72 protein-coding genes, 5 tRNA genes and 1 pseudogene are annotated in these 86,398 nt (G+C 67.4%); 30 read left to right on the plus strand and 48 right to left on the minus strand.

Going from position 1 to position 86,398, the window contains the following annotated elements:
- Positions 1-2,006 (minus strand): Rne/Rng family ribonuclease (locus tag CK625_RS11660; protein ID WP_143326270.1); only part of this gene is annotated, 2,006 nt, incomplete at its 3' end.
- A 717-nt stretch (positions 2,007-2,723) separates the two neighbouring features.
- On the opposite strand from CK625_RS11660, the gene CK625_RS11665 reads away from it, so the two are divergent.
- The 8 genes from CK625_RS11665 (at position 2,724) to fabA (ending at position 8,424) form a co-directional block, all read left to right on the plus strand.
- The gene (locus tag CK625_RS11665; protein WP_095540503.1) at positions 2,724-2,978 is read left to right on the plus strand and encodes a type II toxin-antitoxin system Phd/YefM family antitoxin; all 255 of its coding nucleotides are present in this window, start codon (positions 2,724-2,726) and stop codon (positions 2,976-2,978) included.
- Positions 2,975-3,232 carry a Txe/YoeB family addiction module toxin gene (locus tag CK625_RS11670; RefSeq protein ID WP_095540504.1) on the plus strand — a complete coding sequence of 86 codons (258 nt, stop codon included), beginning with the start codon at positions 2,975-2,977 and terminating at the stop codon, positions 3,230-3,232. Before CK625_RS11665 ends, CK625_RS11670 begins: the two co-directional genes overlap by 4 nt.
- Positions 3,222-4,205, plus strand: a complete 984-nt coding sequence (locus tag CK625_RS11675; protein WP_095540505.1) for an RluA family pseudouridine synthase — start codon at positions 3,222-3,224, stop codon at positions 4,203-4,205. Before CK625_RS11670 ends, CK625_RS11675 begins: the two co-directional genes overlap by 11 nt.
- A gap of 135 nt (positions 4,206-4,340) precedes the next feature.
- Positions 4,341-4,655 carry a Grx4 family monothiol glutaredoxin gene (gene grxD / locus CK625_RS11680; protein WP_095540506.1) on the plus strand — a complete coding sequence of 105 codons (315 nt, stop codon included), beginning with the start codon at positions 4,341-4,343 and terminating at the stop codon, positions 4,653-4,655.
- Between the two features lie 150 nt (positions 4,656-4,805).
- Positions 4,806-5,537, plus strand: a complete 732-nt coding sequence (locus CK625_RS11685; protein ID WP_095540507.1) for an HAD family hydrolase — start codon at positions 4,806-4,808, stop codon at positions 5,535-5,537.
- Positions 5,538-5,565: 28 nt separating this feature from the next.
- Positions 5,566-7,305 carry a polynucleotide adenylyltransferase PcnB gene (gene pcnB / locus CK625_RS11690; RefSeq protein WP_095540508.1) on the plus strand — a complete coding sequence of 580 codons (1,740 nt, stop codon included), beginning with the start codon at positions 5,566-5,568 and terminating at the stop codon, positions 7,303-7,305.
- Positions 7,298-7,825 (plus strand): 2-amino-4-hydroxy-6-hydroxymethyldihydropteridine diphosphokinase, encoded by a 528-nt coding sequence (gene folK, locus CK625_RS11695; RefSeq protein WP_095540509.1) that lies wholly within the window; start codon positions 7,298-7,300, stop codon positions 7,823-7,825. The genes pcnB and folK overlap by 8 nt, the downstream gene beginning before the upstream one ends.
- Positions 7,826-7,914: 89 nt before the next feature.
- Complete coding sequence (gene fabA, locus CK625_RS11700; RefSeq protein ID WP_095540510.1) at positions 7,915-8,424, plus strand: bifunctional 3-hydroxydecanoyl-ACP dehydratase/trans-2-decenoyl-ACP isomerase; 510 nt, start codon at positions 7,915-7,917, stop codon at positions 8,422-8,424.
- Positions 8,425-8,462: 38 nt separating this feature from the next.
- Here fabA and CK625_RS11705 read toward each other — a convergent pair whose 3' ends face one another.
- A complete protein-coding gene (locus CK625_RS11705; RefSeq protein WP_095540511.1) occupies positions 8,463-9,527 on the minus strand; it encodes a hypothetical protein in 1,065 nt (354 codons plus the stop codon).
- Positions 9,528-9,573: 46 nt separating this feature from the next.
- Positions 9,574-10,752 carry a PLP-dependent aminotransferase family protein gene (locus CK625_RS11710; RefSeq protein ID WP_095540512.1) on the minus strand — a complete coding sequence of 393 codons (1,179 nt, stop codon included), beginning with the start codon at positions 10,750-10,752 and terminating at the stop codon, positions 9,574-9,576.
- Between the two features lie 174 nt (positions 10,753-10,926).
- Here CK625_RS11710 and CK625_RS11715 point away from each other — a divergent pair, with 174 nt between their 5' ends.
- Positions 10,927-12,525 carry an AAA family ATPase gene (locus CK625_RS11715; protein ID WP_095540513.1) on the plus strand — a complete coding sequence of 533 codons (1,599 nt, stop codon included), beginning with the start codon at positions 10,927-10,929 and terminating at the stop codon, positions 12,523-12,525.
- An 83-nt stretch (positions 12,526-12,608) separates the two neighbouring features.
- On the opposite strand, the gene CK625_RS11720 is transcribed toward CK625_RS11715, so the two are convergent.
- The 7 genes from CK625_RS11720 to CK625_RS11750 all read right to left on the minus strand — a co-directional run bounded on the left by CK625_RS11720 (position 12,609) and on the right by CK625_RS11750 (position 21,562).
- The gene (locus CK625_RS11720) at positions 12,609-14,654 is read right to left on the minus strand and encodes a TonB-dependent receptor domain-containing protein (protein WP_172425159.1); all 2,046 of its coding nucleotides are present in this window, start codon (positions 14,652-14,654) and stop codon (positions 12,609-12,611) included.
- 545 nt (positions 14,655-15,199) lie between these two features.
- Positions 15,200-16,564 (minus strand): nucleoside recognition domain-containing protein, encoded by a 1,365-nt coding sequence (locus tag CK625_RS11725; protein ID WP_095540515.1) that lies wholly within the window; start codon positions 16,562-16,564, stop codon positions 15,200-15,202.
- 47 nt (positions 16,565-16,611) lie between these two features.
- The gene (locus CK625_RS11730) at positions 16,612-17,058 is read right to left on the minus strand and encodes a GatB/YqeY domain-containing protein (RefSeq protein ID WP_095540516.1); all 447 of its coding nucleotides are present in this window, start codon (positions 17,056-17,058) and stop codon (positions 16,612-16,614) included.
- Positions 17,059-17,268: 210 nt separating this feature from the next.
- A complete protein-coding gene (gene rpsU / locus CK625_RS11735; protein ID WP_095540517.1) occupies positions 17,269-17,481 on the minus strand; it encodes a 30S ribosomal protein S21 in 213 nt (70 codons plus the stop codon).
- Between the two features lie 131 nt (positions 17,482-17,612).
- The gene (locus CK625_RS11740; protein ID WP_238945642.1) at positions 17,613-18,977 is read right to left on the minus strand and encodes an NAD(P)/FAD-dependent oxidoreductase; all 1,365 of its coding nucleotides are present in this window, start codon (positions 18,975-18,977) and stop codon (positions 17,613-17,615) included.
- Positions 18,978-18,997: 20 nt separating this feature from the next.
- Complete coding sequence (gene cobA, locus CK625_RS11745; RefSeq protein WP_095540518.1) at positions 18,998-19,885, minus strand: uroporphyrinogen-III C-methyltransferase; 888 nt, start codon at positions 19,883-19,885, stop codon at positions 18,998-19,000.
- A gap of 198 nt (positions 19,886-20,083) precedes the next feature.
- Positions 20,084-21,562, minus strand: coding sequence for a malonyl-CoA decarboxylase (locus tag CK625_RS11750; RefSeq protein ID WP_095540519.1), 1,479 nt, complete (start codon positions 21,560-21,562; stop codon positions 20,084-20,086).
- 186 nt (positions 21,563-21,748) lie between these two features.
- On the opposite strand from CK625_RS11750, the gene CK625_RS11755 reads away from it, so the two are divergent.
- Complete coding sequence (locus CK625_RS11755) at positions 21,749-22,246, plus strand: Signal transduction histidine kinase (RefSeq protein ID WP_095540520.1); 498 nt, start codon at positions 21,749-21,751, stop codon at positions 22,244-22,246.
- 178 nt (positions 22,247-22,424) lie between these two features.
- Here the strand turns inward: CK625_RS11755 and CK625_RS11760 are convergent, their stop codons facing one another.
- Together CK625_RS11760 and CK625_RS11765 are read right to left on the minus strand one after the other, a co-directional pair.
- Positions 22,425-23,237 (minus strand): zf-TFIIB domain-containing protein, encoded by an 813-nt coding sequence (locus CK625_RS11760; RefSeq protein WP_238945643.1) that lies wholly within the window; start codon positions 23,235-23,237, stop codon positions 22,425-22,427.
- A gap of 139 nt (positions 23,238-23,376) precedes the next feature.
- The gene (locus tag CK625_RS11765) at positions 23,377-24,810 is read right to left on the minus strand and encodes a M23 family metallopeptidase (RefSeq protein WP_238945644.1); all 1,434 of its coding nucleotides are present in this window, start codon (positions 24,808-24,810) and stop codon (positions 23,377-23,379) included.
- A 403-nt stretch (positions 24,811-25,213) separates the two neighbouring features.
- Here CK625_RS11765 and tyrS point away from each other — a divergent pair, with 403 nt between their 5' ends.
- Entirely contained in the window at positions 25,214-26,458 is a 1,245-nt protein-coding gene (gene tyrS, locus CK625_RS11770; RefSeq protein WP_095540522.1) for a tyrosine--tRNA ligase, read from the plus strand.
- A 171-nt stretch (positions 26,459-26,629) separates the two neighbouring features.
- On the opposite strand, the gene serA is transcribed toward tyrS, so the two are convergent.
- Positions 26,630-27,859 (minus strand): phosphoglycerate dehydrogenase, encoded by a 1,230-nt coding sequence (gene serA, locus CK625_RS11775; protein WP_095540523.1) that lies wholly within the window; start codon positions 27,857-27,859, stop codon positions 26,630-26,632.
- A 287-nt stretch (positions 27,860-28,146) separates the two neighbouring features.
- Here serA and ugpB point away from each other — a divergent pair, with 287 nt between their 5' ends.
- The 6 genes from ugpB (at position 28,147) to CK625_RS14230 (ending at position 34,677) form a co-directional block, all read left to right on the plus strand.
- Positions 28,147-29,451: a sn-glycerol-3-phosphate ABC transporter substrate-binding protein UgpB gene (gene ugpB / locus CK625_RS11780; RefSeq protein ID WP_095540524.1), complete on the plus strand. Its 1,305-nt coding sequence runs from the start codon at positions 28,147-28,149 to the stop codon at positions 29,449-29,451.
- A 172-nt stretch (positions 29,452-29,623) separates the two neighbouring features.
- On the plus strand, positions 29,624-30,136 hold the full coding sequence (locus CK625_RS11785; RefSeq protein ID WP_172424808.1) for a sigma-70 family RNA polymerase sigma factor: 513 nt from the start codon (positions 29,624-29,626) through the stop codon (positions 30,134-30,136).
- A gap of 11 nt (positions 30,137-30,147) precedes the next feature.
- Positions 30,148-31,224, plus strand: a complete 1,077-nt coding sequence (locus CK625_RS11790) for a FecR domain-containing protein (protein ID WP_095540526.1) — start codon at positions 30,148-30,150, stop codon at positions 31,222-31,224.
- A 113-nt stretch (positions 31,225-31,337) separates the two neighbouring features.
- Entirely contained in the window at positions 31,338-31,592 is a 255-nt protein-coding gene (locus CK625_RS11795; RefSeq protein ID WP_095540527.1) for a type II toxin-antitoxin system Phd/YefM family antitoxin, read from the plus strand.
- A gap of 411 nt (positions 31,593-32,003) precedes the next feature.
- A complete protein-coding gene (locus CK625_RS11800; RefSeq protein WP_095540528.1) occupies positions 32,004-34,532 on the plus strand; it encodes a TonB-dependent siderophore receptor in 2,529 nt (842 codons plus the stop codon).
- Positions 34,533-34,554: 22 nt separating this feature from the next.
- Positions 34,555-34,677 carry a hypothetical protein gene (locus CK625_RS14230; RefSeq protein WP_275250574.1) on the plus strand — a complete coding sequence of 41 codons (123 nt, stop codon included), beginning with the start codon at positions 34,555-34,557 and terminating at the stop codon, positions 34,675-34,677.
- 248 nt (positions 34,678-34,925) lie between these two features.
- Here CK625_RS14230 and CK625_RS11805 read toward each other — a convergent pair.
- From CK625_RS11805 to rpsP, 7 genes are all read right to left on the minus strand, one after another.
- A tRNA-Asp gene (locus CK625_RS11805) sits at positions 34,926-35,002 on the minus strand.
- Between the two features lie 52 nt (positions 35,003-35,054).
- Positions 35,055-35,130, minus strand: a tRNA-Glu gene (locus CK625_RS11810).
- Positions 35,131-35,168: 38 nt separating this feature from the next.
- Positions 35,169-35,244: transfer RNA gene (locus CK625_RS11815), tRNA-Ala, on the minus strand.
- Between the two features lie 132 nt (positions 35,245-35,376).
- Positions 35,377-36,798 (minus strand): glutamate--tRNA ligase, encoded by a 1,422-nt coding sequence (gltX, locus tag CK625_RS11820; protein WP_095540529.1) that lies wholly within the window; start codon positions 36,796-36,798, stop codon positions 35,377-35,379.
- Positions 36,799-36,861: 63 nt separating this feature from the next.
- Entirely contained in the window at positions 36,862-38,100 is a 1,239-nt protein-coding gene (locus CK625_RS11825) for an O-succinylhomoserine sulfhydrylase (protein WP_095540530.1), read from the minus strand.
- Positions 38,101-38,194: 94 nt separating this feature from the next.
- Positions 38,195-38,899 carry a ribosome maturation factor RimM gene (gene rimM / locus CK625_RS11830; RefSeq protein WP_429001315.1) on the minus strand — a complete coding sequence of 235 codons (705 nt, stop codon included), beginning with the start codon at positions 38,897-38,899 and terminating at the stop codon, positions 38,195-38,197.
- A gap of 239 nt (positions 38,900-39,138) precedes the next feature.
- Positions 39,139-39,396, minus strand: coding sequence for a 30S ribosomal protein S16 (gene rpsP / locus CK625_RS11835; protein ID WP_095540567.1), 258 nt, complete (start codon positions 39,394-39,396; stop codon positions 39,139-39,141).
- Positions 39,397-39,608: 212 nt separating this feature from the next.
- Between rpsP and CK625_RS11840 the strand changes: the two genes are divergently transcribed.
- The gene (locus CK625_RS11840) at positions 39,609-40,091 is read left to right on the plus strand and encodes a Fur family transcriptional regulator (protein ID WP_095540531.1); all 483 of its coding nucleotides are present in this window, start codon (positions 39,609-39,611) and stop codon (positions 40,089-40,091) included.
- Positions 40,092-40,142: 51 nt separating this feature from the next.
- Positions 40,143-40,532 (plus strand): pyrimidine dimer DNA glycosylase/endonuclease V, encoded by a 390-nt coding sequence (locus CK625_RS11845; RefSeq protein WP_095540532.1) that lies wholly within the window; start codon positions 40,143-40,145, stop codon positions 40,530-40,532.
- A 48-nt stretch (positions 40,533-40,580) separates the two neighbouring features.
- On the opposite strand, the gene tsaD is transcribed toward CK625_RS11845, so the two are convergent.
- From tsaD to CK625_RS11885, 8 genes are all read right to left on the minus strand, one after another.
- Positions 40,581-41,702, minus strand: coding sequence for a tRNA (adenosine(37)-N6)-threonylcarbamoyltransferase complex transferase subunit TsaD (gene tsaD / locus CK625_RS11850; protein ID WP_429001316.1), 1,122 nt, complete (start codon positions 41,700-41,702; stop codon positions 40,581-40,583).
- Between the two features lie 14 nt (positions 41,703-41,716).
- The gene (locus CK625_RS11855; RefSeq protein ID WP_095540533.1) at positions 41,717-43,108 is read right to left on the minus strand and encodes an MATE family efflux transporter; all 1,392 of its coding nucleotides are present in this window, start codon (positions 43,106-43,108) and stop codon (positions 41,717-41,719) included.
- Positions 43,109-43,251: 143 nt separating this feature from the next.
- Positions 43,252-43,327 (minus strand) — tRNA-Thr (locus tag CK625_RS11860).
- A gap of 78 nt (positions 43,328-43,405) precedes the next feature.
- On the minus strand, positions 43,406-44,428 hold the full coding sequence (locus tag CK625_RS11865; RefSeq protein WP_095540534.1) for a class 1 fructose-bisphosphatase: 1,023 nt from the start codon (positions 44,426-44,428) through the stop codon (positions 43,406-43,408).
- 3 nt (positions 44,429-44,431) lie between these two features.
- Positions 44,432-44,869, minus strand: a complete 438-nt coding sequence (locus CK625_RS11870) for a hypothetical protein (RefSeq protein WP_095540535.1) — start codon at positions 44,867-44,869, stop codon at positions 44,432-44,434.
- Positions 44,866-46,101, minus strand: coding sequence for an AAA family ATPase (locus CK625_RS11875; protein WP_172425160.1), 1,236 nt, complete (start codon positions 46,099-46,101; stop codon positions 44,866-44,868). The genes CK625_RS11870 and CK625_RS11875 overlap by 4 nt, the downstream gene beginning before the upstream one ends.
- On the minus strand, positions 46,085-48,841 hold the full coding sequence (gene pepN, locus CK625_RS11880) for an aminopeptidase N (RefSeq protein ID WP_095540537.1): 2,757 nt from the start codon (positions 48,839-48,841) through the stop codon (positions 46,085-46,087). The genes CK625_RS11875 and pepN overlap by 17 nt, the downstream gene beginning before the upstream one ends.
- A 230-nt stretch (positions 48,842-49,071) precedes the next feature.
- Positions 49,072-49,317, minus strand: a complete 246-nt coding sequence (locus tag CK625_RS11885; protein ID WP_095540538.1) for a TIGR04438 family Trp-rich protein — start codon at positions 49,315-49,317, stop codon at positions 49,072-49,074.
- A gap of 173 nt (positions 49,318-49,490) precedes the next feature.
- On the opposite strand from CK625_RS11885, the gene CK625_RS11890 reads away from it, so the two are divergent.
- The 4 genes from CK625_RS11890 to CK625_RS11905 all read left to right on the plus strand — a co-directional run bounded on the left by CK625_RS11890 (position 49,491) and on the right by CK625_RS11905 (position 52,966).
- A complete protein-coding gene (locus tag CK625_RS11890) occupies positions 49,491-50,510 on the plus strand; it encodes a hypothetical protein (protein ID WP_095540539.1) in 1,020 nt (339 codons plus the stop codon).
- Positions 50,511-50,699: 189 nt separating this feature from the next.
- Entirely contained in the window at positions 50,700-52,256 is a 1,557-nt protein-coding gene (locus CK625_RS11895; protein WP_095540540.1) for a sigma-70 family RNA polymerase sigma factor, read from the plus strand.
- 105 nt (positions 52,257-52,361) lie between these two features.
- Entirely contained in the window at positions 52,362-52,661 is a 300-nt protein-coding gene (locus tag CK625_RS11900; RefSeq protein ID WP_095540541.1) for a type II toxin-antitoxin system RelE/ParE family toxin, read from the plus strand.
- A gap of 20 nt (positions 52,662-52,681) precedes the next feature.
- A complete protein-coding gene (locus tag CK625_RS11905; protein WP_095540542.1) occupies positions 52,682-52,966 on the plus strand; it encodes a helix-turn-helix domain-containing protein in 285 nt (94 codons plus the stop codon).
- Positions 52,967-53,040: 74 nt separating this feature from the next.
- Here the strand turns inward: CK625_RS11905 and CK625_RS11910 are convergent, their stop codons facing one another.
- Both CK625_RS11910 and CK625_RS11915 read right to left on the minus strand, forming a co-directional pair.
- On the minus strand, positions 53,041-53,550 hold the full coding sequence (locus CK625_RS11910) for a GNAT family N-acetyltransferase (RefSeq protein WP_095540543.1): 510 nt from the start codon (positions 53,548-53,550) through the stop codon (positions 53,041-53,043).
- Positions 53,547-53,873, minus strand: a complete 327-nt coding sequence (locus CK625_RS11915) for a DUF1778 domain-containing protein (protein WP_095540544.1) — start codon at positions 53,871-53,873, stop codon at positions 53,547-53,549. The genes CK625_RS11910 and CK625_RS11915 overlap by 4 nt, the downstream gene beginning before the upstream one ends.
- 358 nt (positions 53,874-54,231) lie before the next feature.
- Here CK625_RS11915 and CK625_RS11920 point away from each other — a divergent pair, with 358 nt between their 5' ends.
- Positions 54,232-56,661 (plus strand): TonB-dependent siderophore receptor, encoded by a 2,430-nt coding sequence (locus CK625_RS11920; protein WP_172425161.1) that lies wholly within the window; start codon positions 54,232-54,234, stop codon positions 56,659-56,661.
- A gap of 175 nt (positions 56,662-56,836) precedes the next feature.
- Here the strand turns inward: CK625_RS11920 and CK625_RS11925 are convergent, their stop codons facing one another.
- Positions 56,837-57,073, minus strand: coding sequence for a toxin-antitoxin system HicB family antitoxin (locus CK625_RS11925; protein ID WP_095540546.1), 237 nt, complete (start codon positions 57,071-57,073; stop codon positions 56,837-56,839).
- On the minus strand, positions 57,070-57,492 hold the full coding sequence (locus tag CK625_RS11930; RefSeq protein WP_095540547.1) for a putative toxin-antitoxin system toxin component, PIN family: 423 nt from the start codon (positions 57,490-57,492) through the stop codon (positions 57,070-57,072). Before CK625_RS11930 ends, CK625_RS11925 begins: the two co-directional genes overlap by 4 nt.
- A gap of 101 nt (positions 57,493-57,593) precedes the next feature.
- Here CK625_RS11930 and CK625_RS11935 point away from each other — a divergent pair, with 101 nt between their 5' ends.
- Entirely contained in the window at positions 57,594-58,943 is a 1,350-nt protein-coding gene (locus CK625_RS11935) for a PepSY-associated TM helix domain-containing protein (RefSeq protein ID WP_238945646.1), read from the plus strand.
- A 473-nt stretch (positions 58,944-59,416) separates the two neighbouring features.
- Positions 59,417-59,932 carry a bacteriohemerythrin gene (locus tag CK625_RS11940; protein WP_095540548.1) on the plus strand — a complete coding sequence of 172 codons (516 nt, stop codon included), beginning with the start codon at positions 59,417-59,419 and terminating at the stop codon, positions 59,930-59,932.
- Between the two features lie 43 nt (positions 59,933-59,975).
- Here CK625_RS11940 and CK625_RS11945 read toward each other — a convergent pair whose 3' ends face one another.
- The 4 genes from CK625_RS11945 to CK625_RS11960 form a co-directional block, all read right to left on the minus strand.
- Positions 59,976-61,463: a hypothetical protein gene (locus tag CK625_RS11945; protein WP_143326272.1), complete on the minus strand. Its 1,488-nt coding sequence runs from the start codon at positions 61,461-61,463 to the stop codon at positions 59,976-59,978.
- A 17-nt stretch (positions 61,464-61,480) separates the two neighbouring features.
- The gene (locus CK625_RS11950; protein ID WP_095540570.1) at positions 61,481-62,683 is read right to left on the minus strand and encodes an RtcB family protein; all 1,203 of its coding nucleotides are present in this window, start codon (positions 62,681-62,683) and stop codon (positions 61,481-61,483) included.
- A 294-nt stretch (positions 62,684-62,977) separates the two neighbouring features.
- Entirely contained in the window at positions 62,978-63,922 is a 945-nt protein-coding gene (locus CK625_RS11955) for an ADP-ribosylglycohydrolase family protein (RefSeq protein ID WP_172425162.1), read from the minus strand.
- 280 nt (positions 63,923-64,202) lie between these two features.
- Positions 64,203-64,922, minus strand: coding sequence for a hypothetical protein (locus CK625_RS11960; RefSeq protein ID WP_143326273.1), 720 nt, complete (start codon positions 64,920-64,922; stop codon positions 64,203-64,205).
- A gap of 85 nt (positions 64,923-65,007) precedes the next feature.
- Between CK625_RS11960 and CK625_RS13955 the strand changes: the two genes are divergently transcribed.
- Positions 65,008-65,169 carry a hypothetical protein gene (locus tag CK625_RS13955; protein ID WP_172425163.1) on the plus strand — a complete coding sequence of 54 codons (162 nt, stop codon included), beginning with the start codon at positions 65,008-65,010 and terminating at the stop codon, positions 65,167-65,169.
- A 133-nt stretch (positions 65,170-65,302) separates the two neighbouring features.
- Here CK625_RS13955 and CK625_RS11965 read toward each other — a convergent pair whose 3' ends face one another.
- Complete coding sequence (locus CK625_RS11965) at positions 65,303-66,448, minus strand: slipin family protein (protein ID WP_095540552.1); 1,146 nt, start codon at positions 66,446-66,448, stop codon at positions 65,303-65,305.
- Between the two features lie 360 nt (positions 66,449-66,808).
- Positions 66,809-66,882: transfer RNA gene (locus CK625_RS11970), tRNA-Ile, on the minus strand.
- Positions 66,883-67,276: 394 nt separating this feature from the next.
- Between CK625_RS11970 and rtcR the strand changes: the two genes are divergently transcribed.
- A complete protein-coding gene (gene rtcR / locus CK625_RS11975; RefSeq protein ID WP_095540553.1) occupies positions 67,277-68,971 on the plus strand; it encodes an RNA repair transcriptional activator RtcR in 1,695 nt (564 codons plus the stop codon).
- Positions 68,972-69,070: 99 nt separating this feature from the next.
- On the opposite strand, the gene CK625_RS11980 is transcribed toward rtcR, so the two are convergent.
- From CK625_RS11980 to CK625_RS12015, 8 genes are all read right to left on the minus strand, one after another.
- The gene (locus CK625_RS11980; RefSeq protein WP_095540554.1) at positions 69,071-69,478 is read right to left on the minus strand and encodes a type IV pilin protein; all 408 of its coding nucleotides are present in this window, start codon (positions 69,476-69,478) and stop codon (positions 69,071-69,073) included.
- 68 nt (positions 69,479-69,546) lie between these two features.
- A complete protein-coding gene (locus CK625_RS11985; protein WP_095540555.1) occupies positions 69,547-73,128 on the minus strand; it encodes a pilus assembly protein in 3,582 nt (1,193 codons plus the stop codon).
- Between the two features lie 23 nt (positions 73,129-73,151).
- Complete coding sequence (locus CK625_RS11990) at positions 73,152-73,928, minus strand: pilus assembly PilX family protein (RefSeq protein ID WP_095540556.1); 777 nt, start codon at positions 73,926-73,928, stop codon at positions 73,152-73,154.
- Between the two features lie 36 nt (positions 73,929-73,964).
- The gene (locus CK625_RS11995) at positions 73,965-74,852 is read right to left on the minus strand and encodes a PilW family protein (protein ID WP_143326274.1); all 888 of its coding nucleotides are present in this window, start codon (positions 74,850-74,852) and stop codon (positions 73,965-73,967) included.
- A 21-nt stretch (positions 74,853-74,873) separates the two neighbouring features.
- The gene (gene pilV, locus CK625_RS12000) at positions 74,874-75,548 is read right to left on the minus strand and encodes a type IV pilus modification protein PilV (RefSeq protein WP_095540558.1); all 675 of its coding nucleotides are present in this window, start codon (positions 75,546-75,548) and stop codon (positions 74,874-74,876) included.
- 555 nt (positions 75,549-76,103) lie between these two features.
- On the minus strand, positions 76,104-77,468 hold the full coding sequence (locus CK625_RS12005; protein ID WP_238945647.1) for a solute carrier family 23 protein: 1,365 nt from the start codon (positions 77,466-77,468) through the stop codon (positions 76,104-76,106).
- A 371-nt stretch (positions 77,469-77,839) separates the two neighbouring features.
- Positions 77,840-79,573: a GMC family oxidoreductase gene (locus CK625_RS12010; protein WP_095540560.1), complete on the minus strand. Its 1,734-nt coding sequence runs from the start codon at positions 79,571-79,573 to the stop codon at positions 77,840-77,842.
- A 93-nt stretch (positions 79,574-79,666) separates the two neighbouring features.
- Entirely contained in the window at positions 79,667-80,914 is a 1,248-nt protein-coding gene (locus CK625_RS12015; RefSeq protein WP_095540571.1) for a branched-chain amino acid ABC transporter substrate-binding protein, read from the minus strand.
- Positions 80,915-81,125: 211 nt separating this feature from the next.
- Here CK625_RS12015 and mfd point away from each other — a divergent pair, with 211 nt between their 5' ends.
- On the plus strand, positions 81,126-84,635 hold the full coding sequence (mfd, locus tag CK625_RS12020; protein ID WP_095540561.1) for a transcription-repair coupling factor: 3,510 nt from the start codon (positions 81,126-81,128) through the stop codon (positions 84,633-84,635).
- 67 nt (positions 84,636-84,702) lie between these two features.
- Here the strand turns inward: mfd and coaD are convergent, their stop codons facing one another.
- The gene (gene coaD, locus CK625_RS12025) at positions 84,703-85,215 is read right to left on the minus strand and encodes a pantetheine-phosphate adenylyltransferase (protein ID WP_095540562.1); all 513 of its coding nucleotides are present in this window, start codon (positions 85,213-85,215) and stop codon (positions 84,703-84,705) included.
- 54 nt (positions 85,216-85,269) lie between these two features.
- The gene (locus CK625_RS12030) at positions 85,270-85,872 is read right to left on the minus strand and encodes a dihydrofolate reductase (RefSeq protein WP_095540563.1); all 603 of its coding nucleotides are present in this window, start codon (positions 85,870-85,872) and stop codon (positions 85,270-85,272) included.
- 319 nt (positions 85,873-86,191) lie between these two features.
- Here CK625_RS12030 and CK625_RS14170 point away from each other — a divergent pair.
- Positions 86,192-86,398, plus strand: a pseudogene (locus tag CK625_RS14170) (urate hydroxylase PuuD); the annotation flags it as partial.

Consider the following 86,398-nt stretch of genomic DNA (forward strand, 5'->3'; position numbering starts at 1 on the left):
CGGCCGCCACGTTCGCCGCCACGGCGTTCGCTGCGTTCGCCGCGCTCCTGGCGTGGGGCTTCGGCGGCGCCTTCCTGGCGCCCATTGCCGCCGCGCCCGCCCTGGCCATTGCCGCTGCTGCGCTGGGTGCGGCCGCGCTGCTCGCCGCTGCGGCGTTCGCTGCGCTCACCACGCTCGCCGCGTTCGCCGCTGCTGCGGCGGCGCTCGCCGCCACGCGCTGCGCCGCTCTTGCCTTCCTCTTCAGGCTGGGCCTGGGGTTGCACGGCGGGGGTGGCTGGCGCGCCAAAGCCAAACAGGGTTTTCAGGCGCTCCACCCAGCCGGCCAGGGTGCTGCCCAGGCTGGACGCAGCGGCCGGGGCAGCAGTTGCCGCCACGGGCTCGGGCTTGTTCGCCGCAGGCGGCGGCGCATCGGGCAGCACGCTTTTGATGAGCGGGCTCTGGCGGTTGGTGGGCTCCTTGGAGCGGCGCGAGGTGGCCAGCGGGTCTTCGATTTCCTCGGCCAGCTTGTAGCTGGCCTCGGGGCTGTCCAGCCGGCTGTCGTCGACCTTCAGGCGCTCGAGCCGGTAGTTGGGCGTCTCCAGCGTTTTGTTGGCGACGATTTGCACGTTGACGCGCTGCTGGATTTCGATCTTGGTGACTTCGGTGCGCTTTTCGTTGAGCAGGAAGCTGGCGACCTCCACCGGCACCTGGCAGTGCACGGCGGCGGTGTTGTCCTTCATGGACTCTTCCTGGATGACGCGCAGGATTTGCAGCGCCGAGCTTTCGATGTCGCGCACGTGGCCGGTGCCGCCGCAGCGCGGGCAGGGGATGGAGCTGCCTTCGCTCAGGGCGGGCTTGAGGCGCTGGCGGCTCATCTCCAGCAGGCCGAATTTGCTGATGGCGCCAAACTGCACGCGCGCGCGGTCCTGGCGCAGCGCCTCGCGCAGGCGGTTTTCCACTTCGCGGCGGTTCTTGCTGTCCTCCATGTCGATGAAGTCGATCACCACCAGGCCGCCCAGGTCGCGCAGGCGCATCTGGCGCGCCACTTCGTCGGCGGCCTCCAGGTTGGTGCGGGTGGCCGTTTCCTCGATGTCGCCGCCCTTGATGGCGCGCGCGGAGTTCACGTCGATGGCCACCAGCGCCTCGGTCTGGTCGATGACGATGGCGCCGCCCGAGGGCAGTTGCACGGTGCGCGCGTAGGCCGATTCGATCTGGTGCTCGATCTGAAAGCGCGAGAACAGCGCCGCCGGATCGCGGTAGCGTTTGACGCGCGCGGCGTTCTCGGGCATGACGTAGCCCATGAACTGGCGCGCCTGCTCGTAAATATCGTCGGTGTCGATGAGGATTTCGCCGATGTCGTTGTGGAAGTAATCGCGCATGGCGCGGATCACCAGGCTGGATTCCTGGTAGATCAGCTCGGGCTTGCGCAGGCCGTCGGCGGCTTCTTCGATGGCGCTCCAGACCTTGAGCAGGAAGTTCAAGTCCCATTGCAGCTCTTCGGCGCTGCGGCCGATGCCGGCGGTGCGCGCGATGATGGACATGCCCTTGGGGTATTCGAGCTGGTCCATGGCCTCTTTCAGCTCGCTGCGCTCGCTGCCCTCGATGCGGCGCGACACCCCGCCGCCGCGCGGGTTGTTGGGCATCAGCACCACGTAGCGCCCGGCCAGACTGATGAAGGTGGTCAGCGCCGCGCCCTTGTTGCCGCGCTCCTCCTTCTCGACCTGCACCAGCAGCTCCTGGCCCTCGCGGATGACGTCGTTGATGCGCGCCTGGCTGACGGCCACGCCCTCGGCAAAGTATTGGCGGGAGATTTCCTTGAAAGGCAAAAAGCCGTGGCGCTCCTCGCCGTAATCGACGAAGCAGGCCTCCAGGCTGGGCTCGATGCGGGTCACCACCGCCTTGTAGATGTTGCCCTTGCGCTGCTCGCGCCCTTCGATCTCGATTTCGTAATCGAGCAGTTTCTGCCCGTCGACGATGGCCAGGCGGCGTTCCTCGGCCTGCGTGGCGTTGATGAGCATCCGTTTCATGATGCGTGTTCCTTTGTGTCAAAGCAATCCATGCCCCAGCGGGGCGCCCGATGCCTCTATCCGGGCTTCGCGATGACACAACGGAAACGCCGCCTTGGCGGCCTGTGGCCCCTGTCGCCCTCCCGCGGCTGCGCGCCAGCAGCGCACCTGGGCGGCTGAACGCGCATCGGCGTTTCAGCAGCGCGGGGCAGGCAAAGGGGCTTGCATGACAGCGAGGGCGGCATCGGGCCTGCTTGCGGCCCGGCGCATTGCCGGCGGCGCCTGATGGTCGGCATGAGCCGACGGGCCCAAAGGCACCCGGGGCGTTGGCCGCAGCCAGTGCCAAAGCAGGTTTGCCAGGGCCATCAACATGGTGTGCTTGCTCGCTCGAATCGGGCTCGCCGGCAGCGCACGCAACTGGCGTGTGCGGCGCGCTGGCCAACCAGGGGGGGTATTCCGTGTTCAGTGTTGCATCGCGTCGCGCCAAAAAGGGCGGGGCAAGGGTCTGGGCAGATTGTTCTTCGGCAGCCCTGACCGGCCCCACGGGCATCGACCTGCCTGAGCCGCGAAGGGAATACAACCGTTTCGCGTCAAAAATCACCAAGGCAATGCAAGCGCTTGGCCCCGCTCGGGCTCAGGTGCGCGCATTATAGGGGCACGGGCATGGCGCAAGCGGCTTGGCTTGATTGAACAGTTTTTTGTACAATTTGCCCCTTTCATGCGCAGGAGGCAAAACCCATGCAAGCCATCACCTATTCCGAAGCCCGCAACAACCTGGCCAAGCACCTGGATCGGGTGGTCAACGACTGCGACTTCACCGTCATCACGCGCCAAAAGGGCGAGGCCGCCGTGCTGATGAGCCTGCGCGAGTTCGAGTCGTGGAAGGAAACCCTGTTCCTGCTGCGCGGCAAGAACGGCCCCCGGCTGCTGAAGTCGGTGGAGAACATCCGCAACCGGCGCAACATCATCCAGCGCGAGCTGATCGACGAATGATCTCCTTCGAAGACGCCGCCTGGGACGACTACCTCTGGTGGCAGCAGCACGACCGCCAGGTGCTGCGCAAGCTCAACCGGCTCATCCGCGACATCCAGCGCGACCCGTTTGGCGGCATCGGCAAGCCCGAGGCGCTGAAAAACGAGCTCTCGGGCTTCTGGTCGCGCCGCATCACGGACGAGCACCGCGTGGTCTACCGGATGGAAGGCGAGGAGCTGGTGATCGCACAGTGCCGGGGCCACTATGACGACTGAAACCCCTGCCGTGCGCCAGCTGGCCGTGGACGAGGAAAGCGCCGGCCAGCGGCTGGACAACTTCCTGTTTCGCACCGTCAAGGGCGTGCCCAAGACGCACATCTACCGGCTGATCCGCAGCGGCCAGGTGCGCATCAACAAGGGGCGCGCCCAGGCCGAAACCCGCTTGAACGCCGGCGATGTGGTGCGCATCCCGCCCGTGCGCAGCGCCCAGAACGCAGGCGCCGAAAGCGCGCCAGCCGCCAACCCAGCAGCGCCCGCGCGAGAGTTCGCCATATTGCACGAGGACGACTGGCTGCTGGCCATCGACAAGCCCGCTGGCGTGGCCGTGCATGGCGGCAGCGGCGTGAGCTTTGGCGTCATCGAGCAGCTGCGCGCCGCCCGGCCACAGGCGCGCTATCTGGAGCTGGTGCACCGGCTGGACCGCGAAACCAGCGGCATCTTGCTGATCGCCAAGCGGCGCAGCGCCCTGACGCACCTGCAGGACCAGTTCCGCGCCCGCAGCACCGGCAAGACCTACCTGGCCCTGGTCAAGGGCCACTGGCCCGAGCGCCTGAAAGTGCTGGACACGCCGCTGCACAAATACCTGCTGCCCGATGGCGAACGCCGCGTGCGCCCCACCAGCGCCGACGACCCCGATGGCCAGCGCGCGCTGTCGCTGGTGCGTGTGCGCCAGCGCCACGAGGCCGTGCCGCAGGCCGGCCTGCCAGCGACCAGCTTACTGGAGGTGACGATCAAGACCGGCCGCACCCACCAGATCCGCGTGCACACCGCCAGCAGCGGCCACCCCATCGCCGGCGACGACAAGTACGGCGACTTCGACTGGAACCGCCGCCTGGCCAGGCAGGGCCTGGCGCGCATGTACCTGCACGCCTGGCGGCTGCGCTTTGCGCACCCGCACAGCGGCGCGCAGATCGCGCTCGAAAGCCCCCCGGGCGCAGACCTGCGCCTGCCTGCGCCACTGGCGCTGTGAGGCCGCCAGCGGGCCATGCCCCTTGGCCCGTGCGGCCCATGCGCAGAGCGCGCCTGCCGGGCAGGCGCAAATTTGTCACAATCGCGGGCTTTTGCAGCGCGTTTTCACATAACAGAACCAACAGGACACTCACCCATGAGCGACGTTCAGCAACGCATCGACCAACTGGTCAAGTCCCACCCCGTGGTGCTCTTCATGAAGGGCACGGCCAGCTTCCCCATGTGCGGCTTCTCCGGCCGCGCCACGCAAATCCTCAAGGCCTGCGGCGTGGACTTGAAATCGCTGATGGCCGTCAACGTGCTCGAAGACCCGGAAATCCGCCAGGGCATCAAGGACTACAGCCAGTGGCCCACCATCCCACAGCTCTACGTCAAGGGCGAATTCGTCGGCGGCTCGGACATCATGATGGAGATGTACGAATCGGGCGAGCTGCAAAAGCTGCTGGCCTGAAGCCACAGGCCCGGCAGCCCAGGCCGGCATGGCCATGCCGCAGCCAGAGGCCGGGCTGCGGTTCGTGCGAAAATCGCCGCCTTTGCCCCAGCGCCAAGCGCCCAGAGGCCGCATGCGCCACGCCGCACACGCGGCCCGTTTCATTGCCTGATGCCAAGCCACGCCCCCACCACTGCCACGCCCCCCGCCACGGACACCCGAGTGCGCCTGGCACTGTTCGATCTGGACCATACCCTGCTGCCGCTCGATTCCGACTACGAGTGGGGGCAGTTCAGCGTCCGCCAGGGGCTGGTCGAAGGCCAGGCGTTTGCGCAGCGCAATGCCGAGTTTTTCGAGCAATACCGCGCCGGCACGCTGGATCTGGCGCAGTACATCCGCTTTGCCACCGAGGCCATTTGCCGCCTGGGCCCCGAGGCCAGCTTGGCCGCGCGCCAGCGCTTCATGGCCGAGGTCATCGCCCCGGCCATCCTGCCGCCGGCACAGGCGCTGCTGCAGCGCCACCGCGATGCCGGCGACGAGGTGCTGATCGTCACCGCCACCAACATCTTCGTCACCGAGCCCATCGCCCAGGCCCTGGGCGTGCCGCGCTCGCACCTGCTGGCCGTGGAGCTCGAGCGCGATGCGCACAGCGGCTGGTACAACGGCCAGATTGCCGGCGTGCCCAGCATGCGCGAGGGCAAGGTCACGCGCGTGGCGCAATGGTTGCAGCAGCGCGGCTGGGGCTGGCCGCAGGTGCACACCACCTTCTACAGCGATTCGCGCAACGACCTGGCCCTGCTCGAACAGGTGGACGTGCCCGTGGCCGTCAACCCCGACCCCACGCTGCGCCAGCACGCGCAGCAGCGCGGCTGGGCCATCATGGATTTGTTCGCCCCCGCATGAGCCGCGCCCCCGCCACCACCCTGCCCTCATGATCAAGCAATTTATCGAAAAGCTGCTGGCCAAGCGCCCGCGCCAGCGCCCGGCTGCCCAGGCCGGCCAAGCCCCCGCGGCCAGCGCGCGCAGCGCCCGCGCCAGCGCCAGCGCCACTGGCGCGGCCAATGCCGCCAGCGCCCAACGCAAGATCTTCGGCAAGCGCCATGAAGTTCCCGTCAGCGAACACGGCATCGACCCCTCTTTGGTGGACCGGCGCGCACTGGAAGTGGTCGATACCCTGCAGAGCAAGGGCTTTGAGGCCTACATCGTCGGCGGCGCAGTGCGCGATTTGCTGCTGGGCCTGCGCCCCAAGGATTTCGACGTGGCCACCAACGCCACGCCCGAGCAGGTCAAAAGCCTGTTTCGCCGCGCCTTCATCATCGGGCGGCGCTTTCGCATCGTGCACGTGGTGTTCGGCCGCGGGCGCGAGCACGAGGTGATCGAAGTCACCACCTTCCGCGCCTACCTGGACAACCAGGCCGCCGACCGCATCAGCGGCAACGAGAAAACCAGCCGCCAGGCGCTGGCGGGCGTGCAGCACGCCGTCGATGCCAGCGGCCGCGTGCTGCGCGACAACGTCTGGGGCAGCCAGCAGGAAGATGCCGCGCGGCGCGACTTCAGCATCAACGCCATGTACTACGACCCGCGCTCGCAGATCGTGGTCGATTACCACCACGGCATCGACGACGCGCGCCGGCGCACCATCCGCATGATCGGCGAGCCCGAGGCGCGCTACCGCGAAGACCCGGTGCGCATGATCCGCGCCATCCGCTTTGCCGCCAAGCTCGACGCGCTGGGCTTCACCCTGGGCAGCAAGACCGCCCAGCCCATCGCCGCGCTGCGCCCGCTGCTGCAGGACATCCCGCCCAGCCGCCTGTTCGACGAAATGCTCAAGCTGCTGCAGACCGGCCATGCCATGGCCTCCGTGGCGCAGCTGCGCGCGCTGGGGCTGGCCAAGGGCATCTACCCGCTGCTGGATCTGATCGTCGAGCGCGCCGACTGGCCGCTGGTCGAGCTGGCGCTGCGCGACACCGACCGGCGCGTGGCCGAAGGCAAGCCCGTCGCGCCCAGCTTCCTGCTGGCCTGCGTGCTGTGGGACGACGTGCAGCGCGCCTGGGAGCGCGAGCAGCAAAGCGGCCAGCACCCCAGCCCGGCGCTCTCGCACGCCATCAGCGAAGTGTTCGAGCGCCGCGTCGGCGATGTCTCCGGGCGCGGCAAGCTCGGCGCCGACATCCGCGAAATCTGGACCATGCAGCCGCGCTTTGCGCGCCGCAGCGGCAAGGGCCCCTACAGCCTGGTGCAGCAGCCGCGCTTTCGCGCCGGGCTGGACTTTCTGCGCCTGCGCGGTCGCGCCGGCGAAGCCGCGCAGGACTGGGCCGCCTGGTGGGAAGAATTCAGCCTGGCCGACGACGCCACCCGCGCCGACATGCTCGAACAAGAGCGCCAGCGCAGCCAGCAGGCCAAGCAGGCAGCCGAGAGCGGCCGCAAAGCCAAGAAACCGCGCCAACGCAGCGCGCCCGCGGCGGGCGAGCCCACCACCACGCCCGAAACCGAAAGCGCCCTGCCCGAAGGCGCAGAGCCGCAAGATCACCAAGAGCTGGCCCAGCCACTGTCCAGCAGCGCCAAGCGCCGCCGCCGGCGCAAGAAATCCCCCGGCAGCACTGCGGCAAGCCCCGCCCAAGCCGCCGCCCCAGGCGCAGCCCAGCCGCCCTCGGGCAGCGCAGGCCATGCCTGAGCAACCCGCCAGTCGCGCCTGGATCGGCCTGGGCGCCAACCTGGGCCAGCCGCTGGCCGCCCTGCACGCCGCGCGCGACGCACTGGCGCAACTGCCCCGCTCCCGGCTGGAGGCCGTCTCGCCGCTGTACCGCTCCAGCCCGGTCGATGCCGGCGGCCCCGACTACCTCAACGCCGTGGCCCGCCTGGCCACAGAGCTGGCGCCGCTGGCGCTGCTGCAGGCCCTGCAAGACATCGAACAGGCCGCCGGCCGCCAACGCCCCTACCGCAACGCCCCACGCACCCTGGATCTGGACCTGCTGCACTACCACGACCGGGCCGGCGCGCCCGTGCAAATGCACAGCCCGCAGCTGAGCCTGCCGCACCCGCGCTGGCAGCAGCGCGCCTTCGTGCTGCTGCCGCTGGCCGACATTGACCCTGCCCTGGCCGGCGAGGCCGCCACGCGCGCGCAACTGGCGCTGCAGCAACCACTGCAGCGCCTGCCTGCGGCGCAGCAATGGGCGCCCTGGCAGCGGCCATGAGCGCCTCTCTCGCCTCTCTCAAAAACCGCTGCACGGGCGCACGCAATGCCAGCGATATACTTGCGCCCTTTTGGCCTTCTCGCACGCACATGGTTGAATCCTTTACCTACGAGCAATTGATCGCCTCTGGCGAAGGGCGCCTGTTTGGCCCCAACAGCGGCAAGCTGCCGCTGCCGCCCATGCTGATGTTCGACCGCATCACCCACATCGACGACGAAGGCGGCGCCCATGGCCTGGGCCGCATCGTGGCCGAGCTGGACATCAAGCCCGAGCTCTGGTTCTTCGCCTGCCACTTCAAGAACGACCCCGTCATGCCCGGCTGCCTGGGCCTGGATGCCATGTGGCAGCTCATCGGCTTTTACCTCACCTGGCTGCGCCTGCCCGGCAAGGGCCGCGCCCTGGGCGCGGGCGAAGTCAAGTTCACCGGCGAGGTCAAGCCCGACGTGAAGCTGGTGACCTACGAGATCGACATCAAGCGCGTCATCCGCCGCAAGCTCAACATGGCCATCGGCGACGCCCGCCTGCTGGCCGACGGCCAGGAAATCTACACCGCCAACGACCTGCGCGTCGGCCTGTTCGAGGCCGAGGCCAAGGCCTGAAAACCTCTGCCCAAGCCTTTGCGCAGTGGCCGGGCGGTCTACAGCACCGCGCCGATCAGCCCGATCACCAGCCACAGCAGCACCCACAGCACCAGCGTGCGCCACATCAGCGAGGCCAGCCTGTGCAGCAAGCCGGCCAGTTCGTCGCCACACTGCTCTGCCCCATCCAAGATGCGTGAAGGCGCGCGCCCTTGCCAGTGCGGCCAGGCCAGAATCCATTGCACGCTGCGCCCCGGCAGCCCCAGCGCCGCGCTGCCTGCGGCCAGCACCAGCGCATCGCCATCGCCTGGGCGGCGCGCCGTGCAGGCGCGCCAGGCGCTGATGGCCTCGTCATAACGCCCCACGGCGGCGAACATGCCCGCGGTGATGCGCGCGGGCAGCCAATTGACCCATTGCCAGCCCTGCCGCGCCACGCGCGCCAGGGCCATGCTGGCGCCGTGCGGGCCCTCGTGCCGCCCTGCCCCGCGCCACCACAGGCCATGCGCGGCCTGCGCCAGGCCAAACAGCACGGCCCCCATGGGCCCCAGCCCGGCAAAGGCCAGCAGCAGGTAGGCAGCAAACACCCCGAACACGTAGTGGTGCATGTGCTGCACGGAGTAGGACACGCTGGCGGCCAGCAGCGCGGCCGGGCTTTCGTCCTGCGCGGGGGCTGTGCCGCCGGGCTCGGCAGCGCCCTGCATATCGCTATGCACACCCCCCTGTGCATGGCCCTGGGCCCAGCCGCCTTCCAGCGCCTGGCCCCAGCGCTCCAGGGCCTGGGCGGCGGCCTGGCGATCGCCGGTGTTGATGGCGTTGCGCACCTGCGTGAAGTACGGCCCAAAGGCGCGAAAGCGCAGCACGGCATAGAGCACCAGCACCGACCAGACAAAGGCCGCAAAGCGCCCCAGGCCGACCTGCAGCAGCGCAAAGACCAGCCAGACGGCCACGGCCGGCAGGCACACGGCCAGCGCCCACAGCACCCAGGCCTGGCTGGCGGTGCCAGCATCGAGCGCGTACTGCAAGCGCCAGCGCAGCGCCTGCAGCGCCCCATGCCAGCGCTGGCGGGCGTGCAGCGGGCGCAGCTGCTCCAGCAGCAGTGCGACGAACAAGGCCAGCACGCTCATGGCGCTCCCCGCTGGGGCCGGCGCGCAGCGCCAGGGCCGGTGGTGCTCACAGCGCCTGCGCCAGACGGCGCACCCCTTCGACGATGCGCTCGTCGGGCACGGTGGCGTAGCTCATGCGAAATGCCGCCGGATCGGGGTCGGTGGCGTAGAACGGCGCGCCGGGCACCACGGCCACGCCCTGCTCGATGCCGCGCTGCACGAATGGCGCGGCCTGCGCGCCCGGCGCAGTCAGCCGGGCCCAGATGAACATGCCGCCCTGCGGCGGGGTGTACTGCAGCGCATCGCCCAACTGCTCTTGCAGGCATTGCATCATCAGCGCGGCGCGGTGGGCATAGACGCGCTGCACGTTCTGCAGCGCCGGCTGCAGGCGGCCGCTGGCCAGGTATTCGCTGGCCGTGACCTGCGCCAGCATGCTGCTGTTGGCATCGCTGAACTGCTTGCACATCACGGCCTGGGCCAGCAGCGCCGGCGGCGCCACCAGCCAGCCCAGGCGCAGCCCGGGCGAGAGCACTTTGGAGAAGCTGCCGCAATAGGCCAGCCAGTCGCGGCTGCCGGGCACCTGCTCGCTCAGCGCCAGCAGGGTCGGCGGCGGCGGGGCATCGAAGTACAGCTCGCCGTAGGGGTTGTCCTCGACCACCAGCACCTGGTGGCGCGCGGCCAGCTCCAGGATGCGCTTGCGCCGATCCAGGCCCAGCAGCGCGCCGCTGGGGTTGCCGAAGGTGGGGATCAGGTACACCAGCCGCGGCCGGTGCTGCACGATGGCCTGCTCCAGCCGATCAACCTGCACGCCTTGTTGGTCGATGGGCACCGACACGACCTGCGCGCCGTAGAGCCTGAAGCACTGGATGGTGGCCAGGAAGGTCGGCCCCTCCACCAGCACCGTATCGCCGGGGGAGATCATGGTCTTGCCCAGCAGATCCAGCGCCTGCTGGCTGCCGGTGGTGACGATCAGCTCCTGGGCCTGCACCTGCGCGCCCTGCGCCTGCAGCTGGGCGGCGATCTGCTCGCGCAGCGGCTGATGGCCCTCGGTCGGGCCGTACTGCAGGGCCAGCGCGGCGTGCTCGCGCAAGGCGCGCTGGGCGGCCTGCTCCATGCCTTGGGCATCGAACAGCGCCGCATCGGGAAAGCCCCCGGCAAAGCTGATGATGCCGGGCCGCCCCAGCAGTTTGAAGATTTCACGGATGGCCGATGTCTCGACCTGACGCAGGCGCTGGGCAAATTCCATGGGGCTTGGCTCTCAATGAACAGCAAAGGGCGCGCTTCTGCCGGGCGCGCCTGGGGGCGAGCATGCGGCATGGGCAGGGCCAAACGCGGCATCATAGCGGCTGCCTTGCCATTCTTTTTCTCTCTGACTCTCGCGCCCGATCGCACCGGGCACTTGAGCAGGCGCTTGAACTCCATGACCTTGCCACCCACTGCCCACCACAGGCCCGAACGCGGCGCCGACGCGGCCGACCTGCAGGCCCTGCGCCAAGCCCTGCAGGCGCGCGGCCAGCGCGATGCCCAGCTGCTGCAAACCCACATCTCCTGGCTGCTGCTGGGCCATGAGCAGGTCTGGAAGATCAAAAAGCCGGTGCGCCTGCCCTTTGCCGACTTCAGCACGCTAGCGCAGCGCCGCCATTTCTGCGACGAGGAGCTGCGCCTAAACCGGCGCCTGGCGCCGCAGCTGTACCTGGACGTGCAGCCGCTGTGGCGCAATGCCCAGGGCCTGCTGGACTTCGATCCCCCTGCGCCCGACCAGCCCGCAGCCGAGTGGGCTGTGCGCATGCGGCGCTTTGCCGATGACGCCCTGCTGCGCACCCGCTTCGAAGCCGGCGCAGCGCCCCCGCCCGCTGCGCTGCACCAGCTGGGCCAGCGGCTGGCGCGCTTTCACGCCCAAGGCGCTGGCGCAGCAGTGCCGCAGGCCGAGTACGGCAGCGCCGAGCGCATCGAGGCCGATGTGCGCGCCCTGTTCACGCCGCTGCAGCGCAGCGCCTTTGCCGCGTTGGTGCCGCAGTGGCAGGCCTGGCTGGATCGGCAATGCGCGGCGCTGCGCCCGCTTTGGCAGGCCAGGCGCGCCGGCGGCTTCGTGCGCGAAGGCCATGGCGATCTGCATCTGGGCAATCTGGTGCTGCTGGGCGATGCCATCGTGCCCTTTGACTGCATCGAGTTCCAGCCCGCGATGCGCTGGATCGACGTGGCCAACGACATGGCCTTTCTCAGCATGGATTTGCACGCCCATGGCCGCAGCGACCTGGCAGCCCATGTGATGGACGGCTGGCTGCAGCACAGCGGCGACTTCGCCGCGCTGCAGACCTGGCGCTTTTACGAGGTCTACCGCGCGCTGGTGCGCGCCATGGTGGCGCAAATCTCCCCGCCGGCGGACGGCGCGCTGCCCGGGGCCGATGCCCCACCGGCCGGGCAGCAGTACGCGCACTGCGCCCAGCAGTGGTGCCAGGCCGCGCCCGCGCCGGCGCTGTTCATCACCTGCGGCGCCTCGGGCTCGGGCAAGTCCACCGTGGCTGCGGCCTGCATGGAGCAGCTGGGCGCCATCCGCATCCGCTCGGACGTGGAGCGCAAGCGCCTGTTCGGCCTGGACGCCCTGGCCGACTCGCACGCCCAGGGCCTGGACATTTACACCCCCGAGGCCACGCAGCGCACCTTTGCCCGCCTGGGCGAGCTGGCCGAGCTGGCGCTGCAGGCAGGCTGGCCGGTGGTGGTCGATGCGGCCTTTTTGCGCCGCGAGCAGCGCGATGCCTTGCGCGCGCTGGCCCAGCGCCTGCAGCTGCCATTTGCCATCCTCGCCTGCGAGGCCCCGGCCCAGACGCTGCGCCAGCGCATCGCCCAGCGCCGCAGCGCCGCGCAAGACCCTTCCGAGGCCACGCCCGAGCTGGTGGCCCAGCAGCTGCAGGGGCAGCAGCCATGGGGCGAGCAGGAGCTGCCCTTCGTGCGCCGCATCGACACCAGCGCGCCGCACTGGCGCGCGGCGCTGGCCGCGCAACTGCAAGCGCAGCGCTGAGGCCGGCAAGGGCGCAAAAAGAAGCAGCCCATGGCCTGTGCTGCCATGGGCTGTTTTTTACCGTGCGCCTTCGGTATCCGCGATCAGAACTGATAGCGCAGGTTCACGCCAACGTAGCGGCCAGCCTCGGTGTAGCTGGAGAAGTCGGGCTTGGTGATGCCGCGCGCGCGATTCCACAGTGCGTAGCGCTTGTCAGCGATGTTGTAGATGCCGCCGCTGAGGGTGAGGTTGGCCGTGGGCCTGTAGTAAGCGGTCAAATCCACAACGCCGTAGCCGGGCAGCGGCGCGTAGCGGCTGCTGGGCAGATCGGCCTTTTTCTTTGCCGCGGCCCATTTCACGCGCAGCTGCCCGCCCCAGCGATCGCCGGGCTCGGCATAGCGCAGCCCCACGTGGCCGTGCAGCGGGTTGACGCGCAGCAGCGGCGCGCCATCGTCTTGCTTGCCCTTGGCGTAGGCCAGCGCGCCGTCCAGGTGCAGGCCCTGGGCCGCGCCCAGCGCGCCCAGGTTCAGGCTGCCTTCCCACTCCAGCCCGTGGACTTTGGTGCGCCCCGGCTCGTTGAAGACGGTGCAGACGTCGTCACGGCCGTAGTCGCCGCAATCGACCTCGATCATGCTGCTGTAGGCGTTGTGAAACACCGTGGCCTTTTGCCGCCCCAGCGCGCCAAAGCTGCTCCAGGCCAGCTCCACGCCGGTGGCTTTTTCCGGCTTCAGATTGGGGTTGGGGCGCGAGGGCCAGTGGCCATAGCTCTGGCCATTGCTCTCGCCGTAGGCCGGCAGGCGGGTGCTGCGGTTGAAGCTGGCCGACAGCAGGTGGTTGTCATTGAGCTTCCAGTCCAGCAGCAGGCCGCCGCCCACGGTGGTCTTGCTGTACTTGCGCGTGCCCTGCACGGGCGTGACCCCGGCATCGAACGCTGGGTCGATGCGGATGTGCGAGACCTTGGCCGAGGGCGTCAGGCTCACGCCGCTCTCGCCCAGGCCCAGGCGGTTGGCGGCGTGCACGCTGGCCTGCCACTGCTGGTTGCGCGGGAAGTACGTGGGGTTGCTGATGCGGCTGCCCACTGTGCGCACCAGATCCAGCTCGGCCTCGCTGCGCTGCAGCTTGAAGCCATAGCTCCAGTCCTGGCGCAGGCTGGCGCCTGAGGGCGCGATGGCCTTGTCGAAATCGGCCTTGAAGGTGTAGGAGCTGGTCTTGAAATAATTCTTGTCCGTGGTCAGCGTGCGCGCGCCGGTTGTGCCGGTGCGGTCGGTAACGCCCAGGTTCTGGCCGCGCGTTCTTTGCATGGACAGCTGCCAGCTCATGCCATCGAACAGCGCATTGGCGGCGTTCAGATCGTGGCTGAGCGACAGGGCGCTGCGGGTGTTTTTGCGCTCTTCCGTGTAGCTGTGCGTGGTGGTGCTGCCGCGGCTGGAGGTGCTGGTGCCCAGCGCGTTGCGCCGGTCGATGTCGCTGTGGGCGCCGTAGTACTGGGCGTTGAGCGTGAGCTTGTGGTCGCGATTGGGCTGCAGCACCCATTTGCCGTTGAGCGAGTTGCTGCGCCCATCCACCGGCAGGCTCTTGGTGCGCTGGGGTCCGTCGACGTCCAGCCCGCCCTTGTTGTCCAGCTCCTGGTACGAACGGCGCGTATAGCTCAGCGAGGCGCTCTGGCGCTCGTCGATCAGCGCCGCCAGGCTGAAACCGGCGGCAATGTCACGGGTGTCGCCGCTGTAGCCGGCGCGCACATCGCCGCCCAGGCGCTGACCAGGGCGCAGGTAATCGGCCGGATCCTTGGTGCGAAACTGCACGCTGCCGGCCAGGCCATTGGCCCCCGGGCCCTTGTGCACGTTGACCTGCTTGAGGTCTGCCGGATCGAAGAGCTGGCGGCCATAGTGCATGCTGTGGCCGAAGGAGAAGCTCTGCGTGATGTCCATGCCGTCGAGCTCCACGGTCACGCGGTCGCTGCCCACGCCCAGGCCGCCGCCAATGCCGCCCATGCCGCGGATTTCGATGTCGCCCAGCACGCCGGTCATGGTGGAAAAATCCACCCCGGGCGTGTTGTCGAACACGCCGCGGATGTTTCTGGGCGGCTCTTTCTCGAGCTGCTCCTGGCCGATCACCGTGCTCTGCGGCTGCGGCTGGGCGCTGACCGTCACAGTGGGCAACTGATCGGCCTGCGCTGGCGCGACCGCGCCCCCCGTTTGTGCGAAAGCGCAGCCGCAGCAGATATGCGCGGCCAACAAGGCAAGTGGCTTGCGGGCAAATGGCATGAAAAAACTCCTCTGGGATACAACAACAGGCCCAGCCACGCGCAACGCTGCGCGACTGGGCCTTGGACGAAACAGGCATCGAGGGGTTTTTTGCATCCACGCCCGCCACCGGGCGGAACCTGGATGGCATCTGCGTGAAGCGCCCGGCAGCTTGTGCCGGGCAGAAGGCGCCACTCAGCGCTGGGCAAAGGGCGCCCGGCACGCCACGGCGGCAGAACGGCTTCCGCAGATTGTCAATCTAGTCTCGCAATTATAAATAACTCTCATTTGTTGCGTAAGAATTCTTTTCATTTTCTTGTATTTGAGTGCCGGCCGCCGCAGCCAGGCCCGGCCACAACCAAGCCCAGCCGCAGCCCTGGCCCCGCCCCTTTGTGCCCGCGCCTTTGTGCGCAGCGCGGCAGCAGGCTGGGCAGCGCCAAGGGGCCGGCCCCTCAGCGCCCGGCGAACAAATAGCTGCAAATGGCCACGGAGGCCATGACCGCCACCGCATCGGCCAGCAGCGCCGCCAGCAGCGCATGGCGGATGCGCCGCACCTGCACCGCGCCAAAGTACACGGCCAGCACGTAGAAGGTGGTTTCGGACGAGCCCATGATGGTGGAGACCAGATAGCCCACATAGCTGTCCGGCCCGATGGCCGGATCGGTCAGCGTGGCGGTCATCACGCCATAGGCGCCCGAGCCCGACAGCGGGCGCAGCAAGGCCATGGGCAAGGCCTCGGCCGGCAGGCCCAGCGGCGCGGTGAACACCGCCAGCGCGCCCACCAGCACATCCAGCGCGCCGCTGCTGCGCAGCATGCCCACCGCCACCAGAATGGCCACCAGGTAGGGCATGATGCGCAGCGCCACCTCGAAGCCGCCCTTGGCGCCTTCGACGAAGGCCTCGTAGATGCGCACGCCGCGCAGCCAGCCAAACAGCAAGAAGCCCACCATCATGCCCGGCACGATCCACGGCGCGATGCGCTTGCCCCAGACGATGCTGGCAGGGATGGCCAGCGCAACGGCCGCCAGCGCCAACAGGCTGACCCACAGCGGGTAGGCCTGCTGCTGCGCCAGGGCGCTGTCGCCCTCGCCGCCTGCCGGCTCGCTCACCCAGGGCCGCTGCATGGCCAGCTCCTGCGGCGTGGCCTGCCCCACCGGGAAGAAACGCTGCAGGCCCCAGACCGCCACGATGGCCGCCAGCGTGGAGGCGGCCGTGGCAAACAGCGTCGTGGGCAACACCCCGGCCGGGTCCATCGAGCCCGAGGCCGCGCGGATGGCGATGACCTTGGCCGGCAGCAGCGTCACGCTGGAGGTGTTGATGGCCAGGAACATCACCATGGCATTGGTGGCCGTGCCCGGGCGCGGGTTGAGCGCGTCGAGCGCCTGCATGGCGCGGATGCCAAAGGGCGTGGCGGCATTGCCCAGCCCCAGCGCATTGGCCGACATGTTCAGCACCATCGCGCCCATGGCCGGGTGGTTGGCCGGCACCTGCGGGAACAGCCGCACCAGCAAGGGCCGGATCAGCTTGGCCAGCACCACCAGCATGCCGCCCTCCTCGGCCACCTTCATCAGCCCAAGGAACAAGGCCATCACGCCCACCAGGCCGATGGCCAGCTCGATCGCGCCACTGGCCGAGGAGATCATGCCGGCCGAGAGCTGCTCCATCGGGCTGCTGGCGGCCTGCGCGGCCTGCGCCCCTTGTGCGGCCGCGCCTTCGGCCGCCGCGCCGGGCGCCTGCGCCGGCGGCTGCCACTGCCATTGACGCCAGGCGGCCGTGGCAAAGGCCACCACGACCAGCGCAAGAAAAACGAGATTCATGGCGTTTGCCCCCAAAGGCGCGCATCAAAGCGACGGGCGCTCGCGGCTCAGCCCGCCAGCGCGGCCTTGACCGCCGCCGAGACCGCGCCCATGTCGGCCTTGCCCGCCAGCTCCTGCTTGGCCTGGGCCATGACCTTGCCCATGTCCGCCGGGCCGTTGGCGCCCACGGCGGCCACGATGCGCGCCACGGCCGCGGCCACCTCCTGGGCCGACAGGCGCGCCGGCAGATAGACCTGCAGCACCTGCAGTTCGGCCTGCTCCTGCGCGACCAGATCCTGCCGCCCGGCCTGCTCGAAGGCGGCGATGGAATCCTTGCGCTGCTTGATGAGCCTGTCCACGATGGCCACGATGGCCGCATCGTCCAGCTCGATGCGCTCGTCCACCTCGCGCTGCTTGATGGCCGCCTGCAGCATGCGGATCGTGCCCAGGCGCTGGCTTTCCTTGGCGCGCATGGCGGCCTTCATGTCTTCGGTGATGCGTTCTTTGAGGCTCATGCCGGTGTCCTTCTTTGGTTGGCAAAGTGCGCCATTGTGCACGCAGCTCGATGGCTGCACGCGCATATGGGCAGGCCCTGGCACGCCCCGGGCCGCAGGCCAAAGGCACACAAGCAGCAGGCACAAAAAAACCGCGCCAGGCGTCCCGGGCGCGGTTTTTTTGATGCAGGCCACGGCATGTGCAGCAAGGCTGCGCCGTGGCCGCGGCAATCAGTACAGCTTCTTGGGCAGCTGCATGCTGCGCACGCGCTTGTAGTGGCGCTTGACGGCAGCGGCTTTCTTGCGCTTGCGCTCGGTCGTGGGCTTTTCGTAGAACTCACGGGCGCGCAGCTCGTTGAGCAGGCCCAGCTTTTCGATCGTGCGCTTGAAGCGGCGCAAGGCGATTTCGTACGGCTCGTTTTCTTTGACGCGGATGGTAGTCATTCAGATCAATCAAATGTTGCCAGATGCGCTGTGCAAGGGAGATCAGGCCTTGCGGCCGGCACCCGGCGGTTTCGCCCCGTTTGTTCAGTAACTAGTATGGCCAACGGGGCAATTGCCAGCAAAGCTGCAAATTATAGCGCTTGCTCTTGCGCCAGGCAGGTTTTCTCCAGCGCCTGTGCGCAGGCATAGGCGCTGGCCCAGGCCCACTGGAAGTTGTAGCCGCCCAGCCAGCCGGTCACATCCATCACTTCGCCAATAAAGAACAGGCCTGGGTGCGCCGTGCTCTGCATGGTCTTGGAGGACAGCGCACGCGTGTCCACGCCGCCGATGGTGACCTCGGCCTTGGCATAGCCCTCGGTGCCGCTGGGGATGATGCGCCACTGCGTCAGCTGCACCGCCAACGCTTGCAGAGCCTTGTCGCCCACCTGATCGATGGGGCGCTGCCATTGCGGTTGCGGGGCCAGCAAGGCATCAGCCAGCCGCGCCGGCATCCACTGCGCCAGCACATTGCTCAGCAGGCGCCGGCTGCTGCGCTTGGCCTCCTGCAAGGCCTGCGGCACATCCAGCCCGGGCAGCCAGTTGATCTGCAACGCCTGCCCGGGCTGCCAGTAGCTCGATATCTGCAGAATGGCCGGGCCGGAAAGGCCCCGGTGCGTGAACAGCAAGTCCTCATGGAACACCGGCGCAGCCGCCGCGCGCCCTTTGCCGCCGGGCGCCGTACCTGCCGAGTTTGCCGCGCTTGCCGTCCCGATGGCCACGGGCACGGCCAAGCCCGCCAGTGCGGCATAGGCAGCCCAATCGGCAGCGGCAAAAGTCAGCGGCACCAATCCTGGACGGCAAGGCACCAGCGGCAGCCCGAATTGGCGGGCAATGCGGTGGCCCAGGTCGCTGGCACCGATCTTGGGGATGGACAACCCGCCCGTGGCCACCACCAGCTGCGCGGCCTGCACCTGGCCGCGCGCGGTGTGCACGGCATAGCGCGGCGCAGCAGTGGGCTGATCGGCAGGCTGTACCAGCGCCTGCGGCAGTTGCTCCACGCCTTGCACTTCACATCCCTGCCAGAGCTGCACGCCGGCCTGTTCGCACAGTCGGCGCAGCATGTCGATGATCTGCTGCGCGCCCTGGTCGCAAAACAGCTGGCCCTTGTGCTTTTCATGAAAGCCAATGCCGTGCTGCTGCAGCAGCGCCATGAAATCCTGGGGCGTGAAGCGCGACAGCGCCGAGCGGCAGAAGTGCGGGTTCTCGCTGATGAAGTGCCGCTGTGGCGCGCGCACGTCCAGGTCGCGGTTGGTGAAGTTGCAGCGCCCGCCGCCGGAGATGCGGATCTTCTCGGCCAGGCGGCGCGCATGGTCAATCAGCAGCACCTTCAACCCGCGCTGGCCGGCCTGCGCCGCGCAGAACAGGCCGGCCGCGCCCGCGCCCAGCACGATGGCGTCGAACTGAGCCTGCGGGGCTGCGGCGTCGGCTTGCAACGGCACGGGCGGAACGGATGGCACGGGTGGCTGGGCCATGGCCATCAGCAGGGCATGGCCGCCAGCGCCGCGGCCTGCGGCGCCTGCGCCAGCCACTGGCGCGCCTTGAGCACGTCGCCCACGATGATGATGGCCGGGCTGGCAATGTGCTGCGCCCGCATGTGCTCCACCATCGCGCCCAGCTCGGTCAGCAGGCGCTTTTCCTCGGGCAGCGAGGCCGATTGCACCACCGCCACCGGCGTGTGCGCCGGCAGGCCTTGCAGCAGGCCGGCCTGGATCGTCTGCGCGCCACGCACCCCCATGTAGATCACCAGGGTCAGGCGGCAGGCATGGGCCGTGGCCGCCAGCGCCGCCCAGTCCATGGCCGGCTGGTCGGGCGCGAGCTGGCCCGTCACCAGCAGCACGCCGTGGGCAAAGTCGCGGTGCGTCAGCGGCGCGGCCAGTGCCGTGGCCGCCGCCACGCCGGAGGACACGCCGTTGACCACCTGCGCGGCCACGCCCGCCTCATGCAGACGCTGCAGCTCCTCGCCGCAGCGGCCGAAGATCGCCGGATCCCCCCCCTTGAGGCGCACCACCGTCTCGCCGGCCAGGGCCTGCTCGATCATCAGGCGCTCGATCTCGGCCTGCGGCGTGCTGCGGCCGCCGCCGCGCTTGCCCACGTGGACGATGCGCGCCGTGGGCGCGGCAAAGGCCAGCACCTGCTCGCCCACCAGGTCATCGACCAGCAGCACCGTGGCCTGGCCGATGGCGCGCACGGCCTTGAGCGTGAGCAGCTCCGGATCGCCCGGCCCGGCGCCCACCAGCCAGCATGCCCCAGGGCTGCGCGGGCCGTGCGGGCCATGCGGGCCATTGGGGCCATCCGGCCGCCGCGGCGCTGGCGTGGCGGCCGCGCTGGCGGCGGGCCAGGTGGAATCAAGAATGCGTGTGGGCATACGGCACAGGGCAAGGCAAGCGAGGGCGCTGCGGCAGGCCATGCGCGCACTGCGCCCCGCCGCCGGGCCCTCTTGCAAATCCGAAGGGTGTGAAATCCAAAGGGCGTGTATTGTGCGCGAATCCGGGCGCACGCCATCAGCGCAGGCCAACAAACCTGGCCTTGGTGCGCGCGCAGCGCCGATGTTTTGAGCAGGCCCTCAGCGCTGCGGCTGCTTGCTGGCCAGCAGTTTCTTGACCTCGGGCGAGTAGGCCAGCTTGCCTTCGCGCGCATAGGCCTGGTATTGCTCGTCGATGGCGTCGAGACGGTAGAGGTAATTGACCATCAGGCCCAGCGACTGGCGCATGCCGTTGTCCGAGCTGTCACCCATCCAGTTGATCTGCTGCAGGCTGGCGCCGTTGCCGAAGTGAAAGCGCGCCACGGGGTCCAGGGGCTCCTGGCGGCGCTTTTCCAGCAGCAGGTAGTGCGCGCATTCGGCCATCAGCCATTGGCGCAGCGCGGCCATGTCGTCCTTGCCCAGCGCCTCGCCAGCGGGCTGCTGGCCGGGCTGCGCCGCCTCCTGCGGCGCGCGCAGCAGCTGGCGCAGCCGCTCCAGCGGCGCCTGCGCCCCCTGCCCTTCTTCCTCGATGAGGAGCTTGACCTGCAGCGGGATGCGCTGGCGGTATTGGGCATCCTCCAGCCGGCCCTGCAGCCATTTGGCAAAGCCCGGCACGGGCGACAAGGTGGCGAACTTCTGCAGCTTGGGAAATTCGTGCGTGAGCTGCTCGACCACGCGCTTGATGAGGAACTCGCCCATGCTCACGCCGCGCAGGCCGCTCTGGGCGTTGGAGATGGAGTAGAAGATCGCCGTCGTGGCCTGGGCCGGATCCTGCGTGGGCTGGGCCTCGTCGAGCAGGGCCTGCACGTTGTCGGCCAGGCTCTTGACCAGGGCCACCTCAACGAAGATCAAGGGCTCATCGGGCATGCGGCCATGGAAGAAGGCATAGCAGCGGCGGTCGGAGTCGAGCCGGTTGCGCAGGTCGTTCCAGGATTTGATCTCGTGCACCGCCTCGTAGCGGATGACCTTCTCCAGCAACGAGGCTGGCGAGCCCCAGCCGATGCGCTGCAGCTCCAGAAAGCCGGCATCGAACCACAGGGTGAACAGGCGCAACAAATCCTGCTCCAGCGGTTGCAGCTCGTCCTGGTGGGCCGAGCGCAGCAGCTCGGCGCGCATTTGCACCAAGGCGTGGATGCCATTGGGCAGCAGGTTGAACTGGCGCAGCACGCGCAGCCGCGGCGATTCGAGCGCCTGGGCCAGCTCGGCCTGGGCGCGCAAGCTCTCGGGCCCTTCGGGCGCAGCCTGGTAGGCGGCAATGGCCTGATCGAGCGCGGCGCGGTCCACATGAAAGCCCTTGGCCAGGCGCTGCATGAAAAGCAGCCTGTCGGCGGCGTTGGCCTGCAGATAGGCGTCCAGCAATTGCCGCGCGCGGGCGCGCACGCGGCTGTCGCTGTCGGTCTGCGTGGCCGCCTCGTGCAGCAAGGCGTCGATCTTTTGCCATTGGCGCTTGTCCAGCGCCTCGCTGGCGCTGGCCGCTTCATCGCCGTGCTCGCGCGCGCCCATGAAGCGGCGCCACAGGCGCATCAGGCCCAGGCCGCGGGCATCGGCCTGGGGGTCGGCTGAAAGAGTCGTCGGGGGCATGCGGTGCTTCCTCGGGCTAAGAACCTGTTCAAAGGGCTCGAACGCCTGCGCCGCCACGGCGCGGGCAAGAGGCGATACATGATAATCTCGCCGCACTACATGCCCGGTCCGCAGCCAGCGGGAAACCGCGGCGGCCCGACACCGGCGGGACACTTTGGCCCACCACACGACACAAGGATTGCACGCATGAACGCACGACTGGGACTCATCATTCTTCTGGCCCTGGGCATCGGCCTGCTGTACTACTTCAACTGGGATGCGCTGATCGTGCCCACCGATGTCTCGCTGGGCTTTGCCGTGGTGCATGCGCCCATCGGCATCATCTTGCTGGTGCTGATGTGCCTGCTGGGCGCCTTGTTCATCGCCTATGTGCTGTGGCTGCACAGCACGGTCATCATGGATTACCACCGCTACACCAAGGAGCTCAAGCAGCAGCGCGAGCTGGCCGACAAGGCCGAGGCCTCGCGCTTTACCGAGCTGCGCAGCTTCCTGGCCGAGCAGCACAAGCAGGGCCAGGAAGAATTGCTGCGCCAGATGGAAGAGCTGGAAGACCACATCTACAGCCGCGTGGACGACTCCGACAACAGCACCGCAGCCTACATCGGCCAGATCGAGAACCAGCTGCGCCACAACCCCGCGCCGCAGCTGCCGCTGAATCCCAGCCCCGAGCAGCGCGATAGCTGAAAGCCTTCTGCCCACCAGTCTCGGGGCGCAGTGGGCTCAAAGGGGCTTGGGATGATGATGGGATGCAAGCCGCCCATGGCGTACACAGGGCCAGTGCCCCAGTACGGTCTTTCAGCATCGCAGACTGCCCCAATCGGCTGCTTTTGCCCCGCCAAGCTGAGGGCGTGAACAAGCCCTCTCAACGCAGCCAGCGCGCCAGCAAGCGCCACAGCGCATCCAGGCCCATGGACCACAGCTCGTCGGCAAAGCGATCCTTGCCCCAGGGGCCGCCGCGCGCCTCGCGCTCGCGCTGCGCGTTCTGGGCCCGCATGCGCTCCTGCGCTATCAGCCATTCGGCCCGGGCCATGGCTTGGCGCAGTTTCTCGTCGTTGGCATTGGCGGCATCAGGGGCGGCGCTGTCGGCGCCGGCCCTGCCCTGGTACTGCTGCAAGGCGCGCTCCACGGCCTGCGGATCCAGCAGTGCAAAGGCCGAGCGGCAGTAGGGGCAGGCATGGTCGCGACGCAGATCGACAGTGGCGCCGCAACTGCTGCAGTGGATGGTGCGCACCGTCTCGGCCAGCGCATGCAGCTGCGCCGCGCTGAGGTGGCGCACAAAGCCTTTCTCGACCATGAAGGAAGAAAAAGTGCCGAAGCGCCCATGCCGCGCCGGGCAGCGATAGGTGACGTAGGGGCCGCTGATGGTGCGGTCCGTGCCGCGCTGCAATGCCGCGCTGCAGGCCGGGCACTGCATGCGCTGGCCCAGCGGGCGGTGCGGCTCACCGCGGTGCTCATGCAGAGTCTTGAACAGCGCCAGCACGCCCTGGGCCGAGAGCTGCAGGTTTTCGCGCCAGTCAAACCAGATGCCATGGCAGGCAAAGCACAGATCCAGCTCCACCGCCTCGCCACGGTGGGACTGCACGCGCAGCGCCTGCATGGGCCCGCGGCATGAGGGGCAGGCCGGCGCGGCGGGCTGCCACTGCGCATTGGCAAGGTCTGCTGCGGCTTGGGTCACGGGCGATGTTCCTCTGCGGGCCGCGCACGCTGCATGGGCTCAGGGGCGCGCCGCGCAGCCATATCAGTGCACGGCAGGCAAAGAGGCTGCTATCTCAGGCTGAAGGAGAAGGCGCGAGCGCCGCACGCGCCCGGGCCGGTCACTCGGCGCTGGCCTGCGTCATCAGCGGGGCCAGCTCGAAGTGCATGCGCGCGGCCTCGGCCAGGGCATCGAAGCGCTGCTTGATTTCCTTGGCAATCGGCGCTGCGGCGGCGCTGTCCTTGGCGATGATCTGCGGGTCTTTGAATTCGCCGTTGATGCGGAACTCAAAGTGCAGATGCGGCCCGGTGGACATGCCGGTCGAGCCCACGGTGCCGATGAACTGGCCCTGCGTGACCTTGTCGCCCTTCTTCACGTCGCGGCGGTCCATGTGCGCATAGACCGTGACCTTGCCTTCGCCGTGGTCGATGTAGACCACATTGCCGTAGCTGTTGCTCCAGGTCGATTCCTGCACCACGCCATCGCCAATGGTGCGAATGGGCGTGCCGGTGCGCGCCGCGTAGTCGATGCCGTTGTGGTTGCGCCAGGTCTTCTTGATCGGGTGAAAGCGGCTGCCGAAGCTGCTGGAGACGCGCGAGAACTCCAGCGGGGAGGACAGAAAGGCGCGGCGCAGGTTGGAGCCGTCGAGCGCGTAGTACGCGCCCTTGTCGTGCTCGCTCTCCTGGAACCACAGCGCCTGGTGGGCCTTGCCCTTGTTGACGAACTCGGCGCTGAGCACGCGGCCGCTGCGCAGCGGCTCGCCATCGGCCTCCAGGGTTTCGTAGACCACCGTGAAGGTGTCGCCCTTGCGCAAGTCCTTGTGGAAGTTCACCTCGGCGGAGAACATCTCAGCGATCTGCACCGCCACCGGATCGGGCAGGTTGGCCTCGTCGGTGGCCGCAAACAGCGAGCTGCGGATCACGCCACTGGCCAGGCGGGTGCTCTTGGTCAGCTCGCCACGGTCCAGCTCGGCCGAGAAGGTTTCGCCATCGGTGCCGCGCTGCACCACCAGGCGCTGGAAGAAACCGCTGTCGTCGTTGACCCAGCGCGCCGTCAGGCGTTCGAGCTCATGGTTGGCATTGACCTCGGCGGTGACAAAGCGCCCGTGGCGGCCCCACAGATTCTTGTGCGCCAGGGCATTGCGGCGCAAAAAGGCAGCCGCCGCCGGATCGCTCACGCCCAGGCGCTGCAGCAAGCCCTCGGCCGTATCGTTGGCGCGCAGGCGGTCGCTGCGGTAGAGCAGCAAGTGCCCCTGGCCCAGCAGGCTGGCGCTGCTGTGCCCATCGAGCAGCGAGGGCACTTCATACTGCGCCAGACGCGGAAAAATCAGCTCCTGCTCGCCCTGCAGGTTGGCCACGGCAAAGGCGCCGCCGCCGCCCAGCAGCAGCAAGGCGCTGACTGCGCCCATCAGGCGCTTGGCCACCGGGCTGCGCGCAGTCAATGGCGCTGCCCCGGCCTGTGCCTGGGGGGCCGGCGGCTGCGGCAGCGCTTCGGGGAAAGTCGGTGCAGCGTCTTGAGAAACAGGGGGCGGGAAGGCTGACTGCTCGGAGTTCAAGGGACTGTCCTGACACAAAAACAAGCCCGCCATCCTTTTGCATGCGACCGAGGCGGCACGACCGACGCGGCAGCGAAAGCGGCCCCAGCGGCAAGGCAACGCACAGCAACTGCGCGCGCCCCGGGCCGGGGCCCCAGGCACATGCAAAAGAACGCGCCGGCAAACACGCTCACGCACGAGGCCGGGCGGCTCTCACCACCTCAGCCGATGCACGGCCATGCGGCGGCACAAAGCAGGCTTGGAAGAAGATTCAAAAAAATGCGGCCAATGGCACGGAGCAAGCAGATCAGCAATACCTGGGAAAGTTCATTTGCTGCCTGAGCTTCCATACAATAAGCCCGCAAAAACACAGGGCAGTATAGCGGGATTGCCCGTTTTACCAAGCGGATTTACTTTTATTCTCATGTCAACTATTGCCTCCCCCAGCCCCCACCCCTCGCAACCGCCCAGCGCCGCCGTGCAGGAAGCCCTGGCCATCAGCCTGCGCGGCGCAGAGGAATTGCTGCCGCAGGCCGATTGGATCGCCAAGCTGCAACGCGCCGAGGCCAGCGGCCAGCCGCTGCGCATCAAGCTGGGCCTGGACCCCACGGCCCCGGACATCCACCTGGGCCACACCGTGGTGCTCAACAAGATGCGCCAGTTACAAAACCTGGGGCACCAGGTGATCTTTCTGATCGGCGATTTCACCGGCCGCATTGGCGATCCTTCCGGGCGCAACAGCACCCGCCCGCCGCTGACCGAGGAGCAGATCAAGGCCAACGCCCAGACCTACTACACCCAGGCCAGCTTGGTGCTGGATCCGCAAAAGACCGAGATCCGCTACAACAGCGAATGGAGCAACGGCCTGGGCGCGGCGGACATGATCGCGCTGGCCTCCAAATACACCGTGGCGCGCATGATGGAGCGCGACGACTTCCACAAGCGCTTCCATGGCGGCCAGTCGATCAGCATCCACGAGTTCCTCTACCCGCTGATGCAGGGCTATGACTCCGTGGCGCTCAAGGCCGATCTGGAGCTGGGCGGCACCGACCAGAAATTCAACCTGCTCATGGGCCGCCACCTGCAGCAGGAATATGGCCAGGAGCCGCAGTGCGTGCTGACCATGCCGCTGCTGGTGGGCCTCGATGGCGTGGACAAGATGTCCAAGTCCAAGAACAACTACATCGGCATCACCGAAGACGCCAACACCATGTTTGCCAAGGTGCTGTCGATCTCCGACGAGCTGATGTGGGACTGGTACACGCTGCTGTCTTTTCGCTCACTGGCCGAGATCGAAGCCCTGCGCAAGGAGGTCGCCCAAGGGCGCAACCCCAAGGACGCCAAGGTATTGCTGGCCAAGGAGATCACCGCGCGCTTTCACAGCGCCGCCGCCGCCGAGGCCGCCGAGCAGGACTTCATTAACCGCAGCAAGGGCGGCGTGCCCGAGGACATCCCCGAGGTGCGGCTCAGCGGCGCGCCGCTGGGCATCGGGCAAATCCTCAAATCCGCCGGGCTGACGGCCTCCACCGGCGAGGCCAACCGCCTGATCGACGGCCACGGCGTGCGCGTCGATGGCAGCACCGTTGGCGATCGCGGCCTCAAGCTCACGGCCGGCAGCTACGTGGTGCAGGTGGGCAAGCGCAAGTTCGCGCGCGTGCACCTGAGCTGAACCCAAGCGCCGGCTTGCCGGCTCACGCCCTCGGCGCGAACCGGTTCTGCTCGCCCCAAGAAAAAGCCGCTGGAATCAGCGGCTTTGTTCATGGCGCCCCTGCGGCCCTGGCGGGTGCGGAGCTTGCGCCGTGAGGCCGGCGCCGGCGCCTGGGCCAGCGCGGTGATCGGCTCAGAACAGCACCCGCGCGCGGATCGTGCCCGGCACGCGGCGCAGCGGCTCCAGCACCTTGCTGGCGCCGCCCGGCTCGGTGTCGATCACCACGTAGCCGATGGCCTCGTCGGTCTGCAGGTACTGCGCCGCCACGTTCAGCTGGGCGTCGGAGAAGATCTGGTTGATGGCCGACATCACGCCCGGCACATTCTTGTGGATGTGCAGGATGCGGTCGCGCCCGGCGTGCGCGGGCAGCGCCGCCTCGGGGAAGTTCACCGAGGTGGTGGTGGTGCCGTTGTCCGAGTAGCGCACCAGCTTTTCCGCCACTTCCAGGCCGATGTTGGCCTGCGCCTCCATGGTCGAGCCGCCGATGTGCGGCGTGATGATGACGTTGTCCATGCCGCGCAGCGGGGAGACGAACTCGTCCTGATTGGACTTGGGCTCAACCGGGAACACGTCGATGGCCGCGCCCAGCAGCTTCTTGCTCCTCAAGGCCTCGGCCAGCGGCTCGATCTCCACCACCGTGCCGCGCGAGGCGTTGATGAGGATGGCGCCATCCTTCATCGCCGCCAGCTCCTTGGCACCGATCATCCACTTGGTCGAGGGCAGCTCGGGCACGTGCAGCGTCACCACGTCGCTGCGCTCGAGCAGCTCCTTGAGGCTGCCCACCTGCTGCGCATTGCCCAGCGGCAGCTTGGTGATGGCGTCGTAGAAGATCACGTGCATGCCCAGCGACTCGGCCAGCACCGACAGCTGCGAGCCGATGGAGCCATAGCCGACGATGCCCAGCGTCTTGCCGCGCGTCTCATACGAATGGGTGGCCGACTTGAGCCAGCCGCCACGGTGCGCCGCTGCGTTCTTCTGCGGCACGCCGCGCAGCAGCAGGATCAGCTCGCCCAGCACCAGCTCGGCCACCGAGCGCGTATTCGAATAGGGTGCGTTGAACACCGCCACCCCTTTTTGCCGCGCCGCCTGCAAGTCGATCTGGTTCGTGCCAATGCAAAACGCCCCCACGGCCACCAGCTTGTTGGCCGCAGCCAGCGCATCGGCCGTCAGCTGCGTGCGCGAGCGAATGCCCAGAAAGTGCACGTCGGCGAGCTTCTCCTTGAGCTCATCGCCCTGCAGCGCGCTGGAGAGCGTCTCCACATTGTCGTAACCGGCCTGCCTGAGCACATCCACGGCCGAGGGGTGAATGCCCTCCAGCAACAAAAACTTGATCTTGCCCTTGTCCAGCGATGTCTTGCCCATGATTTGCCTACCCCAAACGCATCCAGCGCAAGCCTGAACAGGGCACCCTGCCCGCCTGCGCGAAAAGCGCGGATATTAGCACTAACCCTAGATACCACTGAGCAGCCAGCCCCACTGTCAAGCCCATTGCCGCCCTCGCGCCAGAGCTCCAACCTGGGGTAAACCTTGACACTTTTTTGTCACAAAACTGCCTTACCATCGCCCCCGTTTTCAGAAGGCGCCCGCCGCAGATCTTGCGGCAGGCCCTTCGGTTTTCACCCGTTTCCCCCAATACGCAAGGAGTCCCAATGAAACTGCGTCACTTCGCCCTCGCCGCCGCTGCCGCCCTGGCCGTTGGCAGCGCCCAGGCCCAGACCGAAATCCAATGGTGGCATTCGATGTCTGCCGCGCTGGGCGACTGGGTCAACGACCTGGCCAAGCAGTACAACGAAAGCCAGAGCGAGTACCGCATCGTGCCCACCTACAAGGGCAAGTACGACGAATCCATGACGGCCGCCATCGCCGCCTTCCGCGCCGGCAATGCGCCGCACATCCTGCAGGTCTTCGAGGTCGGCACCGCCACCATGATGGCCGCCAAGGGCGCCACCATGCCCGTGACCAAGGTGATGGAGGACGCCGGCCTGAAGTTCGACCAGGGCGCCTACATTTCCGCCGTCAGCGGCTACTACACCGCGCCCAACGGCCAGATGCTGAGCTTTCCCTTCAACAGCTCCACCACCGTCTTCTACTACAACAAGGACGCCTTCAAGGCCGCCGGCCTGGACCCGGAAAAAGCCCCCAAGACCTGGCCCGAGGTGTTCGAGGCGGCCAGCAAGCTCAAGGACAGCGGCCACAAGTGCGCGCTGACCACCAGCTGGATCAGCTGGACGCAGCTGGAGAGCTTCTCGCTGTGGCACAACACCTTGTTTGCCAGCGCCAACAACGGCTTTGACGGCAACGGCGCCCGCCTGCAGGTGAACTCGCCGCTGCACCTGCGCCACTTCGAAAACCTGGCCAAGGCCGCCAAGGACGGCAGCTTCGTCTACAAGGGCCGCGGCAACACCGCCGATGCCACCTTCCCATCGGGCGAATGCGCCATGATCACCGGCTCCTCGGGCCTGTACGCACGCACGCGCAAAGAGGCGAAATTTGCCTACGGCATCTCCACCCTGCCCTACTACCCCGACGTCGAGGGCGCACCGCAGAACACCGCCATCGGCGGCGCCAGCCTGTGGATCATGGGCGGCAAGAGCGAAAAGGAATACAAGGGCGTGGCCGACTTCTTCCGCTTCCTCTCCAGCCCCGAAGTGCAGGCGGCCAGCCACCAGCGCACCGGCTACCTGCCCGTGACCACCGCCGCCTTCGAGCTGACGGAAAAGGCCGGCTTCTACGAGCAAAACCCCGGCACCGACGTGGCCGTGACGCAGATGATCCGCAAGACCACGGACAAGTCGCGCGGCATCCGCCTGGGTAATTTCGTGCAGATCCGCACCATTGCCGATGAGGAAACCGAGCAGATCTGGGCCGGCAAGAAAACCCCCAAAGAGGCCCTGGAAGCCATCGTGCAGCGCGGCAACGAGCAACTCGAACGCTTCGAGCGCGCCAACCGCTGATCGCGCCAACCACCTTGATCGCTGATGAGCGCCGTGCAAGCGGCGCAGCCCTCCAAAGCCAGCGCCTGCGCTGGCTTTTTTTTCTACCCCCAACCGCTGGCTGCGCCAGGCCATGCCAGGGGCTGAATAGAATAAGAACCACTCTCGATACCGTCCCGACCAGGCCCTGCCAATGTCCCTCGCGCCCGCCTACCAGCAGCAAGTCCAAGCCCTGTACCTGCGCCATCACGGCTGGCTGCACGGCTGGCTGCGCCGCCGCCTGGGCGATGGCGACGCCGCCGCCGACCTGGCGCACGACACCTTCGTGCGCCTGCTGGGCCGCCCGCATGCGCTGCACGCGCTGCGCGAGCCGCGCGCCTATCTGGGCGCCATTGCCCACGGCTTGGCCGCCAGCCACCTGCGCCGCCGCGCGCTGGAAGCCGCCTGGCTGCAAACCCTGGCCGCCCTGCCCGAAGCGCACGCCCCCTCGCCCGAGCGGCGCGCCATCACGCTGCAAACCCTGCACCAGCTCGACGAGGCCCTGCACACCCTGCCCGCGCGCGTGCGCCAGGCCTTTCTGATGGCGCAGTTCGACGGCATGAAGCAGCGCGACATCGCCGCCGCCCTGGGCCTGTCCGTGCCCACCGTCAAAAAGTACATGCAGCGCGCCTGGCTGGCCTGCCTGCACCTCATGCCCGAGGACTGAGGCCGCGCCCCATGGCCGAGCCGCTCAACCACCCTGCCAGCGCCCCCATCGCCGAGCCCATCGACGAGCGCATCCTGGCCGAAGCCGCCGCCTGGCTGGCCCAGCTGCAAGACGGCCCCCTGCCCCCCGCCGAACAAGCCCGCCTGGCCGCCTGGCGCCAGCAAAGCCCGCAGCACCAGCGCGCCTGGCAGCGCGCCGAGCGCCTGCTGGACCAACTCAACGCCCTGCCCGCCCCGCTGGCCGGCCCCGCCCTGCACGCCAGCGCGCAAGCCAGCCGCCGCGCCAGCCTGGCCCGCATTGCCAATGTGGCCAAGGGCACGGCCCTGGCGCTGCTGATCGCCCCCGGCGCCTGGCTGCTGTGGCAGCGCCAGCCCTGGCAGCAGTGGCGCCACTGGATGGACGCCGACTACGCCGCCCTGCCCGGCCAGAACCTGGACTTGCAACTGGACGACGGCAGCCAGCTCAGCCTGCACGCCGGCAGCCAGCTCGACGTGCGCTACAGCCGCCGCCAGCGCCTGCTGCACCTGCGCCAAGGCGAGCTGTACGTGCACACCGCCGCCGACAGCGCCCAGCCGCCGCGCCCCTTCATCGTCAGCACCGCGCACGGGCGCATGCAGGCCCTGGGCACGCGCTTTGCCGTGCGGCGACTCGATGGCCGCGATGGCCGCAACAACGGCAGTGATGGCGGCAATGATGGCGGCAGCACCCTGCTCGCCGTTTACGAAGGCGCGGTGCGCATCGAACCGGCCAAGGCCCCGAGCGCCGCGCACCAAACCCTGCGCGCCGGCCAGCAGGCCCGCTTCACGCGCGATGCCATCGCCCCCGCCAGCGCCGCCCGCGAGGCCGACACCGCCTGGCGCCGGGGCCTGCTCATCGCCGACGCCATGCCCCTGCCCGACTGGGCCGCCGCCCTGGCCCGCCACAGTGGCCGCGCCATCCGCGTGCTGCCCGCCGCCCAGGCGCTGCGCATCTCCGGCACCTTCCCTTTGAACGACCCCGACCGCGCCCTGCGCATGCTCGCCGCCACCTTGCGCCTGCGCATCCGCCAGCGGGGCCAGGGCGAAGGCGCGGTGGTGGAGATTGGCTGAGCGCCACCCCATCCACTTCACGAATCTCGCCCCGCGCCTGGCTTGCCGCCCTGCCGCAAAAGCCGTTACTTTCCCGGCAACCCACGACACCATCAATCCTCAGCAGATTGCCCATGACCATCACTACCTTGTCCAGCCAAGCGCTGCGCCAAAACATCGCGCGCGCCAAGCAGGCCACCCAGCGCGGTCCTGTGCTCATCACCGACCGTGGCCGGACCGCGCACGTGCTGCTCAGCTTCGAGGACTACCAGCGCCTGACCCGGCAACAGCGCAGCATTGCCGATGCGCTGGCCATGCCCGGAGTGGAGGGCATCGCCTTCGAGCCTCCGCGCCTGCACCTGGGCGCAGAGCCCGCTGATCTTTCATGACGTTCTTGCAGTACACCTGCTTCCTTTCCGGGCTGCGCACAGCGCAGAGCGGCAAGTCCCACCGAAGCCTGTTCACGCCCCCAGGGCAAGCCTGCCAAGTGCGATATCAGGCGTACTACGCAAGCCCACCCGCTCAACCCGTGGGCGCCAGCGCCATAGGCGCAGCGCCCGGCAAACCGCCGTTTGATTTCGGCCCGCGCCTGCCTGCCAGCCCTGCGGGCCTGCCTTCAAAAAAAAAATTTCACCCCGCCCGTATCCCTTTTTCGCGCTCGTGCGGCATAGGGGATAGCCAGGCGTGTGGCCGCCCCGGCCCTGCATGTGCCCCATGTGCATGCAGGTGCGGGGGCGGCAGGGCGCGCCAGGCCACAGCCCGATTGACCCTCCCCCTGCCGCCACGAAAGGAGCGCCCTCATGGCCCGCCGCGCCATTTCCATCGCCGTCCCCACCGCCATCCCCGTCACCCTTGCCACCGGCCGCCCCCGCCGCCTCACGCCAGCCGCCATACAGACACGGGCGCGGCCGCATGGCCTGCGCCCCAGCGCGCTGGCATTGGCCGCATTCGCCACCGCCAGCCTGGCCGCTGGCGGCGCGCTGCTGCCCGCCCGCAGCGCCCAGGCCCAAACCGCCGCCACCGCCACCCAGGCCACTGCCCCGGCCACGCGCCACTACCACCTGCCCGCCGGGCCGCTGGGCGCCTCGCTGGCGGCCTTTGCCGGGCAGGCCGGGCTGCTGCTGTCCTTCGACCCGGCGCTGACCCAGGGCCGCCAAGCCCCCGCCCTGCAAGGCCAGCACAGCCCGCAAAGCGGCCTGGCCGCGCTGCTGGCCGGCAGCGGCCTGCAAGCCGTGCAGCAGGCCGACGGCAGCTTCACGCTGCGCCGCGCCCCGGCCCCCGCGCGCGCCGCGGATGCCAGCGTGCAAACCCTGCCCGCCGTCACCGTGCAAGCCGCGCCCGAAACCGCCACCGGCCCCGTGCCGGGCTACGCCGCGCGCCGCAGCGCCACGGCCACCAAGACCGATACGCCGCTGTTGGAGACGCCGCAGTCCATCAGCGTGGTGGGCGCCGAGGAAATCGAAGACCGCGGCGCCAGCAACTTGATGGAAATCGGCCGTTATACGGCCGGCGTGCAGGTAGAGTCGTATGGCAATGGCGCGCATTACAACTGGATCAGCCTGCGCGGTTTCAATGCCAACGCTTCCACCTACGTCAACGGCCTGCGCGCGCCTTCGTCGGGCTATGTCTCGCGGCTGACGAACCCGTTCGAGGTAGAGCGCTTCGAGGCGCTGCGCGGCCCCAGCTCGGCGCTGTATGGCCTGGGCGATGCGGGCGGCGTCATCAACGTCATCACCAAGCAGGCCGGGCCAGAAGCTGAGCGGCAGGTGCAGGCCGAGCTGGGCAGCCACCGCAAGGCGCTGGGCGTGGACGTGGGCGGCGCGCTGGATGCGCAGCGCAGCCTGCACTGGCGCGTGGTGGCCGCGGCCAACCACAACCGGCATTTCTTCGCCATTCCCGGCCATGGTCGCCAGACTTACCGTAGCCATGTGCTGGCCCCTTCATTGAGCTGGACGCCCAATGCCGACACCACGCTGACGCTGCATGGCCGCTGGTTCCGCAAGCAGGGGGCGGATCAGGAAACGCAGTTTCTGGGCGCCGACCGCCAGTCGTCCAGCGGCTGGAGCAACAGCAACCCGAGCTTCAGCTTCGGCAATACCCGGCAAGGCGAATGGGGCTACCAGTTCAGCCACCGCCTGCACGCTGGCTGGTCGATCCAGCAGCGCTTCGTGAGCGGCAGCCACCGTTTTCATGGCGGCTGGCTGTATGGCGAAGGCCCGGCCGACCCGCAAACGGGCGAGCTGGCGCAAACCGCCTATGAAAACGACAACCGCATGCGCCACACCGCGCTGGACACGCAGCTGCAAGGCCAGTGGCACAGCGGCCGCGTGCGCCACACGCTGGCGCTGGGGCTGGATGCGCATGCATCGCGCTTTGCCAGCGTCAACCGCGACGATCCGGCAGAAAGCCTGAACATCTTCCTGCCGCCAGAGGCGCAATACCGCCGCCCCGTGCCGCCGCCCACCACGGTCAATACCGATGAGCAAACGCGCCAGCGCCAGATTGGCCTGTACCTGCAAGACCAGATGCAGCACGGCCCCTGGCGGCTGACGCTGGGCGGGCGCTATGACCGCGTGCACACGCGCCTGGACAACCGGCTGGACGGCTCGCAAACGCGCGAGAAGGATGGTGCCTTCTCCGGCCGCGTGGCGCTGGGCCATGTCTGGCCCAGCGGCTGGGCGCCGTACCTGAGCTACGCCACCTCCTTCCTGCCCGAAAGCGGCGCCGATGCCCACGGCGCGCTGTTCAAGCCCACGCGCGGCCAGCAGTGGGAACTGGGCCTGAAATGGCAGCCCAGCGGGCGCGAGCTGCTGCTCACCGCCGCCGTGTTCGACCTGCGCAAGACCAACGTGCCCACCAATGATCCCGAGCACTACGGCCACCGGCGCCAGACCGGCGAAGTGCGCTCGCGCGGGCTGGAGCTGGAAGCCAAGGGCGCGCTCACCCGCCAGCTCAAGCTCACCGCCCAGCTCACCGTGCAGGACGTGAAGATTGCCCGCAGCGAGGACGGCGACCAGGGCAACCGGGTGGACAACGTGCCGCGCATGCTGGCCTCCGCCTGGCTGGACTACCGCCTTGCCGCCGCACCCGGCCTGAGCGCCGGCCTGGGGGTGCGCCACACCGGCAGCCGCTACGCCTACAGCGACAACCAGATCGCCATGCCCGCCCACACCCTGCTGGACGCCGCGCTGCGCTACGAGCGCGGCCCCTGGCAGGCGGCGCTGAACGTCAGCAACCTGAGCAACAAGCGCTATGCATCGAGCTACGGCTGGGGCTACTACCCCGGCCTGCCGCGCACGGTGACGGCCAGCCTGAAGTACCGCTTCTGACGTGCCGCTTCTGGCTTCTGTTGTGACAACGCAGCCCGGCAGCTGCAACTGCCTGGCCGCCAAGACCTACGTCGCCCATTGCACCTACGGCTGCCTCTACAGCGAGCCGCGCACCGCGACGGCCAGCGTGACCTGGCGCTGGTGAGCGCCCGCCGGGCCTGGCGGCCCGGCTGCGCTTGCACCGCACGCTCGCACCGAGGAAAACCTTGTGCCGCTGCCAGCGCCTGTGCAAGGGTGCTGGCTTGGCCAGAGTGGTGGTGTGGCAGCCGCCACGGCTTGTTTGCCGCCGCAGCTTGCGGCAAACCGCCCCACGCCCAGACAAAAAAGCCGGGCATGGCGCAGGCTCCGCCAATGAAAAACCCCTTGCAGCTTGCGCTGCAAGGGGTTTGGTCTTGGCGGAGCGGACGGGGCTCGAACCCGCGACCCCCGGCGTGACAGGCCGGTATTCTAACCAACTGAACTACCGCTCCTGGTAGCGGAGCGTTCGCCGGCTTTGATGCAACCGGCCAAGTGCTCTGGACTTGGCGACCCTACGGGGATTCGAACCCCGGTACCCACCGTGAAAGGGTGGTGTCCTAGGCCTCTAGACGATAGGGTCGTAGCCTTTGGACTTCAGGCCCTGCGGGCCTGGTGTTTTGGTGGAGGTAAGCGGGATCGAACCGCTGACCTCTTGCATGCCATGCAAGCGCTCTCCCAGCTGAGCTATACCCCCAAATTTTGCTGCCTTGGACTGCCCCAGGGCTTTTGCTGGTCTTCGCTTTTGCTTTCGTCTTGCCAGCCGTTTGTCTTGGGCTTGGCTTTCAAGATTTCGTCATCAGCGAAGCCTCGCATTGTATAGCAATTTTCAGCGCTTTTGCAAAAGTTCGAGAATTTTTTTCTGTCCCATCAATTCGAACACAGCGTCGATGGATGGCGTCTGCGCCACGCCCATGGTCAGCACGCGCGCGGGCATGGCCAGCTGGGGCATTTTCAGGCCCTGTTCCTTGAGCACTTGCTTGAAGGCGGCGCTGATGTGCGCGGCCTGCCACTGCGGCAGTGCGGCCAGGGCCAGGGCCAGGGCGTCGAGCGCCGGGCCGATGGCTGCGGTGACGTGCTGCTCGTAGTCGGCCTGGTTGATGCTGGGCTGCTCGCTGTAGAAGGGCTGGGCCCAGCGGGCCAGGTCTTCGAGGGTTTCGCAGCGGTCCTTGAAGAGCGCGACGATGGCCGGCAGGCGGCCATCGGCCAAGGCGGCGGCCTGGATGCCGCGCGCGGCCAGGCGCGGCGCCAGCAGTTCGGCCAGGGCGGTGTCGCTGGCCATTTTCATGTGCTGGGCATTGACCCAGCGCAGCTTGGCTTCGTCAAAGCGCGCGGCGCTGCTGCCCAGGTGATCCAGATCGAACCACTGCAGGAATTGCTCGCGCGAGAAGATTTCGTCATCACCATGGCTCCAGCCCAGACGCGCCAGGTAGTTGACCATGGCATCGGCCAGATAGCCTTCGTCGCGGTATTGCGTCACGGCCTTGGCGCCGTGGCGCTTGCTCATCTTCTCGCCCTGTTCGTTGAGCACGGTGGGCAGGTGGGCATAGACGGGCGGCTCTTTGCCCAATGCGCGGAAGATGTTGATCTGGCGCGGGGTGTTGTTGACGTGGTCGTCGCCGCGGATGACGTGGGTGATGCCCATGTCGATGTCGTCCACCACCACGCAGAAGTTGTAGGTGGGCGTGCCATCGGGGCGGGCGATGACGAGATCGTCCAGCTCGTCATTGCGGATTTCGATGCGGCCCTTGACCTTGTCGTCCCAGGCGACCACGCCGCCTTGCGGGTTCTTGAAGCGCAGCACGGGCTGCACGCCTTCGGGCACGGGCGGCAGTTGTTTGCCCGGCTCGGGCCGCCAGGTGCCGTCGTAGCGGGGCTTTTGCTTGGCGGCCATCTGGCGCTCGCGCAGGGCATCGAGCTCGGCCACGCTCATGTAGCAGGGGTAGACCAAACCTTGGGCCTGCATCTGCGCCAGCACTTCTTTGTAGCGCTCCATGCGCTGCATTTGATAGAACGGGCCTTCGTCGGGCGTCATGCCCAGCCAGGCCATGCTCTCCAGAATCACATCGACGGCGGCCTGGGTGGAGCGCTCCTGGTCGGTGTCTTCGATGCGCAGGATGAAGTCGCCGCCGTTGGCCTTGGCAAAGGCCCAGGGATACAGCGCGGAGCGGATGTTGCCCAGGTGGATGAAGCCGGTGGGCGAGGGGGCGAAGCGGGTGCGGACTTTGCCGCCAGTGGCTTGGGTGCTCATGGTGCGTGCGGGTGGTGCTGGGTGTGTGGCGGATGGGGGCTCGAATGGGGGCTCAAATAGGGCTCACAAGGCCTGCAGGCCACGCTGCAGATCGCGCTGCAGGTCGTCCGGGTGCTCCAGCCCGACTGAGATGCGCAGCAGCCCCTGGCCAATGCCGGCGGCCTGGCGCTGCGCCTCACTCAGCCGGCCGTGCGAGGTGGTGGCCGGGTGCGAGATGGTGGTCTTGACGTCGCCGAGGTTGGTGGTGCGGCTGAGCAGCTGGCATTGGTCGATGAGGGCAAAGGCATTGGCGCGCAGTTGCTCGGGCGATTGGCCAGGCACTTCAAAGGCCAGCACCGCGCCGCCTGCGCCGCCTTGCTGGCGCATGGCCAGCGCGTGCTGCGGGTGGCTGGCCAGGCCCGGGTAGTAGACCCGCCCGACCTTGGGGTGCTGCTCCAGCCACTGGGCCAACGCCAGCGCATGGCGGCTTTGGGCCTGCATGCGCACGAACAGGGTTTCCATGCTTTTGAGCACGACCCAGGCATTGAAGGGCGAGAGGCTGAAGCCGGCCGTGCGCAGGTAGGGGCCGAGCTTTTGCTCCACCAGCGCATGGCTGCCGCAGACGGCGCCAGCCATCACCCGGCCCTGCCCTTCGAGGAATTTGGTGCCCGAGTGCAGCACGAAATCGGCCCCCAGCGGCGCGGCCTGTTGCAGCGCAGGCGTCAAAAAGGAGTTGTCCACCGCCAGCCAGGCGCCGCTGTTGTGCGCCAGATCGGCCAGAGCCTGGATGTCGCAGACCTCGGTCAGCGGATTGGTGGGCGTCTCCGCAAACAGCAGCCTGGTGCGCCCGGGGCGGATGGCCTGGCGCCATTCGTTCACGTCGGTCTGCGAGACGAAGCTCGTTTCCACGCCAAAGCGCTGCAGCTCACTGCCCAGCAGCCTGATGGTGGAGCCAAACATGGAGCGCGAGGCGACGATGTGGTCGCCGCTTTGCAGCAGGCCATAGGCCAGCGTGGCGATCGCCGCCATGCCGGTGGCCGTGCCCAGCGCGCACTCGGTGCCCTCAAGTGCGGCCAGGCGCTGCTCGAAGCTGGTGACGGTGGGGTTGGCGGTGCGGGTGTAGGTAAAGCCCGGCTGCTCACCGGCAAAGCGCTGCGCCGATGTTGCGGCATCGGGCTGCACGTAGCTGCTGGTGAGGAACAGGGCTTCGGAATGCTCGCCGTACTGGCTGGGCGCCAGGGCCTGGCGCACGGCTAGGCTCTGGCGGTGCAGGCCCTCCGGCAAGGGCGAAGAGGTTTCTGGGTCGGTCACGGGAAATTCCATTGAGTTGCGGGCCCACGGCGCCGCTGCGCCTGGGCAGGCTTGCCGGTGTCGGCAGCGCGCGCCGCGCCTGCCGCGTGCATGGGGCAAGCTGCCATCAGTAATCGGGCTGCCAGTCCACGACGATCTGCCCATCGGTCAGCGAAACGCTGTCCACATAGGCATCGACGAAGGGGATCAGGTGTTCGCGCAGGCGCGGCGCAGGCGCATCGGGAGCATCGGCCGGGGGCTGCTCGCGCACCACCAGCACCGACTGCGGGCCGTTGGAGAGCATCTCAGCCACCGTGCCCAGCACCACGGCCTGCCGGTTGCGCACCTGCAGGCCGAGCAGATCCACCCAGTAGAACTCGCCCTCGGGCAGCGCCGGGAAGGCGCTGCGCGGCAAGGCAATGGTGGCGCCGCGCAGGGCCTGCGCCACATCGCGGTCGTCAACGCCCTGCAGCTGCGCCACCAGCGCATCGCCTTGCGGCTTGAGCTGCAGCACATGCACCTGCAGCGGCGCATCGAAATGGCGCGGGCCCTGGCGGCGCCGCGCATCGGGCGGCGCGATGAACCAGTCGCGCGCCTCGTGCAGAGCATCGGCATCGGCGCTGAACGGCGCGAGCTTGATCCAGCCGCGCACGCCCCAGGCCCCGGTGATGCGCGCCAGGTCGATCAGGGGCGCGGGCGGCGCCTTGGCCATCAGTTGCGCCAAGGCCTGGCGCAACTGCGGCCCCGCAGGCGCGGCCGCCTCGGGCGATGGCGTGGGCCCGGCTGCGGCGCGGGCGCTGGCACGGGGATGGGTGGGCTTGCGGTGCGGCATAAGCGAATGGGCAGGTTCGGGCGGCCTGGGCAGCTTGGACGGCCTGGGGGGCTGGCAGGCCTTGCGGGCGACGCGCCTGGCGCGTGGCGCGTGGCGCATGCGCCAGGCCATAAAAAAACAGGCGCTGCACCACTTGCGTGGCCAGGGCCTGTCGATTGCCAACGGGCAGCGGCCAGGAAACCCGCGCCGCCCGAAAGACCTCGCGCAAAAGGCCCGCCTGGGGCCTCTTGCTCTGTGCATCAAGCAGCCACTTGCTGCTTGGCCGATTGCTTGATCAGGCGCTGCACGGTCTCCGATGCCTGGGCGCCCACGCCTTGCCAGTAGCTCAGGCGGTCATGGCTGAGCTGCAGGCCTTGCTCGGCGCCACGGGCGTTGGGGTTGTAGTAGCCAATGCGCTCGATGAAGCGGCCATCGCGGCGCACGCGCTTGTCGGCCACGACGATGTTGTAAAACGGACGGGCCTTGGAGCCGCCGCGGGAGAGTCTGATTACGACCATTGCGAGAATTTCCTTTGGGCCTGCATGGCTGGCGCGCAAGCAAAACCCGCGCGGCACATGCAAAAAAATCCGCAGCGTTGAGAGACACGCGACATGACCACCCGGCCAGCGACGACGCTGCAAAGCGCGCGATTATAGCAACAGCCAGGCGGCGCAGCGCAACCGGCGCTGGCGCCCGCGGCGCGCGACAGGGCAATGGCACAATCGCCCCCATGAAGCCGACCGCCCGCACCACCGCCCGCTGCGCCCCCAGCCCCGAGCACGACCAGGCCGGCCCGGCGCATGCCCGGCCGCCGCATGGCGAGCGCGCCACGCGCCAGCGCGCGGCCATCCGCGCCGTGCTGCAGCGCGAGGCGCGCCCGCTCTCCCCGCCCGAGGTGCTCAGCGCCGCGCAGCAGCTCGTGCCGGGCCTGGGCATTGCCACGGTGTACCGCAACCTCAAGGCCATGGTCGAGGCCGGCGAGCTCAGCCCCGTGCCGCTGCCGGGCGATCGCCTGTACTACGAGCTGGCCCACCAGGCCGAGCACCACCACCACCACTTCCGCTGCCAGGGCTGTGAAAAGGTGTTCGACGTGCACGGCTGCAACGACACCTTCGCGCGCCTGCTGCCCGAGGGCTTTGTGCTGCAAAGCCACGACATCACGCTCTACGGCCTGTGCCCGGCCTGCAGCGGCAACGGCGACGCGGCCGAGTAATGCCCCGGCGCCCATGCCCCGGCATCTGTATGGCCCAACTGGCATGAGGGCATGACCCGCATCAACCTCGTCGCCCCCGCCGAGCTGTGCGACCAGCACCTGCTGGCCGAGCACCGCGAGCTCACGCGCATCCCCAACGCCGTCGCCAAGGGCAAATACCGCCTGCAGGGCCAGCCCCAGGACTATTGCCTGGGCACGGGCCACGTGCGCTTTTTCTTCGACAAGCTGGCGTTCCTGCAGCGCCGCTACGAGGCGCTGCACGCCGAGTGCCTGGCGCGCGGCTTCAAAGTGCAGCACATCTGGCCGGCCGCACTGCCTGCAGACCCGGCGCTGTGGCAGGACTACACGCCCACCGCCCAGGCCCTGGCGCTGAACCGCGCGCGCATTGCCGAGCGCATGCCGGCCCGCGCGCGCTTTACCGGCGGCGCCCCAAAAGCCTGACTGACCGACCCGCCGTGCAGAGACTTTGCGCAGGCTCTGACACTGCTCTTACACCGCCACGTCTTCCAGCGGCCAGCGCGGCAGCACGTCAAAGCTCCAGACGCGGCTGGGCTCCTGCAGGCCGGCCTGCAATCGCATGGCGGCGGCCAGCGCGATCATGGCGCCGTTGTCGGTGCACAGGTACAGCTCGGGGTAATGCACGCGCACGCCGCGCCGGGCGCAGGCCGCATCCAGCGTGGCGCGCAACAGGCGGTTGGCGCCCACGCCGCCGGCCACCACCAGGCGCTGCAGCCCGGTCTGGCGCAAAGCCAGCAAGGCCTTGCGCACCAGCACGTCAACAATGGCCGCCTGGGTGCTGGCGGCCAGGTCGTGGCGGCGCGCCTGGGCCTGCTCGCCCAGGCGCTGCACCTGGGTGAGCACGGCCGTTTTCAGCCCGGCAAAGGAGAAATCCAGGTTGTCGCCGCGCAGCAGCGGGCGCGGCAGGTCAAAAGCCTGGGCATCGCCCTGCTCGGCCAGCCGCGCCAGCTCCGGCCCGCCCGGATAGGGCAGGCCCAGCAGCTTGGCCGATTTGTCAAAGGCCTCACCCGCGGCGTCGTCGATGGTTTCGCCCAGCAACTGATAGCGCCCCACGCCATCGACGCGCATCAGCTGGGTGTGCCCGCCCGAGACCAGCAGCGCCACGAAGGGAAATTGCGGCGGATCGGCGCTGAGAAAGGGCGAGAGCAAATGCCCCTCCAGATGGTGCACGCCCAGCACCGGCGTGCCCAGCGCCGCGCCCAGCGCGCAGGCCACGCCCGCGCCAACCAGCAGCGCCCCGGCCAGGCCAGGGCCCTTGGTGTAGGCGATGACGTCGAGCTCTTGCAGGCTGCAGCCGGCCTGCTGCAGCACCTGCTGCGTCAGCGGCAGCACGCGGCGGATGTGGTCGCGGCTGGCCAGCTCGGGCACCACGCCGCCATAGAGCCGGTGCATGTCGATCTGGCTGTGCAGCGCATGGGCCAGCAACTGCGGCACAGGCGGGCTGGCCGCGCCGGGCGCTGCCGGCTGCGTCTGCACCAGGGCCACGCCGGTTTCGTCGCAGGAGGACTCGATGCCCAGCACCCGCAAGGGCCGGGTGGCCGCATCCAGGGCCGGCGACAAGGCCTGGGGGGATGGGGGCGCGGCGTTGGGCAAAGGCATGGGCGGATTCATTCAAGTCCCGGCAGGGCCGCTGCGCGGTCGCGGCCGGGCGCGCCATTATCCGGGCAATCGGCCCGCGCCACGCGCCACAGCAGCCCGCACAGCAGCGCCGCCACCAGCAGCAAGGCGGTGGCGCTGGTCATCCAGAAAGCCTGCGGCGCCTGCATGGCCGGCCACGGCCCCAGACCCTGGAAGGCCAGCAGGTAGCCGCCGCTCAGGCCCAGGCCCCACAGCAGCAGCGCGTAGAGAACGAAGGGCAGCACCGTGATGCGGTAGCTGCGCAGCACGAACAGCGCCACTGCCTGCAGCGCATCGCCCAGGTGGTAGGCCGCCACCCACAGCAGCAGCCCTTGCGCGAGCGCGGCGATGGCCGGGTCATTCACGTACAGCGCCGCCACCGGGCCGGCGGCCAGGGCCAGCGCCGCCGCGGCCAGCAGGGCCAGCAGCGCGGCTGCGCCCAGGCCCAGGCCTGCGGCATGGCGGGCCCGAGCTGCGTCGCCCGCGCCGCGCCAGTGGCTCACGCGCATGCTGGTGGCAATGCCCAGCGCCAGCGGCAGCATGTACAGCAGCGCGGCCACATTGCCGGCGATCTGGTGGCTGGCCGAGGCCAGCGTGCCCAGGCGGGCGATGAACAAGGCCATCAGCGTGAACGAGGTGACCTCGACCATCACCGACAGCCCGGCCGGCACGCCCAGGCGCACGAAGGCAGCCAGCTGGCGCCAGTCGGGCCGCTCCAGCCGCTGCCAGATGGCGTAGGGGGCATACAGGCCTTGCGTGCGCAGCAGCCACAGCGCCACGGCCAGCAGGCCGCAGTTGACCAGCAGCGTGGCCCAGGCGCAGCCGACCGCGCCCTGCGGCGCCAGCCCCGCGCCGCCAAACGTCAGCCAGACCGACAGCGCGATCTTGGGCAGCAGCGCCGCCACCTGCAGCAGCGTGACCAGGCGCGGATGACCCAGGCTTTGGTTGAGCGTGCTGTAGAGGCGAAACAGCAGCGCCGGCGGCAGCGCCCAGGCCAGCACGGCCAGATAGCGCTCGGCCTCGGCCTGCAGGGCCGGCGGCACCTGGGCCGCGCGCAGCAGCGGCCCGGGCATCAGCAGCACCACCATGCCCAGCACGATGCAGGCAGCGCACAGATACAGCGCCTGGCGCAGCGAGCGCCCGACCTCGCCATGGCGGCGCGCGCCCTGCAGCTCGGCCCAGATCGGCAGCAGCGCCTGCAGCACGCCCATCAGTCCGACATAGACGCTGATGTAGATGGCCGTGCCCACCGACAGCGCGGCCAGCGCCTGGGCCGAGTGGCGCCCGGCCACCACGGTGTCGGTCACGCCAAAGGCCATCACGGCCAGCTGGCCGACAAAGACGACCCCGGTATGGCGGGCGATGGATTTGAGTTCGGACATGGCAGCTGGGCTGTGCCTGCGCGCGGGCGCCGATGCACCGGCCGCGCGTCAAGCCAATGGAAAAACGCCACCTTCGCGCGCGGCAAGAGTGGCGTTTTTCGGGAGCTTGCCACCGGGCGGGCCGTTGCCGGTGGCGCAATGCGTGGTGCCGAATAGAGGAGTCGAACCCCCGACCTTCTCATTACGAATGAGCTGCTCTACCAACTGAGCTAATTCGGCCCTTGTGAAAGGGCGCGATTATAGCGCCCTTTCACCGCGCTCTCACAGCGGCGCGGCGCGATGGTTTTGCGCGGGCGCTCAAGACTGGCTGGCATCGAGCTCGGCGTAGTAGCGCTCGATGCGCTCAACCTCGTTCTTTGCGCCCATGATGACCGAGACGCGCTCGTGCAGTTGCGTGGGCTGGATGTCCAGGATGCGCTGGCGGCCGTTGCTGGCCGCGCCGCCGGCCTGCTCGATCAACCAGCCCATGGGGTTGGCCTCGTACATCAGGCGCAGCTTGCCGGGCTTGGCCGGCTCGCGCTGATCCCAGGGGTACATGAAGATGCCGCCACGGCTGAGGATGCGGTGGATGTCGGCCACCATGCTGGCGATCCAGCGCATGTTGAAGTTCTTGCCGCGCGGGCCCTCCTCGCCGGCCAGGCACTCGTCGATGTAGCGCCGCACGGCCCCATCCCAGTGGCGCATATTGCTCATGTTGATGGAGAACTCCCGGGTGTCCTCGGGGATCCTGACGTTCTCCTCGATGAGCACGAACGAGCCCTGCTCGCGGTCCAGCGTGAACATGGCCACGCCATCGCCCACGGTCAGCACCAGCGTGGTCTGCGGGCCAAAAACGCAGTAGCCCGCGGCCACCTGCCGCGCGCCCGGCTGCAGGAAGTCGTCCACCGTCACGCCGCGCTGCTCCTGGGGCTTTTCCAGCACGCTGAAGATGGTGCCGATGCTGACGTTGACGTCGATGTTGGACGAGCCATCGAGCGGGTCGAACAGCAGCAGGTACTCGCCCTGCGGATAGCGGTTGGGCACCAGGTAAATGCCCTCCATCTCCTCGCTGGCCATGGCCGCCAGGTGGCCGCCCCATTCGTTGGCCTCGATCAGCACCTCGTTGGCGATGATGTCGAGCTTTTTCTGCACCTCGCCCTGCACGTTCTCGCTGCCGGCGCTGCCCATGGCCTCGCCCAGCGCGCCTTTGTTGACTTCAAAACTGATGCGCTTGCAGGCGCGCGCCACGACCTCCAGCAGCAAGCGCAGCTGGGCCGGGATGCGGCCATCGACGCGCTGCTGCTCGACCAGGTAACGGGAGAGGGAAATTCTCTTGCTCATGAATCAAACCTTGGAAAGATCAAGTTGGCGATGCAGGTGAATCCTGGTTTCGGCGCTGAAGCGCCCAGCCAGATCGGAACGAATATCGCCGGTCACGATGACGTGCCAGCCACAAATGTCTGCCATGGCATCCGGGCAGTGCTTTTGCAAAATTGCCAGTGTGCCCGCTCGCTTGCCTCTCAACTCACTCGGCTTGAATGGATGCACCTCGACGGCCAGGACTTTTCCGGCGCTTGCGCCCGTCTCAATGAAGTAGTCCCAGCGTTGTTGCTTGGGCATCAGCTTGAGCTCAGTCGTACAGGCATCGAAGTCCATGCTTTGCACGCATTTATGGCTGCGATGCTTGCCCTCGAGAACACGCTTCTTGTGCTCGCTTTTGAGAGCTTGTTTTCCTTCTTTGATACAGCAGGAAAACTGCGGATTCTGCGCCAAGCTCTTCATGGCCTGAGCTCCTCGTCGGCCAGCGAGGAGAAATCCAGGTCAAGCTGCACGATGGCTTCGGCCAAGTGCGTGGAATACTTCAGCAGATCGCCCCAGACGGGCTTGTCGGAAGGGCCATAGGTGCGCAAGTCAGAGATGTCGCGCGACACTACCCGGCTTGCTGGCTGCGACCTTTGCTGTTTCTGATACCCCAGATAAAACACCCGCGCACGAGAATCCTTGAGGCGCACCGCAACTGCCTTGGAAGTCAGGTTTGCGCTCAATCCAAACGCCTTGAGGACATCCTGCTCGCTCGCCTTGTCCATTTTTCGCGCCGTATTCAAGCGATTCAGGGCCCAGGCGAAATCGACCATCAAAGGCGAATGGGTAGAGAGAATGACGCGATAGCCTCTGGCCATCAGATGCAATACGGCTACACCCACCGCAAACAAGGCCTTGGGATGCAGGCCCAATTCAGGCTCTTCGAGAATCACTGTATCCACGGCCTGGACTTTGGTGTTTCGTCCGGCTGGCATCAACTCATACAACGCCAGCAGCAAAGGGACGAACTCACGCTGCCCCGCCGTCCAGGCCATATAAGGAATCGCACTGGCCTGACTGACCGAAAGAATCAAGCGGCTTTGCTGCGATACACGGTCGATATTGAGTGCCGCACCGTGAAAGATGGCCTCGGAAAAAAGGCTACGAATACTGGCATGGAGCCGGTTCTTGATAGGGAACAAGGCCTTGTCCGATTGATTGAGCCATTGCAGTATGCGCTCGCTCTGCGCGCGCGCCACATAAGGCGTGCCCGTGCGGTGCTGCTGAAAGGCCAAAGGCCAGCCATCCATCAGCAACAAGGCCCGGTGCGCGGGGATGTAGTAGGTGCGCTCGGCGCGCTGCTCCTTTTGAGCTGCGGCATTGCCCTTGGGCAAGCGAAACAGTGAATCCAACTTGTAAGAGACGCCATCGAGCTCAATGCGGGTATGGTCAAAGTCATACCCGCCTTTGCCAATGCCCTCGCCAAAAAAAAGATCCAAAGGCCTGCTCGGATGCTCACCCGAACGCCAATTGATGCCGTAATGCTCCCAAGTGCGCCGAATGGCAACCCGGTCCGTGAGCAGTTTCAGCCATTGAAGCACCAGGCTTTTGCCGGTGGCCTGCTCCCCCACCAGGATAGTCAGGTCACCCGCTTGCCCGAAGTCGATCTCGGCACTCTCAATCTGTGCGAATTTTTCAATGCGCAGCTTCACCACTCTTCTCCATGGAGGGCCTTGCATTCAGCGCTTTGCCGACGATCTCGCGCACGTCCTTGCTCAGGCCCTGGTGCGCGGCCACTTGCTGCAGCGCCGCCTCGGCGTGGGTGCGGTAGGGCTGGGCCAGCTTGCGCCAGGCGTCCATGGCGCGCGCCAGGCGCGCGGCCACTTGGGCGTTGATGGCGTCCAGCGCCAGCACCTGCTCGGCCCAGAACTGGTAGCCCGCGCCATCGGCGCGGTGAAAGCCCGCCGGGTTGTGGCTGCTGTAGGCAAAGATCAGGCTGCGCGCGCGGTTGGGGTTCTTGAGGTTGAAGTCCGCATGGCGCATCAGCTGGCGCACCGCGGGCAGCACGTCGCCGTCCACGTCAGGGGCCATGGCTTGGAGCTGGAACCATTTGTCCAGCACCAGGGCCTCGTCGCGGAACTGGCGGTGCAGGCGCTGCAGGGCCTGCTGGGCCAGCGGGTGGCGCGCCTGCACCAGCGCCGCCAGCGCGTTGAAGCGGTCGGTCATGTTGCCCGCGTCCTTGACGCGCTGATAGGCCTTGCCGGGCCAGACGGCATCGCCCGTGCGGCCGGCCTGGCGCACCAGCATGGCCAGGGCCTTGCCGGCCAGGGCGCGGCGGCCTGCGCCGTGGGCGTCGGGCCGGTAGGCGCCCGTGTCGTGGTGCTGCTCCCACACGGCTTGCCATTCGGCCTGCAGGGCCTGGGCGAGCTGGTCCTGCAGGGCCTCGCGCACGGCGTGGATGCGCTGCGGATCGACCTGCTCGAGCTGCTCGGCGATGTAGCCCTCCGAGGGCAGCGTGAGCACCAGGTCCTTGAAGGCCGCATCCAGCTGCGCATCGCCCAGCACCTGGCGCATGGCCTGCACGAAGCGCGCCGGCAGGGCGATCTCGGCCTCGGGGTTGTGGATGGCCGCCAGCATGATGCGCTGGGCCCATTGCTGGCTGGCCTCCCAGCGGTTGAAGGGGTCGCTGTCGTGTTGCAGCAAGGTCTCCAGCGCGTCGTCCTCCAGGTTTTGGTGCAGCACCACGGGGGCGCTGAAGCCGCGCAGCAGCGAGGGCACGGGCATCTCGCCCACCTGGGTGAAGACAAAGCTTTGCTGGCGCTCGTGCAGCACCAAGGTGGCCTCCAGCCCCAGCCCTTGCGCGCCTTGTTCGCTCTGCAACTGCAAGGGCAGCGCCGCGCCGCTGCGGCCCAGCAGGCCCAGGCGCACGGGGATGATGAGCGGCTGCTTCTCATCCTGGCCCGGCGTGGGCGGGGTGGTTTGCGTCAGCGTCAGGGTGTAGGTCTGGGCTGCGGCGTCGTACTGGCTCTCGGCGTGCACCTGGGGCGTGCCGGCCTGGCTGTACCAGCGCTTGAACGGCTCCAGATGCACGGCCAGCGGGCTATGCGGGTTGGCATCGGCGATGGCCTGGGCGAAGTCGTCGCAGGTGACGGCCTGGCCGTCGTGGCGCTCGAAGTACAGCGCCATGCCTTTGCGAAAGCCCGCCTCGCCCACCAGGGTGTGCATCATGCGCACCACCTCGGCGCCCTTTTCATAGACGGTCAGGGTGTAGAAGTTGTTGATTTCCTGGTAGCTGTCGGGCCGCACGGGGTGGGCCATGGGGCCGGCGTCCTCGGCAAACTGCATGGTGCGCAGCAGGCGCACGTCCTCGATGCGCTTGACGGCGCGGGCGCTGTCGCTGCCGGCCATGTCCATGGAGAACTCCTGATCGCGAAACACCGTCAGCCCCTCTTTGAGCGAGAGCTGGAACCAATCACGGCAGGTGATGCGGTTGCCCGTCCAGTTGTGGAAGTATTCGTGGCCGATCACGCTTTCCACGTTGGCGAAGTCCTGATCGGTGGCCGTGGCCTGGCTGGCCAGCACGAACTTGGTGTTGAAGATGTTCAGGCCCTTGTTCTCCATCGCGCCCATGTTGAAGTCGCTGGTGGCGACGATCATGAAGCGCTCCAGATCCAGCGGCAGGCCAAAGCGCGCCTCATCCCAGGCGATGCTGGCCATGAGCGAGCGCATGGCGTGCTCGGTCTTTTCCAGGTCGCCCGGGCGCACATACACCTGCAGCAGGTGCTGCTGGCCGTTGCGCGCCGTGATGGCCTGCTCGCGCGCCACCAATTGCCCGGCCACCAGCGCAAACAGGTAGCTGGGCTTCTTGAATGGGTCGTGCCAGCGGGCGAAGTGGCGCCCGTCCCCCAGATCGCCCTGCTCCAGCAGGTTGCCGTTGGACAGCAGCACCGGGTAGGCCGCCTTGTCGGCGCGCAGCGTCACGGTGAAGACGCTCATCACATCGGGCCGATCCAAAAAGTAGGTGATGCGGCGAAAGCCCTCGGCCTCGCACTGCGTGAAGAACGCGCCCTGGCTGACGTACAGGCCCGAGAGCTGGGTGTTCTTCTCGGGCTGGCAGGTGGTGAAGATCTCCAGATCGAAAGGCTCTGGCCCCTCGGGCAGGTTGGAGAGCACCAGCTGATCGCCCTCCATCTTGAAGCTCGCGCCCTGGCCATTGACCAGCACGCGCGCCAGGTTCAGCGCCTGGCCATCGAGCCGCAACGGCTGGGCCGGCACATCCGGGTTGCGGCGCACGCGCATCTTGTTGAGCACGCGGGTCTTGGCCGGGTCCAGATCAAAGCTCAGATCCACCGTGTCGATCCAGAACGCAGGCGGGCGGTAATCCTCGCGCCGCACCACGCTGGCAGCGCTGTGGCGTTGGGCGGCATCGGCAAAAGTGGCGGTATCAGTCATGAAGCAATCTTTGCAAACGGGCGGCATTGGCAGGGCCGGCCAGCGGCCCAAAAAATGCCCGGATTTTGCAGCACACTGGGCCCGCCGCGCAAAACGCGACCGAGCCAGGCGCTGCCCAGCTCGGCCCGGCAGCGCCACACAGAACAACGCAGCCCATGGGCGCCAAGGCCGCATGGGCTGCTTGCAGGGAGCGGGGCCAGACAGTGGACGCGGGCGACGGGCTCAAGGCCTCACTTCTTGCCCTTGCGCACGATCAGGCCCAGGCGCTCGCGGTCGCGGGCAATGCGCGCCTGCTTGCGCTCATTCTCCTTCTCGACCACCTTGCGCTTGGTGTAGCCCGACCAGTCGGCCCAGGCCCACCACAGCGCCGTCAGGCCAAACGGCACGGCAATCCACCACCAAGGCCAATCGGCCACCGGCCCGAAGGCAAAGTACTTCATGGCCAGCAGGATCAAAGAAATGGCAAGCAGGTACATCCAGGCTCCTTGTTCATCGACACGCCCCGGGCTTTCAATCGAAAAAAGCCCAACGCCGCACATTCTGCAACAGATATATCCAAACCACACCCACGGCTGCGCCCCCTGCCAAGGCCCAAGGCGCGATTTGGTGTACAACCAGGCCCTGTCATTTCACCACCAGAGGACGAGTCATGAAAAAACCCATGCTGCTGGCGACGCTGTGCGCGGCCGCCCTGCCTGCGCTGGCGCAGCAGGCCTTGTTTGCCGATGCCATCGCCCCCGCCGCAGGTGGCAGCACGGGCAAGGCGCCCTACCTCTACGTCGGCCAGGCGACCACGGCCAAGGCCCCGCTGGCGCTGAGCAGCCAGCCGGGCAAGGGCACGCCGGTGACGACCGTGCCCGCCCAGGCCCCGCTGACCGTGTTGTTGGCCACGCCCGACAAAGCGCATTACCTGGTCAAGACCAGCCTGGGCCTGACCGGCTGGATTGCCGCCGACGCCCAGCCCGCTGCCGACAGCCGCGACAGCGAGGACTTCAGCCAGCTGAAAAAGCTCAGCCCCATCCCCGAGGGCCTGAAGATCGAAGGCCTGCCGCCCTTTGCCCTGCACTACAACCCGCAGCGCATCCAGCCGCTCACGCCGGCGGCGCAAAGCAATGAGGACAGCTACGTGCTGCTGCAAGGGCAGTTTGCCGCCAACGATCGCAACTACCGGCTCGAATGCGGCCCTGGCCCGAGCGCCGACCCCTACTGCGAGCTGCTCGACGCGGCCGACCTCAAGCAACGCGCCGATGGTCAGCTCGCCGCCGGGCGCATGCTGGGCGGGGAGACCTTTTACTTCCCCGGCAACGGCACGCTCTACAGCAGCACCCACATCAACCGCCACCACCAGACCTTCAGCAAATACCGCCTGAAAGACGATGGCCAGCTGGCCGAAGTCGCGCAGGCTTTTTATTACGTAGGGCTGAAAAGCACGGCACTGGCGCCCATCACCCTCAGCAGCCAGCCCGAAGGGGGCGAGCCCGTGGCCCGCATCGCCAAGGGCGACAAACTCCAGGTGCTGCTGCACGACGCCTTCCGCCCGCGCAAGGAAGACGACTATCGCGACTTCCTGCTCATCCAGGCCAGCGACGGCAGCCTGGGCTGGCTGAGCGTCAACCACCTCGGCGACGAGCCCGCCCCCATCGAGGACTACCGCTTCATGGGCGACTGAGCGCCGCCGGGCAAGGCGTGTTCTCTGCACACGCCGCAGCAACAAGCGCGTGCGCTGCGGCGCGCACAGCCCTTGCCCGAAGACCTGCCCAAAGGCCGCAGCAAGGCCACCGCAAGATCACAGCAAGGCCGCGCCGCATGGGGCGCAGAGTGCGAAAACAGCAATGATTCGCATTGATAATCGCACCCCATGCCGCCACCGCCCACACTCGACGCCCCCAACTGGCCCGCCCCGGCGGGCTTTCGCGCCATCACCGCCCGCCTGCAAAAACAGGTGCAGCGGCGCACCGGCTGCGCCGAAGACGCGCGCGATCTGGTGCAAGACGCCTGGCTGCGCCTGCTGGAGCAAGGCGATGCCGCGCGACGCCTGCGCGAGCCCGCCGCCTGGCTCAGCGCCGTGGCGCACCACCTCACGCTCGACCACCTGCGCCAGCGGCAGGCCGCCGCCCGCTGCGGCCTGCCCCGCCACGGCAGCCACGGCAGCGGCGATGGCAATGGCGCAGGCCACAACGACGGCGGCGACGATGCCGCCATCGCCCCCTGGCAGGCCCAGCCCGACGCCGCCGAATCCCTGATGTACCGCCAGGCGCTCGATGCCGTGCAGGCCGCCCTGCACGCCCTGCCCGAGCGCGCGCGCCAAGCCTTCCTCGCCCACCGCCTGCACGGCACGCCCCAGAGCGAGCTGGCCGCGCGCCACGGCGTCAGCCTCGCCACCATCGAGCGCGATGTGCAGCAGGCCAGCGCCCGCCTGCACGCCGCCTTGCTGCACTGGCGCGGCGAACACCCCCAGGCCAACGCCAACGCCAGCAACGAGCGCCCGGCCCCGCCCCGTCGCCGCTCGCTCACCGCCCTGCTGGGCCTGGCCGCCCTCAGCGGCAGCGGCCTGCTGGGCTGGCGGGTGTGGCAACACAGCGCCGCCCGCCCGCTGCTGGCGCTGGCCCTGCACACCCCGCGCGGCCAGCTCGCCCGCCAGGCCCTGCCCGACGGCAGCGCCCTCACCCTCGACGCCGCCAGCCGCGCCCACATCACCTACCGCCGCGCCCTGCGCCACGTGCAACTGCTGCACGGCGCGCTGTTTGCCGAAGTGGCCCACGACCCCCAGCGCCCCTTCGTCGTCGAAGCCGCCCTGCCCCAGCCCGCCGCCGCCACTACCGCAGACAGCCCCGCAGACGCCACCGCAACCAGCACCGCCCAAGCCGCCCCCGATGCCCCCGATGCCCCCGATGCTCCCGATGCTCGCCCCCGCGTGCGCATCACCGTGCTGGGCACCCGCTTCAGCGTGGACATCGCCCCCGCCGGCATCGACGTGCGCGTAGCCCAGGGCCGCGTGCGCGTTGAGTGGCTGGACGCCGGCGGCCAGCCGCGCAGCCAGCGCGATCTGCACCCTGGCCAGGGCCTGCGCCTGAGCGCCGCCAGCCCCGCCCCCATCGAACTGCCCGCCAGCAGCGCCGCCAGCCCTGGTGATGACGCCGACCAGCACGCCGCCCCCTGGCGCCACGGCCACCTGCGCTTTCACGCCGAACCCCTGGCCCACGCCATCGCCCGCCTGGCGCGCTACCAGCGCGAAGACGCCGCCCCCATCAAGCTTGACCCGCGCGTAGCCTCGCTCGCCATCAGCGGCCAGGTGCCCCTGCGCCACGCCCACGACTGGCTGCAATCCCTGCCCGCCGTGCTGCCCGTCACCGTGCGCCGCCAGGGCCAGGGCTGGCACATTGCCCCGCGCGCCAACCCGCGCGCGCGGCGGTAAGCGGCCAGGCGGCCGCGCATCCAGCCAGCCAAACGCACCCAAGAGCAGCCCCCGTCACAGGAAGAAAGGCACGACCGGGAAGTACCTTGGGAAGTACCTCTTTTGATGCAATCGTCCGCATGGCTCCCCTCGTCCTTTCCGTCAAGTTTTTTGCGCAAAGCAGCGGCAGAAGACCGCAAGGCCATCGGCACGGACATCAAAACCGTGCCAATCGGCTGGCCGCTGGGCATGCCTTTGGTGCGCAAGCTGGAGCCGCATTTGTGGGAAGTGCGCTGCGCCATTGCCGACGGCATCGCCCGTGTGCTGTTCACCGTGCAGGACGGGCACATGGCGCTGCTGCACGCCTTCGTGAAGAAGTCCCAGAAAACCCCCGCGACCGAACTGGAAACCGCGCGCTCGCGCTAGAAACAACTGGGGCAAGCCACATGACCCCCAACCCCCACATCGGCACCGGCTTTGACGACTTCCTGGCCCAGCAAGGCATGCAAGAAGAAGCCGCTGCCGCCGCGATGAAGCGCGTCATCGCCTGGCAACTGGCGCAGGCCATGAAGCGCCAGGGCATCACGCAAACCGAAATGGCCCAGCGCATGCGCACCAGCCGCATGGTCGTCAAACGCCTGCTTGACGAAACCGACACCAGCGTGACGCTGGCCACCCTGGCGCGCGCCAGCGTCGCCGTGGGCCTACCCATGCGCTTTGAGCTGGCCTGAACGGGTTCTGACGCGCCAGGGCATCGCGCCGGTCATCGCGCCAACCGCAATGGCCCCGCCCAGCGCCTCCAGCCTCACCCCGCTCCTGGCGTCAGCGGCACGCTGGCCAAGGGCAGGAACAAGGTGCGTGGCGAATCCGGCAGGGCCATCAAGCCGTGGTGCCGGTAAAAGGCCGCGGCCGTGGCGTCCTTGGCATCCACGATCAGCGCGTAGGCGGCAATCTCCGAACGGGCGGCACGGCGCAATGCATCGGCCAGCAGGGCCGCCCCCAGCCCCTGCCCCTGAAAAGCCCGGTCCACCGCCAGGCGGCCCAGGCGCACGGCCGGCACCGTGGGGTAGCGCGGCAGCTTGCGGCCAATGGCGGTGGGCAAATCTCCCAGCAGCACACTGGCCGAGGCCAGCGTGTAATAGCCCGCAATGCGTTGCCCAGCCCCCAGCGCCACAAAGCAGGCGGCCACGCGGCGGCGCATGTCCTGGCCGGCCTGCTCACGCAGATAGCGGTTCAGCGGCGGCGAGGCGCTGTCGAACGCCGTGCGCTCGTGCGCGGCATCCAGCAGCGCCAGCCGGAAGGGCGCACCGCTCATCCGGCGTCTGCGGCCGCCGCGCCCGCGGCCCCCGCGGGCGGTTCAGGGCGCAACAACTGGCCGTGGCGGGCCAAGGCGCGCTCCAGCGCCGCAGCCGGCGGCGGCGGCGACAACATGGCCTGCGCAAAGCATTGCTGATCGGCCAGCGACAGGCGCACCAGCTCCGCCTGCTCAATGGCGCGCTGGGCCGCCTCCTGCACGGCGGCTATCACGAAATCCGTCATCGTGCGCCCCTGCAACTCGGCAGCGCGCTTGAGCAGGGCATGCAAATCGGTACTGATCCTCGCCTCAAGGCGGGCGTTGGCGCTGGTGGTCACAGACATAGGGGGCAAGGGCTGATTGAACACAGATGGGGCGGATGTTCCGGCAATCTGCCGTACAAATCAAGCCCACATCGCCAGCCCGCACCGCCCCTGTTACAAAAAACCTGAGGGAAACGCCCTCGTCATCCGTCAACACCCATGACGGCCCGTTTTGGGCTGGTCAACCGGGCGGGTTGCGGCGTTTGCGCCGTCTTGGCGCGCGCGGGCAGGCGGCGGTTCGGGCCAGGCGATGCCACGCGGCAGACCGGCCCCATCCGCGCGCTGGCCTGCCGCGCCGGGGCCGTGAGCAGCCCCAACCCGCCGCCCCTTGCCGCGCGCATGCGCGCCCATGATCCATTTGACGAAGGACGACACCACCATGCTTGCTGCCCCGTTCCGCCCCCGCGCCGCCGCCGCTGCGGCCGCGCTGGCCTGCACCCTGGCCGCCTGGCCCGCGGCCCAGGCCCAAACAGCCAACCCAGCGGCCAACCCGGCCACGGCATCCACCCCGGCCGCCGCCATCCACCTGCCCGCCCAGCCGCTGGCGCACAGCCTGGCCGCGTTGGCGCAGCGCAGCGGCGCCTCGCTGGCCTATGCGCCCGAGCTGGTGGCGGGCAAACAGGCCGCCGCCGTGCAAGGCGCGCCCGGCGTGGGCGCGGCGCTGGCGCAAATGCTGCGCGGCACCGGCCTGCAAGCGCGCCAGCAGGGCCAGACCTGGACGATCCAGCCCGCCCCAACCCGCGCCGCCGCCGCAGGCAGCGCGGGCGATGCCCAGACCCTGCCGGCCATCACCGTGCAGGCCGCGCCCGAAACCGCCACCGGCCCGGTGCTGGGCTACGCCGCGCGCCGCAGCGCCACGGCCACCAAGACGGACACGCCGCTGGTGGAAACGCCGCAGTCCGTCAGCGTGATCGGCGCCGAGGAGATCGAGGCCAAGGGCATGCGCGATGTGCTGGACACGCTGGGCTACATGCCGGGCGTGCTCCCCCGAATGTGGGGTCCCGATGGCCGGGGCTATGAATACATGATGCTGCGCGGCTTTGACAACCTGGCAGCCCAGAACTTCCTCGACGGCCTGGCGCAAATGAGCTTCGTGGGCATTGCCCCACACACCGAGGTCTATGGCATGGAGCGCATCGAGGTGCTGCGCGGCCCGGCCTCGACCACCTTCGGGCGGGCCGACGTGGGCGGCATCGTCCACCGCGTCAGCAAGCGGCCCACGCTGGACGAGCCGGTGCGCGAGGTGCAGGCGCAACTGGGCAATTACCGGCAGCGGCAACTGGCCTTCGACTACGGCGGCAAGCTGGGCGAGCAGACCGCTTACCGCCTGGTGGGGCTGGCGCGCCAGGGCCGCTCGCAAGACCGCTACCCCACGGGCGAATGGGACACGGCCAAGCGCCAGTACTTCGCCCCCTCGCTGCTGTGGCAACCCTCGGCCGCTACCCGCCTGACGCTGCTGGCCTCGGTGCTGCGCCATGACGCGAGTGATGACATCAGCTATGTATCCGACAGCAACGGTCAGCCCACCCAGGTGCGCGAAGGCGACCCGCGCTACAGCCGCATCAAGCACGACAACTGGTCGCTGGGCTATGAGCTGCGCCACGACTTCAACGCCCAATGGGGCCTGCGGCAAAACTTCCGCCACGCCAAGCGTGTCGGGGATAAACATCACACCTATTCCTCACTGCAGGATGACGGGCGTACGTTCACGCGCACGGCCGAACGCAACGAAGGCAACCTGCGGCAAACCTCGCTGGATACTTACTTGGAAGGGCGCTTGCAAACCGGCGCGGTGCGCCACCAGCTGATTGCCGGGCTGGACTTCACCCAGGCGCGAGGCTTGGAGACGCAAAAAAGCGGACCGGCCTCAGACCTGGACCTCTACAACCCTGTGTACCACCCCATCACCCCGCCCAGCGTAGTGACCGACATTGCCGGGCCGAACAAGCTGCGCGCGCTGGGGCTGTATGCGCAAGACCAGATGCGCATGGGCGAGCAATGGCTGCTGACGCTGTCGGGCCGGCACGACACGGTGAGGGGGGATGACGCCTCCAGCTCGCGCGGGCAACGCCAAAGCCGCACCGACCGCGCCTTCACCGGCCGCGCCGCGCTCACCTGGCTGGCCCCCGGCGGCTGGGCGCCTTATGTGAGCTACGGCACCTCCTTCCTGCCCGCCTTGGGCGCTTATGACACGTTCGATGCCAAGCCCACCACCGGCCGCCAATGGGAGCTGGGCATCAAATACCAGCCCCCGGGGCAAAGCCTGTTGCTGAGCGCTGCCGTGTTCGACCTGCGCAAGCGCAACATCACCGTGAGCAACCCCATCACCAACCGCGATGAGCAGGTGGGCGCCATGCGCTCGCGCGGGCTGGAACTGGAGGCCAAGGGCCGCCCGTTGCCTGCCTTGCCCGGCCTGCACGCCACCGCCGCCTACACCTATAGCGACGTCAAAGGCCTGGCGGGCAGCACCTGGCGCGTGGAGGCGGGCAAGGCCCCCATCCAGGTGCCCAAGCACATGGCCTCGCTGTGGCTGGACTACCGCTTGGCCGAAGGCCGCCTGCGCGGCCTGCACCTGGGCCTGGGCGCGCGCCACGTGGGCCGCCGCTGGGACGACGCGGCCAACACCCGCGCGCAACCGGGCTACACGCTGGTGGACGCCAGCCTGCGCTACGACCTGGGCGCCAACTGGCGCCTGGCGCTGAACGTGCACAACCTGCTCAACAAGAAGTACTTCGCCAGCAATCCTTTCAATGACTGGTGGCGCGGCGAGCAGCGCACGGTGACGGCCACGGCCACCTACCGCTGGTAAGCCAGCACGCTGGCGGCAGGCGCCCTGCCCGCTTGCATGGCGGGCAGGCCCGCTTGCAAGGCGCCTGCAAAGTGCCTGCAAAGTGCCTGCAAAGTGCCTGCAAAGTGCCTGCAAAGTGCCTGCGAGGTGCTTGCGAGGTGCAGGCCGCGCCGCCGCCGTGGCGCGCGGCGCTGGCTCACCGCGCATCGCCCGGCGCGGGCGGGGCATCGGGCACGCGCTCCAGCACGGCCAGAAAATCCTCGCGCCGCCCCTGCGCCGCCTCGGCGCGCAGGTGCTCCAGCGTCAGCCAACTGGCCAGCTTCTCCGCCGTGGCGCTGGCAATGAACTGGTTGACGGAGATGCCATCGCGCGCGGCCAGCTCTTTCACTTTGCGGTGGATGGAATCGGGCAGGCGAATCGTCAGGGCGGTCATGGGGTGCTCTCCAGAAGGTTCAAGAATTCAGCAGGTGTGAGGGCTTGGATACCGAAGGCCGATGTGCCCCGGAAATCCCGCGTGTTGTGCGTGATGATGTAACGGCTGGCCGAGGCCACGGCGCATTCCAGCACCATGTCGTCGTCCGCATCGCGCAGGAACGGGCGCCACAGGTAATACACATCCTGCAAATGCGCCAGCGAGGCCAGGTAGCGCAAAAAGCCTTGCATTTGCGCCACGTCAACGCCGGCGGGCACATGCTCTGGCCGCGTGAGGACAGCTTGCCATTCCATGTACAGCGCCACCGACAAGGCCGGGCGGAACTTGGGCGATGGCAATTGCCGCAGCAAATGGTGGCTCGCGCCGCTTCGAGAGCGCATCGCGGCCACCAGCACAGAGGTATCCAGAACGATCAACATGGTTGCGCCAGTGTAACCACGCAGCATCCAAAAAGCACCACCCCAGCCTCATTTCTTGCCTCATTGATTACTCCATTTCTTTGAAAAGGCTCTTGCCCCTCATGCCCCCGCCGCACACCCAAGCCCGCCCCAAGCCATCCCGCCTGCTGCGCCCGGCCCTGCTCAAACTGCACCGCTGGGCGGGCCTGGCCTTGGCCGCCTTTCTGGCGCTCACCGGCCTGACCGGGGCCGTGATGGCCTGGACGGACGAGCTGGACGCGCTGCTGAACCCACACATGCTGCGCACGCCCGGCACGCCGGCGCAGGATGCGGCGCAGTTGCTGGCGCTGGCCGCGCGGGTGGAGGCCGCGCAGCCGCAGTGGCGCGTGACCAGCCTGCCGCTGGCGCTGGAGCCGGGGCAGGCGGCCATGCTGCGCGTGGCGGCCAAACCGAGTGCGGATGCCAGCACGGGCACGGACGCGAGCGCACCGCTGGGCTTTGACCAGTTGTTCGTGCACCCGGCGAGCGGTCAGATTCTGGGCCAGCGGCAATGGGGCCAGTGGCGCGGCGGCTCGCTGGCGCAGGCGCGGCAAGATGTGCTGCCTTTCATCTACAAGCTGCACTACAGCCTGCACCTGCCCGGCGTGTGGGGCGTGTGGCTGCTGGGCGGCGTGGCCTTGCTGTGGGCGCTGGATTGCCTGTGGGCGCTGGCGCTGGCCTTCCCCAGCCGCAAGGCGTGGCGCAAGTCCTTCGCGTTTCGCTGGGGCGCGGGCGGGCACAAGCTGACGTTCGATCTGCACCGCTCGGGCAGCGTGTGGCTGTGGCCGCTGCTGCTGGCGCTGGCGATGACCGGCGTGGGGCTGAATCTGCGCACGGAAGTCATGCAGCCGCTGGTGGCGTGGTTTTCGCCCGTGCCGCCCGAGCCTTGGGCGGGCCGCCAGCCCTTGCCCCCAGGGCAAGCGGCCATCGGGCGCGAGCGCGCGCTGCAATTGGCGCTGGAGCGGGCGCGGCAGTTGGGCTGGCTGGGCGATGCGCCCGTCGCGCGCCCATCCACCATCCACACCGCTGCCGCGGCTTCATCGCCCGCCACGCCCGCCCCTGGCGCAGCCAAGGCGCTGGGCTTGCAGCCCTGGCGGCTGTACGACTGGCAGGATGCAGACGGGCTGTACGCCGTGGCCTTTGCCGCGCCGGGGCGCGAGCCTTACGGCCCGGCGCTGGGGCCGCACTGGGTGTATCTGGATGCCGCAAGCGGCACCGTGGCAGGCGTGCGCACGGGCCTGGGCGGCAGCGCGGGCGAGGTGTTCATGGCCGCGCAGTACCCGCTGCACTCGGGCCGCATTCTGGGCGTGGCAGGCCGCGCGCTGGTCAGCCTGCTGGGGCTGGCGGTGGCCGTCATCAGCGTGACGGGGGTGATGATCTGGCTGCGCAAGCGCCGCGCCGGGCTGCCCCAGCGCGGGGCGCCAAAGGGTTAGGGCAATGGTCGCCGTGCACATGGCTGATGCACACGGCGGCCAGGCTGTGCAGCGACAGGCCGGTGCGCAGCAGTTGCTGCTGCGTGCCTTGGCCACAGTCGAGCCAATATCAGCCCGCCGCGGCCAAGGGCGCTTGCACCGCCAGGGCCGAGACATTGCGCTGGCGCGCGGGCACGCCCGGGCAAGTCCCAGGAAAGGTGATGTCCAGCATGGTTGCAACAAAAAAGAGAAATGCGCAGCGCCCATACCACAGCCGGCCGGGCCTGCTTGAGCAGGTCACCCCGCATGGCGCTACACCATTGGCAAATCGTCAAAAAAATGTAAGACAATGCCCCAGCTCCGCCACACGGGCACACGCAAGTGCGTGTGTTTTCTCTAAAAAAACCTGTTCACGCCCCCGCTGCAAGCCGAGCTGTGCCGGCCCACGCCGCGTTGGGAACAGGCGCCACCGTTTTCACCACAGGGCCATTGCCATGAGCATTCTTCAGTGGACGCCGGACATGGACACCGGCATTGCCGAGATCGACAGGCAACACCGGCGCATCGTCGAATACATCAATATGCTGCACCAGGCGCGGCAAACGCACGACCGCCAGCGCCAGGGCGAGGTGATCGCCGAGATGGTGGACTACACCATTTCGCACTTCGCCTTCGAGGAAGCCTTGATCGAGGAAGCTGGCTACGTGTTCAGCGGCCCGCACAAGAAAGTGCACGAGCTGTTCACGCGCAAGGTCACCGAAATGCAGCGGCGCTTTGACAGCGGCGAGGACGTGAGCGAGGAACTGCACGGCATGCTCTCGCGCTGGCTGTTCAACCACGTGCGCAACGAAGACCACGGCTATGTGGAAGCCGTGCAGGCCTATCAGCGCCAACTGCTGGGCGAGCCAGCCCCCAGCGCGCCAGAAGAAGCCGAGCAAGCCCTCGCCGCCGAAACTGCGGGCGCCGCCGCGCCACAAAAAGGCTGGCTGGCCAGGATGTTTGGCTGGTGAGCCTTGGCCCGAAACCTTCAGCGTTGAGGTTTTGAGCTGGTGCTCAGCCCAGCCGCAGGTCTTTGAGCACTTCCTCAAAAGCAGCCAGCCTGCCCCTGCCAAACAACTGCGGCAGGGGCGCAACGGGCAGCAGCGCGCGGATGCGCTGGCGCTGCGCATCGGTGGGCTGCACGAAGCAATGCAGGCGCACGTCCGCCAGCCAGCCAAGCGCCAGAGGCCGAAAGAGGCTGGCGGCGCGGGCCTCATCGCCCAACGCGGCGCGCGGCACGCTCAGCAGCACGATGCAGTGGTTCCACGCATCGCCCAGGCGACTCAGCTGCAGCAGGCGCAGCCAGTGCTCGGCGCTTTCACCGCGCATGTATGGCCAGAGCATCTCCAGCGTGGGTGCGTTGCCGCTGCGCTCGGCGTGCAGGCGGGCGACGCGGAACACGGCGCGCGCAGGGTCTTGCAGCGCGCGCAGGGTCAGGGCGTCGGCCTCTTGCGCCTGCAGGCGGTAGGCCGCGGCGTAGGCGGCGCGGCGCACCACGGGGGCGCTGTCGCCCAACGCGGCCAGCGCGAGCGGGCGGCCTTGCGGCAGGGCCAGATCGGCCAGCAGGCCCAGCGCAGCGGCGCGCTGGCGCGGCGTGGCGTCGGGCCTGTGCAAGGTGGCTGTGGCATGGGCCTGCAGGTCTTCGCTGGGGCCGCCGCACAGCTGAATGGCCAGATAACGCACGCTGGGGCTGGCATCGTGCAGGGCCGCTTGCAACCAATTGGGCCAGAGGGTTTGCCCGCTGCCCGGGCTTGGCGCGGCGGCGCTGCCGTGCGCGGCCCTCAGCGTGAGGCTCAATGCGCGCAACGCGCTCAAACGGGTGCGGATATGGGGCGTGCGCAGGGCTTGCTCATACAGGCTTTGGCGCAGCTCAGCACTGGGCAGCTTGTGCACCCATTGCACGGCGCGGCGGGTGATGGCCGGCTGACGCGCGGCCAGGCCGCTGGCCAGCACCTGGGCCAGGGCTTGGGCGCCCGGCGCATGCAGCGCCCAGTCGAGCAGCGCATCAAAGCAAAACACGGCCTGCGCAGGCGTGCCGCGCCGCACCAAGGCATGCAATGGCTGGCGCTGGGCGGCATCCATGCCTTGGAGGTTGCGCCGCATGCATTGGCGCATCAGTTCCAGCGCATCGCCGTGGTAGGCGCGCTGGCCACGCTCCAGCGCCTTCAGCGCGGGCAAGGCGTGCAGCGCGGTGGCAAGGTCCCATTGGGGCAATAGCCGCTGCAAGGCCTGCCAGGCGGCAGCGCGCACTTGCGGCACCCAGTCGTTCAGGCGCAGCAGCACGGCTTGCCAGATGGCGGCATCGGCATTGCCTGGCGTGATGCGATCCAGGGCGCGCTCGCGCACCCGGCCGTCGGGGTGGCACAGTGCGGTCAACAGGCTGTGGAGGTCAGAAGGTATGGGGGATCGCCGGGAAAAGGCAGCGCGCACCCATTGAGCAAAAGCCAGGGCGCGCGCCTGGGTGAATCGGGAAAAGCGCCGCAGCGATGGAATGTCTGGCATGGGCTTTGGGCTTTCTCTCACCCCTTCACGCACAGCACCTGCTTGAGCGTGTGCACCACGTCCACCAGATCGCGCTGGGCGGCCATCACGGCGTCGATGTCTTTGTAGGCCATCGGGATTTCGTCGATCACGGCCTCGTCCTTGCGGCATTCCACGCCTTCGGTGGCGGCGATCTGGTCGGCCACGGTGAATTGCTTTTTGGCCTGGGTGCGGCTCATGGTGCGGCCCGCGCCGTGGCTGCAGCTGTTGAAGCTGTCGGGGTTGCCCTTGCCGCGCACGATGTAGCTTTTGGCGCCCATGCTGCCGGGGATGATGCCCAGCCGCCCTTTTTCGGCGTTGACCGCGCCCTTGCGGGTGACGAACACGTCTTGCCCGAAGTGGGTTTCGCGCTGCACGTAGTTGTGGTGGCAGTTGACGGCCTCCACGTGCGTGTCGAAGGGTTTGGCGATGACTTGGCGCAGCGCTTGGATGACGCGGGTCATCATCACCTCGCGGTTGGCGGCGGCAAACTTTTGCGCCCAGCCCACGGCCTGCACGTAGTCGCCAAAGTACTGCGCGCCTTCCTCGAAGTAGGCCAGATTGGCATCGGGCAGGTTGCGCTGGTGCCGCTCGGCGTCTTTCTTGGCCAGCTCGATGAAGTGGGTGCCGATGGCGTTGCCCACGCCGCGCGAGCCGCTGTGCAGCATGATCCACACGCTTTGCGCTTCGTCCAGGCAGATTTCGATGAAGTGGTTGCCCCCGCCCAGCGTGCCCAGGTGCTTGTGGTTGTTGGTGTTGCGCATGCGCGGGTGCTTGTCGCAGATGGCGTTGAACTCATCGGCCAGCCGCGCCCAGGCGGCGTCGGTTTCCTCGGGCGGGGTTTCCCAGCCGCCCTTGTCGCGGCCGTATTTCTTGGGCGTCATGCCGTGCGGCACGGCTTTTTCGATGGCCGCGCGCAAGGGGCCGAGGTTGTCGGGCAGGTCGCTGGCCACCAGCGTGGTCTTGCAGGCGATCATGCCGCAGCCGATGTCCACGCCCACGGCGGCGGGGATGATGGCGCGCACGGTGGGGATGACCGAGCCGATGGTCGCCCCGATGCCGTAGTGCACGTCGGGCATCACCGCCACGTGCTTGAACACGATGGGCAGGCTGGCGACGTTTTGCAATTGCTGGCGCGCCTCATCCTCCACCGGCACGCCCTGCGTCCACATCTTGATGGGCGCGGCGCTGCCTTGCTGCATGTGCAGGTGGCTGCCGTACTCGCCTCGGATTTCCACGACCTCGGGCTGCGGCTTTTCTTCAGCAGGCGCACGGCGCGATTGCGCGGCGGCCAGACGGCGGGCGAGGCGGGCAGCAGCGGCGTCATCGGCGGCGGCGGTGCTTTGTTCGGTGTGTGGTTCGGTGTGCATGGGTGATTTTGTTGTTGTGTGTGGATCAGGTGGGTGCAGCCGTCTTTGCAGGGTGCGTGCCGTTGGCAGGCCCGCTTCGGGCAAGCGATGGTTCGTCGATGCTGTGCTCTGCCGCCAATGATTCATTCAAGCCGCAGCATCCAGCCAGCAGCGCTGCAAGCGCCCAGCGGCATCTTCCAGGCGGCCTTGCTGCTCCAGCCGCAGCGGGGGCAAGGCCTTGGCGCCGCGCCGGGCGCCCCACAGCGCGCCGGCCATAGCGGCAATGGTGTCGGTGTCACCCCGGCAGGCCGTGGCAAAGCGGATCAGCGCCTCGAAAGGCTGCTCAAGGTGGCGCAGCGCCAGGTACAGCGCAGTCACGCAAGAGGCGCGGGCCGTGATGCCGTGGCCCAGCATGCGCGCCACTTGGCGCGGGGTGGGCGCATCGCCCTGGGCCAGCCAGGCTGAAGCGTTGCGCAAGGCGGGATCGAATGCTTCTGCTTCGGCATCCGACAAGGCGCCGCGGGCGGCAGTCAACACGGCGTCAGCGCTGATGCCAGGCGTCATGAGGGCGCGGGTCGCCAGGGCCAGCAGCACCGCACCCGCCATGCCCTGCGGGTGGGCATGGGTCACTTGCGCCGACTGGCGCGCGGCCTGCGCCAGCCCCTGCTCGGTGACAAAGGGCCACAGCGCCAGCACGGGCGCGCGCATGGCTGCGCCATTGCCCCATGAGCCTTGAGGGTGAACACTGCGGTTGGCCTGCTGCCAAGGTTGGCCCGCGCGGATGCGGCGCAGCACCTTGGCCGCGCCAGGCCCATAGCCGCGCCGCCACTGGTAGCTGCGGGCAAAGCGCTGCGCCAGATCGTCCTGATTCAGGCCGCCACAGGCCAGCAAGGATTCGGCCAAATCCAGGCTCATCTGTGTGTCGTCGGTAAAGCGGCGCACCCCCTCGGGCGTGCGGCCCAGCAGCGCCCACAGGCCGCGCGCCAGCAGTCCGCCCTCATACGGCGCGCCCAACGTGTCGCCCAGGGCCAGGCCCAGCAAAACGCCGCGCACGGTATCGGTGGAGGGAATGATGTCGGCAGATATGGTCACAACAACTCTTGTTTTGATGGCTTGAAAATCTTGATGTACTGGTGCCAAGGGCGTGCAATTGCTGGCTTCTACGAATCAGAACGGGGCTAATGCTCTGGATTGAAGTGTGCTCCACCAGCTTGTGCAGCAAGGGCTGGAGGTCTTGCACACGGTGATTGAAGCGATAGCAAACTTCACTGGATCAAGGCGAGCGCTTCAGGGCTATCGGCAATGGTCGCGTTCAGACGAAGCGCCGGGCCTTCTTGCTGGATGGTTTCGGCATTCAGGTTGTCCTGGTTTTTCATGGGTTTCTCCTTTCATCGCTCGATCGCTGTTGGCGAGCGCTTTCGGGCCTATCCAGACGCATGGCGTCGATGCAGTTCTGGATGACTTGTGCGGGCGTGAATCGGCAGCCGCATTCCCATCGGTCGAAATGTGGGATGCGCGTCGCCTCCAGCGCCAACAGACGTTGCATAAAGATTAGGCGATGCGCTTCATGGCGCATCCACCTGTCCACGCAGGTTGTGTAGTCGGGCCGATCCTTGGTAAACGCGTTGCTGACGCATCCATCGAGCCAGTAGTCGAACCAGGCCGCGTTGGCGTAATGCAGCGTGGCTTGGGGCGTGTCGGTGCGCAGCCAAAGATCCAGCAAAGGCTGGATGTCAAGCCCGCCGATGTGCAGCATGAGCAGCACGTCAAACAGCGTGTAGCCATTCCAAGGCCCGCCGCGCTCCCACGGATAACGGGCCAGGCAATCAGCAAACAACGCCTGTGCCACCGCTTGCACGGCCTGCCATTGCGCGGGGCTGAGGCTATCCCTTGGGCAGCGGCCCAGGCGATCCAGATACAGCTCGGTGCTGTGATGCACTTCTTTACCTTGCGCAATCAGCTCCAGCAAACGGGGCAGGAAATAGCCCACCTCGGCGATGCTCTGCACATCGTTTTTGGCCGAATTGTTGTATTCATAAAGGTGCTTGGGCGTGAGCTGGCGCAGCGGCAGGTGGCGCAGTTGCTCTTCCATCTCGGGCTCCACGCAGCAGGGCATGCACACATCCAGCGGCCCGGCAGGCGGCGGGTAGGCGCCGAAAACACGGTAGGCGTGTTCAATGGCAGCCGCCAAGGCGGAAGACATGGTGTTCATGGCTGTTTCTTTACTGTGGGCTTCTTGCCGCTACTTTCACCGCTTAACGCTGCAAATTACCAATGCGCCCAGTCGCGGCACAGAAAAGCTGGGATTGATAGAACGCCATTGGGCATCAGGCTGCTGACCAAACATTTTTGGCTGTGGCGCTCCCTTCCGTGCCAGCGCGCCCTGAAATCCTTTGTGTGTCAAAAAAACCGTCGGGGCAGGTTAAACGCCGAACGCCGAACGCCCAACGCTCAACGCTCAACGCTCAACGCTCAACGCAGCTTGACCAGCCCATTCAAGACCTGATCCAGCCCGCCCACCACCGAGATCTTGTCGATGCGCTCGGCCACGCGCTCCAGGGTTTCCAGCTCTTTCATGCGCAGGGCCACAGGGTTGTCTTCCATGACCTTGGCGGTGTTGAGCAGCGAGCGGGTGGCGGCCGTTTCCTCGCGGCGGCGGATGACGTTGGCCTGGGCGGCCTTTTCGGCCTCGACCACCTGCGCCAGGATGCTGCGCATCTCGCCGGGCAGGATGATGTCCTTGACGCCCACGCTCTCCAGCGCGATGCCGCAGCCGGCCAGCTTGGCGCGCACGGCTTGCAGCACGGCGCTGTCGATGGCGGCCTTGTCGTCCAGCAGCGCATCGAGCGTGCGCTGGCCGACGGCGGCGCGCAGCGCGAATTGCAGCTCGCGGTAGACGTGCTCGGCCGGCTTGGGCAGTTGCGCGAAGGCGGCCTGCACATCGGCATAGCGCCACACGGCGGCCAGGTTCAGGCGCAGGCCGACCTTGTCGCGGGTGAGGATGTCCTGCCCGGCGACTTCGGCGGTTTGGGCGCGCAGGTCCACCACCTCCACCGCCAGGCTGCGGCCAAAGCGCCAGAAGCCGTGCACGCCGGGCGCCAGCGCGGCCTGCAATTGGCCGTCCAGCCACAGCAGGCCGGTGTGGAACTGCGGCACCTGCGTCAGCAGCACGCCGCCGGCCAGGCTGGCTGGGCCGCGGCGCTCGGCCAGTTGTTGCAGGCGCGCGGCCAGCTCGGGCGCGATGCGGGCGTCAGCCGGCAGCGGCAGCACTTCCACACGCACTTCGTGCAGGTGCTTCCAGTACAGGCGTCGGGCGCCGGGCGGCAGCACTTCGGCCAGCAGGCCGTCCTCGTAGCGCAGGCCCACTTCTGATTCGCCCAGTTCGGCGCGCACGAAGTGCTGGGCCAGCACCTTGGGCTCGTGCGCCATCAGGTAGTCGGCCAGCGGGTGGGTGAAGGCGGGCGCGTCCTGCCCGAAGCGCTGCACGTGCAGCGTCTCGCCCAAGGCCCAGATGCGGTGCTTGCCGGGGCCCAGCACGCGCGCGAAGTCGCCGCCGCGCAGCAGCAGGCCGCGCTCGTTCTTGTTCACCTGGAAGGTCTTGAAGCCGTAGGTTTTCATGGTTTTCTTCTCTCTCACAACAACAACATCAAAGGGTGCCGAACCTGCCCGAGAGCCTGTTCAAAGTCTTTGAACAGGCTCTGACGGCGGGCTGGCGTGGCGCAGGCGCGGGGCATGGCGGGCCGGGGTGGGATGGCGTGGCAGGGCACGCGCATCCGGCCCGGCTGGCCATGCCGCCGCGGCCCCGCGGCCTGCGCCTGGCCACGTGCGGGAACACGCAGCCGGGCGTCGCCAGCGCAAAGCCGCCAGGGCGTGTGGCTGGCCGGTGCAGTTCAAGCCCCAAAGGCCCTACCCTGCACCGGCCCGCCACGGTTCGGCGGGTGGTCTTGCGACCGTTTCACTTGTAGCCAGCCTTGCGGCTGGGGAAGGATGGGCGGGAGTCGAACCCGCGACACACGTGTGATCAGCACGTTGCTCTATCCAACTGAGCTACCAGTGGAGGCATGCCCGGAGTCGAACCGGGGATAGCGATCGGCCCCAACGGCCCATGCCCTGTCAGACGCCTGCGCCGCGCGGCATACCGGATGCACAACACCCGTGTTGGTCTCATCGACCTCAGCGGGCGGCGACCGGCACCGGCAGGGCGAGCCTTTGGCCCCAACCCTGGCCTGCGAGCGACTGGCGCTCGCGTCTGACGCTTTAGTAGATTGCAAAGGCCGTGCCAGGTCGCCCCAAGCGGGCGCAAACCATCTTCAACCCATTGATTTGAAAGAGAAATTATTTTTCTGACCCGATTTTGGCAAGGGCGCAGGGGTGATGGGCTGCATAGCTGACAATAGAATATTGGCGAATCAATCCGTCATTTCTATCTTTTGATCTAGATTCGATATGCGCAAGAAAAACGTCGTCATCGGCTACCTGGGCACACAGCTTGATGCAGGCGGCGGCAAGGGCCGGTGGGAGAAATGGCGGCCCACAGTGTCGCTGGTGCAGCAACCAGGCGGGGCAGTGGACCGGCTGGAGCTGTTCTACGCCAGCCGCTATCAGCGCCTGGCCGACCGGGTGCTGGCCGACATTGCCGAGCTGTCGCCCGCGACCCAGGTCAACCTCGTTCCCATCGAAGTGAGCGACCCCTGGGACTTCGGCGAGGTCTATGCCGGGCTGTACGACTGGGCGCGCAGCTACCCCTTTGACAGCGCGCGCGAGGACTACCGGGTGCACATCACCACCGGCACCCACGTGGCGCAAATCTGCCTGTTCCTGCTGGTGGAGGCGCGCTTCATCCCCGGCGTGCTGCTGCAAACCAGCCCGCCCCGGCGGCAAAACGGCGAGCAGCCCGGCAGCGTTACCCTGATCGACCTGGATCTTTCGCGCTACGACGCGCTGGCCCAGCGCTTTCGCCAGGCCCAGCGCGAGGCGCGCGCGCACCTCAAAAGCGGCATCGCCACGCGCAATGCGCGCTTCAATGCGCTGATCGACGAAATCGAGCGCGTGGCGGTGCGCTCACGCGCGCCCATCCTGCTGGCCGGCCCCACTGGCGCGGGCAAATCGCACTTGGCGCGGCGCATGTACGAGCTGAAAAAGGCCCGCCACCAGGTGCAGGGCGCCTTTGTCGAGGTCAACTGCGCCACGCTGCGCGGCGATGGCGCCGCCTCCACCCTGTTTGGCCACAAGCGCGGCGCCTTCACCGGCGCCGCCGCCGATCGCGCCGGGCTGCTGCGCAGCGCCGATGGCGGGGTGCTGTTTCTGGACGAGATCGGCGAGCTGGGCCTGGATGAGCAGGCCATGCTGCTCAAGGCCGTGGAAGAAAAACGCTTCTACCCGATGGGCAGCGACCAGGAGGTGGAAAGCGACTTCCAGCTCATCGCCGGCACCCATCGCGACCTGCGCGCCGAGGTGGCCGCCGGGCGCTTTCGCGAAGACCTGTTCGCGCGCATCAACCTCTGGACCTACCACCTGCCTGGCCTGGCCGAGCGGCCCGAGGACATCGAGCCCAACATCGACCACCTGCTCGCGCGCCACGCCAGCGAAGACGGCCGTCTGGCGCGCTTGAGCAGCGAGGCGCGGGCGCGCTATCTCGCCTTTGCCCAATCGCCCAGAGCGCTCTGGCGCGGCAACTTCCGCGATCTGGCCGCCAGCATCACCCGCCTGGCCACCCTGGCCGAAGGCGGGCGCATCGGCAGCGCCCTGGTCGACGCCGAAATCGCCCGCCTCGAATGGCTGTGGCATGGCAAGAGCGAAGCCGGCACCGCGCCCGTTGGTGAAGATGCCGATGGCACTGCCGCCAACCACGGTCGCGACGAAGACGCACTGCTGTACGCCCTGCTCGGGCCCGAGCGGCTAACCGCGCTCGACCTATTCGACCGCCTGCAACTGCGCGCCGTGATCGCCCTGTGCCAGCGCAGCGCCAGCCTGGCCGACGCAGGCCGCCAGCTCTTCAACCATTCGCGCACCCAACGCAGCACCGCCAACGACAGCGACCGCCTGCGCAAATACCTGGCGCGCTTTGGGCTGAATTGGGCGGCCATCCAGGCCGCCCCCGCAGGGGATTGCAATGCGGCAAGCCGCAGCGATGCCCCGTGAAGATGGCCGCCAGGGCCAGCACGCCAGCCTGCGCCCCATGCGGGCATGCAAAAAGCCGGCATCCAACCGGCTTCTTGCGCAAGCCGCAGGCGACTGCGGTCACCGACTCCAACACTCGTCCACAATGCTGCCGCTGGTCTGCCCGTGGGCGCCACGCAGGCCCGTATGGCTCAAGGTATAGGCACCGCATTTGTCGCCCGACTGGGGCCCTTGCGGGGTTGCCGTCAGCGTGAAGCTGGCCCCGTCGGTAGAGCTCAAAGCAATGGTGTAGCGCCCATTGGGCACAGCCCGCAGCCCTGCCGGGAACTGCGCCGTCAGCGGGTAGGTGCCCTGCGCCGTGGCGGCGCGCTCCATCCACTGGGCGGCTTGCAGCAGGCCTGCCCTGGCCTCAGCCCGGTGGCCCCGGCGCACGTACTCTTGGTAGCTGGGATAGGCGATGGCCGAGAGAATGGCCACCACCGCCACGACGATCATCAGTTCAATCAGGGTAAAGCCCTGTGATTTCATGGATGCCGATTGGCGCGATGCGCGCAAAGAAGTCTGTATGAATGCCATGCAAGCCTCCGTGATGTGCATTATTGGAGCTGGCGCCAGCTGGGGCGCAAGGCCTGAATGGGCATCAAGGCCAGCTTGTTTTCCTGCGGTGTTGGCTGACCACCACCAGAGCTGGTGACCACGGTGTGCCGCCCGGTTTTGATGGCCGTCATGCTGTCGGGCAACAGGGACATGCGCGAGACGTTGTTGTCATCTCCGTTGTAAAAGCCATCGCCATTCAAATCCATCAGCTGCACCGAAGGCGGCTTGCCCGTCATGATGTTGAGCATGGTGAGGTAGCGCTTGCCCGCCTCAGGCACGGCCGAGCAGGTCTCATCCTCCAGATCGCCCGAGCCCCGCGCCGGCACCAGGGAGTTCACCGCCAGAATGTTGCTGCCGTCGTAGAAAGGCATGGCTTGCAACAGGCGCTCGCCGCTGGCGGGCAGGTTGAGGAACCAGCCCTTGGTCGCTGGGTTATTCCAATCCACCTCATTCCCACTGGTGGCCCAGAAGTCGGTGCCGGCGCTGACGCCCACGCCCGAGTGTGTTGTAGCGCTTGCCACCTTCTGAGCAACCAACGCGGTATCGACCGGCAAGGCCTGCGGCGCAGGAATGGTGGCGCTGCCCTCAGTCCCGCCCGGATGCACTTGCAACAGCTTGAAAGGGCTTGGATTGCGAAGCTTGTAGCGGGTGTTGTCCAGCACCGAATAAATGGCCTGTTGTTCAGTGGCGGATCGGTCCTCCATGGTCAGATTGCGGCCCGTGCCAAATGCCACCAACATGCCAGCGCCTTTGGGGTGAGCGCGCACTGTGGGCGCGGCCGTGATGGGCTGGCGCTCACAAGGGTTGCTGACCTGGCCAGCGTCCGTGCGCTTGCAGGCCGTGAACAAGGGCTGGCCGCCAAAGGCCACGGCCCAGTCGCTGGGCGAATCACTGCTCACATCGAATTTCCACAGATTGCCCTTGAGGTCGCCAGCGTAGATGACATCGGGCTTGTCGTCGCCATTGATGTCCACCAGACGCGGGGCGGACAGGCCATTGGCGGTTTTGTTTTCAACCGTGGCAGTGGCTGCTGTGATGGCTTCGATCTTGCGCACACTCTTGTCGCCATCCAGGTACTGGATGTAGAGCACCGGCTGCTCATTGGCGCTGTTGTAGCCATTGCCCAGCACAACCGCCCAGCGGTCGTTATTCATCTGTGCCACTTGCGCAGCGCGCATGGGATAGGTTTCGTGCGCGACTGGCGCACTGAAGATGTGGCCCAGATCGGCATCCACGCCGGCAGGGTCGGCCTGGCCTGTCAAGCTGCGCGGGATTTCCGTGGCATCGAGCAGCACCAGGCTGGCAGCGTTGTTGGCGGAAAAATCGTCGGGCTTGGTCACATCCAGCACGAAGTAGCCGCGCCCGCCCGCGCCCAGGGTGCCCACCAGCACGGTTTTCCAGGAGCCGCCAATTTTGGCGTCGCCCGCAAATGGCGAACCATCGACATAGAACTTGTGCGTATAGCTGGGCAAAGTCAACTCACGCAGGCCCGGCACAATGCCCTTGGGTATATAGGCCATGCGCTCCCTGCCATCCTTGGCCGAGAAGCCATGGAGCATCCCGTCATTGCCGCCCACATAAATCATGGCGTCATCGGCGCTTTGGCGTGCGCTCTTGGCAAATTGCAGGTAGCTGGCATCGCCATAGCCGCTGGCAGGCTTGCCTACGTACCAGATGCTGGAATTGACGATATCGCCCTGGCGCGACTGGCGCTTGCGGTAGTTGGGCTCGTCCTCCAGCGTGCGCTTGCCGCGCAGGAAGTCGATGCGGTTTTCCCCCTCGGCAGGATCGGGCGAGCCACCCGATAAGGCGGCGCGCTGCGCCTGGCTGAGCGGTTGGCGGCCGCTCGCAGTGCGCCAGACAAAAGGCACCCCTTTATGGGTTTCATCGTTGGTGGTGAGGATCAGGCGCTGCTGGATTTGCTCCTCGGTCAAGCCGTCCAGCATGTCGGCGGTATTGCGGGGCCTTGCGCCATGCATGCCCCAGGTCGCATTCGGGCTGCGCTGCCCTTCGGTGTTCAGCGTCCAGGCTTCGACGTAGCCCTTCCACGCCTTGGCCGAATCAAAGGTGGACGTGAAAAGCCCGACGTCCACAAACACGTTGTTGCTGCCACTGGCCGCTGTGGCAGTGGTGCCGGGCTGCGTATCGGCGCTGATGCGCTTGAAGATTTCGGTAAAGGCCGCCGTCAGGCGCTCGCCACTATCGACAGGATAGAACTTGCCCCGGCTGTTCAAGGCCATATGCCACAAATCCGATGGGCGGCCAATTCTGGCCCTGTCATCCGGATTATCGACTTCAAGTACAGGCCATGTCCTGGAAGACGTATACAGCTTGTTGAAATCCCCACCGTAGTGATCGGCCATGACGGTGGCCCCCGCGCGCTCCCAGGTTTTGTCAAACTGTGGGAATTGCGCCCATTCATAGGCCGCCTTGCTGTAGCCAATAGAAAACGTCGTCAAATGCTGCCAAGTGGCGGGGTTATAGCGCGGGTTCCAGAACTTCGGCACGGTGACACCACCCACATTCGTCGTGCTGGGTGCGTTGAGGTAATCTGGCAGTGGCTTCACCTCATCCTCAAGCCTGGGTTGCAAGTCCGTGACCCAGCTTTTGAATGCCCAATCGGCCAGCGTGCCCGACTCAGCCCCGCGCAATACCCTGGCATAACCGGCATTGGGGTTGTAAACCTCTGTCCTCCATCCACCATCGCCATCGGCGACTCGAATCCTCACGCTGTTTTCATCCAGATTGCCGCTGGGCAATTCAGAGGGGTGCTGACTGTTCCAGGCGCCATCAGTCAAAAAGATATGGTAGGCCCGGCGGCATCCCAAATAGGGCTGCGCAGTCGCGCCCGGCACCTTGGCCCAGGGGCTATTGGGCCCCATTGCCCCGGACATGTAGTGGTGGGCCTGCATCATCATGCGGTGTGATGGCGTCCCCCCGCCGGGCTTCAAAGAGTTCAAATAAGCTTGAAATCTGCCACGGTGCTCACCCTCGTACACCTGCATGGAGTTTTCACGCCCCTGGGCCAGTTCAGTTGCATCCACGGTTTCGCCATTGTGATGCATGGATTGCCAGGCCAGTCTTATTGCGCCCTCTTCCACCACATTGCCCATGGCCTCAGCCAGCGAGCTTTTCAGCGTTGCCATGCGGGTTTCGCCTGGAGCGGCCCTCAAATAATTCACGCCATCAAATACGTAAACCCTGAATGCCGACCAATGATTGATTTCATTGAATTTCGCGTAACCACCACCATTGAGCTCATAACGACACTGCTTTTGGCGCCCATTGGCCAACCCTGTCGAGCTGGTATTGTCCACATTCCGGGTGTATGCAATGCCATTTCGAACAATTCCGTGTGGGTCGCCATATATCCCAATGGATTGCAGTGTTGCACAGCCATCAATATCCCATGCCATGCTGCCCGAATTATCGAAAGTGATGATGACATTCGGCTTGGGCGGCTTATGGCCCGTGCCTGGCGGGGTATCGGCCAGCTCCAGCGGGGCCGCCATGATTTGGACAGGGCCTGCCGCAACCAAGATGCAAACTCCTGCCTGACAAAGAGCGGATTTTCTGAACATGGCAGACCTCCACACATGGCGTCTCAATCCTTGAGCTTTTGAGGAACAAAGGTTTGCTGGAGCACAACGCGCGTGCCATTCTTGCGGCCATACGCAATGGCAGTGATGCGATACACCACCGACGGATCGACATTCAAGGGCAGGAAATTGGCAGGGCCACCCACGATCAAGCCCGCGCTTTGGGCGGCATCGGTATAGGGCAACACCTCGATCCAGTACCAGGCGCCGACATTGCCGGCGCCCACCTGGTTGAGGATGGCGCTGCCAGTTGCGCCCAGCTCCTCGGTATTGCTGCCGGCAATGGCGCCTGTGAATTGGCCATAGCGCGCGCCCACGTCGGCTTGCTGCATGGCGGCAAGCAAGACGGCGTCGTTCCAGAAGTTCTGGCCTTTGTGCGCGGTGCCCGTGCCGCGCTTGGTGCACAGGCCGTGCCTGCATTGCGTGACGCTCACATCGCTGAGCTGGGCCAATAACGGGGTGATTTCCTCCGCCCCCTGTGGCGGATACAAGGCATTGCCTGCCCGGCAAATTTGCGGCTTGCTGGCATTTTTCGTGCAGGCCGCGCCATCGGGGCCCTCGCGCAGAATATCCAGCTCTGCATCCTGCAGCATGGCCTGGGCTGCCGCGAACGCACGCTGGTAATCGGCATCGTTGCCGACCACCATCTGGTTGAACACCGCCGCGCGCGAGGCCCAAAGGGCCAGCAACATCCCCAGCAAGACCATCACCAGCACGATGAACAGCGCAACACCGCGCTGGCGCGCTGCCGGGCAATCAACAATGCAATGGTGAACAGTCATGGCCACAGCAAATGAAAGAGGGGCCACCCCCGGGATTTACCCGCCCAGCACGCCTTGGCTGCGCAGCTGAAACACGTTGCGATAGACCTGATGGATGCGATCCCCATAGCCCACCGATTGGTCCTGACAGTTTCTGTACCGGGAGCTTTCAGGCACATCCGCCCGGTGCGAGCCCACCATGTCCAGACACACCTCCACGGCCACCACATCGGCCCAATTGGCAACCTCTGATGCCGGGACACGACCAATCCGGGGCGCGCCAGATGCTGCACCCGTCTGGGTGTAATACCAAACCTGAAAACCGGCCACGTTCTGGATGATGGCCTGGGCCTGCCCTGCCGTGCCACGGCAAACCAACTCGCCATTGCGCAAGGCAAAGCGGCTGATGATGCGTGGGTAACTCCCGCTTACGGCTGCTGCGCCCTGGCCCAGACAATCCCGAAACAGGCTACCGATATCGTTGGCCTCATTGCCCAAGCGCTCTGCATAGTTCTGGTGCCCGACAGTCAGCGCGAATTGGGCGCTGCCTGGCGCATCCACACCAGTGATGATTTGGCTCCATTGGTTGTATCCCACCAAAAAAGCCACCTTGCTGCCGGGCGACAAAGAAGTGCTGGTGCCTTGATTCGTCTCCGCATCCAGGTTGAGCTCCAACGAACCCGCCTGGCGGATTTGCTGGCCCAGTATGCGAAAAGCGTATGAGGCCTGCTGCTGCAGCTGTGCGGCCTCTGTGACCGTAGAGGACGCGCCATGCGAGACCATCACAGCCCCTATGGCCACGGCCACCATCAGCATGCCGATGGTGACGCCGACCATCAACTCCACCAAGGTCAGGCCAGCCTGGCGCTCAATGGCAATCGCACATGAATGCTGCAGCAGCCCCCCTGCAGGCTTCAGAGATTTTTGCCACATATCGAATCCCATCCCAATCTCGCAAAAACGGTTTCAGGAACTGGCAATCGTCTTCACACTCCCGTCGGCACAATAAGGGCGGGCAGTGCCCGAGTTTTTGTTCGCAATACAACGCGCGGACAACTGGATGAATTGGAGGTGGCAGGTTCGGCCAGTTGGGCAGGCAATGGTTTGCCCTGCCGCATTCCTGCTGGTTAACCTGAAGTATCGATTGAAGGCAGAATCTTCCGCATTTTCTGAAGATTCATTTTCCCGCCAAGCAATCATGACGCCGATCTGGCGATGGTGACCTGCACCGACACTGGATTCATCATTCACCAAAAACACATTGGCATCTGCCAACGGCAAAGCAGCCCGAACATCCTTTCTCCACTGCTGGATATCGAAACGAGCCAAAACATCCGCAGCACAGCCAGTGGCACAGCTGATTTCTGGAACAGGATGCTCCCAACCGATGACGTAATTGCTGGCCACCCCCTGGGCGAAGGAATTGGGGTTCATCCGCATGCGCTCGCTCAGATTCTCAATCAGGCGAATGGCCTGGGCCTGGCGCACAGCAACCTGAGTATTGGCCATGGTGCGCATCTGCATCATCAAAATGCCCAGAACGCCCAAAGCCGTCACCAAGGCCGCGACCAACGCCTCGATTAAAGAAATGCCACCTTGCCGACACGGCAAACAATGGCCTGGGTTTGCTGGATTTTTCATGGCACTGCTCAAATGCAAGAAATCTTAGCCACAAGCACCACACCAAAGATCAGCCATCCAATCCAATGACTGCAACCGCCCTCTTCATGAAGGCGACACCCAAATATCAAGGATAAAAATAAATTTCAGCAATCAACTTATGAATCGCAGCAATCGAAAAATCAGCCCCAACAAATGGCATTCATAAAAAATCTGTACTTTCAAAGAAATTCTCCATATGCATTGATTTATCCAACAGAGCACAAACACCAACCACAGCCGCACGATCTATGGCACAGCCCGGGTGACCAATGGGCGGGCTGTCGCATGGCACCTCGCCCGTCTGCATCGATGCTGTCGGGGTTGTTGCGCCATGACGCTGGTTTCAGGCAGGCGCGCGCCCATGCAGCGCCAGATCACGGTGCTGTGCACTGGTTTGCGCCATAGGCATCGGATGGCTCGGCAAGCAAAAAGCCAGGCGCAGCCATCTGCCGCGTCTGGCTTTTTTCTGTTGAGGCCCGCCTTTCAGGGCCTGGATTTACGGCCCGCGATGGCGGCCTGTGCGCTGTGGGGGTTTCAGCGCGGCGCGGCGTCCGGGTTGGCCTTGCCGCGTTCGCTGCCGGCTTCGATGGCGGCGGTGTCGTCGGTGATGATGGACAGGTCGTCGCGCTGGCGCTCGGCGGCGTTCTGGCGCTCGATCAGGAAGTACAGCACCAGGCCCACGGCGATGGCGTAGATGGTGGCCTTGGGGTCGGGCATGGCCAGCGTCACGGCCACGATGCCGGCCACGCCGCGCTCGGCCGAGTCCTTCAGCTCTTCCATGCCCACCATGATGCAGATGTAGGCCGTCAGGATCAGCGTGAGTGACAGCGCCAGCGGCAGCACGGGTTTGAACATGGTCACCAGCGGCAGCACGAACAGCGCCAGAAAGCCCGAGATCCAGAACGTGCCCTGGCCGCTGTAGATGCTGTCCATGGCCTTGCGGCCCAGGGCGTAGCGCTCGGCGGTGGTGGCCTGGATGGGCGTCCACAGCGGGCCGGCCAGACCGGGCCAGGGCGCGAAGATGGCGTGCATGCCGTTGCGAATGGCCGTGACCAGGTGCACGCGCGTGACGTTGGTTTCAATCACCTCGTCAGGCCGCTGGTGGTCGGCGCGCTTGACCAGGGTGAAGCCCACCAGAATGTCGCCGAAGGCGATCACATAGGCGATGACGGCCGTGGGCGCGGCCAGCAGGAACATGTCCCACGTGGGCCAGCCGATGTTGAAGGCCAGGTGATCGAACAGCAGGCCGAAGTTCGGCTTGGTGATGCCCCACTCGATGTTGGGCAGCGGAAATTCCTTGATGGCCCAGCCGATCAGCATGGCGATCACGATGCCGGGCACCATGCCGAAGTTGGAGATGATCTTGGCCAGCCGGTTGCGCAGCACCACGCTCTTGAAGGAGAGCGAGAACAGGATGTAGGCGGCGATCATGGCGCCGATCAGGATGGACACGGGCGCGTTGGACACGCGCCCGCCGGCTTTGAGCTCGCCCATCATGGCGGCGATGCCAGCGCCGATGATGATGCCGCACTTGAGCGAGTTGGGGATCAGCGTCACCAGCTTGTTGCCCAGCCCGGTGATGCCCAGGATCAGGAAGATCAAAAACACCTCGATCTGCAGCGCCACCATGGCCTTGACGGCCTCTGGCCCTGGCTGGAAGTTCTGCAGATACAGCAGCACCACGGGAATGGCCGGCGTGATCCAGCCGGGCACCAGCGGCACGCCCAGCAGCGCCGGCAGCATGAAGCCGATGCCGCAAATCACCACGCCGGCCAGCGCGGCCTCGTAGGGCAGGCCCAGGTATTGCTGCAGCAGCGGGATCATGCCCAGGCTGACCACGAACATCAGCAAGGCCTGGATCATCTCCGGGAATTCCCAGCGGTAATGAATGAAAGGCAACCGGACCTTGAATGGCCCCAAGGGCCAGTAAGGGTGTTCTTTTCCGTATTCGCGTTGGATTGGCATCAAAAAACCTCGCCTGTGGTTGGGGGGAAAACGACAGCCATTACGGCCACAGCCGGCCTGGGGAAGGTCTGCTCGTCGAAACAGTGCGCGATTGAACCACAGCCCAAACCCGCAACATTCCTGGGCACATAGGCAAGAACCCTGATTGCGCCGCGCACGGCAAGGCGCGCCCAGGCACAGCAAGCAGGCTTTTTCAGGGGGCAAGGCCACAGGCAACCGGCCGCGGCGCCTGCCGGTTGTTGCGGCGCCCTCCTCGGGCGCGGTCAGCCTTTGCGGCTGGCCTTGCGCCAGGCGCTCAGCAGCGCTCAGCCCAGCTGGGCGTCGATGTGGGCGGCGGCTTTCTCGGCAATCATCAGCGTGGGGCTGTTGGTATTGCCGCTGGTGATGGTGGGCATGATGCTGGCGTCCACCACGTGCAGGCCGTGCACGCGGCCGCCCTGGTCATCGCGCAGGCGCAGCTGGGGGTCGAGCACGGCCAGCGGGTCATCGTCGCGGCCCATCTTGCAGGTGCCCACGGGGTGGAAGATGGTGGTGGCGATGTCGCCGGCCAGGCGCGCCAGCTCTTCATCGCTTTGGTACTGCGCGCCGGGTTTGTATTCGTGCGGGCGGTATGGCGCCAGGGCCGGCTGGGCGACGATGCGCCGCGTCACGCGCAGGCTATCGGCGGCGACCTGGCGGTCTTCCTCGGTGCTGAGGTAGTTGGGCGCGATGGCCGGCGGCTGGCGGAAGTCGGCCGACTGGATGCGCACGCTGCCGCGCGAGCTGGGGTTGAGGTTGCAGACGCTGGCCGTGAGCGCGTCAAAGCGGTGCAGCGGCTCGCCAAAGGCGTCCAGGCTCAGCGGCTGCACGTGGTACTGGATGTTGGCGTGTGCGTACCGCGGCGAGGAGCGCGTGAACGCGCCCAGCTGCGAGGGCGCCATGCTCATGGGCCCGCTGCGGCGCAGCGCGTACTCCAACCCGATCAGGCCCTTGCCCCACCAATGGCGCGCGCGGCTGTTGAGGGTGCGCGCGCCCTGCACCTGGTAGATGGAGCGGATTTGCAGATGGTCTTGCAAATTGGCGCCCACGCCGGGCAGGTCGGCCTGCACGGCGATGCCGTGGCGCTGCAGCAGCTCGCCCGGGCCCAGGCCCGAGAGCTGCAGGATCTGCGGCGAGCCGATGCTGCCGGCGCTGAGCACCACGGCGCGCGCCTGCAGGGCCAGGCTCTGGCCGCCGTGCAGCACCTGCACGCCGCTGCAGCGCAGGCTGCCATCGGGCTGACGCTCCAGCAGCAGGCGCTGCACCTGCGCGCCCGTCCAGATGCTGAGGTTGCGCCGCTGGCGCACCGGGCGCAAAAAGGCCTTGGCGGCATTCCAGCGCCAGCCGCTGCGCTGGTTGACCTCGAAATAGCCCACGCCCTCGTTGTCGCCCTGGTTGAAATCCTCACTGCGCGCAATGCCTGCCTGCACGCAGGCCTGGGCAAACGCATCCAGGATGGGCCAGCGCAGGCGCTGCTTTTCCACGCGCCACTCACGCCCGAGCTGCGCTGCCTGGGGGTGGCGCTGGCCGCCGTGGCTGTTCGCAAAGCCGGCCGGCGCCTGCTGCGCCGCGGCATCGAGCCGGTAATGGTCCTCATGCTGAATGAAGTGCGGCAGCACGGCCTGCCAGCGCCAGGAGTCATCGCCCGTCAGCTGCGCCCATTGCTCATAGTCGCGCGCCTGGCCGCGCATGTAAATCATGCCGTTGATGCTGGAGCAGCCGCCCAGCACCTTGCCGCGCGGGTAGCGCAGCACGCGGCCGTTCAGACCCGGATCGGGCTCGGTGTGGTAGAGCCAATCGGTGCGCGGGTTGCCAATGCAGTGCAGATAGCCCACCGGGATGTGGATCCAGTGGTAGTCGTCGCGCCCGCCCGCTTCGAGCAGCAGCACGCGCCGCTGGCCGTTGCGGCTGAGGCGGTTGGCCAGCAGCGAGCCGGCCGTGCCCGCGCCAATGACGATGAGATCGAACTGCGCGCCAGGCGCGGCGCTGGCGCTGGGCTGCGAGGCGGTGGAGAAAGTCATGGGCAGGCGGCGGGCAAACGATGGCGATACAACGGCAAACCGCGCGCCAGGGCGGCGCGCGGTGCTGCGCAGGGCATACCCCAGGCAGGCAGATCAGCCGCCCGGGCGCTTCATCTGGCAGGTCGTGGGCGTGCTGGTCTCTTGCAGGCCGAAGTACTTGACCGGGTGCGAAGCGTAACCGGTTTTCTCCATCGAATACGGCGCCTGCGGCGTGGCCTTGCTCCACAGCGCCATGTACAGGCCCTGCTGCAGCTGATGGTCGTCGCGGCGCATTTCGATCTCCTGATCGAAGCCCTTGACGCGCAGCCCCTCCAAGGCTGCGGCCACCTTCACCGGATCGGTCGATTGCGCCTTGGCCATCGCCCCGGAGAGCAGCGCAAAGGTGTTGTAAACGCTGCCGGTGTACATGTCGCTGCCGGTGCGCTCCTGAAAGCCCTTGGAGATCTCACCGATCGGGCCGGGCAGGTTCATGTGGCTGGTGGAGACGGTATAGACCTTGCCCTCGGCGCCTGCCCCCATGGCCGTGGGCGAGCCGGTCACGCCGGCGTAGTAGGTGAAGAACTTGACGTTCTCCAGCCCGGCATCGCTGGCGGCCTTGATGAGCAGCGCCAGGTCAGAGCCCCAGTTGCCCGTGATCACGGCATCGGCGCCCGAGGCGCGGATCTTGGCCACATAGGGCGCAAAGTCACGCACCTGCGCCAGCGGGTGCAAGTCCTCGCCAACGATCTCGATGTCCGGGCGCTTTTGCTTGAGCAAATCCTTGGCGTACTTGGCCACCTGGTGGCCGTGCGCATAGTTCTGGTTGATGAGAAACACCTTCTTCACCTCGGGCTGGGCCTGGATGAAATCGGTCATGGCCTTCATCTTCATCGAGGTGTCGGCATCGAGGCGGAAGTGCCAGTAGCTGCACTTGGCATTGGTCAGATCCGGGTCAACACCCGAATGGTTGATGAACACCACCTCCTTGCCCGGGTTGCGCGCGTTGTGGCGCTCCAGCGCCTCGATGATCGCCAGCGAGGCGCCCGAGCCATTGCCCTGCGTCACATAGCGAAAGCCCTGGTCGATGGCCGCCTTGAGCAAGCTGGCCGTCTCCTGCGGGCTGAGCTTGTTGTCAAAGCCCTGCACCTCAAACTTCACGCCCGCCGGATTGAGCTCGGGGTGGCTGTTGAAGTATTCGGCCACGTACTGAAAGCTCTTGATCTGGTTATTGCCCACCGCCGCCATCAGGCCCGAGAGCGGATCGATCCAGGCGATCTTCACCGTCTGGCCCTGCTGGGCCAAAAGCGGCGCACTCCAGGCCAGGGCGGCGGCCAGGGCGGTAGCGCGAAGCGTGTGGTTCATGGCAATTTCCTCCATCGTTGCTTGAAGTCCATGGGAATGCGCGCACAGTATTAGCCGCGCACGGCGCAGCCCGCATAAGGGCAAGCCCTAGGGCGCTGTCCCACAGGTTACTGCGGGCCGCTTGCAGCCTGCGGCGCGGCGCGCGGCGGGGCTGCGCCGCAGGCCCGCCTAAAATGCCCGCCCCGTCAGCCAGCCGCCCAGTTCCCCAGCCATGACCTTGCCCCGCCTCAGCCCCGGCCACCGCTACACCATGCCCATGCCCGTGGGCTCTGCCGACGCACTGCTGCTGTGCCAGCTGGCCGCGCGCGAAAAGGCCCAAGGCCGGCGCACGGCCGTCGTCACCGCCGATGCGCGCGATGCGCTGCGCCTGCTGCGCGAGATGGCATTCTTCGACCCGACGCTGGCGCTGGTGCTGTTCCCGGACTGGGAGACCCTGCCCTACGACAGCTTCTCGCCGCACCAGGACCTCATCAGCGAGCGCCTGGCCACGCTGTGGAGCATCCAGCAGGGCCAGGCCGATGTGCTGCTGATCCCGGCCACCACGGCGCTGTACCGGCTGGCGCCGCCGTCCTTCCTGGCCGGCTACACCTTCCAGTTCCAGACCGGCCAGCGCCTGGACGAGGCCAGGCTCAAGGCCCAGCTGACCATGGCCGGCTACCAGCACGTGGGCCAGGTCGTGGGCCCGGGCGAGTACGCCGTGCGCGGCAGCCTGATCGACCTGTTCCCCAACGGCGCGGCCCTGCCCTACCGCATCGACCTGTTCGATGACGAGATCGACTCCATCCGCACCTTCGACCCCGAAAGCCAGCGCAGCCTGCAGCCGGTCGAGGCCATCCGCCTACTGCCCGGGCGCGAGTTCCCGATGGACGAGCCCGCGCGCCAGCGCTTTCGCAGCCGCTGGCGCGAGCTGATGGAGGGCGACCCGACCAAGAGCCGCGTCTACAAGGACATGGGCAACGGCGTGGCCACGGCCGGCATCGAGTACTACCTGCCGCTGTTCTTCGAAGAGACCGCCACCGTGTTCGACTATCTGGGCGAGCACACCACGCTGGCGCTGCACGGCGCGCTGGACGATGCGCTGCAGGCCTTCTGGCAGGACACGCAGGAGCGCTACCACCTGCTGGCGCGGGACGAGGAGCGCCCGGCGCTGCCGCCTGCGGCGCTGTTTCTCTCCAGCGAGCAATTCTTCACGCTGTGCAAGCCGCTGGCGCAACTGGCGCTGCGCCCGGCGGCCGATCAGGCCAGCGAGGACAGCGCGCAGCGCCACCGCACGGACTTCAGCGCCCTGCCCGACATTGCCGCCGTGCGCGGCGCCGCCGACCCGCTGATGCGCCTGCAGGCGCACCTGCGCAGCACGGCCCAGCGCGTGCTGGTGCTGGCCGAAAGCGCCGGGCGGCGCGAAAGCCTGGCGGACTTTCTGCGCGCCAGCCAGCTGCCGACGCCGGCCTTCGATTCGCTGGCCGAGTTCCAGGCCAGCGAGGAAAAAATCGGCATCGCCACCAGCGCGCTGCAGCGCGGCTTCGGCTGGGGCGAAGGCGGCATCGACTTCGTCACCGAGACCGAGCTGTTCAACGCCGCGCCCACCACACGCCGCCGCCGGCGCCACGAGCAGGCCAGCAGCGTCGAGCACATGGTGCGCGATCTGGCCGAGCTGAAAATCGGCGACCCCGTGGTGCATGCCCAGCACGGCATTGGCCGCTACCGCGGCCTGGTGAACATGGACATGGGCCAGAAAAACCCCGACGGCAGCGCCGCGCTGCAGGAGTTTTTGCACCTGGAATACGCCGGCCAGGCCGTGCTGTACGTGCCCGTGAGCCAGCTGCAGCAAATCAGCCGCTACAGCGGCGTGGCCGCCGACGAGGCACCGCTGCACAAGCTCGGCTCCGGCCAGTGGGAAAAAGCCAAGCGCAAGGCTGCCGAGCAGGTGCGCGACACCGCCGCCGAGCTGCTCAACATCTACGCGCGCCGCGCCGCGCGCGAAGGCCACGCCTTCCGCCTTGACGCGGCCGAGTACGCCACTTTTGCCAAGGACTTTGGCTTTGAGGAAACGCCCGACCAGAAGGCCGCCATCGACGCCGTGATCGGCGACATGCTCAGCCCCCGGCCCATGGATCGCCTGGTCTGCGGCGACGTGGGCTTTGGCAAGACCGAGGTCGCGCTGCGCGCGGCCTTCGTGGCCGTGCTCGGGGGCAAGCAGGTGGCCTTTCTGGCCCCCACCACGCTGCTGGCCGAGCAGCACTACCAGACGCTGGCCGACCGCTTTGCCAAGTGGCCCGTCAAGGTCGCGGAGATGAGCCGCTTTCGCACCACGCGCGAGATCAACGCCGCCGCCAAGGGGCTGGCCGATGGCTCGGTGGACATCGTCGTGGGCACGCACAAGCTGCTGTCCTCCTCCATCGACTTCAAGAACCTGGGCCTGCTCATCATCGACGAGGAGCACCGCTTTGGCGTGCGCCACAAAGAGGCCATGAAGGCGCTGCGCGCCGAGGTGGACGTGCTGACGCTGACGGCCACGCCCATCCCGCGCACCCTGGGCATGGCGCTGGAGGGGCTGCGCGAGCTCTCGGTCATCGCCACCGCGCCGCAAAAGCGCCTGGCCATCAAGACCTTCGTGCGCAGCGAAAGCCAGGGCGTGATCCGCGAGGCCGTGCTGCGCGAGCTCAAGCGCGGCGGGCAGGTGTACTTCCTGCACAACGAGGTCGAAACCATCGAGAACCGCCGCGAGCGCCTGCAGGAGCTGCTGCCCGAGGCGCGCATCGCCGTGGCCCACGGCCAGATGCCCGAGCGCGAGCTCGAGCGCGTCATGCGCGACTTCGTGGCCCAGCGCCACAACCTGCTGCTGTGCTCGACCATCATCGAAACGGGCATCGACGTGCCCACGGCCAACACCATCGTCATCAGCCGCGCCGACAAGTTCGGCCTGGCCCAGCTGCACCAGCTGCGCGGCCGCGTGGGCCGCAGCCACCACCAGGCCTATGCCTACCTGATGGTGCCCGACGTGCAAAGCCTGACCCGCCAGGCCCAGCAGCGGCTGGACGCCATTCAGGACATGGAGGAGCTGGGCAGCGGCTTTTACCTGGCCATGCACGATCTGGAAATCCGCGGCGCCGGCGAAGTGCTGGGCGAAAACCAAAGCGGCAACATTCTGGAGATCGGCTTTCAGCTCTACAACGAGATGCTGGCCGATGCCGTCAAGGCCCTCAAAAGCGGCAAGGAGCCCGACCTGCTCGCGCCCATGCAGGCGGCCACCGAGATCAACCTGCACGTGCCCGCGCTGCTGCCCAGCGACTACTGCGGCGACGTGCACCTGCGCCTGTCGTTCTACAAGCGCCTGGCCACGGCCAGCAGCCTGCAGGCCGTGGACGGCCTGCTCGAAGAAATCGTCGATCGTTTCGGCAAGCCGCCCGAGCAGGTGCAGGCGCTGATCGACACGCACCGCCTGCGCATCCTCTGCGAGCCCTATGGCGTGCAGAAAGTCGATGCCTCGCCCGCGGCCATCGTCATCAGCTTCCGCCCCAACCCGCCGGTGCAGCCGCTGCGCATCATCGAGCTGATCCAGAAAAACCGCCACATCAAGCTGGCCGGCAACGACCGGCTGCGCATCGAGCGCGAGCTGCCCGCCCTCAAGGACCGCGTGCAAATGGTGCGCGACGTGCTGCGCAACCTGGGCGAGCCGCTGCCGCCATCGCCATCAACCACTGTGGCCCAGGCAGCGGCTTGAGCGCCCGCCCTTGCGCGTTCGGCGCTCTGCGCTCTGCGCTCGGCGTTCGGCGTTTGGCGTTTGGCCCTCAGGGCGCTTCGCTGCGGCGCTGCTGCACGCGCTGCATCAGCCGCTCATACACCAGCGGCGAGACCAGCGCCTGCACATCGCCGCCCAGCGTGGCGATCTCGCGCACGTAGGTGCTGCTCACATGCTGGTATTGCTCGCCAGGGGCCATGAACAGGGTTTCCACCTCCGGCATGAGCTTGCGGTTCATGCCCGCCAGCTGCACCTCGTAATCGAAGTCGGTCACGCCGCGCACGCCGCGCACCATCACCTGCGCGCCCTGCTCGACGACGAAATCGCGCATCAGCCCGGAAAAGCTGTGCACGCTCAGCTGCGGCACATCGGCAAAGACGCCTCTTGCCATGTCCATGCGCTCCTGCAGCGTGAACAGCGTTTTCTTGTGGTGCCCGGCGGCCACGGCCACGATGAAGCGGTCGAACAGGCGCGCAGCGCGGCGGATCATCTCCTCATGGCCGCGGGTGATGGGGTCGAAGGTGCCGGGGAACACCGCCAGGATGGACGGGGGCTGGGACATGGGCTTTCCTTTCTGGGCAAGCAAAACGGGCGCGCCGCGCGCGCCCTTCCTTGATCACAAGGCCGCAGCTGCCTGGGCCGCCGGGCGGCGGCGGTAATGCACGAAGGCGTAGCGCACGGGCACGCCGCCGGGCTGCAGCGGCGCTTCGTGCCATTGGCGCGATCGCTCCTCGAAGGCGCTGCGCTCCCAGTCGGGAAAGTGCGTATCGCCTTCGATGTCGGCGTCGATCTCGGTCAGGTACAAATCATCGGCCAGCGCCAGGGTCTGGGCATAGATTTGCGCGCCGCCAACGACGAACACCGTGGCGCGCTCTGGCTCGGCCTGGCCAGACGCTGCGCCGCCTGCCCCAGATGCGCCAGAGCCCAGCTGCGGCAGCGGCAGGGCCAGCGCCTCCTGCACGCTGCCGGCCCAGAAAGCGCCCGCCGGCAAGGCCAGCGGCTGGCGGGCGATGACGATGTGCTCGCGCCCGGGCAGCAGGCCCGGCAGCGACTGCCAGGTGCGGCGCCCCATGATGATGCGCCGGCCCATGGTCTGGCGCTTGAAATGGCGCAGGTCTTCGGGTAGGTGCCAGGGCATGCCGCCATCGCGGCCGATGGTGCCATTGGCCGCCACGGCGGCAATCAGCGCAAGACGGGGTTTGGGGGCAGTGGGGGACATGGTGTTCGGGCAGGCAACAGGCGCAGGGCGAAGGATCGCAGCGGCAGGGCTTGTTGAGATTGAGTGTTGCGGCGGTGTTTTCGGTCAAAAACCGCTTCGCAAACCCAATCTCAACAAGCCCTAGCGCCTGCGCGATGGCCCCGCCGGGCAGCGCGCAAGCATAACGGCATTTGCCAGCCGGGCGGCCAGAGCGCGCAGCGGCCCGCACCGCCCGCATCTTTTTCATCTTCCGCGCAGGCATCTCCGCTACAGTGCCAGCCAGTTTCCATGGGCCAGCGCGCGCCGCGCCGCCCATTTCCCTGCATTTTTGCCTTGCCCCATGTCCGACGCCCCTGCCCGCCGCACGCTGTCCCTGCCTGGCCAGCCGCAAGCCCCCCGATCCCCCGCCGCCGCGCCCAAGCGCAAGCCCGCCCGCAAGTCCGCCCAGGCCGGCCGCAAGCCTGGCCCAAGCCGCCCAGGCGCCGGCACGCCCCGCAGCGCCGCAGCGCCCGCGCCGCGCAAAGCGGCTGGGCACGCGCCCGCTCGC

It is taken from the genome of Vandammella animalimorsus (assembly GCF_002285265.1).
GTDB lineage: Bacteria > Pseudomonadota > Gammaproteobacteria > Burkholderiales > Burkholderiaceae_C > Lampropedia.

Coding starts and splice junctions, on each gene's coding strand:
- CK625_RS11665 (WP_095540503.1), top strand. CDS start 2,724: ATGCAAGCCATCACCTATTCCGAAGCCCGCAACAACCTGGCCAAGCAC.
- CK625_RS11670 (WP_095540504.1), top strand. CDS start 2,975: ATGATCTCCTTCGAAGACGCCGCCTGGGACGACTACCTCTGGTGGCAG.
- CK625_RS11675 (WP_095540505.1), top strand. CDS start 3,222: ATGACGACTGAAACCCCTGCCGTGCGCCAGCTGGCCGTGGACGAGGAA.
- grxD (WP_095540506.1), top strand. CDS start 4,341: ATGAGCGACGTTCAGCAACGCATCGACCAACTGGTCAAGTCCCACCCC.
- CK625_RS11685 (WP_095540507.1), top strand. CDS start 4,806: ATGCCAAGCCACGCCCCCACCACTGCCACGCCCCCCGCCACGGACACC.
- pcnB (WP_095540508.1), top strand. CDS start 5,566: ATGATCAAGCAATTTATCGAAAAGCTGCTGGCCAAGCGCCCGCGCCAG.
- folK (WP_095540509.1), top strand. CDS start 7,298: ATGCCTGAGCAACCCGCCAGTCGCGCCTGGATCGGCCTGGGCGCCAAC.
- fabA (WP_095540510.1), top strand. CDS start 7,915: ATGGTTGAATCCTTTACCTACGAGCAATTGATCGCCTCTGGCGAAGGG.
- CK625_RS11705 (WP_095540511.1), bottom strand. CDS start 9,527: ATGAGCGTGCTGGCCTTGTTCGTCGCACTGCTGCTGGAGCAGCTGCGC.
- CK625_RS11710 (WP_095540512.1), bottom strand. CDS start 10,752: ATGGAATTTGCCCAGCGCCTGCGTCAGGTCGAGACATCGGCCATCCGT.
- CK625_RS11715 (WP_095540513.1), top strand. CDS start 10,927: ATGACCTTGCCACCCACTGCCCACCACAGGCCCGAACGCGGCGCCGAC.
- CK625_RS11725 (WP_095540515.1), bottom strand. CDS start 16,564: ATGAATCTCGTTTTTCTTGCGCTGGTCGTGGTGGCCTTTGCCACGGCC.
- CK625_RS11730 (WP_095540516.1), bottom strand. CDS start 17,058: ATGAGCCTCAAAGAACGCATCACCGAAGACATGAAGGCCGCCATGCGC.
- rpsU (WP_095540517.1), bottom strand. CDS start 17,481: ATGACTACCATCCGCGTCAAAGAAAACGAGCCGTACGAAATCGCCTTG.
- cobA (WP_095540518.1), bottom strand. CDS start 19,885: ATGCCCACACGCATTCTTGATTCCACCTGGCCCGCCGCCAGCGCGGCC.
- CK625_RS11750 (WP_095540519.1), bottom strand. CDS start 21,562: ATGCCCCCGACGACTCTTTCAGCCGACCCCCAGGCCGATGCCCGCGGC.
- CK625_RS11755 (WP_095540520.1), top strand. CDS start 21,749: ATGAACGCACGACTGGGACTCATCATTCTTCTGGCCCTGGGCATCGGC.
- tyrS (WP_095540522.1), top strand. CDS start 25,214: ATGTCAACTATTGCCTCCCCCAGCCCCCACCCCTCGCAACCGCCCAGC.
- serA (WP_095540523.1), bottom strand. CDS start 27,859: ATGGGCAAGACATCGCTGGACAAGGGCAAGATCAAGTTTTTGTTGCTG.
- ugpB (WP_095540524.1), top strand. CDS start 28,147: ATGAAACTGCGTCACTTCGCCCTCGCCGCCGCTGCCGCCCTGGCCGTT.
- CK625_RS11785 (WP_172424808.1), top strand. CDS start 29,624: ATGTCCCTCGCGCCCGCCTACCAGCAGCAAGTCCAAGCCCTGTACCTG.
- CK625_RS11790 (WP_095540526.1), top strand. CDS start 30,148: ATGGCCGAGCCGCTCAACCACCCTGCCAGCGCCCCCATCGCCGAGCCC.
- CK625_RS11795 (WP_095540527.1), top strand. CDS start 31,338: ATGACCATCACTACCTTGTCCAGCCAAGCGCTGCGCCAAAACATCGCG.
- CK625_RS11800 (WP_095540528.1), top strand. CDS start 32,004: ATGGCCCGCCGCGCCATTTCCATCGCCGTCCCCACCGCCATCCCCGTC.
- gltX (WP_095540529.1), bottom strand. CDS start 36,798: ATGAGCACCCAAGCCACTGGCGGCAAAGTCCGCACCCGCTTCGCCCCC.
- CK625_RS11825 (WP_095540530.1), bottom strand. CDS start 38,100: ATGGAATTTCCCGTGACCGACCCAGAAACCTCTTCGCCCTTGCCGGAG.
- rimM (WP_429001315.1), bottom strand. CDS start 38,899: ATGCCGCACCGCAAGCCCACCCATCCCCGTGCCAGCGCCCGCGCCGCA.
- rpsP (WP_095540567.1), bottom strand. CDS start 39,396: ATGGTCGTAATCAGACTCTCCCGCGGCGGCTCCAAGGCCCGTCCGTTT.
- CK625_RS11840 (WP_095540531.1), top strand. CDS start 39,609: ATGAAGCCGACCGCCCGCACCACCGCCCGCTGCGCCCCCAGCCCCGAG.
- CK625_RS11845 (WP_095540532.1), top strand. CDS start 40,143: ATGACCCGCATCAACCTCGTCGCCCCCGCCGAGCTGTGCGACCAGCAC.
- CK625_RS11855 (WP_095540533.1), bottom strand. CDS start 43,108: ATGTCCGAACTCAAATCCATCGCCCGCCATACCGGGGTCGTCTTTGTC.
- CK625_RS11865 (WP_095540534.1), bottom strand. CDS start 44,428: ATGAGCAAGAGAATTTCCCTCTCCCGTTACCTGGTCGAGCAGCAGCGC.
- CK625_RS11870 (WP_095540535.1), bottom strand. CDS start 44,869: ATGAAGAGCTTGGCGCAGAATCCGCAGTTTTCCTGCTGTATCAAAGAA.
- pepN (WP_095540537.1), bottom strand. CDS start 48,841: ATGACTGATACCGCCACTTTTGCCGATGCCGCCCAACGCCACAGCGCT.
- CK625_RS11885 (WP_095540538.1), bottom strand. CDS start 49,317: ATGTACCTGCTTGCCATTTCTTTGATCCTGCTGGCCATGAAGTACTTT.
- CK625_RS11890 (WP_095540539.1), top strand. CDS start 49,491: ATGAAAAAACCCATGCTGCTGGCGACGCTGTGCGCGGCCGCCCTGCCT.
- CK625_RS11895 (WP_095540540.1), top strand. CDS start 50,700: ATGCCGCCACCGCCCACACTCGACGCCCCCAACTGGCCCGCCCCGGCG.
- CK625_RS11900 (WP_095540541.1), top strand. CDS start 52,362: ATGCAATCGTCCGCATGGCTCCCCTCGTCCTTTCCGTCAAGTTTTTTG.
- CK625_RS11905 (WP_095540542.1), top strand. CDS start 52,682: ATGACCCCCAACCCCCACATCGGCACCGGCTTTGACGACTTCCTGGCC.
- CK625_RS11910 (WP_095540543.1), bottom strand. CDS start 53,550: ATGAGCGGTGCGCCCTTCCGGCTGGCGCTGCTGGATGCCGCGCACGAG.
- CK625_RS11915 (WP_095540544.1), bottom strand. CDS start 53,873: ATGTCTGTGACCACCAGCGCCAACGCCCGCCTTGAGGCGAGGATCAGT.
- CK625_RS11920 (WP_172425161.1), top strand. CDS start 54,232: ATGCTTGCTGCCCCGTTCCGCCCCCGCGCCGCCGCCGCTGCGGCCGCG.
- CK625_RS11925 (WP_095540546.1), bottom strand. CDS start 57,073: ATGACCGCCCTGACGATTCGCCTGCCCGATTCCATCCACCGCAAAGTG.
- CK625_RS11930 (WP_095540547.1), bottom strand. CDS start 57,492: ATGTTGATCGTTCTGGATACCTCTGTGCTGGTGGCCGCGATGCGCTCT.
- CK625_RS11935 (WP_238945646.1), top strand. CDS start 57,594: ATGCCCCCGCCGCACACCCAAGCCCGCCCCAAGCCATCCCGCCTGCTG.
- CK625_RS11940 (WP_095540548.1), top strand. CDS start 59,417: ATGAGCATTCTTCAGTGGACGCCGGACATGGACACCGGCATTGCCGAG.
- CK625_RS11945 (WP_143326272.1), bottom strand. CDS start 61,463: ATGCCAGACATTCCATCGCTGCGGCGCTTTTCCCGATTCACCCAGGCG.
- CK625_RS11950 (WP_095540570.1), bottom strand. CDS start 62,683: ATGCAGCAAGGCAGCGCCGCGCCCATCAAGATGTGGACGCAGGGCGTG.
- CK625_RS11960 (WP_143326273.1), bottom strand. CDS start 64,922: ATGGAAGAGCAACTGCGCCACCTGCCGCTGCGCCAGCTCACGCCCAAG.
- CK625_RS13955 (WP_172425163.1), top strand. CDS start 65,008: ATGGCAGCCGCCAAGGCGGAAGACATGGTGTTCATGGCTGTTTCTTTA.
- CK625_RS11965 (WP_095540552.1), bottom strand. CDS start 66,448: ATGAAAACCTACGGCTTCAAGACCTTCCAGGTGAACAAGAACGAGCGC.
- rtcR (WP_095540553.1), top strand. CDS start 67,277: ATGCGCAAGAAAAACGTCGTCATCGGCTACCTGGGCACACAGCTTGAT.
- CK625_RS11980 (WP_095540554.1), bottom strand. CDS start 69,478: ATGAAATCACAGGGCTTTACCCTGATTGAACTGATGATCGTCGTGGCG.
- CK625_RS11985 (WP_095540555.1), bottom strand. CDS start 73,128: ATGTTCAGAAAATCCGCTCTTTGTCAGGCAGGAGTTTGCATCTTGGTT.
- CK625_RS11990 (WP_095540556.1), bottom strand. CDS start 73,928: ATGACTGTTCACCATTGCATTGTTGATTGCCCGGCAGCGCGCCAGCGC.
- CK625_RS11995 (WP_143326274.1), bottom strand. CDS start 74,852: ATGGGATTCGATATGTGGCAAAAATCTCTGAAGCCTGCAGGGGGGCTG.
- pilV (WP_095540558.1), bottom strand. CDS start 75,548: ATGAAAAATCCAGCAAACCCAGGCCATTGTTTGCCGTGTCGGCAAGGT.
- CK625_RS12010 (WP_095540560.1), bottom strand. CDS start 79,573: ATGACTTTCTCCACCGCCTCGCAGCCCAGCGCCAGCGCCGCGCCTGGC.
- CK625_RS12015 (WP_095540571.1), bottom strand. CDS start 80,914: ATGAACCACACGCTTCGCGCTACCGCCCTGGCCGCCGCCCTGGCCTGG.
- mfd (WP_095540561.1), top strand. CDS start 81,126: ATGACCTTGCCCCGCCTCAGCCCCGGCCACCGCTACACCATGCCCATG.
- coaD (WP_095540562.1), bottom strand. CDS start 85,215: ATGTCCCAGCCCCCGTCCATCCTGGCGGTGTTCCCCGGCACCTTCGAC.
- CK625_RS12030 (WP_095540563.1), bottom strand. CDS start 85,872: ATGTCCCCCACTGCCCCCAAACCCCGTCTTGCGCTGATTGCCGCCGTG.